Origin of the sequence: Desulfofundulus australicus DSM 11792 (assembly GCF_900129285.1) — a bacterium.
Lineage (GTDB): Bacteria > Bacillota > Desulfotomaculia > Desulfotomaculales > Desulfovirgulaceae > Desulfofundulus > Desulfofundulus australicus.
In genome coordinates, this window is sequence record NZ_FQUW01000010.1 from 1 (window position 1) to 113,717 (window position 113,717).

The window sequence follows — 113,717 nt, forward strand, 5'->3', positions numbered from 1 at the left end:
GGATAAACGGGATAACCTGCACCCGGCGGTAGAATACCGGCGGACAATTTTACAACGCCTGTTGTATGAAAACGTCATGCCGGATGAAAACGGCGGCTACCGGGAACAGAAAGAAAGCCACCCGGACCGGGTCATTTCGGCCGTTGACCCCGAGGCCCGCCACGGCGCCAAATCGGCCACCAAAAAGTTCAACGGGTATAAGGTTCACTTTACAGAGAGCACCGAGAACAAGATTATCACCAACCTGAAGGTGACCCCCGGCAACGTTAATGATGCTGAACCACTGGTGGATATGGTCAAAGAAACGAAAGAAGAAGCCGGTCTTAATCCGGAGAAAATGCTTGCCGATGGAATCTACGGCACCGGTGAAAACCGCCGCGCTCTTCGGAAAGAAAACTGTCAGCTGGTGGCCCCTCCCCATCCAAAAGCCATTGCCGAAGACCTGGCCAACGGGAAATTTATCCACAATCCACAGGAAGAGACCGTTACTTGTCCGGCTGGGATTACCACCGCCCATAAAACGTATAACGCGGAAAGTGAATCCTGGATTTACCGTTTCCCGAAAGAAGCCTGCAACAACTGTTCGCTCAAACAGGACTGCACTAAAAACAAGAATGGGCGCACCATTTCAGTAAACAAGTATTATCAGGAACAGATGGAAGCCCTGGAGTACAGCCGCAGTGAAGAATACAAGGCTGAAATTCGCCAGCGCTGCCCTATCGAGGGTAAGGGCAATGAGATGGTTCGTCATCATGGCTTGCGCCGCGCCCGGTATTGGGAGACCAAAAAAGTCGGACTCCAGGCCTTCCTTACCGCCCTGGCCGTGAATCTGAAAAGATGGGTAAATATAACTCTGAACAAGATAAAGGATAAAAAGTGTAAGGCGAAGTTATCCACGGCCAATACAGTCACAGTTTCAGCTCATAAACAAATACACTGGGAGGGAATAAGGTGAAAAAATTAAAATTTATCATTGTATTGGCATTAGTAATGCCAGCAGTAGTAATACTAGCAATGTTTGGTAATAACACTTTAGGCCAGGCAAATGTTGCTGATGAGGCTGCAATCAAGTCAACAATAACTAAGTATTTTGCTTCCAAGTACGAATCACTTTCAACATTAACTGAGGTTTCAATTGACAACTTCTTTCTTAGAGAGGACCCGGTTTCAGCCAGGAGTGCACAATTTGAGAAAGATGTACGTCGCATATTAGTAGAGTGGAGAAAATTAAGAGATCTTCCCATAGAGAAATTCAGCCTCAAACCAAATTTTGAGGAAATAAAAATATCTGGAAACAACGCGAAAGTCCGTGTTTTTGATACATGTACTTACCAATATAAAAACCTCCCATTTGAAACAACAGAAAGCACGCTTCATGAAATTACATTAAGAAAAGTTGGCTCATCCTGGAAAATTATTAATGATTTTTATGAAGATTCAATAACACAACTTATCAGGCTTAACAAAGAACAAGGTAAGTCCATTGAAGAGTTATTTTCTATGCTACCGCGATTCAGCAGGAACATAGATACTCTAAAAAATATGAGCTCAAGCACGTTTAGTCTAGAGAAAGAGGATTCGGTTATTCCGCTGGGAACAGGGTGGTACGATCGTACTAGCGCTGCACAACATGCTGATAGATATGCCACCAAAGATACTAGTGACGACGGTTATAGATATGATCCAAACTATATAGACTTCTCCACACAGGGCGGTGACTGCACAAACTATGCTTCACAAAATATCAGAGCAGGTGGAGCAACTTTAAATGACACAACAGGACCCTACACTTGGTATTACCGGAACGCCGGTGGATCAACTGCTGATGATACTTGGTCAGCTTCATGGTGCAATGTCGACCCACTAAAAGAATATATAGTAAACAATACCACTAACGGAACACCGTCTGGCTATATAACAAGCGATATTACCCGCTTAGGTGTTGGAGATATTATTCAGTATAATTTGGATTCAGATAGCGCTTTTGAACATACCGGTTTTATTGCATACTGCTATAAGGATGGTCTCGTATGGTACCCTACTGTAAATACGCATACAAGTGACAGGAGACATGCTCCTTGGGACTCAATTCCTAACACAGGTGTGAGATTTATTAGAATTACTGGAATATAAGATTATATGGAGACTGTTTTCGATAAAAGTGCTAATAAAGATTCTGTATGGCACAATAAAACCGTAAAAATCCAAGAACCCATAAAAATATATGACGCCACTGACTCATTGTACAGCTACTTGTTTAATCTGACTGTTAATGGAAAACCAGCTGGATTTATAGAGATCAGTGCTATAAAGGATGACTATCCGATACTTAGCTTTGCTTATGAAGGTTCAGTAATGGATGATAGGCAGATAGAGATATTAAGGCAAAAAAATAAAGACAAAACGCCTGTGCAAGAGAAGGTAGTAGTAATAGGTCCTGCGCATTTTGGATTGAAGCAGGATTTTTCGGATGGAACGGCGGATATTATAAGCTTTGCCGGAGCGACGTCTTTGAATAAAGAACAAAATAAGCCTAAATCAAAACCCAAGTATGGCAAAAATGATGGCGCACGTAAATTATGGAGAACTATTGATGTTGTTGTTGGAGATGTAAGAGGGCCAAATGACGGTGTAACAGATGATCTTAGTTTTGAAACTGGTATGGAAAGATCATACTTTATAGGTGGAGTTGCAGATATGAACCAGATGTATAGTAGCTTATGGTCAGGGCCTTCCGGTTGTTCTCCAACGTCAGCAGCAAATATTATGAAGTACTGGGCTGATCATGGTTTCCCAGAACTAGTCAGAGGATTATCCGATGAACAGTTGTTGTATCAATTGAGGACTGCTATGGGCACTAGAAGTGATGGATCGACACCAGTGAATAATATTTCTCCAGGAATGAGAAATTTTGCTCGAAATCGTGGTGTTAGCAGCGCAGATGCATGGTATCTCAATCCACCCACATGGAATGCGTATAAATCAGGAATTACAAATAATGGGCCAAATGTTATAAGTTTTGTTGGTCAAACTTATTATAGAGATCATTCTGTCACGGGTGTTGGATGGGTTGAATTTTATTATAACGGATCCTGTGAGGGTCATCAGTATATGGAGGTTCACGATAATGTTTATAGCACCCCGATGAATATATATATAGCTTATGGTCGTAATTATCAAGCAATATATTTTGACCAGTTTGATCCCCAGCCGTAAAATATATTATCTAACAAAATAATTACTCTTTACTGAGAGGCTAGGGTGACCTATTGAAAATTAATGCGTTACTTTTTTCTAAGTTATATGGCCTCCCAGTAAAGATTATTTTTTAGGGTTAATTTAATTAATTTTATCCACATGCGGGGAGTGGTTTAAAATGAATAGATATATTTTATTGTTATTATTGATGTTTATTCCTATAATGACTTTTCCCACTATGGTCATTGGGTACAGTCCCGCTAATATAAAAATATACATAAATGAAAAGAAAATAACCTTTGACGAGGATCCTATCGTTGTAAATGGAAGAATTTTGGTGCCGTTGCGAAAAATTGCTGAAATATTTTTTGCATCTATAGATTGGAAGGATCCGCAGGTATTAGTTAAAAAGGGAGATGTGGAAGTAATTTTGACTATAGGCTCTTCTAAAGCATTTATAAATCGTAAAATTGTTTTTTTCGAACAGCCACCAGTTATTGTAAACGGGCGAACTATGGTTTCGCTTCGTTTTATTACTGAAGCGTTAGGAGCAAAAGTCGTATGGGATAGCCGTATGAGAATTGTTAAAATTTCATCTGAAGGATTGGAACTACCGGGTAATGAAAATCTTTATAAAAATAATGTACCACTAATTGGTCCTGTAAGAGGGCCTGATTTTGAAGAAGCGAAAGCATATGTGTTAAGTCATAAACTCTTAAAAGATATTGAAAATATGCAATACACACCAATTCGTTTTTCCGAATTTTTGGATACTTATACAATGATTGCAGGAAAAGATGAGTTTGACCGTAATAAGGCTTTATGGTTGAAAAAAGATAAATATACTGGTCAAGTAGTCGAAGTTGATTCGGTCATGATCGATGAAGGTATTGATGAAGAGAGAGTATATTTTATATTGGAGCAAAAAGGCATTATAAGGGAAATGGTTCAAAAAATATACCTTGCTCCCTATAATGAAGGTAATGTTTGTTGGTATGTTGTTGCTAGGACAAATGACAAAGAATATTATTATTGCTTGGATTTTAAAACAGGGGTTATTGTTATTGAGAATATCAATACGATTTAAAAATATTTTGCTGTAGCGTGGGACGTCACGGACCTCCCCGTCCCGGCGGATCTCCTCGTTTATACCATAGCCGAAGGAAGGCCCTGGTCGATCAGAAAAACCGGTTTCACGAGGTATTTGTGCGCGAGACTGTGTGGGTGTACTGCGCGGATGACTGCCACTAGGTTTTGCTATGAACACTATTACGCAGCATCTTTTAGGTACAGTCGCTAAACCACCCAATAGCCCAACTTCTGGCAAATAACAGAAACTACCAGACTGTTGGGAACAGCTTGCATTTGGATTGTCCAATAACAGCATCTAACCGGTATCTATTTCCATCTCATCCTTCATGTTACCAGCTATTCAGGTCAAAAAGGACAGACTACCCCTCTACCAATTCCCGCCGGACAGGTAACGGTCTCTTCCTGTGGATTGTGGATAAAACGCCCGCCGTGCGCGAAAGCCCCTAAAGGCATCTATTAAACTGTAAACCTGTAAACAACTTAACGTAAAAGATGGCCCCACGGCAGGGCAGCACCTGCTTTCCGGGTTTACTCTGGACAGGTGCCGCCCCTGCCGCGCGGGCCATTTTTTTCATTTGTACAGCCCCCGGTTCAGGATGTACGCCTCCACCGGCTCGGGCAGGAGATACTTGATGGGGCGCCCTTCCCGCACCCGGGCCCTGATTTCCGTGGAGGAAATGGCCAGGGCCGGCACCTCCATGGGGATAATGCGCTTCACGTGCTCCGGATCTATCCCCGCCAGCCGGCGCTTTAAATTTCCCAGGGGGTAGCCGGGCCGGGTGGCGGCAATAAACCAGCACATTTCCAGCAGTTCATTTACGTTTTTCCAGTTCAATATTTCCAGCACCGCATCCGCACCGGTAATAAAAAAAATTTCCGCCCCGGGATAAAGATTCCGCACTTCCCGCACCGTGTCGATGGTGTAAGAATAACCGGGCCGCTCCACTTCGATGCTGGAGGTGTCGAAATAAGGATTGCTGGCCACGGCCAGTTCCGTCATGATCCAGCGGTGGTGCGGGTCGGTAATCTTCCGGCCCGTCTTGTGAGGGGGACGGCCGGCAGGGATGAAAATAACTTTTTCCAGTTGAAAGGCATGCCGGGCTCCTTCGGCGGCCACCAGGTGCCCGTAGTGGATGGGGTCGAAGGTGCCGCCCATAATGCCCAATCTTTTCCATGTCTGTGCCATAAGCCAAAACCTCAGCATCATTTTAATGGCCGGGGTGACAAAAAGCAACCCCTTGTTGACACAATTGGCGGGTGCATATAGAATTAAAAAGTGTTATTAAGTTATATAATAATTCACATTTTTTAACTAAGTTACCCGGGCATTTGCCGCTTTTCAGGAAACATCAAACCAGAGGCAGCACCAAATATACTCACAACTGGAGGGTAGAAAAGTAGTGCTCGATCACCAATTAAGGGTTTTTGTAACCGTCGCGGAAAAGAAAAATTTCTCCCGGGCTGCTGAAGCGCTCAACCTCACCCAGCCAGCTATCAGCCAGCACATCCACTCCCTGGAGGAACACTACCGGGTGCGGCTTTTCGACCGTTCAAATAAAAAGGTGGAACTGACCCAGGCCGGCGCCATCCTTTACTCCTACGCCAAAAAAATCTTAAACCTGCATCAGGAGGCCGAACGGGCGGTAACCGATCTCATCGAACTGGTTACGGGCAAGATTGCGGTGGGAGCCAGCATGACCATCGGGGAGTACGTGCTTCCCCGGCTGCTGGGTGCTTTCGCCCGGAAGTACCCCGATGTGGAGCTGGCCATGACCATTGGCAACACGGCCATGGTTTTTGAGCAGACCCTGGAGGGGAGCATTGATATTGGCCTGGTGGAAGGACCGGTGGAGCACGCCCACCTGCAGGTGGAACCCTTCTTAATAGATGAAATGGTGCTCATCGTCTCCCCGGAGCACCCGCTGGCCAGCAAATCCCAGGTCACGGGAGAGGATCTGGAACCCTGCACCGTCATCCTGCGGGAGGAGGGTTCCGGCACCCGTATAGCCGCGGAAAACGCCCTGCGCCAGCTGGAGGTTACGCCGGCCAGGACAATCGTCATGGGCAGTACCCAGGCCATCAAGCAGGCCGTGGAAGCGGGGCTGGGTATCTCTTTCCTTTCCAAGTGGACTATCCGCAAGGAGCTGGCCCTGGGCACCATCAAGCCGGTACGGCTGAAGGACATGAACATAACCAGGGAGTTCAAGATCATCCGCAACCGCACCAAGTTTCATTCCCGGGCCTGCGACGAATTCGCCCGCTTCATCACCGCAGAAGAAACCATCGCTACCCTGCAGGCCAGGGCCTGACCGCCAGAATTCAAAGGGACAGGCCTTTTATCAAAGCCTGTCCCTTTTATGTGCCCCGGTTTTACAGCAGGAGCGACCTGGAGTGAGCGTTGCCGGGCCGGGCCGAAGCGACGGGATGAGGCGGGGCCGCGGACAGGATGTCCAGAGATATCAACTCCGGATCTGGCCTTCCCCGAAAACAATGTACTTGTATGTGGTGAGCTCCTTTAACCCCATGGGACCGCGGGCATGGAGTTTTTGGGTGGAAATGCCGATCTCGGCACCAAAGCCGTACTGGTAACCGTCGGTAAAGCGGGTGGAAGCATTGACGTACACCGCTGCCGCATCAACTTCCCGCAGGAACCGGCGGGCCCGGGCATAATCCCGGGTGACGATGGCCTCGGAATGCCTGGTGCCGTACCGGTAAATGTGCTCCATGGCCTCTTCCATGGATTCCACCACCCGCACGGCCAGGATCAGGTCCAGGTACTCCGTGGCCCAATCCTCCTCCGTGGCCGGTACCACCCAGGGCACCAGCTCACGGGTCTTTGCGCATCCCCGCACTTCCACTCCAGCCGCTTTTAAATCTTCCAGAAGTCCCGGCAGCAATTCTTCAGCCACCTGCTGGTGCACCAGGAGCGTTTCCATGGCGTTGCATACCCCGGGACGCTGGCATTTGGCGTTGATGACGATGGAACGGGCCATTTCCAGGTCCGCACCCTCGTCCACATAAACGTGGCAGTTGCCCACGCCCGTTTCAATTACCGGCACGGTGGCGTTCTCCACCACCGTCCTGATCAACCCCGCCCCACCCCGGGGGATGAGTACATCCAGCAGGCCGTTCAACTTGAGCATCACATTCACTGCCGCCCGGTCGGTATGCTCAATGAGCTCGATGGCGCCGGCGGGAATACCCGCACCTTCGGCAGCAGCGGCAATAACGGCCACGATGGCGCGATTGGAGTTGATGGCCTCGGACCCGCCCCGCAGCACCACAGCGTTGCCCGCCTTCAAGCACAGGCCGGCAGCATCCACGGTAACGTTGGGCCGGGCCTCGTAAATCATCCCCACCACTCCCAGGGGAACCCGCATCCGCCCCACCTGCAGGCCGTTGGGCCGCAACCACATGGATTCCACTTCCCCCACCGGATCGGGCAGGGAAGCCACGGCCCGCAAACCCTCAGCCATATCCGCGATCCGTTCGGGAGTCAACAGCAGGCGGTCAATCAGGGCCCGGGAAAGCCCCTTCTCCCGTCCCGCCCGCACATCAATTTCGTTGGCCTCCAGGATGCGTTCCTGATTCCTCACCAGGCTGTCGGCCATGGCCAGAAGAGCGCGGTCCTTAACCTCCGTGGAAAGATAGGCCAGGTGCCGGGCTGCCTCCCTGGCCCGGCGGGCTTTTTCCTTTACCTCCCGTTCAATTTGTTCCATCAACCTTCACCCCCAGTAACCCTGCCGCTATGGCATGCATTATATATCCAGCACCAGGTTATTGCGGTGGACCACTTCGTCATAATCCTTGTGGCCCAGAACCCTGGCAATTTCCCTGGTCTGCAGACCCTTAATGCGTTCCACTTCCGCGGAGGAATAGTTGACAATGCCGCGGGCTATTTCTTTACCCGTCGGGTCACAGATGCTCACGGTATTGCCCATCTCAAAGGAACCCTCCACCCGGGTGATCCCCGAAGGCAGGAGGCTCTTACCGTTTTCCCTGAGCGCCCGCGCTGCTCCTTCATCCACGTAAATGCGGCCCTGGACAGTGGAACTGTAGGCAATCCAGCATTTTTTCTTTTCCAGGCGGGTGCAGGGCCAGAATATCGTACCCAGGGGTTCGCCGGCCACCACCCGCCTGACCACGTCTTTTTCGGAAGAACTGGCCAGCACGGTAATAATACCCGCATGCATGGCAATGCGCGCCGCCTGCAGCTTGGTTACAATGCCCCCGGTACCCACCGGAGTCCCCGCCCCTCCGGAAAGGGCCTCCAGTTCCGGCGTGATCTCGTGCACTTCCGCGATCAACCTGGCCCCGCTGTCCCTGCGGGGGTCGGCATCGTAAAGGCCCTCTATATCCGAAAGAAGTATCAGCAATTCGGCATCCACCAGGGTGGCCACCAGGGCTGCCAGGTTATCGTTATCCCCCAGCTTAATTTCCTCCACCGCCACCGTATCGTTTTCATTGATTACGGGGACAACCCCCTGGCGCAAAAGGGCATACATGGTATTGCGGGCATTTAAAAAACGCCTGCGGTCGCTGAAATCCTCCCGGGTCAGGAGAATCTGACCCACGGGAACACCGTATTCGCCAAAAAATTTATCATAAAGGTGCATGAGCATGCCCTGTCCCACCGCCGCAGCGGCCTGCTTTTCCGGGAGAGTCCTGGGGCGGCGGGTGTAGCCCAGCCGGTGCAGCCCCATCCCGATGGCCCCCGAAGTAACCAGGAGCACCTCCCTGCCCTGGTTATGTATATCGGCCAGCTGGCGGGCCAGAAGTTCCATCTGCAAAAGGTTGGGCCGGCCGGTAGGGTGGATTATGGAACTGGAACCCACCTTAACCACAATGCGCCTGATGTGACGAAAGTCCCTTTCCCCGGCCATGAACATCACCACCGGCAACAGTATACCATAAACTGCAGGCCGGTGCCAAAATACTCTTATTTATGGCGCAACTTTTTATCAGGATAACGTGAAACCAAATTTCGCCATAATGCGTCTAAAATATTGGGTTCATAATTTATTTAGACAGGGGAGGTGAATACGCTGGTACGGGCACGGGAAAAACCTCCGCCCCGATAATCCAGGGAGGATTATCCCAACAAAATTGATAAGAGGTGTTTTTCATGAAACGATTGTTCTCCGGGCTCCTGATGGCCCTGCTGTTCTCCGGGCTGTTTTTCCTTTCCTTCACCAACCCGGCTGCTGCCAGCACGGGCGTAGTTACCCTGAAGCTGTCCTCCAGCCAGGCGACGGTTGACGGGGCGGTATACGACCTCCCGGCGGCACCGGTGGTTAAGGAAGGCGTAACGCTTGTGCCCCTGCGCTTCCTGGTGGAAACCCTGGGCATGGAAGTATCCTGGGACAGCCTGACCCGGGAGGTAAACATAAGCACGCAGGAAGGCCGGGTGCAGCTCAAGCCGGGGAGCAAAACGGCAGTGGTTAAAGGAGAGATGCAGCAACTGCCCTGTGCGCCGGTAATCAGCAACGGCACCACCCTGGTACCCCTGCGTTTCGTTGCCGAGACTTTCAAGTACCAGGTGAACTACGACGCTTTTAACCGGGAAATCAGGCTGGAACCACCCCTCCCACCACCTCCACCGCCCCCACCAAACCGGCCCCCGGTAGCCCGCTTTGAAGTTGAAAAAACCACTGTGGCCCAGGGGGAGACGGTAATTTACCGGGATGAAAGCTATGACCCTGATGGGGACGAGCTGGTGGAAGTAAAGTGGACGGGCAAGCAGCGGGCTTTCTTTAAGCCCGGGGAATATACCGTCACCCTGCAGGTCAGGGACAGCCGCGGGGCGTGGAGTGAAATAGCCAGCAAAACCATCACCGTTACCCGGGAAGTGGTTATGGACGAGATTACCTACAACCTGCACAACCCCATCCCGGGAGAACCCCTGGACCTGTCGGGTATTGAAGTGCTGCAACTGCCGGTGGTGGATCCCGCCACCACCATGAACCGGGAAATGCTGGTAGTCAGCAACAGCCCGGAAATATTCACCCGGGAAGGCATCCTCTACACTGATACCATACAGGGGGACACCAGGCTTTACTACCATCACATCAACGGCAGCACCGTCAGCCAGCGCGTCTACCTCCTGGCCACCAACCAGGGCCTGGAAACAGCCGCGGTCACCATTAAAAGGCAGGCCCTTGCCGGCCCCGGTGACCCCATGGCTGCGGGCCGGGCGGCCACCTACCGTTACCTGGCGGCGGATACGGGGCAGGTCCGGACCATATATATCAAACCGGGGGAAACCCGTATTTTAATGGAAGACAGCAGGCCCATTGCCCCGGGCCTGTGCGTGCACGGCATCCTCGACCTGAACACCGACCGGGAGGTGCAATTAACGATACTGGCCCTGGAAAAAGGGGATCCGGTAACCGCATACCGCAACCTGCCCGTCCTGCCTCCCGACGGCATACATATCCGGGGCACATTCCCCCGGGCCAACCGGTTCCTCTCCGTACACCTTTATGAAAACAAGCCGGCCCGGCTGATCATTGCCGACGGGGATGGCGACTCCTTCCTCTACGGCAGGGACGGGACTACCAACCTGGTGGGGTACAACAAGGGCAATTACGGCGTGTCCTACGAAATAACCATCGAGTCGAAGTACCGCATGGGCGTGTTCTTTTCACCCCGGGGCGGGCCCTTTGCCGGGGCGGCTACCTGGGAAGGCCAGCCCTTCTACCTGCCCAACCGGGGCGTGCTGAACCCGCCCAACCAGGGAGCCCTGGTGGGCATCATCGAACCCGGCCAGCGGAAAACCCTGCGCTTCATGCCCCCGGCGGCGTCCTACCTGCCGATTAACCTGATCTTCGTACCCTTTTAGCCACCGCCGCCTGCCCGGGCCGGGCGGGACCGGTCCCCCCACTCCCTGTATGTTACTCATAAATATTGAGGCCTCCCCTTTGCTGTGGGAGGCCTCCTTCACTCCATGTAGGTAAACTCAAATTTCCCGATACGTACCGTATCTCCCTCCCGAACGCCCGCCTCCTTCAAAGCTTCTTCCAGGCCCATCCGGGAAATAATCCGCTGCAATCTTTCCACCGCCTCTTCATTCTCCAGGTCGGTCATGGCCACGTGGCGCTCGATCTCCCGCCCTTCCACCACAAACACCCCATCCCGGCGGGACACGGTAAACCGGGGTTCCTCCACCCTGGTCACACGCACCCTTTCTTCAACCGCCGGCTCCGGGGCCGGAAGCTGATCCAGCAAGTCAGCCAGGCGGTAAATCAGGGGAGCGGTGCCCTCCCCGTCCAGAGCGCTGATAGGAAAGATTTCATACCTGTCACCCAGGGCCCCGCGCAGCCGCTCCAGGTTCTCCGCAGCCCCGGTCAAATCCATTTTATTGGCCGCCACCACCATGGGGCGCGCCGCCAGGTCCGGGTCGTACAGGGCCAGCTCCCGGTTGACGATCTCAAAATCCTGCAGGGGGTCCCGCCCCTCGCTACCGGCAATATCCAGGACGTGCACCAGAACGCGGGTCCGCTGTGTATGGCGCAGGAAGTGATGACCCAGCCCGGCACCGGCGTGGGCTCCTTCAATGAGGCCGGGTATATCGGCCATGACAAAACTGCGCCCCTCACCCACCCGCACCACGCCCAGGTTGGGCACCAGGGTGGTGAAGGGGTAACTGGCGATTTTGGGGCGGGCAGCCGAAACCCGGGCAATCAGGGTGGATTTGCCGGCGTTAGGAAAGCCCACCAGGCCCACGTCGGCCAGCAGCTTGAGTTCCAGCTCCAGCCAGCGTTCCTCTCCCGGTTCGCCTTTTTCGGCCAGGCGCGGAGCCCTGTTCACCGCAGTGGCGAAACGGGCGTTCCCCCGGCCTCCCCGTCCCCCCCGGGCCACCACCGCTTCCTGCCCCGGGTACACCAGATCGGCAATCACCTCGCCGGTGGCAGCATCCCGCACCACAGTACCCGGCGGAACCCTGAGAATCAGGTCTTCCCCCTGCCTGCCGTGCATGTTTTTCCCCATGCCATGCTGGCCCCGCTCAGCTTTATAATGACGCTGGTAGCGGAAATCCACCAGCGTGCGCAGGCCCGGATCCACCTTCAGAATTACATTTCCACCCCGGCCCCCGTCACCGCCCGCGGGCCCTCCTTCGGGCACATATTTCTCCCGGCGAAAAGCCACACACCCGTTTCCGCCGTCCCCTCCCCGGACGTATATTTTCGCTGTATCATAAAACATACCGCTCACCCTTTTCCAACCCGTATAAATGCTTACGGCTCCCGGCGGGGGAAGAAAAGTAAAACCTCAAAAAATTTCCCGTTATCACGCCATATTTCGCCCATCTCCACCCGGCCGTCCTGACCGGACAGAATATCCTTAAGAGGCTGCAGCTCTTCCTCTACCCCCGGAAAACCGCCGGACGGGAAGACCAGCTGGCAGGTATAGCATTCCCCCGACTCCTGCAGGATAATTTCCAGCCTCCGCATCCTGACCTCGGGCGGTGACAGGAAGGATAAAACCCGCTGGAAGGCTGTTTCCAGTGCCCTGCCCACCCGGGCTCCGGGAACAGCACAGCTGCCCAGGTGGCACCGGATATCGTAATCCACCTCAACCTGCAAGCGGTTGCCCCGGGCGAGGGCTGCCAGGAAGGCTGCCGTGGCTTCGGGCATCTGCAAGTGAATCACCCTGCCCAGGCGCTCCAGCTCCCGGGCCACTCCCAGGAGATACTCCCGCGCTTGTTCCCCTTTATTCATCTGGATAAACCCGGAAATTACCTGCAGGTGATTAAGAAAATCGTGCCTCTGCAGGCGGATAAATTCCAGCAAGGACTGCAGTTCCATAAAATAACTTCCTCCAGCCATCAAATTCTAGAGATTAACATTTTCTATACAGAACAGGCAATCCCTGCCGTTCATTGAAAATAGCTAAAAAATAAGGCCAGCCTTAGAGCTGGCCCGGTTAGCCGTTTTTTTTAAGCCTGTGCCGCCACCGGTATCACGCTGACCTGCTTTTTATCGCGCCCCTTGCGCTGGAAGGAAACCACGCCGTCCACCAGAGCAAACAGGGTATCGTCGCCGCCCTTGCCCACATTACGCCCCGGGTGAATACGGGTTCCCCGCTGCCGGACCAGGATGCTTCCGGCGGTGACAAACTGGCCGTCCTGGCGCTTTACGCCAAGAAACTTGGGATTGGAATCCCGGCCGTTCCGTGAGCTGCCTACACCTTTTTTATGCGCCATAAAACTCACCTCCTGCTGTAGGACGGTACGGGCAAATTCACCTCAAGCTTCGATTTTTTCCACCACAACTTCGGTAAAAGGCTGCCTGTGGCCTTTTTTGCGGCGGTAATTCTTCTTGGGCTTGTACTTGAAAACAATAATCTTGGGACCCCGGCCGTGGCGCAGGGCCTTTAAAACCACCCTGGCTCCTTCTACCACCGGATTGCCCACGCGGAGCTCCCCATCCTTTTCCACGGCCAGCACCCGGTCGATTTCCACCACTTCACCGGGCTCCACCGCCAGTTTTTCCACCAGCAGCTTATCACCTTCACGTACCCGGTACTGTTTACCGCCTGTAGCAATGATGGCGTACAAGATTTAAAACCTCCCCTTTTCAGGTCTCGCCGAAAGCAGGTAGGGCACCGGCCCTTTTACCAAAACCCCTTTCGTGCGGTTGCGGCAGCGCGAAAACTGCCTACGGTATAACATTTTAACACAACCGGTAGTTTTGTCAAGCAACACGGGAATTTACGTAAATGTTCAGTAACCCGGCTATGGTGCCGTGTTGTCCACGCTCGCTCCGGTGCTCCGCGTAAGATACGCACCGCGGCTCGCTTCGGACCGGACTAGCGGCGCTGCAAAGGCGGCAAGGCATTTGTACCTTACTGTCATCTTTTTGTCATTTCAGTAAGTAACCTTTTCTAAAGCTACATTTCGGTGCCGCTGGTTTCGCGCCGCGGTCCGGTTACCCTCGCTTTGCCGGGTGCTGTTACCAGCGCTCCGCAAGTCGCTCGCTTTGGACAACGCGGCACAGCGCCGATGGTAGCGGCTTTATTGAACAATTACGGAATTACTTCACCAGCCGGGCCCGGGCATAGGTGCGGTAGACCTTGCTTACTTCCACGGGGACCGTTTCACCCACCAGGGAACCAGCCCCTTCGATATCCAGGATGAAACCGTCAATGCGGGCAATGCCGTCGTTGGTATTGGAGATATGGGGTTCCTCCACCTTGACCTCCAGCACCTGCCCCGGCTTGACCGGGAGGGTGCAGGCAATGGCTTCTTCCTTGTTGTAAAGCGGCCGGATGCTTACCGATTCGATATGCTGCCCCTGGGAACCGCGGATGTAGAGGTTCTTGCCCGTTTTCTGCTCCAGCTCCCGCAGGTTGACGCCGCCGCTGCCGATCAGCCGGGCAGCCACCAGGGGATGTGCCTCCACCAGAATAGTGTCGGCACTGGTCCGACGGGCCAGCTCAATGATGCGGTTTTTAAAATGAATGCCCACCGTTTCTTCCGAAAGCACCTTGCCCCGCCCGTCGCAGTACGGGCAGGGGCGCTGCAGCACCTCGGAAAGGCTGGGGCGGACCTTCTTCCTGGTCATCTCCACCAGCCCCAGCTGGGTAATCCCCAGGATATTGGTTTTTGTCTTATCTTTCCTGATTTCTTCTTCCAGAACTTTTAAAACCTGCCGCCGGTGACCTTCCTGCTGCATGTCGATAAAGTCGATAATGATAATGCCGCCTATATTGCGCAGGCGCAGCTGGCGGGCGATTTCCACCGCCGCATCCAGGTTGGTCCTCAGCACCGTATCTTCCAGGTTGGTGCTGCCCACGTACTTGCCCGTATTAACATCAATCACGGTCAGGGCCTCGGCCTGGTCGATGACCAGGTAGCCGCCGCACTTGAGCCAGACCTTGCGCTTGAGCGCCCGCTCAATTTCCTGTTCAATGCCGTAATCCTGAAAGATGTTTTCCCTTTCCTCCAGGAACACCTTGTATTTCAGCTTTGGCGAAGTGATATCCAAAAGCTCCATGATTTTTTCATACTCGGAGCGGGAGTCCACCGTCAGGCGGTCCACATCCTCGGTAAAAACATCCCGCAGGATGCGCTGGATCAGTTCCAGGTCCCGGTGAATGAGGTTGGGTACCGGCCCCCGGCTGGCCCGCTGGAGGATCTTCTGCCAGAGCCGGGTCAGCATATGCACGTCCTGGGCAATATCCTCCTCGCCTACCCCTTCGGCCACCGTGCGGACGATCAATCCCATGCCCTCGGGTTTGAAACGGGCAGCCAGCTCCTTTAACCTTTCCCGCTCCCGCTCCTGCTCAATGCGGCGGGAAATGCCGATGTAATCCATGGTGGGCATCAGGACCACGTAACGTCCGGGAAGGGTGACGTGCGTGGTCACCCGCGGCCCCTTGTTACCTATAGGCTCCTTAACAATCTGGACGATTACTTCCTGGCCCTTTTTCAAAACGTCCGCAATGCTGGCCCCCAGCCCGTGGTGAAAACCATTACCCCCCCGGGACGGCAGGGCGTCCTCCACGTACAAAAAGGCGTTCCTGTCCAGGCCGATGTCCACAAAGGCCGCCTGCATGCCGGGCAGAACGTTTTCCACCCGGCCGCGAAAGATATTGCCCACCAGGCGCTGCTGGGACGAACGCTCAATGTACATTTCCACCAGCACCCGGTCTTCCAGCACCGCTACCCGGGTTTCTTCTTCGCCCACGTTAATGACAATTTCTTTATACAAAACCAAAACCTTCTTTCAAATTAACCTCCACAGTACAAACCTGTTCTGCTTACCCCCGGCTGCTCGTCCGCAACCGGAAGCCCGAACCGTTCCGCCAGCACCTGCACCACCTCTTCGGGGCGCACGGTTGCGCGGCTGCCCACGGCAAGGCACATCTCCAGCGTAACCCGGTTCCCTTCCACCCGGCCGGACAGGGCGTGGATACCCGGGCGGATATCCAGGGTCTTTTCCTTTTTATCCCCGGAACGGCGGGTAATGATGATCTCAGGTAAGGCCAGCAGGCCGTCAATGATTTTCCGCAGGTCCTCCGGGGTGATTGCCCGTACCAGGCGCAGGTCCACCCGGTAGGTAGCTTTCTCCAGGGTGGCCATTAACGCCGGCGCATCCTCGGGAATGGACCAGACCCGGGTAACCTCAAGGCCCCCGGGAAGCTGCTCGTTCAGGCGTCCTTTGATCTCGTCCTCCGGGAGCGCGGTAACCAGCTCCAGGTCCAGGTATTCCCTTTCGCCCATCACTCCCACCGGCAGTGGCGCCCCCAGGCTGAAGCGGGGATGGGGGTTGAAGCCCCGGGAAAAGGCCAGGGGCAGGCCGGCCCGGCGCATGGCCCGCTCCAGGGTGCGCACCAGGTCCAGGTGGGAGATGAAGCGGGCCATCCCTTCCTTGCGGTATTCAATCCGGTAACGGGGCAAAATGGCTACCTCCTCCACAGCTTTCCTTATCCGGATGCATTCTTCTCAACCTGCTCCAGCAATTCCGGTTCAATTTCCAGGGTGGGGCAGAGCCCGCACCCCGGGCACACACCGGTGCGGCAGTCGGGGGTTGCTTTCCCCTCCATGGCCCTTTTATGCTCCAGAACCAGGTATTTCCTGCTCACGCCGGCATCAATGTGATCCCAGGGCAGGAGATCATCGTATGCATAGCGCCGGTAGGCATACCGGGCCGGGTTTATGCCGGCCCGGTGGAATGCTTCCTGCCACTTTTCAAAATCAAAGCATTCGGACCAGCCGTCAAAACGGCAGCCCAGCCGCCAGGCCTCCTCCAGCACCCGGCCCAGGCGGCGGTCCCCCCGGGCCAGGACTGCCTCCAGGAAGCTGGCTTCCACCTCGTGCCAGTGAAAGACCAGCCCTTTCCCCTTTAACAGGCCGCGCAGGGTCCTCTGCCGGCGGCGCAGTTCCTCCATCTCCACCTGTGGCTCCCACTGGAAGGGGGTGTGGGACTTGGGGACAAAGGAGGAGGCACTGACGGTAACCCTGAGCCTGTTCCCGGGCACACCCATTTCCTTTCCCCGGGCCAGTACCTGCCTTGCCAGGCCGGCAATGCCGTGCAGATCCTCTTCCCTCTCCGTGGGCAGGCCGATCATAAAGTAAAGTTTGATGGCCGTCCAGCCGGCGGCAAAGGCAGCCGATACGGCCTCCATCAGGTTTTCTTCCGTCACACCCTTGTTGATCACATCCCGCAGGCGCTGGGTGCCCGCCTCGGGGGCAAAAGTAAGGCTGGCCCGGCGTACCCGCTGTACTTCCCGGGCCAGGGCCACCGAAAAGGCATCCACCCGCAGGGAGGGCAGGGATACGCTCACACCCATGCCCTCCAGCCGGTCAAGCAGTGAACGTACCATTTCCTGAATCCGGGAATAATCGGCGGTACTCAGGGAAACCAGGGAAATTTCATCGTACCCCGTGTGCCTGATAATTTCATCGGCCTGCTGCAGCAGGGTGGCCGGGCTTTTCTCGCGCACCGGCCGGTAAATCACCCCGGCCTGGCAAAAACGGCAACCCCGGGTACACCCCCTCTGCACCTCCAGCATACCCCGGTCGTGAACCACACCCAGGGAAGGCACCAGGGGCTTTACCGGAAAAGGAGCCCGGTCGAAATTACGGACGACCCGCTTGACCACCCTCGCCGGCACACCGCTGGCCACGGGCTCTATGGCGGAAATAGTCCCATCGGCATGATATTCCACCCGGTACAGGGAGGGGACATAAACACCGGCAATGGCTGCCGCCCGGTGCAAAAAGCGCTGGCGGTCCAACCGGTGACCACCCAGTTCCAGGTAGAGATCCAGCAGTTCGTGAATAACTTCTTCCCCCTCGCCAATTACAAACAGGTCGATAAAATCGGCCAGGGGTTCGGGGTTAAAGGCACAGGGCCCCCCGGCAATCACCAGAGGGTGCCCGGGGCCCCTTTGCTCGCTGCGCAGGGGAATACCTGCCAGATCCAGCATATTCAAAATATTGGTGAATGTCATCTCGTACTGGAGGGTGAAGGCCAGGATATCGAAGTCCTTCACCGGCCGGTGGGACTCCAGGGTAAACAGGGGCAGCCCCCGGCGCCGCATCTCTCCCTCCATATCCACCCAGGGAGCGAAGGTGCGCTCCAGGAGCGCATCCTCCCGGCTGTTCACCACATGATAAAGGATCTGCAGGCCCAGGTGGGACATGCCCACCTCGTAAACATCGGGGAAAGCAAAAGCTACCCTGACGGCAGTTTTATCCCAGTCCTTGCGGACAACATTCCACTCACCGCCCACGTAACGGGCCGGTTTCTGTACCCGGTGCAAGACCTGTTCCAGTTCAAACATAAGCTCCTCCTGCATCGTATTATTGCCCGGGAAGGCATTACTTAAAATTATTTTACCTGCATATCCAGAAGATGTAAACCCGATTAAAGCGGGTTTAAAGGCAACCGCCCCACGGGCAGGTCCAGCCCGTGGGTTAACAGGCCGTCGACTATCTGGGCCTCCGTAAGAAAGCCCTTGTACCGCCACTGGCGGTCAATAACCAGTACCAGGTGGAATTTCTGCAGCAGAAAAGGCCTGACAATTTTACCCAGAGGCACGTCCTCCAGGGCAACCAGGGGCTGTACCGGAAGCACACCGGCCCTGATTATTTCTTCCTTCTTACCGGCCAGCTGGCCCACGAACAGGTAGGGAGCCATGCTCCGCTCCCGGGTGGCGGCAAAAAACAAAAACAGCCCCGTCAGTAAAATATCCAGACCCGTTAACCCCAGCAATAAGCCTAGGGAACCCAGCACCACCACAATCCCGGCAATAATCTGCCCCAGGGTGGCTGCCCGGTAAGTGGCTTCCTTTACGCTCATCTGGCCGGCCAGGCTGGCACGGTAGACCCGGCCGCCGTCAAGGGGCAGGGCGGGCAGGAGATTAAAGGCGGCAATGAGCAGGTTGCACTGGAGAAAAAAGGGCCCCAGTTCTTCATGCCATAAACCGTAGTTCCGGCCGGCCAGGCCCAGAAGAAGCATTACCACGTTGCATAACGGCCCTGCCGCAGCCACATAGACCTCTTTAACGGGATCCAGCACCAGTTCGCTGCCCATGCGGGTAACTCCTCCAAAGGGCAGCAATTCCACTTCTTTTACCGGCACCCCCAGGTAACGGGCGCAGGCCACATGGGCCAGCTCATGAAGAAGCACCACCGCAAAAGCCACCAGCCCCTTGCCCAGGATGCCGGCCACAAAGAACAGCCCCAGCAGGGCCAGAAAAAAGGTATTCAGGTATAATTCCACCCCCATGAACCGCCCCAGGCGCACCTGAAACCACCTCAAAACTGCAGCTTGATCAGGGGATCGATCAGCCTTCCCTTTTCACGCACCTCAAAGTGCAGGCCGCCCCCGGCCACATCACCCTTATCACCCACTTCGCCCAGCTTCTGTCCCCCGGCCACCTGCTGACCAGGGGTCACGGCAATACCGGCCAGCCCGGCGTAGAGGGTATAATCCCCGTCCCCGTGATCGAGGAGCAGGTAGCGTCCCAGGGAAGGATCCTCCCCAACCCTGGCCACCTGACCATCCCGGACGGCTTTCACGGGCGTACCCACCGGCGCTGCAATATCAATACCGGGGTGAAAGCGCTCCAGGCCATCCAGGGGATCCTCCACCCAGCCGAAGCCGCGTACCACTCTGCCCGAAACGGGAACCTGGAAGCTATCCCCACCGGTGGGGCTCAGGGTCTGGCGGGCGCCCCAGGAAGTATCCCCGGGGAAAGGCTGGTCCACGTTGACCATTTGCAGGGCCAGCTGGACCACTTTCTGGATTACGGGCTGGTAGTTCCATTCGGTGGTTAAGAGGTAACGCAGGCTTTCCCGAACCTGCTCCCCACCCGGTGAGGGGAGTTCCCGGGCCAGGAGTAAAATAGCAAAAATGACCACAGCCACCATACACCGCCAGAACCAGCTGTTATTCCTGCTCCGCCTGGGAGGCGTATGGCGGTATGGCCAGTCTTCCGCGCGCGGGAATTCAGAAAAGGAGTAGCTCCTCTTATGCCTGTTCCAGAACAAGGTTCATCCCCCCCGTTTAAAATATACTGGGCAGGGGGGACAAATATGACAAGCTATAATCTAATTAGCCACGGCACCATCCCGCTCCACCCGGCGGTGGAGGACAAAATTCACCGTATCCCGGAGCAACAACACGGTAATTTCCTCCCGGGGCTCGTAATCGGAAGCTTCGACCCGCACCCGGTAGATACCGGCATCAATACCTTCAAAGGCATAAGTGCCGTCGGCGGCGATGGTGGTTTCGTACAGCACCTTATCCTGCTCCATGTCCAGCACCAGCACCTTTGCCCCGGCTACAGGCTGACCGGTGGCAAAAGCCGTCACCTTTTTACCTGCCCGTATTTTCCCCCGCAAGCCCACCCCCAAAACAGGAAATTGAAAATAAAAATAAACCGGAGCATTTTGCTGCTACCCCGGTAAAAGCCTTCCCTAACATTTAAAACAGGATTTTTCTGCGCCGCATATAAACGTTGAGCAAAAGCCCGAGAGCCGCCAGGTTCATCACCATGTTGCTGCCGCCGTAGCTGAACAGAGGCAGGGGGATACCCGTAACGGGCATGATTCCAATGGTCATACCGATATTGACAAAGATGTGAAAGGCAAACATGCAGACCACTCCCCCGGCCAGAAGCGTCCCCTGCAGGTCCCTGGCCTGGGAGGCTATCTTCAAACCCCGGTATAGAAAGACCAGGTACAGGGCCAGGAGCGCCCCTGCCCCCAGAAATCCGAACTCCTCGCCCACCACCGAGAAAATAAAGTCGGTATGCCGGATGGGCAGGAAGGTAAGGTGACTCTGGGTACCACCCAGCAGGCCCTTGCCCAGGAACCCCCCGGAACCAACGGCAATGAGGGACTGCCATATATGGTATCCGGCGCCCAGCAAATCGCTCTGGGGATCCAGGAAAACGGTTAGCCTGGTCATCTGGTATTCCTTGAGGGTGTAACGGTGAAAAGATTCGTGCCGGCGGTGAACCTCCCGGTAATCCTTTTCCACCTGCTGATATTTTTTCTCCAGCTCTCCCCTGTCCTTTTCGCTAACGGCCACCTTTTTCTGCTGTTCCAGGGCCAGGAGCTGTTTCTCCAGGTTAACATCGGCTTTATGCAGATACGTATGCAGAGCAAATAAACCAATCATTAAGATCAGGCCGCTACCAATCAGGGCCAGGAGTAAACGCGGCCTGGCTCCGGCCAGGTAGAGCATGCCGAACATGACGGCCACAAAAACCATGGAAGTGCCCAGGTCAGGCTGCATTAAAATCAAAAGGGTGGGCACCCCCACGTACGCAAAACAGGGCAGCAGGTCCCGAAAGCGGTCCAGGCGGCCTTCCCGGGCGGAGAGGAAACTGGCCAGGGTGATGATCATGATGAGCTTGGCAAACTCGGAAGGCTGAAAGGTAAAGGGGCCGATACTAATCCAGCGCTGGGCTCCCAGGGCCTCCCGGCCCAAAAAGACTACCGCCACCAGCATGATCAGGTTAAATACATAAAGCGCCCGGGCGTGCTTGCAGATATCCTCATAAGGTATATACATGATTAAGGCCATCAAGAGCAACCCGGCCAGAATCCAGATAACCTGTCTTATAACATAGGTATAGTCCAGGTGCAGGAGCTTGACCATAAAAAAAAGATCTTTTAACCGGCTGAATGATTCATCGGTAAATTCCAGGGTGGCACTGCCAATGGTTATCAGGCTGAAGCAGATCAGCGCGGCGGCAGAAAGGAGGAGGGTGTGATCAAGGCTGCGGACAAAACGCTTGCTGACCAAGAAAATCACCGCTTTCGGCCTGGTCTTAAAAAATACAATTTTAATTATATACCAACCCGGAGGGACAAAAAACCCCGGGGTAATACCAGATTACCACAGGGTCAGGTGATAATTATCCTTCAAATACCCGACGCCAGGTGCCTGGAAACGCGTTTCATACCTTTAACCGGGATACTGGCCACCAGGGCCACCTGGGTTTCATTGCTGTCCAGGTTGATTTCCAGGGCCTCTTCATCAATATCCATATACTTTTCAATAACCTTAATCAGATCCGTCTTTAAAGTTTGCAATAACTGGGGTGATACACTGGCCCGGTCGTGCACCAGCACCAGGCGCAACCTCTCCTTGGCCACGTTTTTACTCCCACCGGTTTCCCGCCCGAAAAAGCGGTTTAAAAAATCCAGCAAGGCCAACCCCCCTTCACCTGCAAAACTAGGATAAACCCATCATGCGCCGCAAAAAGCGGGACATCAAGCCGCCTTCCTCGAGCTTCATCATTGGTACCTGCTCACCTTTGATGCGCCGGACAATATTGCGGTAAGCCTGACCCGAACGCGAGCGTTCATCCTGAACCACGGGTTCCCCCCGGTTGGTGCTGATCACCACCGCCTCATCTTCCGGCACCACTCCCAGTAAATCGATGGCCAGGATGTCGATAATATCTTCTATGCTCATCATATCCCCGTGCCGCACCATGCGCGGGCGAATACGGTTGATGATCAGCTTGGGATCCCGCAGTTCGGACGCCTCCAGCAGGCCGATAATCCGGTCCGCATCCCTTACAGCGGCCACCTCGGGGGTGGTTACCACGATGGCCTTGTCCGCCCCGGCAATGGCGTTGCGAAAGCCCTGCTCAATCCCTGCCGGGCAGTCAATAATTACATAGTCAAACTCCTGCCTGAGTTCTTCACACAGGGCCTTCATCTGGTCCGGGCTGACCGCCGTTTTGTCTTTGGTCTGGGCGGCAGGTAAAAGGAACAGCCCCTCAAAACGCTTGTCCTTGATTAAGGCCTGCCGCAGGCGGCAGTGCCCGCCGGTAACATCTGTTATATCGTAAACTATCCTGTTTTCCAACCCCAGAACCACATCCAGGTTGCGCAGCCCGATATCGGCATCTACCAGAGCTACCCGGTGACCGTGGGCAGCCAGACCCGCACCCAGGTTGGCCGTGGTGGTGGTCTTGCCAACCCCACCCTTTCCGGAAGTAACTACAATGACCTCACCCATTTCCAGGCCTCCCCTTTAAAATTTCCTGTCATTCATCCCTGGCGTTCCCCGTTATAAATTTCAATGGTTACCACACCGTTTTTTATCCTGGCTATTTCAGGCTGTTCGGGTTTCAAATCCTGCCCATCCGGGGGGCGTGTGATATGACCCGCAATGCGCAGCTGGGTGGGCTCCAGGCGGAAGGCCAGTACCATGGCCTTTTCGTTTCCACCGGCACCGGCATGAACAACCCCCCTTACTGCACCCATGACAATAATGTTACCCGTGGCCACCACCTCGGCCCCCGGGTTTACATCGCCAATGATGACCACGTTGCCGTCGTAATGGATCTTTTGACCGGAACGCAAGGTGCGCTGAATCAGAACGGTATTATCATCCACCATTTCCTCCGTATAAGACAGCCGCTCCCTGCCCACGGTAAATACCCCCCAGTGGTGCTTTAAATTCTACAGCTGGCAACCAAATCCTGCTAAAAATTATAGTTTTATTGTCCTTCCCCTTCCCCGGACGCCTCCGGGGCACTCCCGGAGGGAGAGGGGGAACCGCCGGTAGCCGGGGGCTGGTTGCCCGTACCTGGCGGGGCAACCGTCTCTCCCTCATTGGGAGGCGGGCCGGCAGCCGGAGTACCCCCTCCGGAGCCGGCGGGGGGTGTAACACCTGCGGGCTGCCCGGAAGAGTTCCCCCTTCCCGCCCCGCCGGAGGGAGCCTGGGGCGCCGCTACCGGACGCCCGGACCGATTATTCCCGGAGCTGGCAGCCGGGCGTTCGGGTGCCGGCGCAGCCTGCTGTGTCCCGGCTGCTTTCTCCTTGGAGAGCCCGGCAGTGGGAGGTGCTTTTTTCAAACTGAAGTAAGCATCCAGGATCTCCCGGGCCACAGAGCCGGCAGCACTGCTGCCGTGGCCGCCGTATTCCACCACCACGGCCAGGGCTACTTCCGGCTTTTCATAGGGAGCGAAGGCCACAAAGAGGGCGTGGTTATCGTGGCCATGGACCTCGGCGGTCCCGGTTTTGGCGGCAACACTGTATTCCGCCCCCGCAAACACACCGGCTGCAGTCCCATCGGGGGGCAGAGCTACCTCGCGCATGCCCCGGCGTATAATCTCCAGCGTCTTGCTGGATACGTCAACACGGCGGATTACCCGGGGTGAAAACCGGGCCACTGTCTGGCCGTCGGGGGCGACCACTTCTTTTACCAGGTAAGGTTTGTAAAGGGTACCCCCGTTGGCAATGGCGGCTATATAATTGGCCAGCTGAAGAGGGGTATAGTAGTTATTACCCTGGCCGATGGACATATCCAGGGTGTCGTATTCCCGCCACGTCAATTCCCATTCGATCTTGCTGTACTGCTCCTGCAGAGGTGCCAGCCGGCGGTTCATTTCCCGCTCCAGAGCCGCCCTCTCCCCTTCACCGGCACCGGCCAGGCGCTTTTCATACTCTTTGCGGATCTCGTCCATCTGTCGCTGGACATTGTCCAGCAGGGGTTTCCACAGCTTGTATTTCTGTTCCGGTCCCGGAATGCGGCCGGCGTGTTCCCCGGGGAGTTCCACCCCCGTCTTTTGCCCCAGGCCGAATTCCCGGGCATAGCGGGCAATGGGTTCGGGGCCGAGCATTGCTCCCACGGTCCAGAAAAACGTATCGCAGGATACCTTCAGGGCCCTTACCACATCCACCCGCCCGTGACCCCCGGGCTTCCAGTCCATCTTGTACTTATATCTCCCGGTGTCATAAATGGAGAACCGGGAAGTTATCTTACCCATTTCCAGCGCGGCAGCAGCCACCACCATTTTAAAGGTGGAACCCGGCGGGTAGAGGGCCAGGGCCCGGTTGAGCAGTGACTGATCCCGGGAAATTTTGGCCCAGGCCTCGTTCCACTCTTGAGGGGAAAGATCCCGGGTAAAAATGGTGGGATCATAGGTGGGATGGCTGGCCAGGGCCAGGATCTCCCCCGTCCGGACGTCCAGCACCACCGCCGCTCCGGCCCTGGCCTGGCTGTAACCCTCTTTCTGCACCCGGGCTATACCCCGGGCCAGGGCATCCTGGACCGCCCGCTGCAGGCGGGCGTCAACAGTCAGCACCAGGTTGTCCCCCGGGACGGGCTCTTTTACGCCCAGGTCCCTTACCGGTTGCCCCTGAGCATCCACTTCCACCTGGCGGGCACCCCGCCGGCCCCTGAGGTAGGATTCAAAGGATTTTTCCAGACCGTCCTTACCCCAGGAGTCACCCAATGTATAGCCCTTATCCTTGTTTTCCTCCAGCTCTTTTTGATCCATTATCCCCACGTAACCCAGGGTGGGCACCAGCAGGTCCCCATAGGGATAATGCCGTACCGGCCGCACGTCTATGAGCACTCCCGGAAGCTCCAGGCGCTGCTCCTCAATCCGGCTTACCGTTTCACTGGACACTTTATCGGCCACGGGTACAGGTTCATACAGACGTAACTTCTGCTCCTGGAGTTTTTTATGGATTTCCTGTTCAATTTCTTCCGCCGTCTTGCCCTGGAATGATTTTTCACCCACCAGAATACGGGCCAGCCGGGCAATTACCCGGTCGGTATCCTCAACCCCCAGGTAAGCAAAGGAAATGGTGTAAACCGGCTGGTTGCCCACAATGCGCACGCCGTTGCGGTCGAAAATTTCCCCCCGGGGAGCAGCGATGGGAATCAGGCGCAGGTGATTCTGCTGGGCCATCACCTTGTACTTGTCCGCCTCCACCAGCTGCAGGTAAGCCAGGCGGATGAAAAGAAGGGCAAAAGCAGCAATCACCAGGCCCAGCAGGACCTGCAACTTTTTTTCCACTTTCCTGCTGGTAATAATCCCGTCCGTTGCCATAACCTTCCCCCTGCCCTGCCTGTTGTTCACCCTTTTCCCTTTCATGGTCATCCTTAAATTATAGCCGGGACATCCTGAACCATCCCCTCAGGTACATGCGGTAAAACCGGCGGTAAATTAACGCGGACAGCAAGGCATTGTATGCGGCTGCAGGCAGGATAACTCCCGTCAAGGCCACACCGGGGGAGATCACGACCTGCAGGTAAAACAGCAGGAGGTAATAAATTAATTGACCTGCGACGGTGGCCAGGAAAGTAAGTACCATCATCACCAGGCGGCTTTCCTTGTACAGGCGGGTCTCAAACCAGCCCACCAGGTAACCGGCTGCCGCCATGGAAATGGCATTCAGGCCCCAGTAGTGGCCCGAAACCAGATCTTCCAGGAGGCCGGCCACAAACCCCCAGAAGGTCCCCTCCCGCTGTCCCTTCCAGAAGGCATAAAAAACCACCAGTATAAAAACCAGGTCCGGTACCACACCCCGGATGCGGATCAAATCCACCACCGTTACCTGCAATAAAAGGGCCAGCAATAAAAAGCCGGGCAGGAACACCATACCTGGCAAGAAAAAAACCCCCTCTGGCATCCGTTAAATACCGTCATCATACGGGCAGGCGGCGGTTACAGGGCCGGAGAACGGACTCCGGTAACCACCAGCACTTCCTCCAGGCGGTTGAAGTCCACAAAAGGCCGGACAACCGCTTCAAAAAAAAGGCCGGTGGGGTCTCTTTTCACGCTTACTATCTCGCCAACGGGTATACCTTTGATGAAAATGCTCCTGGAAGTGCCGGAAGTGACCACCACCTGCCCGGCTTTCACGGGCATGTCATTGGGGATGTGGATCATGTGCAGGTTGCCGGCCCCCCCGGCCATTCCCTCCACCATTCCCGGTGTGCGGCTGTCCTGCACCAGGGCGCTTACCGCACTGCGGGGGTCGGTAATCAATAAAACGGTGGCCGTCTGGCTGGTGGTGGAAATCACCCGCCCCACAAGGCCCCGGGGAGTTATTACCGTCATGTTTGTTTTGATGCCCTGGGCCCGGCCCTTATTAATGGTTATGGTACTGAACCAGCTTCCAGGATCCCGGCCTATAACCGCCGCCGCAGCCAGTTCCAGATGGGAACTGGCTGCCGGACCGCTCTGAAAATCCAGCAGCCTTTTCAACCTCTCATTTTCCAGCTGATACTCCCTGACCTGCTGCAGTTCGCTCTCCAGCAGGTCCACCCGTTCCGAAAGCTCCTGAGCCCGTTGCGAGGCCCTGACCAGAGAAAAGGGGAAGGTAAGCACATCCCTGGCCAGCCGGCCTGCCCTGGTGACCGCCTGTTCCACCGTAGCAAAAGCATCCACCAGGGTGTTCCCCAGGGGTGGCACCTCCACCCGGCCGTGAGCAGTAACCCGCATCACATAAAGGGCCACAACCAGCAGGATAACCAGGAAAAATAGCCTCTTGCCCAAAGTCAACGGGGATCAACACCCATCTTCTCACGATAATCTGCGCGGGTTGATGAGCACCCGGCGCAGCACGTCTATGTTCTCCAGCACACGGCCGGTACCATAAGCCACGCACAACAGCGGCTCGTCGGCCACGTGGATGGGCATGGATGTTTCCTCACTCACCAGGCGGTCCAGGCCCCGCAGCAATGATCCTCCCCCGGCCATGACGATGCCCCGGTCCATGATATCGGCAGCCAGTTCCGGCGGGGTCTGCTCCAGGGTGCCTTTAATGGCTTCCAGGATGGCCGATACCGGCTCGGAAAGGGCCTTGTAAACTTCTTCGGAGGTTATGCGCACCGTTTTGGGCAGGCCGGTCACCAGATCCCTTCCCCGAACGTCATAGGTCTGAATCTCTCCGGTGGGGTAGGCGGTCCCGATCTCAATCTTGATTTCTTCCGCCGTGCGTTCTCCGATCAAAAGGTTATAAGCCTTCTTTACGTGCTGGATGATGGCATCATCCATTTCATCGCCAGCAATGCGGATGGAGCGGCTGGTGACAATTCCCCCCAGGGAGATTACCGCCACCTCCGTGGTACCCCCGCCGATGTCCACGATCATATTGCCTGTGGGCTCGTGCACGGGCAGGCCGGCGCCAATGGCTGCCGCCATAGGCTCCTCAATGAGATAGGCCTCCCGGGCACCGGCCTGCAGGGCGGCTTCCCGCACCGCCCGCTCTTCCACCGGCGTTACCCCGGAGGGAACCGAGACCACCACCCGGGGGCGGACAAGAAAAGTGTGGTTGCGCAGGGCCTTGTTGATAAAATACTTGATCATGCTCTGGGTAACGTCGAAATCGGCAATTACCCCATCCTTCATGGGGCGGATGGCCACGATATTTCCAGGAGTACGGCCAATCATCTGCTTGGCCTCTTCCCCCACGGCCAGAACCTGGCCGCTGTCCCGCTCTATGGCCACCACCGAGGGTTCTCTTAAAACAATACCTTTACCTTTTACATAAACCAGGGAGTTGGCGGTACCCAGATCTATACCCATATCCCTGGAGAACAACCCGAGCCGCATGTTTTCTCCCCTTTCTCATTGGTTCATCTAAATCAGACCTTCAGCCTTGAAACTGACGTACTTATTATCCCCGATAATCAGGTGATCCAGAATCTCAATGCCAATAATACGCCCGGCCTCCCAGAGGCGCCTGGTTACATCCAGATCCTCCTGGCTGGGGGTCGGGTCGCCGCTGGGGTGATTGTGCAGCAGGATGACTGCCGCCGCGTTGCGGCGGATGGCATTCTTGAACAATTCCCGGGGATGCACCGTGGAAGAATTGAGGGTACCAATAGATACGATCTCCCGGGCAATGACCTCGTTTTTGGTATTGAGCAACAGGGCCCGGAAATGCTCCCTGTCCAGATGGCGCATTTCCTCCATAACCAGCCGGGCAGCATCCTCGGGACTCCTGATCACCGGCCGCGCTCCACTGCCCGCCCGGGCAATGCGCAGGCCCAGCTCCAGGGCAGCCTTGAGCATGGCCGCTTTGGCCGGCCCGACCCCACGGACACTGCTCAATTCTTCCACGGAAGCATCCACCAGACCCCGCAGGCCGCCAAAATGTCCCAGGAGCGCCGCTGCCAGTTCCAGGGCACTGGCCGTGGGCGTACCCGTACGCAGGAGGACGGCCAGAAGTTCCAGGTCCGACAGCACCCCGGCACCATCCCGCAGGATGCGCTCGCGGGGGCGCAAATCCACAGGCATGTCCTTGATGGTAATACGGTACACCTGGGAATCCAAAGCTCCTTCCCGCCTTCACAACATATTTAACCGGGAATACTCCGGCGGGTTTTCATTTCTCGAGGAAACACTTCAGGGGGTCCACCCCGAACTCCCTGAGCACCCGGGCCAGGCGGGCCAGGGGAAGCCCCACCACATTAAAATAGCAACCCTTGATTCCGGCAATAAAAATTGCCCCCAGCCCCTGGGCAGCATAGGCCCCCGCCTTATCCAGGGGTTCACCGGTGGCCACATATCTGGCTATTTCTTCCTCTTCCAGCGTCCGAAACCTGACCCTGGTACACTCATGGGTAACCACCAGGCGCCCGGAAGGTTTCTCCATCACCGCCAGGCCGGTATAGACCTCGTGTTCATTACCCGACAGCAGGCTGAGCATAAAAGCGGCTTCCCGGGGACCGGCGGGCTTGCCGAGAACCCTGTCCTGAAAGACCACCACAGTATCCGCCGCCAGTACCAGCCCCCGGGAAATGGCGGGCGCCACAGCCCGGGCCTTTTTTGCGGCCAGCGCCTCGACCAGTTTCCGGGGAGGCAGGCCGTCATGCTCCTCTTCCTCCACATCGGGCGGAACCACGGTGAACGGCAGGCCCAGCTGTTCCAGCAGCATTTTCCGGCGTGGCGAAGAAGAGGCCAGGTAGATAGGTAACAATGTCAAACCTCCACTTTTTAAAGTTTACGGTACAAAAGGAATCCCAGAAGCAATCCCAGAGCCGTAAGGGGACCTAAAGTAAGGGTGAAACCAAGGGTAAGCCGGGCAAAATGGAGATCAAGGGTAGCCGGGGCAAGACCTATAGAGGTAAAGGGTTTCAGCGCGGGCAACAGGGGAACGAGTACCACGCCCAGCGCATCACCCACCAGTGCTCCAATGAGCATCAGCAACAGCAGCAACCAGAAGCTTCTCTGAGGCCTGTACGCGTTAGCCACGGTTATCACCCGGCGTCAGGTAGTAAAGTGTGCGCTATCTGTACTAGTTTATCATTTTGCTCCCCTGCTGACAAGCCGCAACCGGAATTTTACCCGGGCACCTGTAAACCTAGCTCACTTTCCCGGTAAGAACCGCTGCCATAAAGGATGCGTAAAAAATTCCGCCGTAGACCATGGTAAACCTGGCGTCCAGGTAACCCCGCCACAGGAGCAACAGGTAGGTCAGCAGTCCGGAGGCCAGGGCCAGCATGGCGCTAAAGACAGCCGTTTCCGTCAGCACCCACGGCGTCAGCACCATACCGATGGCCGGTATGACGGAACTCTGGAAAACCATTGCCCCCGTGATGTTCCCCAGGGCCATGGTATCCTTGCGCTGGGCAAGCCAGATGACGCTGTTGAATTTCTCGGGCATCTCCGTGGCCAGGGGGGCCACCAGGAGGGAGAAGACAAGGGAGGGCACCCCCAGCAGAGCCGAAAGATCGGCCACGCCATCCACAAAAACCCTGGCCCCGCCCACGATGCCCAGAAAACCCAGCAGCACCTGGAAAACAACCAGTCCCAGGGGGGGATCGCCGGCCTTCCTGTACAGGTAGAGGGGGTCACCTTCACTTTCTTCCCCATCCAGGGTATGGCCCTTGCTCATGGTTTCATAGACAAAGTAAATGTAGGCCGCCACCAGCCCCGTGGCCACCACCGGTTTCCACGGGCGGGGCAAAAAAGCGGCGCCAATGGCCAGTGTATAAACCACCAGGAAGAAGAGCAGGTCCCGCCGGATGACAACGGCATCGGGCTCCAGGCGGGGGTAACTGGCCGCCCGCTGGCGGCGGAAAGCCAGCACGGCCCCCCCGCTGATGAATAAAGCCAGGGTCCCCAGCATAAAGGGTGCGCCCAGGATGGCCCCGATGCCTATTTCTTTCTCCGCTTCACCATGCCCCAAAAGGAGGGCGATCAGGGGAATAACCGTTTCCGGCATGGCCGTGCCCACCGCGGCCAGAATGCTTCCCACCGCCCCCTCGGTAAGCCGGAGTTTTCTTCCCAGCCATTCCACACCATTGGTAAAAACGCCGGCACTGATCAGAATGATCCCCAGGCTGATTAATAAAAGGGCTGCATCCAGGCCCATAACACGCTCCCCCTTCACGTAAAAAGGCCCACCGCCTGCAAAACGACGGGCCCTTCTATTCGGAAATTAATTATACACAACCGGATCACCGTTCCCGGTACCCAACCCCGCCCGGGCCATCAGCTCAGCACCTTATGAATCATGGAGGTAACGGGGGTGAAAACGATCTCCACCACCCTGGCCGGGTTGGGCAGCGGCATATCAAGGGCCAGGCCGAAACTGTAAAACATGGCCACCACCATGAGCACGCTGTACGCAACCAGCTCCCGCCACATTTTCTGCTTCACCAGGGAAGGCACCTGCAGGGCAATGATAATGATGAAAAGCAGGCTTAACAAGGCAACCTTCATTCAAACCACCTCTTTCCTCTTCTTCTTCACCTAACTTCCAGCATGTGCGGGGGTGTCGGGTTATTGATCAGGCCGATGCGCCGGATTACCGTCTTCACTTCTACCGCAACGGGCATGGTGGCGAAAACATCCTCCCACTCCCCTTTTACCTGCCTCCACACGCGGGGGTATTTGCGGTGCACCGCCTGGCCAAAGCCGAGGGCATCGGTCCGGTATTCCTCCTGCAACCTGGTCACGCAGGCCATGATCTCCCCTTTAATAACCCCGGCCAATTCCTTTTCCAGCCGGGAAATGACCCGGGGGTTGTTTAAATCGAGCTGCAGGTTCTGGGACTCGGCCAGGTTGACCCTGACGCTCACTTTCACCTTCATGCCCAGCCTTCCCCCGGCCAGGTAGGGTTCCAGTTTCACCCCCCCGCGGCCGAAGCGCATGATTTCCATCGTTAGCTCCTGTTTCCCCTGGCTGGCGGGAAGGGCAATGGTAATTGGACCGCCCCGGACTTCCCCCCGCACCCACAGCAGCCCCCGGGTTTCCCGCTCGCTGAGCTGGCCCACCATTTTCCCCTGGCGGAAGACGGCCGCCCCGGCCAGCCACAGCCTGTATAAGGAGGGAGGGGTATCGACCCCGGGCAGCAGGGAGATGCGGGTAAAAGCAGGATTGGGTTTTAACTGCAAAATGGCCGTATAGGGTTCAATGCCGGTGCTTTCCAGCATCTTGATGAATTCCCCCAGCTTGGTGGGGGCGAAATAGGAGGAGAGGTCCTGGCGGTTGATTATTCCCATGATCACCTGGGCCGGGGTGGTTTCCAGGTGGGTGGGGATCTCCATGATATCCCTGGGGTCCCCCCTGACCACAAGGAACCAGGTATCGCGCCGGAACTGGCGGTTGCGGGCGAAGAAATCAATTATTTCCGTAACCCCTTTCTCCCGGGCCAGCTTTTCGGAAATCAGGATGACCTGGTTGTGGGCGAAAAAAAGCTCCCGGGAAGCTTCCAGGGACATCCGGCGGATGGCCTCGAAAACCGTCCGGTCTTCCGCCACCAGGTTGAGGTAGCGCTTCCTCCCCCCACCCCCACCACCCATGCCCATGGAAGCGGCCCCGCCGCCCACAACAGCCCCGGGGACCAGGGTCTGCACCTCCACGCGTATTTTATTCCCGGGGGCAAGATCCAGGGCCGTGAGCAATACTATACCCAGATCCTCCACCTCCCGGTGGTCCCAGCAGCCGGAAAGGATGGATACCAGCACCAGCAATAAGGCCACAGAAACCAGGCGCAACCTGTCCATTATTGTCACTACCCTTTAAGCCGCAAGTGCAAAATCCCGGACCTGCCGCTTTATCCCTGCCCGCCTTTTTTATCGGGCGGGGCAGGTTTGAGGCCCTCTTCCTGGCGGAGGGGATCTCCCTTGGCCAGCTCCGACGGGCGTTTATCCATGGCCCACAGGGGAACCCGCATGAGCAGATCTTTCAAATCGCCGGTGTGCAGGGGAGCCAGGGGGGCCAGGTAAGGAATGCCAAAGGAACGCAGGGAAGCCATATGCACCAGGATGACCAGAAGCCCCATCATTACCCCGAAAATGCCCAGAGTAGCCGCCAGGACCATCATGGGAAAACGCAAAAGGCGCATGGTAATGGCCATGCTGAAAACCGGGGCCACAAAAGAACTGATCCCGGTCAGGGCCACAATGATAACCATGAGGCTGGAGACAATCCCGGCGGAAACGGCCGCCTGGCCGATTACCAGGGCCCCCACAATGCTCACCGCCTGGCCCACGTTCCGGGGCAGGCGGATGCCGGCCTCCCGCAGGGCCTCAAAGGTGAACTCCATCAAAAAAGCCTCCACAAACGCCGGAAAAGGGACTCCCTCCCGGGACGCCGCTATGCTGATCAGCAGCCGGGTGGGGATCATCTCCTGGTGGAAAGTGGTTAAGGATATGTACAGGGAAGGTAAGATCAGGGAAGCCACAAAGGCAATGTAGCGCAGCCAGCGCACGGCGATGGCCAGGAAAAAACGCTCGTAATAATCCTCGGAGGACTGTAAAAAGACAATGAATTCCGCCGGCACCACCAGCACAAAGGGCGTCCCGTCGGTAACGATGGCCACCCGCCCGTCCAGAAGCATGCTTACCACCCGGTCGGGTCGCTCGGTGCGGAACACCTGGGGAAAGGGGGAGTACGGGTTATCCTCGATCAACTCCTCAATATTGCCGCTTTCAAGAATGCCGTCCACCCTGATCCGGGAAAGGCGGCTCTTGACTTCCTGCACCAGCCGGGGGTCGGCCAGCCCCCTGATATAAACGACTTCCACGTAGGTGCGGGTGCGCTCCCCCAGCGTGATCCGTTCCAGCACCAGGTTGGGAGTGCGCAGGCGGCGGCGGATGAGGGAAGTGTTGGTGCGCAGCAGTTCGGTAAACCCCTCCCGGGGCCCCCGCACCAGGTTCTCGCTGGTGGGCTCCTCGATGCTCCGCACCGGCCACCCGGGAGCGGTGGCCAGGAGGGCCCTTGTCTCCCCTTCCACCAGCACGGCCGCGTCGCCGTACAGGATCCCGTCCAGCAGTTCAAACACCGTCGCGGCTTCCCTTACCGAACTGGTGTTGACCATGAAATTGCGGACCAGGGCAAATATATTTCCGGCATCCCTGCCCCCCAGGCCGGCCATGCGGGATTCCAGGGTCAGGCCCTTGAGCAGGGTATCATTAACCGTACCCTTGTCCGTCAGGCCGTCTATAAACACCACGGCTCCGGGAACCCCTCCGTCCACACCCAGCCGGAATTCCCGGATGACCAGGTCGCTGCTGTTGCCCAGAATTCGCTTGATCAGAGCCAGGTTGTCCTTCAACCGGGGACCCAGGGGCATTTTTTTCAGCTCATCGGCTTCATAGCTCCGCTCCCACTGCGCGTAATCTTCCCGGGATGGGGCGGGGTTCCCTTTCTCCCGGGGCAATATCCGGGTCCGTTTCTTCCAAAAGCGGAACAAAGGGACACCTCCCGGAAACCCGTTTTCCCTCTGCAGGCAATTAAGTCTTCGAATGGTATTATGAGTTGGCCGGGGAGGTTTTATCCAGGAATACCAGAATTAAAAAAGCACCGGATGAACCGGTGCTGCAGCCTGTAGACAAAGTGTTTCCGGGATGTGCCCTGGTTTAAGTCGTCGCTCCCGGTCGTTTCGCTGGCCGGGCCGAAAGGCCCCGGCTCCGGTCTTCGGCGGGTACCGGCCACATTCACACTTCCTGTGTTCAGGTGGCCTCCGCGGACATCCTGTCCGCGGCCCCGCCTCATCCCGTCGCCCTGGCCTGGCCCGGCAGCGCTCACTCCAGGTCGCTCCTCCTTTAAAACCAGGGCCCATAAAGAGCCTGTCAAAAATCTGAAGCACCGGATGAACCGGTGCTATAGTCTCCCGCTCTCGTGAACACCATGGCCGATCCCCTTCTCCAGGAGCACCTCCCGGGCCTCGGCCACCATATAAAGCGAGCCGGTGATGCACACCAGCTCGTCCGGCCGGGCTAAAGATAAGGCCTTTTCCACGGCCCCGGCCACGGACTCGATGGTGTAAACTTCGGGCACATACCTGCGGGCCTCTTCAGCCAGGCGCTGCCAGTCACCGGCCCGGGGGCTGTTGGGACGGGTTACCACCACCGCCCGGGCCCGGGGAGCCAGCTCGGCCACCACCCTGCCCCGTTCCTTATCTCCCAGCATCCCGATGACCAGCACCACCTGCCTGCCGGGAAAATAATCGTCCCACGCCCTGGCCAGGCTGCGGGCGCCGTCGTGGTTGTGGGCACCGTCCAGGAGCACCAGGGGGCGGTGCCGGAAAATTTCCAGCCGCGCCGGCCAGTGAACCCCGGCCAGGCCCCGGTACAGGGCTTCCTCAGGGATGGAAAAACCCTGTTCCGCCAGCAGATCCAGCACTGCCACCGCCCCGGCGGCGTTGACCAGCTGGTGCCTGCCCAGCAGGGGGATGAAGAGATGGCCATAGGTGCGGCACAGGCCCCGGACCGCCAGGTACTGCCCGCCCTGCCCGGCCTCCCCTCCGCCCGGCTCCCATAAAACAGTGCGGCAGGGGAAAGCCGGGTCAAAACCGGGACCGGCCATATCCTCCCCTTTTTCACCCACCAGCACCATGGGAGCACCTTTCTCCCGGCAGAACCGGACCATCACCTCCAGGGCTTCCCCCCGGCAGGCCGTTACCAGGGGAACGCCGGGCTTGATGATCCCGGCCTTAACCGTGGCAATTTCCCGGATGGTCCGGCCCAGGTAATCCATATGGTCCATGGCCACGTTGGTGATAACAGTGACCAGGGGCCTGGCCACCACATTGGTGGAATCAATGGCCCCCCCCAGCCCCACTTCGAGAACTAAAAAATCCACCTGCTCCTCGTCAAAATATTTGAAGGCCATGGCGGTGCTGACCTCAAATTCGGTGGGATGCTCATAACCCTGCGCCACCATGGCATCCAGGTGGGGCTTTAACTGACCAATTAATAGAGCCACCCGTTCGGGAGAAATCTGCACGCCGTCAATCTGGTAACGTTCCGTATAGGAATGCAGGTGGGGAGAGGTAAAGGTACCCGTGCGGTAACCGGCAGCGGTAAGCACCGAGGCCACCATGGCCACCGTGGAACCTTTACCGTTGGTCCCCCCAACGTGAACCACCCGCAGCCTGTCCTGGGGGTTACCCAGCCGGCGCAGCAGCTCCCTGATCCGGCCCAGGCCGAAATTCATCCCGAATTTGGTCAGGTTCTGCAAGTAGGTCAAAGCTTCCTCATAATTCACCGCTGTCACCTCGTAATGCAGGCCAGCCCGGGACATTATGCCATGGTTTTACTGCCTACACCTTTTCCAGCAGGGCCAGCCGTTCCCGGATGGCCGACGCCTTCCCGGCCAGCTCCCTGCCCCTGGAACGTTCTTTTTCCACCACTTCTGCCGGCGCCCTGTTCAGGAAACCGGCGTTACCCAGCTTGCCCTCCACCTTCCGGAGTTCTTTTTCCACTGCCGCTAGCTCTTTCTTCAGCCGGGCCAGCTCCCGGTCAATGTCAATGAGCCCGGCTAAAGGCATGTAAATCTCCACCCCCCGGGCCACCCCATGGGCAGCCTGCGGGGGAACCCTGTCCAGTTCGGATTTTACCTGCACCCGGCAGCGGGCCAGCCCCTGGATGTAAGCGGAATGGCGCTGGAGCAAATCTCCCACGGGATCCCCGGCTGTCACCAGAATAACGTCTGCTGTCTTGCCCGGGGGAACGTTCATTTCGCTCCTGAGGTGCCGGATAGCCCGGATGATCTCCATAAGAACAGCCATTTCGGCCTCGGCTTCTTCATCCCTCAATTCGGGCTGGAACGCCGGCCAGGGAGCATACATGATGGTTTCCCCCCGGTGCGGAAGGCGCTGCCAGATTTCTTCGGTGATGAAGGGCATGAAGGGATGGAGCAGCTCCATGGTCCCCCGCAGCACCCGGGACAGCACATCCTGGGCGCAGGCCCGGTCAACGGGATCCTGGCCGCGGTAAAGACGGGGTTTCACCAGCTCGATGTACCAGTCGCAAAACTCATTCCAGACGAACTCGTAGAGAACCCGGGCTGCTTCCCCGAGCTCGTAAGATTCCAGGAACCCGGTTACATCCCGCACGCAGGCCTGGTAGCGGCTCAGGATCCAGCGGTCGGCCAGGGTATAGGCCTCCCTTCCCGGAGCCGAAGCAGGATCGTAATCCTGCAGGTTCATCAGGGCAAAGCGGGAAGCGTTCCAGATCTTGTTGGCAAAATTCCTGGCTCCGTCCAGGCGCTCGAAGTGAAAGCGCAGGTCATTGCCGGGCGTGTTGCCGGTAACCAGCATAAAGCGCAGGCTGTCCGCCCCGTGACTTTCTATAACGTCAATGGGGTCCACCCCGTTACCCAGGGACTTGCTCATCTTGCGCCCCAGGGCGTCCAGAACCAGGCCGTGGATAAACACCTCCCGGAAGGGTACATCCCGCATGAAATGAAGGCCGCTCACAATCATCCGGGCCACCCAGAAGAAGATGATATCCCGGCCTGTCACCAGCACGGAAGTGGGGTAGTAATAGTCCAGTTCCGGCGTTTTTTCCGGCCAGCCCAGGGTGGAAAAGGGCCACAGGGCCGAAGAAAACCAGGTATCCAGCACGTCGGGATCCTGTTCTAAGTGCGTGCTGCCGCAGCGGGTACACTTCCCGGGAGGTTCTTTGGAGGCAATTACCTCCTCACAGTCCTGGCAGTACCACACCGGGATACGGTGCCCCCACCACAGCTGCCGGGAAATGCACCAGTCCCTGATGTTTTCCATCCAGTTCAGATATATTTTTGTAAACCGCTCCGGAATGAAGCGAATGCGTCCTTCCCTGACCGCCCGGATGGCCGGTTCCGCCAGCGGTTTCATGCGCACAAACCACTGCCGGGACAGCATGGGCTCGATAACCGTGTTGCAGCGGTAGCAGTGCCCCACGGCGTGGCTGTGATCCTCCACCTTAACCAGGTAACCCTGCTCCTGCAAATCCCTGATGATCTTCTTGCGGCACTCCCAGCGGTCCAGGCCCCGGTAAGGGCCGGCTTCCTCATTCATCACCGCGTCCTTGTTGATCACCTGCACCCGGGGCAGGTTGTGCCGCCGCCCCACTTCAAAGTCGTTGGGATCATGAGCGGGCGTGATCTTCACCGCCCCGGTACCAAAGGCGGGATCCACATACTCATCGGCAATGACGGGCATTTCCCGGCCCACGAGGGGCAGGATCAGGGTTCTGCCCACCAGGTGGCGGTAGCGTTCATCGTCCGGGTGAACGGCTACGGCCACGTCCCCCAGCATGGTTTCCGGCCGGGTGGTGGCTATGATGATGGCATCACGGCCGTCGCTGATGGGGTATTTGATGTAGTAAAGCTGCCCGGGCTTGTCCAGGTGCTCCACTTCAATATCAGATATGGTGGTCTGGCAGCGGGGACACCAGTTGACGATGTAATAATCCCGGTAAATGAGGCCCTCCTCATACAGGCGCAGGAAAACCTCCTTCACCGCTTCCGAACACCCGGCATCCATGGTAAAGCGCTCCCGGTCCCAGTCGCAGGAGGCACCCAGCCGGCGCAGCTGGTGGGTTATGCGCCCCCCATACTGTTCCTTCCAGGCCCAGACCCGTTCCAGGAACTTCTCCCGGCCCAGATCGTACTTGCTCCTGCCCTCTTTCGCCAGATGTTCTTCCACCCTGGCCTGGGTGGCAATGCCCGCGTGGTCAGTACCGGGAAGCCACAGGGTATTGTAACCCTGCATGCGGCGCCAGCGGATCAGGATGTCCTGCAGGGTATTGTCCAGGGCATGCCCCATGTGCAGCTGCCCGGTGACATTGGGCGGGGGCATGACAATGGAAAAGGGTTTACGGGCATCAACTTCCGTATGGAAAAACTTGTTTTCCTCCCAGAAGCGGTACCACTTTTCTTCCACCGCCCCGGGGTCGTAAGTGGTAGGCATATCAAACCGGGTCATCTTGCCTCTCCTTATCTCTATAGTCTGTGAACATTATAATGTGCTCTCCATTCTTTTAGCAACATCCAGGTTAATTTCTGGCATTAAATGCTAATCGTTAAATAGAATTAAAAGGAAAAACGATTTTGGAAAATATGGGGGTGTTGAGAGTGGGCAGGCCCAGGTTATTACTGCTGCTCCTGTTGGTTCTGAGCCTGGCCCTGGCAGCAGGGGTTGTTCTGGTGCAAAAGCTCGGCCAGCCGCAACCTGAAACCACGGTTATCCGGCTGGTGGAAGGCCCTCCTTCGGTGTATCACCTGCCCCATTACCTTGCCCTGGCCCTGGGCTTTTATAAAGAGCAGGGGCTGGAAGTGAGGTTGGAAAGCATGTCCACGGAACAAACACTGCTACCCGCCCTGGCCCGGGAACGGGCCGATGTGGCCCTGGTGGGGCTGGAACAGGCCATTTACAGCCGGCTGGAAGGTTCTCCGGGCGACCTGGTGGCCTTTGCCGCCGTAACCCAGCGGGACAGCCATTTCCTCCTGGCCCGCCAGGCAAAAGAACCTTTTACCTGGACCTCGCTGAAGGATAAGGCCGTCATTGCCGGCTGGCCCGAAAGCAGGGAAACGGTACTCCTGGAAGGGCTCTTAAGGAAGAATGGCCTTGCTCCTTACCGGGAGGTGACCCTTTACACCAATATCCCGGCTACTTTACGCATAGGAGCTTTTTCCGCGGGTTCCGGCGATTTCATCCTCCTGCCCGAACCCCAGGCCTCAATGGTGGAAAATGCCGGTTCGGGCCGGGTGGTGGCCTCCCTGGGGAAGGAAACGGGCCCCCTGCCGGCAGCAGTTTATGTGGCCAGGGCGGGTTTTATCCGCAACAACCCCGTCACCCTGCAGCGCTTTACCAACGCCCTGTATAAAGCCCAGCTCTGGCTGGCCCATCAGAGCAGCCAGGAGGCTGCCCGGCTGGTCAAACCGTACTTCAAAGATGTAGATGAAAGTGTTCTCCTCCAGGCCATCGAGCGTTACCGCAAACAGAATACCTGGGCGGCCGGCCCGGTCATCGCTCCGGAAAGATTCAACTACCTCCTTGACCTGCTGGATCAGGCCCGGGAAATACCCCGGAAGATCCCTCCGGAGCAAATGGTGAACAACCGGTTTGCCCGGACAGCCCTGGAAATGGTGGAATATGTACCCGAAAAGGAAAAGCCGCGCTGGCTGGAACGTTTGAAGCTCAATTTACCCAGCTTTCAATGACGCGCCAGAGCTCTTCCCGCCCCTCGCGGGTGCGGGCAGAAAATTTAATTAAAAGGTCGTCCCCGCTTAAACCGAGAACCTGCCGGATTACCTGCAGCTGGCGCAGTCCCTGGCTCCGGGAAAGTTTATCCGCCTTGGTGGCCACCACCACCGCAGGCAGGCCGTGATATTTCAGCCACTGGTAAAGCTGCACGTCCTGGACGGTGGGAGGGTGGCGCACGTCCACGAGCTGGAGCACCCCCCTTAACTCCGGGCGGTGAGTGAGGTAACCCTCGATCAGTGGCCCCCAGCCGGCCCGCATCTTTTCCGGCACCCGGGCAAAGCCGTACCCCGGCAGGTCCACCAGGTAAAACCTGTTGTTAATCAGGTAGAAATTCAGAGTACGGGTCCTGCCCGGGGTATTGCTGGTGCGGGCCAGGTTATGGCGGTTGACCAGGCAATTTAAAAGGGAAGACTTCCCTACATTGGAGCGCCCGGCCAGGGCAATTTCAGGCCTTCCCCCGGCCGGGCATTGTTTTAAATCGGCTACACTTTTAACAAATTGAGCAGAAACGATGTTCATGGATTGCGGAGGGATCCTCCTTAACCGGTATTACAGGCTGGTAGGAAACCTCTTCCACTTCCCCCGGGGAAGAACCCAGCTCGGCAGTTTCCGGCGCCTCTTCCTTGTCCAGGAGAGCAACCTGCAGAACCTCATCCATATGCTCCACCTCAATGAACTGCATCCTGTTCCTCACGTTGGCTGGTATTTCATCCAGCTCCTTGCGGTTATCCCGGGGCAGGATTACTGTGGTGATCCCCGCCCGGTGCGCGGCCAGTACCTTCTCCTTGATGCCGCCCACAGGCAGCACGCGCCCCCGCAGGGTAATTTCCCCGGTCATGGCCACATCATGACGCACCTTGCGCCCCGTAAAGGCCGAAGCCAGGGCACAGGCCATGGTAATACCGGCCGAAGGCCCGTCCTTGGGAATGGCCCCCTCCGGAACATGGATGTGAATATCGCGCTTATCAAATATCTCCTCGTCGATACCCAGCTGGCTGGCCCGGCTGCGCACATAGCTGTAGCTGGCTTGAGCCGATTCCTTCATCACTTCACCCAGTTTACCCGTCAGGGTAAGGCGGCCGGTACCCCGGTAAATGGTAACCTCGATGGCCAGGGTGTCTCCCCCGACCTCGGTCCAGGCCAGGCCGGTGGCCACACCCACCTGGTCCTCCTGTTCGGCCACCCCGTACCGGTACTTGGGTGTTCCCAGGTAATGCTCCAGGTTCTGCACGGTGATGCGAACCTTAGTAGCTTCCTCCGTAACAATCTGCCGGGCGGCCTTGCGGCAAAGGGCGGCTATCTGCCGCTCCAGGTTGCGGACCCCGCTTTCCCGGGTATATTCCCGGATCACCCGGCGCAGGGCTTTTTCTGAAATGCTGAACATTTCCGGGGTCAGCCCGTGCTCCTTCAACTGCTTGGGTATGAGGTGTCTTAAAGCAATCTGCACCTTTTCCTCTTCCGTATAACCGGAAATCTGGATCACTTCCATCCGGTCCAGAAGAGGACGCGGAATGTTGTGCTGGACATTGGCTGTGGTGATGAACAGGACGTTGGAAAGGTCAAAAGGCACCTCAATGTAGTGGTCGCTGAAACTGTTATTCTGCTCCGGGTCCAGCACCTCCAGCAGGGCCGCCGAAGGGTCACCCCGGAAGTCCATGCTCATCTTATCAATTTCATCCAGCAGGAATACCGGATTTTTAGAACCGGCATTCCTCATCCCCTGAATTATCCTGCCCGGCAACGCCCCCACATATGTGCGGCGGTGGCCGCGGATTTCCGCTTCATCCCGCACACCGCCCAGGGAAATACGCACAAACTTGCGTTCCAGGGCCCGGGCAATGGAACGGCCAAGGGAGGTTTTACCAACTCCGGGCGGTCCCACAAAGCACAGGATGGGCCCCTTCAATTTCCTGGATAGCTTGCGGATGGCCAGGTATTCCAGAATCCGCTCCTTGACCTCGGTAAGACCGTAGTGGTCTTCATCCAGGATGGCTTCCGCAGCCTTGATATCCAGCCGGTCTCTGGTACTCTTGCTCCAGGGCAGGGCCAGCAACCAGTCCAGGTAATTGCGAATAACTGCCGATTCCGCCGCCATGGGTGGCATTTTTTCCAGGCGCTCCACTTCTTTTAAGGCCTTTTCCTCAACTTCTTTGGGCAACCTGGCCTCGGCAATTTTCTCCCGGTATTCCTCACCTTCCGCCATCCGCTCGTCTTTCTCACCCAGTTCCCGCTGGATGGCCTTCATCTGCTCCCGCAGGTAATATTCTTTCTGGGTTTTTTCCATCTGTTTGCGGACGCGGATATTAATCTTGCGCTCCAGCTCCACAATCTCCAGCTCCCTGGCCACCAGGGCGCACAGGCTTTCCAGCCGCTTGACGATATCCACGGCCTCCAGCACCTGCTGTTTTTCTTCAATGCGCAGGGGTAGATGGGAGGCAACAATATCGGCCAGCCGGCCCGGCTCCTCCAGGTTGACCACCGAAACCACTGTCTCCGGCGGGATGCGCTTGGAGAGTTTTACATACTGCTCGAACTGGTGCACCAGGTTGCGCATCAGAGCCTCAATTTCAGGCGTTTTAACAAAGTTTTCGCTGTACTGCTCCACTTCCACCTTGAAGTAAGGTTCGTGGGCCAGGTAACGCCTGATAAAACCGCGAGCAAGACCTTCCACCAGCACCCGGATGGTGCCTCCGGGCAGCTTGAGAAGCTGCTTAACTTCTGCCACGCTACCAATCCGGTATATATCATCAACGCCAGGATCGTCAGTCTGAGCTTCTTTCTGGGTAGCCAGGAAAATAATGCGATCATTCATCATGGCCTGCTCAATGGCCTGCACTGACTTTTCCCTACCCACGTCGAGGTGGATGACCATGTAGGGAAAAACCAGAATCCCCCTTAGCGGCAGCAATGGTAAGACTTTTACTACCGGCTCCATAGCTGCACCTCCTCTTCTATACAGGTTCTGCGTTCCGGCCAGATACATCACTATTTTAACATACACCCGGCATTACTGCCATAGCAATAAGTGGTGCCTGAAAAGAAGAACCCGGCGCATAAGCACCGGGCCGGGGCCCAACGTTCACTGAAAACTTGACGGGCGGAGAAGTTCAGCTCCCGGGACAATGGTTGGCCGGGAAACCGGAGGAAGAGGCCACCCCCGCCGCCACCAGCACTTCCCGCGGCGCCGGCAGGACACCCCTGGGGGAGGTCCCGGGTTGCTCCACCAGGGCCGCCTTGAGCACCTCTTCCAGCCTGTCCACCGGAACCACTTCCACATCCTCAAGGTCCCGGAAAAGCTCCTGATAATTTTCCCGGGGGATGAAAACCTTCCTGGCCCCCGCCTGGCGGGCAGCCTCCACCTTGGGCACAATCCCCCCTACAGGCAGCACGAGACCACGGATGGAAACCTCGCCGGTCATGGCTACCCGGTTGTCCACCGGAATACCGGTAATGGCCGAGTAAACGGCCGTGGCCACAGCCACCCCGGCGGAAGGTCCATCCACCGGAATGCCGCCGGGAAAATTCACGTGGATATCGTAGTCCCGGGGGTCCACACCGGTGGTGCGGCGTAAGACGGTGAGCACGTTTTCCACCGCCCCGCGGGCCATACTTTTACGGCGTATGGTCCGTCCCCGGCCGTTTACCTCTTCCTCGTCCACCACCCCGGTCACTATTACCCTGCCCTGGCCCCGGGGGGCAGGCAGGGCGTTGGCTTCAATCTCCAGAAGCGTCCCCATGTTGGGACCGTAAACGGCCAGGCCATTGACCAGGCCCACCTGGGGCTGGGAAGCCACTTTTTTTTCGGGCCGGGGACTGTACTGGCCGCTGTGAACCACCCATTCCACATCGGCCGCCCTGATCTGCTGGCGCCCCTCGGTGAGGGCAATGCCGGCGGCTATCTGCACAATGTTGACCGCCTCTCTACCATTGGTGGCGAATTTCTTGATCACCGCCAGCCCCCGCTCGTCCAGGGGAAAACCAACCTTGCGGGCGGCGTTGGCGGCAATAATTTCTATTTCATGGGGCAGCAGGGGGCGGAAAAAGATCTCCAGGCAGCGGGAGCGCAGCGCCGGGGGAATTTCCTCCGGGGTGCGGGTGGTAGCCCCCACCAGGCGGAAGTCCGCGGGCAGGCCGTTCTGAAAGATATCATGGATGTGACCGGGAATATTGGGATCCTCGGAATTATAATAGGCGCTCTCCAGAAGAACCCTGCGGTCCTCCATTACCTTGAGCAGCTTGTTCATCTGAATGGGGTGAAGTTCGCCTATTTCATCGATAAAAAGTATCCCCCCGTGGGCCCTGGTCACCGCACCCGGCTTGGGCTGGGGTATACCCGCCATGCCCATGGGCCCGGCCCCCTGGTAAATGGGATCGTGTACCGAACCAATCAGGGGATCGGCAATTCCCCGCTCATCAAAGCGGGCGGTGGTGGCGTCCACCTCCACAAACTTCGCATTTTCTTTAAAAGGAGAGTGGGGATTTTTTTTGGCCTCCTCCAGCACCAGCCTGGCGGCCGCTGTTTTGCCCACCCCGGGCGGGCCGTAAATAATGACGTGCTGGGGATTGGGCCCGCACAGGGCCGCCCGCAGGGAACGCAAACCTTCCTCCTGGCCGATAATTTCCTCAAATTTGCTGGGCCGGGTTTTTTCTGCCAGCGGCTCGGTAAGGGAAATGGACCGCAGCCGCTGCAGTTTCTCTATTTCTTTGCGGGATTCCCTTTCCACGGCCGTCCGGTTGCCCTGCTGGGCTTTCAAAAGGTTCCAGAAGTAAAGACCGATGATTACTCCGAAGAAAACCTGGACAAAGGTAATAAAGCTGCCCAATCCCCCGGGAAATTCTGCCACGTTCATGCCTCCTTGCCTTGTTTTCTGGCAGGATCTATTATTGCCCTTTTTATGCATCTAAAAACACCATTTCCAGCAGCCTGTCTTTTTAGCAGGTTTGAGCCCCCGTTAAAGAAAAAAGCGCACGTGCCGTAACGTGCGCTTCCCAGGTTTGCTCTATACTCCGGTTCAGGCCGTTTCCTCTTTCTTTTTCTTGCGATCCATCGCCACCACGAGGGGTTTTTCCTTTTTCAGAATGGTTTCTTTGGTAATGATTACCCTGGCAATATCTTCCCGGGAGGGAATCTCGTACATCACATCCAGCATGATGTCTTCCAGGATGGCCCGCAACCCCCGGGCACCGGTGTTGCGCTTGAGGGCCTCCTGGGCCACCGTTCGCAGGGCGTCGGGGTGGAACTCCAGGCTCACCCCGTCGAGCTCAAAGAGCTTCTCATACTGTTTGACCAGGGCATTCTTGGGCTCGGTCAGGATACGGATGAGCGCCTCTTCATCCAGGGCATCCAGGGTGACGATTATGGGCAGGCGGCCGACAAACTCGGGGATAAGACCGTACTTAAGCAGGTCTTCCGGCAGGATATGCCTTAAGATTTCTCCTATCTTCTGATCCCGCCTGCTCTGGATCTCGGCACCAAACCCCAGGCCCTTTTTCCCAATGCGGTTCTGGATAATTTTCTCGATGCCGTCAAAGGCACCGCCGCAGATAAACAGGATATTGGTGGTATCCAGCTGGATGAACTCCTGATGAGGATGCTTGCGCCCTCCCTGGGGCGGCACGCTGGCCACAGTACCCTCCAGGATTTTTAAAAGGGCCTGCTGCACACCCTCACCGGATACGTCCCGGGTTATGGACGGGTTCTCCGACTTGCGGGCGATCTTATCGATTTCGTCAATGTAAACGATGCCCTTTTCCGCCTTCTCCACATCATAGTCGGCTGCCTGGATGAGTTTTAACAGAATGTTTTCCACGTCCTCCCCCACATAACCGGCTTCGGTTAAGGACGTGGCATCGGCAATGGCAAAGGGAACATTGAGCAACCGCGCCAGGGTCTGGGCCAGCAGCGTTTTACCGCAGCCCGTGGGCCCCAGCATGATGATGTTGCTCTTCTGCAGTTCCACATCATCTATCTTGCCACCCAGGTTTATCCGCTTGTAGTGGTTGTAAACTGCCACGGCCAGGGTTTTCTTAGCCTGTTCCTGGCCGATGACATACTGATCGAGGATTTCCTTTATTTCCTTGGGCTTCGGGATATCACCCATATCGAGCCCGAGGTCCTCGTTCAATTCTTCTTCAATAATTTCGTTGCAAAGCTCAATGCACTCATCACAAATATACACTCCGGGACCGGCCACCAGTTTCTTGACCTGGTCCTGGAGCTTACCGCAAAAGGAGCACTTGAGCTGACCTTTGTCGTTAAACATTGTAAAACACCTCTTTTATTTTGACTTGCGGTAGGTCAACACCTCATCGATGATACCATATTCTTTTGCCTCTTGAGCGGACATAAAGAAGTCGCGATCGGTATCCCGGGCAATTTTTTCCCTGGGCTGGCCTGTATGTTTGGCCAGCAGTTCATTCAAAATATCCTTTATGCGCAGGATCTCCCGGGCATGAATCTCAATTTCGGTCGCCTGGCCCTGCACCCCACCCAGGGGCTGATGCAGCATGATCCGGGCGTAAGGCAGGGCGTAGCGCTTGCCTTTAGCGCCGGCAGCCAGCAAAAATGAACCCATGCTGGCAGCCTGACCCAGGCAGATGGTGGAAACATCCGGCTTGATATATTGCATGGTATCATAAATGGCCAACCCGGCAGTAACAATACCGCCGGGGGAGTTGATATAAAAGTGGATATCCTTTTCCGGATCTTCAGCCTCCAGGAAAAGCATCTGCGCAATTACCAGATTGGCCACATGATCATCTATAGGTCCACCAATAAAAATAATCCGGTCCTTTAAAAGACGGGAGTAAATATCATAGGCCCTCTCCCCACGGTTGGTTTGCTCCACAACAATTGGCACTAAAGTGTTCATCACAGGCACCTCCTGCGTAAAGGATGGATATTCATGATAGCAGTCATAAACGGGAATTTACTGTAAACTATTCCTTCGCCTCTGTCGCCGGGTTTTCTTCCGGGGCAACGATCCTGGCGTGGTCCACCAGGAACTGGATTACCTTTTCCCGCACCAGTCCCGTTATGACCGCATCCAGCTGACCCTGGCCCTCCACCACTTTACGCACTACCGCGGGATCCTGTTGCATTTCTTTAGCCATCCGCTCAATTTCAGCCTGTATCTCTTCTTCGCTGACGGTGATATTTTCAGCTTTGGCGATGGCATCCAGCACCAGCATGGTCTTCAGGCTATCCCGGGCATCCGGGCGGAGGCGTTCTTCCAAATCCTCCACGCTGCTGTTGGAATATTTCAAGTAGCTTTCCAGGGTTAAGCCCTGATACATCAGGCGGCGCTCCAGGCTCTCCATCATTTCCGCCAGGCGGTTCTTAATCATTTCCTCGGGAATATCAACCTGAGCATTTTCTACCGCTTTTTTCACGACAGCCTGACGAATTTCGGACTTTGCCCTGGCTTCAGCAGCTTGTTTTAATTTATTCTCCAGATCCGCCCTTAATTCCTCCAGGGTATCAAACTCACTGACATCCTTGGCAAACTCGTCATCCAGCGGGGCCAGCTCTTTGCGCTTGATAGCCTTGACGGTAACAGTAAAGACCGCTTCCTTACCCGAAAGCTCCGGCTTGGGATAGTCTTCGGGAAAGTGCACCTTAATATCTCTGGTTTCATTGATGGCCATACCAATCAGCTGTTCCTCAAAACCGGGAAGCAACCCGGCATTACCCACTTCCAGGGTATAATCGTTAGCCTGCCCGCCTTCAAAGGTTTCACCGTCCACCCGGCCCTCGAAGTCAACGGTAACAAAGTCTCCCTGCTCAACCGTGCCCTCATCGAGGCTCACCAGCTTAGCGTGACGGTTTTGCAGGCGCTCCAGTTCCTTTTGCACGTCCTCAGGTGTTACCTCGGTGCTGGGCTGGCTTACTTCCAGGCCTTTATACTCGCCCAGCTCTACTTCCGGCTTAACCACCACTCTGGCTTTAAAAACTACCGGTTTGCCTTCTTCCACCTGAACCAGTTCCAGCTGGGGCTGGGCCACCGGTTCAATACCCGTATCCTGCACCGCCTTAAAATAGGCTTCCGGAATCAACATTTCCACTGCCTCGTCCACCAGTGCCTGCTTGCCGATATGCCGCTCCAGGATAATCCGGGGAGCTTTACCAGGCCGGAAACCGGGCACGTTAACCTTTTTGACCAGCTTCCGGTAGGCTCTATCCATTGCCTGGGAAAATTGATCGGCTTCTACCTCTACTTCCAGTAAAACAGTATTTTTTTCTATTCTTTCCGCGTTAGCTTTCATCTATGCTCCCCCTTACAACGCTTTTTAAATAACCAGATCTGGCCTCTTTTGCCATAATAGTCCGCACGGTATTTAAGTGTATCCAGATTTTAAGGTAAATACTTAATTCTACGGCCCCAGGATATTTCCTCCAGAAAAAAAGGTTTATTATCCACCGTTCCTTAAAATTTTTATAGCTGATATTTTCCCCGGCAGGCCTCTGCTGGTCCGATTTATGCAAGCTATAACTAGTAAGCTATTTTACCTGATGCCAGGCAAAACTGCAATATGAAATTCCGTTAAAATTAAAACACCGGATATCCCTACAGCTGGCAGGGCTTATGGCTCCCGGAGCGTTTCTAAAAAGTAGCAATACCTCTTTCTTAAATTATATAAGAAAGAAGACGCGATTTCCAATGTGTAGAATTTTGAATATTCATTTTAGAAAGTATTGCATTTTAGTCTTGTATACAATATACTGTTTGTTGAATACAATAAGCAAAAACTGGTTCTCCCAATATACTAAAGCCGGATCAATTTTTTAGCAGGGATTTATAAAAAATAAAAATTAAGGAGGGTTAGCAAATGATCGACTGGACCAGTGCCCTTGTCGTAGCCATCAGCGGTATTGTTTCGGTATTTCTGGCCCTGGGCATACTAAGCGCGGCAGTAAGCTTTTGCGGCTGGCTTTTTGCAACCAGCGCCAGGAAAAAAGTTGCTGCCCAGCAATCCCAGCAGGGACCAGTCCAGGGAAAAACAGCCACCATTCATTAGGAAAGGAGGTGCTCTAAATGGCTACCCCGGTCAACTCACCCATGGTGGGCAAGCTGGTTTCTATCGATGTTAATGTGGGGGATCAGGTAAAGGAAAACGATCCCGTGGCCACCATTGAAGCCATGAAAATGTACGTCAAAATTTATGCCCCGGCCAGCGGTACGGTCAGGGAAATTAAAGCCAACCCGGGCGATGTAGTCAACCCGGATACGGTTATCCTGGTTCTGGAGTAGGGGAGGGGGAATGGCCATGCTGGAGCAGTTGACCCAGGTCATCAACAGCACAGGGTTTCTCAGCTTAACCCCGGGCAATTTAATCATGTGGATCATTGCCTTTATCCTCATGTACCTGGCCATAAAAAAAGGGGTCGAGCCCCTTTTGCTGGTACCGATCAGTTTTGGCATTTTCGCCGCCAATTTCCCCCTCACCGGGTTAATGGAACAGGGGGGGCTGTTCTATATGTTCTTTCATAACGGGATTCAGAACGAATTAATCCCCCCCCTGATCTTCCTCGGCCTGGGAGCCATGACCGACTTCGGTCCGGTAATTGCCAACCCCAAGACTTTACTGCTGGGTGCAGCCGCCCAGCTGGGAGTTTACGCAGCCTTTTTCACCGCCCTGTTATTTGGTTTTGACATTGCCGAAGCGGCTGTTATAGGCATTATCGGCGGTGCGGACGGTCCCACCACCATCTTCCTTTCGGCCAACCTGGCTCCGCATCTGATGGGAGCGGTTTCCGTAGCCGCTTATTCCTACATGGCCCTGGTACCCCTGATTATCCCCCCGGTGGCCAGGCTGCTGACCACCCCTAAAGAAAGGGCCATGGTGATGAAGCAAATGCGCCCGGTGAGCAAGGGAGAAAAAATCCTCTTTCCCCTGCTGGCCAGCCTGGTGATTATCCTGCTGGTGCCCAAATCGGCACCCCTGATCGCCATGTTCATGCTGGGCAACCTGTTCATGGAATCGGGTGTGGTCCAGCGCCTCACCGACGTTTCGCGCAATGAGCTGATGAATATTGTGACCATCATTCTGGGCCTGGGCGTGGGTGCCACCATGTCCGCGGAAAATTTCCTCAAGCCCCAGACCATTTACATCTTCATTCTCGGCATTGTGGCCTTTGCCTTTGCGTCTGCGGGCGGCATCCTGATCGCCAAGATCATGAACTTGTTTACGACGAACAAGGTCAACCCGTTGATCGGTGCGGCAGGAGTATCCGCAGTTCCTATGGCCGCCCGGGTGGTGCACCAGCTGGGCGCAGAAGCCAACCCGCAGAACTACCTGCTCATGCACGCCATGGGGCCAAACGTGGCCGGCGTAATCGGCACGGCCGTGGCCGCCGGAGCCTTCCTCACGGCCATCCATTAAAACAAAACCCCTTTGGCGCACCGGGGAACCCCACAGAGTTCCCCGGATTTTTGTTTTACTAAAGGCTGCTCATTTAGCTTAAGAAGCAGGGGCATGCTGGTGGCGCAGCAACCGCCTGCCCAGGAAAAGTAAAATCAGCAGGGCCAGACCGCCGCCCAGGGCAAACCCGGCCGGGGCGCCCCAAAAGCTGGCCACAGTACCGCTCAAGAAATTACCTACCGGTGCCAGCCCGATGAAAACCAGGGAATATACGCTCATCACCCGGCCCCGCAGGTGATCGGAAACGTTAATCTGGATGGTGGTATTGGCGGAAGCGCTGAAAATACTTACCGTAAAGCCGGCAAAGCAGAGCAACACTAAAGCCGGATAATGATAGCGGACCAGGGCCAGCAGGAGCTCACATACGGATAAGCCGGCAGCGGCAGCCAGGAGCAACCTGGCCCGGGGACCGCGATTGCTGAGGTAGGCCAGGGTAAGGGCGCCGGCAAAGGCCCCCAGCCCCGTGGCAGACATGAGAAAGCCGAAGCCCTGTGCCTCCCAGTGCAGCACGTCCCGGGCAAAAACAGGCACCAGCACGTTAAAGTTGAAGGTTAAGGTGCTCATAGCGCCTACCATGGCCAGGACAATGAACACCACCGGGCTGGAACGGATATAAACAAGCCCTTCCCGCACCTCCTCCCACAGGTTTTTCTGCTCTTCCCGGGCAACCTTTTCCTCATTTAAACGGATCAATAGAAGGCCGGCCAGCACAAATAAGAAGCTGGCCGCATTGGCCAGGAAACAGGCGGCAATACCCACCGTATTGATAACCAGGCCGGCCACAGCCGGGCCAATGATGCGCGCCCCGTTGAACACGGAAGAGTTGAGGGCAATGGCATTCATCAGATCCTCCCGGTCCACCAGCTCGATCACAAAGGCCTGCCTTGCCGGCATATCCAGGGAATTCATCGTTCCCAGCAGGAATGCCAGCACCGCCACATGCCAGTACTGGACCACGTGAAAAAGGGTGAGCAAACCCAGGGCAAGGGCAATGAGCATGGACATGCCCTGGGTAAACAACAAAAGCGGGCGCCTGGGCAGGCGGTCGGCCACAGCGCCGGTAAACAGGGCGAAGAGGAGAAGCGGGATGAATTGCAGGGCTCCCACCAGCCCCAGCAAAAACGGGGAACCGGTCAGCTCCAGCACCAGCCAGGATTGGGCCATGTTCTGCATCCACGTACCCACCAGGGAAACACACTGACCCATCCAGAACAACCGGAAATTTCTGTGACGAAGTGAGGACAACATGATTTTGATACCAGGATCTTTTTTTCTTTCCCCGCGACTCATCCGGGCAAACACCTTTTCCAGTTTATTTTTAGATTTAGTTATACATTCAGGCTCCGGGGTCCAATTCCTGCCGGCAGCCCTATCCCCGCCGGAAGAAAAGGGAACTTTTGACACGGCCTTTACGTCATAACCTGTGAACGACCCGGCAAAAAAAGATAAGGAGGAGGAGAAATGCAAAGGTGGATTGCCCTGTTCATTTGTGCTGTCTTTATCCTGGCTGCCGGCATAACCCTGTGTGGCAGCGCGTCACCTCTACCGGCCCGGGCCGCGGAAATTAAAAGTTTTGCCTCTTACGGGGAACTGGTGAATTACATCCACCAGAACACTAACCTGGCCCGTGAAATCGACCGGCTCCTGACCGGTGGGGAACGTGCCGCCCCGGCATTGACCTATGGTGTCCCCCGGGATACCATACGGGCCATGAAAGGGGGGGAAAATGTAAAGGACTCCGGCAAAGAGCCGCCGGCAGCGGACTTTTCCCGCACCAACGTTCAGGTAACCGGGGTGGATGAGGCAGACGCGGTGAAAAGTGACGGCCGTTACCTGTACCTCCTCTCCGGTAGCAAGGTGGTTATTGTCCGGGCCTACCCGGCCGGGGAAGCGAAAATAATCTCCACCATCTCCTGCGAAGGCCAGCCGCTGGAGATTTTAATCAATAATAGCAGGGTGGTGGTGTTTGGCTACCAGGCCGGGCAACCGGGGATCTTTATCCGGGTCTATAATGTGGAAAACAAAAATAAACCCGTACTGGAAAGTAACATTACCTGCCGGGCAGATTACGTCACTTCCCGTATGATTGGGGATTATGTTTATGCAATCCTGAATATGCCTGTTTATTCCGGCGCGGATCCCGCCGGCGGGGTGGAACTTCCTGCCATCAACATTAACGGACGGGCCGAAGTCATTCCCCCCTCAAAGATTTACTATTTCCCCCACCCGGATTATGCCTATTGCTATACCACCATCCTGACCATAAATCTGCGGGACAACAAAATAACCAGCAAAACATTCCTTACCGGTATTTCGCAAAATATTTATGCCTCTTTAGAAAATATCTATCTTACCGGTTTTAAGACTCCGGATTATATAGCCTTCACCAACCGCCTCCTGGATGATGTGACCCGGCTGGTACCGCCCGGGGTGGGGAAAAAACTGGCCGACCTTAAGAAGGTGGAGGACCCGGCCCGGCAATTACAGCAACTGGATGTGCTGCTCGATAATTATCTCCAGACACTGGATGAGCAGAGAGCAAATGCTTTGAGAACGAAGCTATTCGCCCTGCACCAGAAATGGGAGGAAGATCTGGCCCGCGAAAGGGATAAGACGGTTATCCACAAGCTGGCCGTCAACCAGGACCGGGTTGATTACCTCTGCCGGGGTGAAGTGCCCGGCCACGTCCTGAACCAGTTTTCCATGGACGAACACCGGGGAATGTTCAGAATAGCCACCACCAGCACCGGCACTTCCATCTTCAGCGGGCAGGTGATACCAAAAAACAACATCTATATACTGGATAAAAACCTGCGCCCCGTCGGGAAGTTAGAGGGGCTGGCTCCCACCGAAAGAATCTACGCCGCCCGGTTTATGGGTGACCGGGCCTACCTGGTTACCTTCCGGAACGTGGATCCACTTTTTGTGGTGGACTTAAAGAACCCGCGGCAGCCCGTACTGGCCGGCGAATTAAAAATACCCGGCTACTCCACCTACCTGCACGCGTATGATGAAAATTATCTGATTGGTATCGGCAGGGAGGTCAAGGCAGGGGATGGAACGGTTGAGCAGCCGAGACCCCTTATCTTCCCACCCCCCACCCCCCGGGAAGAAGGGTTGAAAATTTCACTTTTTGACGTGAGCAATCCGGCCAGCCCCAGGGAAAAGGCCAGCTATGTCATCAGCGGCCAGGACGCCGATTCACCGGCACTTTATGATCACAGGGCCGTACTCTTCGATCGTTCCAGGAACTTGCTGGTCATTCCCGTATCCTTTTCTCCTCCCGTCCGTATTTTAACTTCCGCGGGAGAACAAGCACCTCCGGCCAGATTCTGGTACGGGGCATACGTTTTCAACATCTCCCCGGAGGGCGGGATAAAGCTGAAGGGGAAAGTAGCCCACGGCAGCGGCAGTTACCGGGAAGGGGAAGAAGCCACACCCGTTAAAAGGGCGCTGTATATCGAGGATGTGCTTTATACCATCTCGGACCATCTGGTCAAAATGAACGACCTCAGCAGCCTGAAGGAATTGAAGCAACTCCGCCTGAAATAACCTAATATCTCCAGATCTACGGGCCACCCGGAAGGGTGGCCATGTGACTTCTTAAAGCAAATAGAGCCTGTCCCCCGCATCCCCCAGCCCGGGTACTATATAGCCGAGGTCGTTCAGTTCCGGATCTATATGCGGACCCCGGGAAATTTCAGACTGACCTGCGTTATCCCGGCTTCCACGGCAAACCCGCAAACCAGCACCACCTTGCCGGGTGAGTATCCCCGCAACTGCAGCAGTTCCAGCACTTTCACGCTGCTGTTTCCCGTGGCCAGCATCGGATCCAGGATAAAAACGTGATCGTATTCCATCGCGTTTAAAGGCACTGAACTCAAATATACTTCCGCTTCCAGGGTATCGTGGTTTCTGGCAACCCCCACGTGGGCCACCCTGGCCCGGGGCAGAAACTCCAGAAAACAGTCCAGAAAACCGAGACCCGCCCGCAGCACGGGCACCAGCAGGCATCTGGAGGAATCCACCTCTTCAACCCGGGTCTCCACCCCGAGAGGTGTTACCACGGTGGTTTCCCTGGTGGACAGGTGGCGGGTCGCCTCAACGGCCAGAATCAACCCCAGTTCCCTTAAAGCCCTGCGAAACAGCTCGGTGTTGGTTTCCCGGTCCCGCAGGGTCCTCAGCCGGTCACTTACCAGGGGATGCTTTACCAGTATGACAGAACTCACCTTATAACCTCCCGAACAGATCATTTTCTTACACAGGCAGGCATTATACCTATACGACAAAAAAGGCAAAAACCTTTCTGTTAATTCCCCATGCCGCAAATGATGCACCCGGCCCTTACCCCTTGACCCAGAACTTCCTGGATGTTAAATTCATACCGTACCCATACCAAGAAAAGGAGAGTCCGGCATGGTGGAAGAAAACAGGGAATACCTGGAGCCAGTTTTTATCCGGGCCAGAAACCTGCCCGAAGCCTGGTACCTGCTCTTAAAAAAATTGTTTGAAATTGACGCCTACACCTATTTCCCCGAATGGGGCGGTGGCGCCGATGAACAGGGTCGCTGCGACAACAGCCGGCGGGAATTTGATTTCATAACCTGCCAGATCACCCACCCCTGGGAGCGGCCCCTCTGCGATATCCTGCCGCCCGGGCTGGGAATTCCCGCTCCGCCCACCACCATGGACAAGATTGAGGAATATTTTGCCACCTATATCCTCAATCCATACAAAGGAGAGAGCGAATCTTACACTTACGGGGAACGGATCTGCCAGCAGGTGGAAGACCTGATCCGTTTTTATCGTACTTACGGCTTCGATCATGTCAAGGGGTGTATTGAAGTCGCTTCCCCGTCCGATCTGGCCAGGGGGAAGTCCCTGCCCTGCCTCCGGTTAATCGATACCAAGATCCGCCTGGACAGGAAGGCCGGCGTCTACCGGATGCACTTTTATGTTTACTTCCGGGCCTGGGATCTCTGGGGCGGTTTCCCGGTTAACATGGGAGGACTGCAGCTGTTTAAAGAATGGCTGATAGAGCAGATAGGACCTCACCCCAGAACAGGCATACCCCTGGAAGATGGGGAAATGATCGTCATGTCCAAGAGCCTCAACGTGCGCGGCCACATGGAACCCTTCGCTCGCGCCAGGGTCGGCCTGTAAAACAAAAACTCAGCAGGTGGAGATGTCTTTGCCGGCTTCTTCGATGTATCCCTGGATTTCCTGGTAAGCCCACGATTACCCGCGAGGGAAATATAATTGAAAGGGGGGAACGATCCATGTCCGAGCAACTGCTGAAAGAGATCCTCGGTGAATTAAAGGCCTTGAATCAATGTGTCGGCAATATGGACCAACGCATCGGCAACGTGGAGCAGCGCATCGGCAGCCTCGAACAAGGCCAGGAGGAGCTCGCCAGGCGCATGGAACGAATGGAACAGCGCATCAGCAACGTTGAGCAGGGCCAGCAGGAGCTTGTCAAGCGCGTCAGCGGCCTGGAGCAGGGCCAGCAGGAGCTCGCCGGGCGCATGGAACGAATGGAAGCCCTTATCGAAAACGAAATCATCGATAAGATCCGCGCCCTCTTCGATGCCCGCGCAGTTCACATGGATTATTTCGTCAGCATCAGGAACTCCGTGGCCAGAATCGAAGAGAGAGTCGAGCACCTTGCACGAAGACAAGTAGAAACTTTTATCAAGCTGGAAGAGCACGACCGGGAAATCAGGCTCCTGCGCCTGGAAATGTCCGGTCATTGATCCTTTGCTTATTGCGAGACTTAAATGACAGAAACTTAAATGACAAATAAAAGACCGCCTCAGGGTTTAACCTGAAGACGGTCTTTTTTCTGGCGTCCCAGGAGGGATTCGAACCCCCGACCCACGGATTAGAAGTCCGTTGCTCTATCCAGCTGAGCTACTGGGACATGAGCGGGAGCTGCTTACCTGCAGCCCCCTTTTTGATTCCCGGTTAATATTATACAATACTAAGTTTTGGACAGCAACAACCTGTGCAAAGCATTTTACATCTCCTGTACCTGCGGCTGGATCAGGGGGTCGAGCCCGGCCTTCTGCATCAGGCGGCAGAAAAGGCAGGTACCGGCCGTCGTCGGCTGGCCACAGAGGGAGCACTCTTTTAATTCCACGGGAGTATCGGTGAAATTCCTGCGCCCCCTATCCCAGAAACCAAAGAGGAATCTTTGCTTGGTACCGGGCATTTTTTCTTCCAGAGAGTTAATTAATTCTTTATAGGCCAGAGATGTTGCTCCCCTGGCCAGCGGACAGTCATCGGCCAGAAAATCAATCCCCTTCAACCGGCAGTACGTTTCCGTCTCCAGCTCTCCCAGGCGTACCAGCGGCTTAACCTTTGCCGGAAGGCGGGCATGGGTTGAAGGCAGGTGAGGGTACTGGCGGGCCAGATATCCCTCCTGCCAGCCAAATAAATTGCCCAGCAGGGCCGCCGTTTCGTCATCCAGGTTATGCCCCGTAGCCACCACCCGGTAGCCCTTCTGCTGGACCACCAGGTTCATCAGGTACCTTTTTACCGTTCCGCATACAGAGCAGCTCACCCGGCGGGTACGCCGCACAATTTCCCTCATATTGGTGCCGTACATATCTTCCAGCGAAAGGATATACAGCCTGGCTCCCCGGCTGGCAGCAAAATTTTCGCAAATCCGCCGGGAACCCGTGGAATATTCTCCTATACCCAGGTCAACGTGCAACCCGTCGGCATTATATCCCAGGGATAACAGGGCATCCCACAGGGCCATGCTGTCCTTGCCACCGGAAACGGCAACCAGTATTCTTTCATCACTGGAAAACATATTATATTTCTTAATGGCCCTGGCTACCTGTCTCAAAAAGTATTCTATAAAATGCTCTTTACAAAAGGCCGTATTATTCGATTTGAGATCAATTGCCGGCTCCCCTTTGCATTTTATACAACGTCGCATGGTCAACCACCCTCTTTCTTTTACTGATAATGAAAGGGGAGGGACGCGGAGTACCGGCCTGACAACACCCCGAGAACTTCCTCATATCAATAGTTGGAGCGGGTGATGGGAATCGAACCCACGTACCCGGCTTGGAAGGCCGGTGCTCTACCATTGAGCTACACCCGCTCGCACGAGAAAAATATTTTTAGTTGCCGGCAGCAAGTATATTATAGCGAAAACAATCCGTGAAGTCAAAACAATTATCTGGGAAAGGATTAAAAACTTTTCGGTATTTGATAGGATTTTTCCCCTTCAAATTACTGCAGGACAGGCATATTACAAGACGGGCCTGCATAATTGACAGGTCTGCTAGACAGGAGCCTGCTTTTTGCGGCCCTTATTTAAATAAACATCTTCTTCCAGCTTAACAGTTTTTATGGCTTCGTATATTAAAACCGGCTGGCCATTTTCCACCCGCAACCTGACCTCCCCCCACCCAAGCTGCCGGATGAACTTTATCAACTGCACTTCCCGGTTGGTAAAACTTTGCATGGTACCGCCCTCTTTTACCATCTTTCTTACCCCCTGGAGGTTTTCTCCGGCACCCACCAAATTAAATCCCATTAACTGGACCCTGCAATAAAAATTGGAGTCTTGTGCTATAATTCACAAAAACAATACCACAGCACCCCTGCACTGTCAACCAATTCAGCCTGTCTTAATATTTATACTTTTTCATAAAAGACGGCTATAAAAACAACAGGCCGGCCTCCCTTACCAAACCACGGGCAGACCAGCCTATCGTTGTTCGATTCAGCTGACCGTTAACATTTATTCAATTTATTACATTAAGCTTACTTTGCTTTTAAGTATATCAAATCAGCACCATAACGTCAACCATAAACGGAAAGAGCTTTATTAATTGTCTCTTTAAGATTATTTAACTGGAAGGGCTTGGTTACATAACCGCTGGCACCCCGTTGCAGGGCTTCCAGGGCGGTGGGCAAACTGCTTAATGCGGTCATAATGATTACCGGCAGTTCTTTATCCTCCTTCCGGATATGACCCAGGACTTCCAGGCCACTCATCCCCGGCATCCTGATATCCAGAAGAACCAGATCTACTTCTTCTCTGGCCAGTAAACTCAAGCCTTCCGGACCGCTATAAGCTGTGATCACCTCATGCCCTTCATCCTCCAAAGCCTTGCGTAACGCCCAGCACATTCCTTTCTCGTCGTCAATAACCAGAACCCGGGCCATGGATTAACCCTCCTTTTCTCCGTTACTTTTCACCGGCAGGCAAACGGTAAACGCCGTACCCTGGCCGGGACGGCTATCCACCCTGATCGTCCCCCCGTGGATGCGGACAATTTCCTGGCTGATGGCCAGGCCCAGACCGCTACCCTTTGCTTTACGGCTGAAAAAGGGCTGGAAAATATGATCCAGATCCTCGGGAGGAATACCCTCACCCGTATCTTTGAACACTGCGCAAACACCATCATAAGAAGTAAAGGTTTCTATATCCAGGCGGCCACCACCGGGCATGGCCTGCACGGCATTAACGATCAGGTTCAAAAACACCTGCTGCAGTTTATCACCGTTACCTTTAACCGGCGGCAATCCCTCAGCCAGGGATAAATTTAATTCCACGCCGTTCTGGAGGAAATACGTATTGCTGCTGGCGGTAACTTCCGATATTAAATCGTTGAGATTCAGCTCCCTCATACCGCTGCCCGGCCGGCCAAAGTTGAGCAATTCACCAACGAGCCCGTGCAACCGGGAAATTTGTTCTTCAATGATGGACAGTGGCTCTTTCATCTCCTCATTTTTCACCAGGGATGGTTTTATCACCTCCACCGTGGACTGCATAATCCCGATGGGAGCGCGCAACTCATGGGCAATATCGGCAACCAGGCGGCCCAGGGCTGCCAGGTGTTCGGAACGGCGCAGGTGTTCAACCAGCTGCTCCTTTTCCTCCAGGCTCGCCGCCATGTGATTGATGGTGCGGCCAATTTCACCCAGTTCCCCGGGCATTTCCGGAACCCTGGCCGCCAGGTTTTTCTCCAGTTCCCGAACCCCTTTTTTCAACCGGTCCACTCCCCGTATCAGGGACAAAAGGCTGGCCAGGGTAGCCACTACGGCAAAACTGAAAATCCCCAATGTGGCATAACGAAGCAACAAACGCGCCCGGGCACTGCGGGCAAACAGGGGGTGCAGCCGTTCCTCAACCCAGACCACAGCCACTACTTTTCCCTGGACACGCACCGGCACCAGGTACTCCAGAAACTGGTCATCCCAGGTCTGGCCAACCCTGGTAATTGGCTGTCCCCCGGCCAGTACGGCATTAATGCCTTCCTCAGCTTCTTTAAAAATGCGTTCCATCCGCTTTTCAGGCGTTTCCGGCTGGCGGGGCCGGTATTCGTGGAGAAACCCCTGCACCCAAATGCGTTCCTGGCCAGTGATATATAAACCGCAACGGATCCCCGGGTGGCTCCTGACAAGGGGAACAGTCAGGCGGTTAAACTCATCCACCACATAACCGGTTAAATCTATCCGGGGATTGTCTCTACTTTTTTCCAGAACACAGGCCTCCAATTGTTCGCCCAGGTGATCACCAAGCGCACCCAGCCTGTGTTGCATGTCCCTGATCAACTGGTCATCCGTCCGGGAAGCAAAAAGAATGTCGTAGATCATCACCAGCACAGGAACAATCAACAATACGGCCACAATACTAATTACCTGCAGCCTGAAACTCCGGGGCCGGAAACTTACCATCCTGGTACCCCTCCCGACCTATTTATGGCTTGTGAAATAGTTCGCTATCTCCATACACATTCCTCCTCCCGTTCTGAAATATCGCCACTGAGGAGAGGGCTACATTCAAGGGGGAAGCAGGGGAGAGGGGTATCTCCAGGAAAACAAATGGCCGGTAACCCGGTAATATACCGGGTACCGGCCTATGGTTGTTCCATTCGGCCCAATTCCTTAAGACATCAATTGATTATGCGTAAAAGCAGACAAGAAAACTTTTATGCCCGTTAAGTTTCAGTACCAGCCCATAACAGGTCCCAGCAGACGGGATAGCCACACAACTATCAGCGCACCGCTGACGAAAGAACCCATGACGTCAACCAGGTCACTGAGCAACCCAGGGTCGTCCGCCTCTTCAGGAAAATCACGATCAGGCGGATACCCCCACTCCCCCATCCACATGGAGCTCCCCCCGTTACCCCTTTTTATTTTTCAAGGTACATTTTCTTCAATGATAATATACCACCGGCCGGAGGTCAATGGTAATCATAATATTTGAAAGATTAAAAATTTGGATATCCGGCAAATTTTTGTACCCGGCACATAGGGAAATGTGCTTTGATAGCGAATTATTTCACAAATAAGAAAAAGGGGGAATCCACCGTGGTTTTACCCATTCCCAAAATTAAAACACCTCCCTGTCCCGCCTGTGGTTCGAAAAACACCACACGCGGCCGTATCATCAGGCTGGCGGCCGGGTTCGGCCTGGGATTCGGGGGAGCACTATTTTTTTTACTGCTGGGTTACTTTTACCCGTGGATACGCAACCTGATTTTTATCGCCCTGCTTTGCGGCCTGTTTGTTTGCCTTATCCCGCCCCTGGGAAAATTCTGCTGCCTGGATTGTGATGCCTACTGGAACCCGGAAGAACCGGACAAGTTCTGGCGCCCCAAACCCCCGGGCCTTTAAAAAGCAGGGCCCCGGTTTATAAACCGGGGCCCTTTTCCGGGGGAGATCAGCTCTGTGCTTTTAACCTGGCTGCTTCCTGCTCGCGCAGGCGCTTTTCCCTCACCTCCCTGGCCACGCCCAGGTAGAGCTGGATGAGAATGTAGGCGCAGATGCCCGTGGCGGCGGTAAGCATCAGGATGCCCCCCGCCTGGTTCCACAGGTAGTCCCTCGTGTACGCGGTCCACCATTCCGGTTTATTTGCTACCTCCACCATATAATGATATACGGTATCCTTTTTGGCGTATATCGCTGAAATTTGAGCGGCAGTAAGACCTTGATCCGCCAGGAATGCTTCAAACGCCTTTTTATAAACGGCCGCATAACGGGAGGATATTTCCTTCAAAATCACCGAGGCGCAGGCAAAGAAGGTGGCGATGGTGAAAACCAGGCGGATGGTGATGCCGTACACATACTTGGTACAAACAGTACCGAACTGGGCACCAACGCTGGCTCCCAGAAGCATGATCACTGCGGCAACCAGTTCCACACCGCCTTTTAAGCTGTACGTAAAGGCGCCGTAAGCTCCCGAGAACATAACTTCAAACAGGTCGGTACCCACGGCAATTTTCGTCGGCACACCCATCAGGTAAATCAGCGCAGGTACTCGCAGGATACCGCCGCCGACCCCGAGGATACCGGCTACAAAACCGGTGACCACACCCACGAAGAGAATGGCCCACAGGGAGACACGCATCCTGGCAATGGGGCAGTAGAAGGTAGGCCAGATGTTGAGGGTATCCTGGATCCAGCGGGACCAGGCGGTGCCGACGATGTCTTTGACCTGCTTGCCCGCTTCCTTTTCCAGCTTCCTGACCCGCAGGTATTCCGAAAGCATGAAGATGCCAATGGAGGCCAGCAGGATCATGTACAGGTAGCGAACCACGCTTCCGGCAATACCCTTCTGGGTAAGCCAGTAGAGAATCTGAGCGCCGGTTTCAATGCCGGAGAAGGTGCCGATGAGCATTACAAGCGCTATAATTACACTGACGTGGCCAAATTTCCAGTGCCTGAAGGTGGCCACAATGGATTTACCAACCAGGTGGGTCATGTCGGTACCCACGGCATAAATCATGGGGAAACCGAAGATATTCAATGATGGCGTGACCAGCCAGGCGCCGCCGATGCCGAAGAACCCCCCCACCACGCCGACGGTAAAGCCAATCAGCAAAAGCGGCCACCAGGCCATATCCACACCGCTAACAGGCATGTGCATCATATCCCAACACCCCTTTCTCAAAACCATTTATGACCCGCTTATAAATTACGGAATAATTGCCAGCACTGGAGATTATTTTTTGATCACCGCACTTTCATCTTCAAATTCTTTCTTGTAGGAGCCCAGATCCACGCGCAGCAACCTGAAGATACCGTCGGCAATCAGGCCGATGGCCACACCCAGTGCCACCATGGTTCCCACATTCACCACGGCATAAGTGAAGGGTGAGTTTTGGGCCAGCCCGGCAGCCCATTTGAAGTACTCGCCAATCATCATGATTCCCCCTTTCTCAATTTTTGCCTGGCATTTTAGCCAGCCCTGCCCCTACACCTGACCACTAAGCAACCAGAAAAGCCACAGGCCTACGGAAACGGTACAGAAGAGCACGATGAATATCCTGATTAGAAGCTTACCCATGGAATTCACCTCCTTTCCTTACCAGGTGGAAATTTGTATGACAATCTTTTCCAGTTTATTAAATGCCAGGAGCAGTTTATTGACCAGCAGGGTATACTTCTGGGGAGAGAATGCCTTGAGGTAAAGGATGATGGTTAGAACTGAAATGGTAGAAACACCTGCTATATCCACGGCCAGCAGGACCACATCCTCCACCTTTTCCCTTTCCACGGCCACGGGGGAACGCTTATCCGGCATCGGCTTTCTCCCCTTTCGCAAAAATTTTGGGGGAAGAGAAAAAGGCCGGCTTCCCGGGTGTACCAGGAAAACCGGCCTATGGTTGTTCCATTCGGCCTGTTTTTTCTTTGACCCCATGTTACCAAATTCACAATCCCCTGTCAATAACTATTTCGTTATAAAATTGGTTGAAATAAATTTTTTCCGGGCCATTCGACCAGATTATTATATTGACTGCGGCTGCTTCTTTTGATACCATTTAATTGGGGTAATCCGGACGAAATCCCTTTTCAGCCGAATCGAACAACGATAGGCTGGCCACCTGGTTTTGAACCAGGGTAGCCAGCCTTTTTATATGCCCCTTTCCCAAACAACTCCGGGTATAACGTTTGGGAAAAGCCGGCCCGGCTTACGGCATCCGGTAACTCCGTTAAAACCGCCCTGCTCATATAAATTCCCGGGTCAACAGTGTACCCGCCAGCCCCTTTACGGGGCCTCTTTTTTTCTACGCCCGGCGGCTATTCCTCAGTCACAGAATTCTACGTACCCTTCCGTTCCAGCACGATTGCAGACAGGAATGTCCGGGGAGTAAGCGCAAAAAAATATACTGCCGGGGTATGAAGTACCTGTCTCCCAGGCAGCATGAGCATTGCGGCAACTTAAAATACTGATGCCAGCCGGGTGATCCCGGCGTACAGCCCGTAGGATATTCCCGCCAGGACTGCGGTTACCGGCAGCGTCACCACCCAGGCGGCGACTATTTTCTGGGCCGTCCCCCACTTGACCATGGAAAAACGCCTGGCTGCACCCACGCCTATGATTGAGGAAGAGATGACGTGGGTGGTGCTCACCGGCAGTTTCAGCAATGTGGCCCCCAGGATTACCAGGGCCGAGCTCAGGTCGGCGGAAAACCCGCTGCCGGGCTCCAGCTTGATGATGCGCGTTCCCACGGTCCTGATGATCCTCCACCCGCCTACGGATGTTCCCAGGGCCATGGCCAGGGCGGCAGAAAACTTGACCCAGAAAGGTATGCTTAAATCATTTTGAAAACCGCCGGCAACCAGGGCAAAGGTAATGATCCCCATGGTTTTCTGGGCATCGTTGGTCCCGTGGGAGAAAGCCTGAAAGGCGGCAGTAAAGACCTGGAGCATCCGGAAACGCCGGTTAATCCGGTGAGGTATGGCTTTACGGAAAATCAGTTTTATCAATGTCATAACGGTAAAACCAGTAGCCGCAGCAAGGAGGGGAGAGAAAACCAGGGCTTCCAGGATGTTGATGAAACCCTGGAAATTAACTGCCGAAAAGCCGGCAGCGGTAATCACCGCCCCGGTCAGGGAACCAATCAGGGCGTGGGAGGAACTGCTGGGAAGGCCGTAATACCAGGTGATCAGGTTCCAGGCACTGGCTGCTACAAGGGCGGCCAGCACAATAACCAGACCGTTGCTGAGGGAAAAGGGGTCGGCAATTTTACCGCCGATGGTCTTGGCCACGCCGGTAAAGGTCATGGCCCCCACAAAATTCATTACAGAAGCCAGGATGATGGCCGTGCGGGGTCTCAGAGCCTTGGTGGAAATGGAAGTGGCTATGGCGTTGGCCGTATCGTGAAAGCCGTTGATGAAGTCAAAGGTCAGCGCCAGGACGATGATCACGAAAATCAACAGAAGTTCAGGGCTGAACAACCGTTATTTCCCCTTTCTCCGCAGACTGTGGGACAGGTTCCCTCTGTATATTAACACCGAATTTGCAGATTGTTAATAAGCAGGAACAAAATTTTGTCCCTACATGCCGATCCCTCTGGACTTTTCATTGGCTCAAAGTTTAAAATGATCCAGGAAGATATTCAAATACTGATAGCGGAGGCAATTTACCGATGTTTTTAAAACGCAGGCACGATTTCTTTTTTGAAAACTTCCTCCATATTGTTAAAAATATCAAGGAAGCAGCCAGGCTTTTCCGGGAAAATGTAGAGCTTTTGAAGGATACGGAAGCCTACGCGGAAAATATCAAGCTGCTGGAAGACCGGGGTGATGAGTACACCCATGCCATATTCAAGGCCCTGAACCAGACCTTCATCACCCCGCTGGAGCGGGAAGACATCATGCTGCTGACGGTAAAGCTGGATGATGTGCTGGACGGCATGGAAGCCTGTGCCGATCTGCTGGATATATACCGCATCAAAGAACCGGACCCCTATATGTGCCTTTTTGCCCGGATAGTGGAAAACTGTACGGAGGAGATTTATACAGCCGTGCAACTGCTGGTCGACAAAAAGCTCGATGATATACGCCGGCACACCTATAGAATAAACGACCTGGAAAAAGAAGCCGACCAGCTTTACCGGGAAAGCCTGCAGGTCCTTTTCGCGGAAAACGATGACCTGAAAAAAATCATCCAGTTCAAGGAAATTTATGCGACCATGGAATCGATCCTGGACTGCTGTGAAGATGTGGCCAATACCCTGGAAGGCATCATCATGCGCAGCTGAAATCCAGTTGGGAAAAGCCCCCGGCTGTTTAAATGCCGGGGGCAAGCAACTTACAGGAAAGACGAACTGACTTCCCCTCCTTCAATGATCAGGAGGCCGCCTCCCGGGCCGTGTTTTCCCCGGGGGGCATACACGCTGCCCGGATTGAAAAACAAAATGCCCTCGTGTACCTGGCAGTAACGGTCGTGGGTATGCCCAAAAACCACCACGTCCACCCGCAGTTCCAGGGCCCGGTATAAAAGTTTCTGCAGAGAAAAGTGCACCTGGTAAAGATGCCCGTGGGTGAGGAACACCTTTTTCCCCTCCAGGACCAGCACCTCTTCTTCCGGGCCGTTCCTTTCCCAATCGCAATTACCGGCCACAGCATGAACGGGCACGTTCAATATCTCCGCCAGCAGCCGGCCATCGCGGTAAAAATCCCCGGCGTGAAGCACTAAATCCGGCGACTTTATTTTATTCAGTATTTTGACGGCCGTTTCCAGCCTGCCGTGAGTATCGCTGATCACACCAGCGCGCATGGATAACCCCCGCTTTCCGACTCAACCCTCCAGCTCATACCGCAGGCCTGCCAGGATTTCCCTCATCAGGGCCAGGGCGCGCCCCCGGTGACTGATCCTGTTCTTTACCTCCGGCTCCAGCTCGGCAAAGGTCTTCCCGCAGGAGGGTACGTAAAAAAGGGGATCGTAACCGAAACCACCTTCACCCCGGGGCTCCTCCGCGATTATTCCCTCACACGTTCCTTCCGTGGTCAAAACCTTCCCTTCCGGCGTGGCCACGGCCACCACACAGCGAAAGCGTGCGGTACGTTTTTCGGGTGGAACACCGGCTAAAAGCCTCAAGAGCTTTTCATTGTTGGCCCGGTCGTCGTGTCCTTCACCGGCAAAGCGAGCCGAGCGCACCCCCGGCGCCCCCCCCAGGTAGTCCACCTCCAGCCCGGAATCGTCGGCCAGGGCCAGCTGGCCGGTATGGCGGGCCACCGCAGTGGCTTTTTTCACCGCGTTATCTCTAAATGTAGCCCCGTCCTCCACCACTTCCGGCACACCGGGGAAGTGCTCCAGGGACAGAACTTCATAACCCAGCGGCGAGAGGAGCTGGCTTAACTCCCTTACCTTACCTGGATTGCGGGTAGCCAGTACCAGTTTCATCGCTCAGAACTCCTTTGGGACCAATCTGGGCTACCAGGTCAGGGCCCAGGACTTCTTTTTGATATTCCACCAGCAGCCGGATGCCTTCTGCTGCCAGGTCCAGCATCCGGTCCAGTTCCTCCCGGGTAAAGGAAGCTTCCTCCCCGGTACCCTGCACTTCCACCAGGCGGCCATCACCGGTCATAACCACGTTCATATCCACTTCCGCAGCCGAGTCTTCGGCAAAACACAGGTCCAGGACCAGCTCCCCGTTTACCCGGCCCACACTGATAGCAGCTACAAAGTCCTTCACCGGTAAGCAAGGGAGCAGCCCCTCCCCCACCAGGTGGGCCAGGGCATCCACCAGGGCCACAAAGGATCCGGTAATGGATGCGGTACGGGTACCGCCGTCAGCCTGGATAACATCACAGTCCAGGATCACGGTTCGCTCCCCGAGAACGGATAAATCCACCACCGAGCGCAGGGAGCGGCCAATGAGCCGCTGGATTTCCTGGGTACGTCCCTTGTTCCGGTTCAGGTCGCGGGGGGTACGTACACCCGTGGCCCGGGGCAGCATGCCGTACTCGGCGGTTACCCAGCCCGTACCCGTGCCCTGCCGGAATGGGGGCACCCTCTCTTCTACCGTGGCCGTACAGATAACCCGGGTATCGCCCACCTCCACCAGGACCGAACCCTCGGCATATTTATTATAGTTTCGGGTAATTTTCACCGGCCTCATTTGACCGGGCTTTCTTCCGTCCACCCTTTCCATAAATTCACGCTCCCGTTCTATTATTTTTGCCGCGCCGTTGCACAGCCCGCATGCCATAGTATGCCCTGACCGCCATCAATACAGAAAATATGTATCCCCCTCAACAGCCAGCTCGACCTTTCCGCCAAAACCGGCTTCAGCTTCGGCCCTTATCCGGGCGAGATCGTATTCGGGATAAAAATGGGTGAGGATCAGCTCCTTAACCCTGGCCTGCCGGGCCAGGGTTCCCGCCTGGCGGGCGGTCATATGCCGGTCGTGCAGGAATTCGGCATCCTTGTCCAGGCCCGAAGCTTCACACAGGAAAATGCCCGCCTCCTCGGCCAGGGCCGCCAGTTCCCCGGTGGGGGCGCTGTCCCCGGAATAGACAAAATAGCCCGATCCCTCCACCCCCACCGAATAGGCGGGCAGGTTGTGACGGGCCGGCAGGAAGAAAAGCCTTACCGGTCCCACCGTCCCGCAGCGCACCTTTACTCCCGGCGGCACTTCTTCCTCCGGCAGGGACTCGATGGAAACCACATCGAAGGCGTCGGTACAGGCAGAAAGTTCCTCGAAAATATGTACCGGTTCCGGGGGCAGGAAAAGCTGCACTTTACGCCAGCGGAGTTTTTCCCGCAGGCCGGCAGCGGTGGCATGGCGCAGGCAGTGCAGGTCTACATAGTGATCGGGATGCAGGTGGGTAATCACCGCCGCCCGCAGGTCACAATGATGTATGAACTGCACCAGCCGGCTGAACGTGCCGTGGCCGGCATCCAGCAGGATATTACCTCCACCATCCTGCAGGAGGTAACCGGAACAGGCCCCCCCTGCAGCCGGGTAGGGAGCCCAGCAACCCAGTACGGTAATGCGCATGATAATACCTCCCCTCTCTCCTGTAAGGTCACGGCAATCAATCCGGACTTCTCAACCGTGCTTCCACGCAGCAGCCCACGGCCCCGGTATACTGGGGATTTTCGGGAACCATCACCTGCACCCCCAGCTCCCGGGCCAGGATCTTTCGCAAGGCGGTGTTCCGGGCCACGCCGCCGGTAAACACCAGGATCTCGCTGTAAAGCCGCTGCAGCATGGGGCGGATGCGCTTGAAAATGGTATAATTCACCCCGGCAGCCAGGGAGGAAATGGGGTGACCCTCCACCACCTTGCCAATCAGCTCCGTCTCCCCAAATATGGCGCAGGTGGAACTGAGATCCACGGGGTTTTCGTAATAACGGCTGAGCTCATCCAGGGTGATGTTGAGCACGGCCGCCATATTTTCCAGGTAACGCCCGGTACTGGCGGCGCATTTATCGTTGGTCTGAAAGTCCACCAGCCGCCCGCCCCGCACCAGGGCCACCTTGCTGTCCTGCCCCCCCAGGTCCAGCAGGGTGAAGTCGGACAGCCCGGTAAAATGAATCGCCCCCAGAACGTGGGCCTTAATTTCGGGAATCGTCCTGGCGCCTTTGAGGGCCACGGTCTGGCGGCCATAACCGGTGCTGACCACCACCCGGGGCCGGGTTGAAGGGGGTAGAAGGGCGGACAGATCCACCGCCAGCTGGCCGTCTTCCAGCCGGCCGTGTTCCCGGTAAAAAGTGATGGTATCAAATTTAAAAAATTTCAGCTCCTCCCGGGAATCCATGAGGGCGATTTTCACATTGCGGCTACCCAGGTCAACACCACAGTACAAGAAACACACCTCTTTATCGCAGCATCTCAATAAAGGAATCCAGGCGCATGCGGGTGCGGGCGTCCAGGCGGTTGGGCTTGTCCCCTTCCAGGGTAAGGATGGGCAGGTTGAGCTTTTGCCTGACAATGAGGTCCTCAATCTGGCGGAAGCAGAAACTCTGGGCGTAATGAATGACACCCTGTACGTTGCGTTTTTTTACTTCCCGGGTGATATCTTCCAGGCGGTAAAAAATGCCGTAGGGGTAACTGTACAGGCGGTAGCGCTCCACCAGGTCTTCCGTGGCAAAGGGCAGTGTGAACTGGCGCTGGGTTTCATTATAAACCACCCGGGCACCCCGTTCTTCCAGGTAGTCGTAAAGATCATCCATAATCGGCGGCACACCAATGTAGGCCAGGCGGATTTCTTCCCGCCGGGGCCCGGCCTCCTTCAGCCGGTGCAGGAACTCATCTACTTCCCGCTCAAAAGCATCGGGATCCCCTTTAAAGTCGCTGCAGTTTACCTGATAAAGATGATTATCCCACCCGCCAACCAGGTTCTCCTGCCAGGTCAGGCGGTCAATCTCCCAAACTTTACGCCGGATACGATCCAGCCGCTCCCGGGCCCGGTTAACCGCGGCCCAGTCCACCCCGAAGCGGTCCATAAGCTTTTCAATCTGGAGGGTTAAAAGATCCCGGTCCCGGTCAAAGGGGTAGGCAAAGGGAATCACCTCCACCCCGGCCAGCTCCAGGGTCTCCATAAGGGCGTGGGTATTGCTGCAGTCCCCCTGGGTCACTGCCACCAGGGTACGGATATCCCCCTGGCGCAGGACCGTGCTGTAAATTCCTTTTATCCAGGCGCAGACATTGCGGGGATAACCGGCCAGCTCCGCCTCCTCCACCAGCTCCCCGGGATTGGGGCCGGTAATGAATATGTTGTTCAAATCCACCGGTATGCAGCCTGCCGCGTATATAACTTCCACGGGTACGGTGGTGGTAATACCCACCCGGCGGGATTTCAATCCAGCTCCCCTCCCCTCCGACCTGCTGCCAGGGCAGGTCATCAGATGACTAAATTTAAATGTTTTACCCTCAATCAAGTATTACCTGCTCCACCGGGGGAATTTCAACCCCCAGAAAACAGCAGGCTGTTTCTTTAAAGGAAATGGGATCACCGCTGACAAAATAGCGGTGCCGCACCTGGAGGCCTCCGGGATTATTTAACAAACCAAGGCGGGACATTTCTTCCCGTGCAGCCAGGGTGGTTGCTTCCGCGGGGTCAACCAGCATAACCCCGGGGCCGAGCGCCTCCCGGAATTCGGCTTCCAGAAACGGGTAGTGGGTACAACCCAGAATAAGGGTGTCAATGCCGGCCTTTTTTAAGGGCTGTACATATTCGGATACCACCTCGAAGGCCTCCCTGGTACCGGCCCGGCCCGCCTCCACCAGGGGTACCAGGCGAGGGGCAGCCTGGCTGAACACCGCCAGGCCGGGATTTATGGCTCTCAATGCCCGCTGGTAAGCGCCGCTTTTGATGGTGGCTTCCGTGGCAATGATCCCGATGCGCCCCCCGGTACTTACCCGCACTGCTTCCCTTGCTCCCGGCTCGATCAACCCTATCATGGGCAGGGCAAAGCGCTCCCTGACCACGGGCAGGGATACGGAAGAGTTGGTATTGCAGGCGAAAATGACATATTTTACCTCGCAGGAAATTAAAAAGTTGAGAATGCGTTCGGCAAAACCGATCAGCTCTTCCGGCTTACGGGGACCATAGGGTACATGGGCGCTATCCCCAAAATAAACGGTGGATTCGGCGGGCATGTGGCGAAAAACCTGCTGCAAGACGGTTAGCCCTCCCACCCCCGAATCAAATAGACCGATGGGCCTGGTATTGCTCAATTTCTAACTCTCTCCTTTAAAAATTATGTTCAGGATAGGATCATCTTAATATTTATTCAGCAACTTATGCTTTTTAACCGGTATTTGTCGGCGTTCGTCCACGTCGCTTCGAGCTGCGGTTTTAACCCTTCTCCTTTTTCCTGCTAAAAAAGACAGGCCCGCGAAGGACCTGTATCATCATAACACAGATTTTTTCTTCTGGAAAGTAACTTATTACCGCATCCTACCCCCAGCGCTGGTGAAGATAATCGGCAATGCCCTGAACTATACCCTGAGCTGCCTCTTCTATAAACCAGTCCTGGGTTAGTAAAGCAGCTTCACCGGGGTTGCTTATGTAAGCCACTTCCACCAGCACTGCGGGCATGGTTGAAGTACGCAGGACGGCAAAATTGGCCTCCAGAACACCATCATTTTCCAGCCCGAGCCTCTTAACCAGCTGGGCCTGGATATACCCGGCCAGCTTGCGGCTTTCCTCCCGGCGGCCGGGATCCCCTCCCCCGGCCGGGCTGAGAATGTAGGTAGCCGTACCCTGGACAGAAGGATTGACGTTGGCATTGATGTGGATGCTGACAAATATTTCAGCCCCTGCCCGGTTGGCCATGTCCGCGCGCTCATACAGGCCCACTTCATAATCGCCATCGCGGGTCAGCAGGGGGCGGGCTCCCTGCTCCGAGAGCAAGCTGGCCACCCTCCGGGCTATGCGCAGGGTTATATCCTTTTCCCGCAGGCCGTTACCCAGGGCACCGGGGTCCGGCCCACCGTGGCCGGGGTCAATGGCGATGACCACATCCTGCAGAATATCTCCTGAAGAGGGGATATAAATTTCCATGACCAGCGTTTTCCCATCTGCCGACAGGCTGGACCGGTAGCGCACGGGCCCGTTCAGGTCAAAGACCAGCCGGGTGACATCGGGATCCCTGCTGAACCAGCCCACGCGCAATTTATTTACTGCTTCTGTGCCCACTGCGGTCTCCAGCGGTATATTACCCGGCCGCACACCTGTTAGATCCACCACCAGGCGTTCCGGGGAGGACAACCTGAAAATATTGCAGGTCATCGCCCCTTCAGCTGTAATTTCAACCCTGGTGACATCGCCGGCCGGATCAACATCAATGCTGCTCAAAGCAGGACCCTGTTCCTGCTCCTGCGGCTGCTGGCTGCCATCTTCCCCGCCTGCACCGCCGTCATCTCCCGGCTGGGGCCTCCCTTCCGGCATCCCCCGGGAAGTATCATCCCCGGGCGCACCGGGAACAGGGCTATCCCCCGAACCGGCAGGCGGGCCTTCCTCCCGCACATACCAGGCCACAATCCAGCCTGTCCCACCTCCGGGCAATTGTACCTTGTACCAGTCGGGGACTTTCCCCAGCACCGTCAGGCGGTCCCCGCTGTTAACCTGGGCCAGCACTTCATACTGCAATCCGGGACCGCTGCGGACGTTAACCAGGTTGCCCTGGACAACCACCTGGCCCAGGGCACCGGTGTCACCGGAACCGTTTTCAGCAGGTACAGCGGGCTGGACCAGCACGGTGCGCGCAGGCGCATTCCACTCCACCCTGTAGCCCAGGGCCTCGGCAACATGGCGGGCGGGCAGGTAACTGCGCCCATTCTCAATCACCGGCGGCACGTCCATATCCATTGCCTGGCCGTTCACCAGCATGATCTTGCTGCCCACCGTAAGGCCCACCTGTACACCGTTTCTGGCCAGCAGAACGCTCTTTGTGCCGTTGTTCCACTGGATATCCCTATCACTTACGCCCAGGGCCAGGGCCAGGTAACGCAGGGGTACATAAGTACGCCCCTGGCTTATAAAAGGCGAAGCATCCATGCTAAAAGCGTTTTCATCTACGAAATAGCTTTTTTCTCCCACTTTAAAAACTATTTTCTGCACCCCGGCGGCCTGGGAGCTACCCGGCCCGGAAAAGAATAACAACCCCGCCGCCAGGCAGGCAGCCGCACCGGTAGTTAACAAGCGATAGAATTTTCCCTTCTTCATCCTCCCAACTCCAGCAATTATTCAACATGATTAGACATACCGGTTAGAGGATTCTACATTAAAGCTGGAAATCCTGCCAGAGAAAAATCAAAAAAAGAACCAGCTTCCTGCACTGGTTCTTTTTTGCTATTAGTTCGTTTCATTGTGAGCCCGTATCAGGCTGGCATCCCTTTTCAGGGGCCCGCTGATATCCAGGTGCCCGGCCAGTGTCTCCAGGGGCCTCCCCTCCACCAGGATCTGCACCTGCTGGACGCTGGGAAACTGGGTCAGGGTATTGACAATGGAGTAAACGGTAAGCAATTCCGCCGAAGAACCGCCCCGGTGCTTCTCTTTTAACTCCCGGCTGAAGTCCACAATGGCCAGCCCGTCCCTGATATTAATATCCTTTACCCTTGTTCCCGGGGGAATGGTGGGATTGAGTCCGCTACCGGAAGCAGGACCCCGGCAGAGTTCCTGCAATGTTGCCCGGGCAATAGCCTTCGTTACGGGGATTTCCCTCCTCTCGACCACCAGGTAACCCTGGTTATCGCCAAAATAAAGGACCACCGGAACCGTCCTCACCGCTTCCTCCGTTCCGGCCCCGTTACCGGCTTCTGAAACCTGCCCGCCATCCTGCTCCCGGGAACTTTCCTGCCGGCCGGGACCCTGCCCATCCCCCTGCACCGCACAGCCCAGTAAAATCAATCCCGCGATCACAATTATCAGATAACAAAACCGCCAGACCGGCTTTCCTTTCATAAACCCTGTTCACCCCCGTCTTTTATAACATTATACACCATATTTACCATTATATGATATATGGTGCGCATAAAAAAAATACGGGGGTAAATAATTATGGTTAAGCCTTTTGCACAGGAGTGAACAGAGCATGGGAAAAAAAATATATTTCCTCCTGACCTTACTGGTCTTATTCTTCTGTGGGGCAACACCTGCCAGCGGCTACACCGGAAGTTCCGGGCAGTGCTGCCAGGATACGGAACAGGTTCTCAGGATAGGAGCTCCCTCAAGGGCATCGGAAGATGTATATCACCTGCAACAATTGTTGAACCGGCTGGGATACTATCACGGGCCGGTCGACGGCATCTACGGTCCGGCCACGGCCGGGGCTGTTAAACTATTCCAGATAGACCGCCACCTGCTCCCCGACGGGGTGGTGGGACCGGCTACCTGGAACGCCATCGGTCAAACCGCCACCAGGCCGGCCGCCAGCCAGCAGGCCCCACCCCCGGCAAAAGACGTCCGCATTCTCATCGATACCACCCGGCGCACCCTGACGGTATTCTTTGACGGCCAGCCCTACCGCCAGTATCCCGTAGCTGTGGGCAAATTCGAAACTCCCACCCCCCTGGGCAATTTCCGGGTTGTACGTAAAGCTATGCACTGGGGGACCGGCTTTGGCTCCCGCTGGCTGGGCTTGAACGTTCCCTGGGGGCTGTACGGGATCCACGGGACCAACAAGCCGTGGTCCATCGGCAGTTACGCCAGCCACGGGTGCATCCGCATGCACAACCGGGACGTGGAGGAAATATACCCCTGGATTCCCGTGGGGGCACAGGTAACCATCACCGGCAACCCTTTTACTTACCGGGAACCGCCCTTCCGGGATCTGCGCCGTGATTTTTGCGGCTCGGATGTGATGGAGGTCCAGCGAACGCTGGCCCGGCTGGGGCTGTTCAAAGGCAAAATCGACGGTACCTGGCGCTGGGACATGGAAGAAAGCGTTTACCGCTTCCGGGCGCTGCATAATCTTTCCCGGGATAACGTGATCGATAAACCGGCTTACCGGGCGCTGGGATTTTAACTATCTTTACATAATGCTATGATTTCTCGCACCCGGCCTCAGCGGTCCCCGCTACCGGCCGGCGGCGGGATGGCCGGCGGGGCTGATACCTGCTTTTTAAAACCGGTACCACCCGGTAAACATACCACCACATGATGGCAAAGCCAGCCACCAGGCACGGGAGCACATAAAGGTCCGTGAGCATCACCGCTACGGCCAGTCCGGCAAAAACCAGGGCCGTAATTACAGGGACAAATATTCCTCCGGTCCTCCGGTCCTTCTGTCTTAAACGGATTACCGCCAGGCCTGCCAGAGCGTAAACTATTGCTTCTATGGCTGCCGCCAGATTTACCAGCACCAGATAGCGGTGGGTAACCAGAACCACCAGGGAAATGATCACCCCGGTGGCAAAAACAGTGAGGATGGCCACCCAGGGAGTGAAAAAGCGCATGCTCAGGCGGGAAAAAACGGGTGGCAGCACATACTCCCGGGCAGAAGCGTATACAAAGCGGGAAACGCTGATCAGACCGGCGTTGAAAGTGGTAATAGAGGCGGCAAGGCTCAAGATCACCATCCAGATCACTCCCGCAGGGCCCAGAACGTTACGGGCAAAAACCACCTGCGGGGCGGGTGAAGCAACCAGCGCTTGCCTGGGGGTGGTGGCGGTCATGGCCACGGTAAAGAGGGCATAGACCACGCTCAACAGCCCTACGGCCAGCAGCATACCCCGGGAAACCTGGCGGCTGTGGGTAACCTCTTCGGCCAGCGGCGTTACCCACTCAAAACCCACAAAGAGAAAAACCCCCACCGCTACGGCACTGATGAAGGCCGGAAGGCCGCCCGTAGCAAAAGGTCCGGTGAGGTGGAAGTTGACTTTGGACAGGGCCATAAAACCCAGCACCAGCAGGGAACCCATAAGCCCGCAGGTAATCAGTTCCTGAAACGTGCCCGCAATCTTAACCCCCCGGATATTCATGGCCGTGACCACCATAAACATGACCAGGATCCAGGCCAGCGGGGGCACGGCAGGGAAGGCCGCGTTAAGGACAAACGCCAGCACATAACTCTCGGCCCCCACCACGCCCATTACCACGGTCATGTAGAGCAGGGAAATGGTCAGGGCCAGGCGGTCGTTAAAGGCCCGGGAGAAGTACAGGCGGATACCGGCGGCGGAGGGAAGGCGTGCGTTCAGCTCCGAAAAGCAGCAGGCAGCCCCCAGGCATAAAAAACCGGCCGTAAGGATGGCCAGCCAGGCGGCATCGCCGGCCAGGAAACTGGCCACCTGTACGGCAGCAACAAAAGAGGAACTGGCCAGGGTGAGGCCAGCGCTGGTCGCAATCACGGTACGCAGGGTGAGCACCCGTTTTAAAGCCATTTTACTCACCCCAGATCATCAGGGAGATAAAATCAAGGCGCACAATATCATCTTCCGATCCGATAATTTTCAGCGTACCGTTCATATAAGGTTCGGTGGGGGTAATATCACCGTAAAAAAGATCCGCCAGGGTTTCGCTGTCAGAAATTACCGTAAGATCGGCCCGGGGGGGCGCCCCTTCCCGCACCGACAGCTCTCCGTTGCGCAGTTCCAGGGTATGCTGGGAGGGAATGTCGCTGGCCTGCACCAGGACCACCCGATCCCAATCCCGGTTCATAATTTTTAAACGCTCGTTCTTGTTGTACCCCTCCTGAAAAGCCAGGAGGCTGGCAGTGATTTCCTCGTGAGTGGCCAAAGATGCTTACCTCCAGAAATCAACGTAATGGCAGCACCCGGGGCTTGAAATCCAGGCGCCGCAGGAGATCCAGGTAATCCCGGGGGGTGATTTCTTCCACGGGCTTTTGCAACAGGGCCACCAGCACCGCCTCCATGACATTGGTACCAAAGGAGCGCCCCTCAAATTCAGGGGTGGTGGTCACCAGGCACCCCGCTCCCTTTTCCCTTAAAAAGGTCACATCATCAGCAGTGGTGGTATTGGTAATAATAGTCTGCCCGTTAAGCCGGGGCATATATCGGCGGACGAGGTGATAATCCCCCGCGATGACCTGAGCTTCCTGGTAATAATGACCAAATTTTTTGATCTTCTCCTCGTCCTGGGTTTCCTGCTTCTTCCCGGTGGGGTAAAGCATGTGGAAGGGCAACCTGGTCATTTCCGGCAACAGTTTGGCTGCCAGCTCTTCCAGCTCGCTGACCGTATGGATAGGGTAGGGAATGCCCGCGGCAAAAATAAGATCTCCAAAGGTTACCTCACAACCCACCCCGGCAAAGGCCTCAGCCATCCCAAAACGATCCACCGCACTGACCATCAAAACCCTGGTGCCGGGTGAAAGCAGGTCGGTATGCTCCCGCAGGTAATAAACCGTCTCCCTTTCCAGGGTATTTTTCAAACCGCTGCCGTCCACCACCGGGGTTTTCCGGACGGCATCCATAAGTTTTTTCCCATCCTGAATCACATAGCGCGTCTTACCGGCATATAAATAGACGTCAATCCCGCCCAGCCCGATGGCATCCACCTTTCCATCCAGTTCCTTTAACAGCTGGACGGCCCGCTCGAAATCACCGTCGGTACCCCGGCGGCTGATTTCAAAGCGCTCCCCCATTAGCTCCACTTCCACCCGGTGATCCCGCCGCGATGAACCCAGGCTGACGCTGACTACCCGTTTCAAAAAAAGACCTCCATTTCCAGATAACAAATACCTGATCCTTATCCATTGTAACCAAATAAAGCTAAAAATACAAGCGGCGGCTTTTCATCTCCTGCTCCAAATATCGACGAACCTCTTCCGGTCCGGATAACTGCAGGGTCCGCAGGGCCACTTCCCGGGCTTCCTTTAAGGTAACTGCCCGGATAACCTTTTTAATTTCCGGCAGAGCCCCTGCGGCAGCGCTGAACTGGTTCAGCCCCAGGCCTAAAAGGAGCAGGGTAGCCAGCGGTTCTCCGGCCATTTCGCCGCACATGGCCACTTTCTTACGGGCATTGCGGGCCACGTCAATAACATTTTTCACCAGCCGGAGGATGGCGGGGTGCAGGACCTGGTTCAAGGGATTAATGCCGGCGCTGGCCCGGTCCACCGCCAGGGTGTATTGAACCAGATCATTGGTGCCTATGCTGTAAAAGTCAACTTCGGGAGCAAACAGCTCGGCCGTCAGGGCTGCCGAGGGCACTTCCACCAGCAGGCCCACTTCAATATCGGGGTCGAAATTTTTCCCGGCCCTCAGCAGTTCTTCCTGGGCCTGGCGCATCATGGACTTGACCCGGCGCAGATCCTCAACCCGGGAAATCAGGGGAAACATCACTTTTACCCGGCCGAAGGCGCTGGCCCGCAGGATTGCCTTGATCTGGGTATTGAAAATTTCCTCGAAGTTCAAATTCAACCGGATACCCCGGCAGCCCAAAAAGGGATTGGGTTCATAGTGCATGGGCTGGAAAAAGGGACTTGAAGGGCCGGCATAATCGAGGGTACGGATGACCACCGGCCTGCCCCGCATTCTCTGTACCACCTGGACGTAGAATTCAAACTGCTCATCCTCCCCGGGCATGGTATCCCGTCCCAGGAAAAGATGTTCGGTACGAAACAACCCGATTCCTTCCGCCCCCTGGGCCAGGGCGCTGGCCACCTCCCCGGGATGATCGATATTGGCCAGGAGTTGAACCCGGTAACCATCCCTGGTTTCTGCCGGCAGATCGGAAAGCATCTGCATTTCCTTTTTGCAGGCCAGGTAAGTCTCCCGCCGGTGCTGGTACTCGGCCAGCGTGGCCGGGTCCGGGTTGAGGATGACCGTACCTTTGCTGCCGTCAACTATGAGCAGATCACCATTATGGACCCGGTGCACAAAACGCCCCAGGCCCACCACCGCAGGTATTTCCAGGGACCGGGCCAGAATGCAGGCCGTACAGGTTCGCCCGCCCCTTTCAATGGCCAGGCCCAGGATGCGGGAACGGTCAAGCTGCATACTGTCCGGAGCGCTCAAGTCCCGGGCCACCACTATGGATTCCTCTTTCAGGCGCGGCACCGGTGTCCAGGACTGTCCGAGCAAAATACGCAGCAGGCGGCACCCTACATCCCTGTAGTCGGCCGCCCGCTCACGCAGGTATTCGTCTCCTGAATCCTCAAACATCCGGACATAGTTGGTCACCACTTCGCCCACGGCACCTTCCACGTTGACACCCGAACGAACGATGCTGATCAGTTCCGATTCAAAGGTGGCGTCTTCCAGAATCATCAGCTGGGCGTGAAAGGTACCCGCCCGGTCCCGGCCCAGGTCCGACATGGCCCGGGCATAAATCCCGGCCAGCTCCTGGTGGGCCTGCTGGAGGGCGTGCTGCAGCCGCACCAGTTCCCGGCTGACCTCTTCCGGTGAAATGGTTTTTCGCTCAAATTCCAGCTGCTCCGGGCGAAAGATGAAGGCCCTGCCAATAGCAATCCCCGGCGCCCCGGCAATTCCTTTTAACATGCGCATTACCCCCCCTGAAAAATTTCCTGAGAACAAAAATGACCAGCTCTTGCTGGTACCTTAATATGACGACAGCTGCTACTTCTAGTATATTTATTTTTAACTTCGACGTGACTCATTTCTTTCCTGCTTTTTGAACAGCCGGAAAACAATAAAATGGCGGGAGGCCTGTTCCTCCCGCCACAGGTTTTACCCGTCGCTCAAACCCGGGCTCCGTGTTTTTTAAGTATTTCCACGGCCTCCTGCACCCTGTCCTCCCCGGTAACAACCGTCAGCAGAAAAGCGCTCCCCCCGGCCAGTCCGTAATCGCAGGCAGCCATACCGCTTACCGAGGGGTCGGCCGCCCTGAGGACCCGGGAATCACTTTCAGTTAACCCGGTGCCGGTGGAAAAAAGGGTCAGCCCGGTAATGGAATCCGCCCGGCCGGCCAGGGGATAATTAATTTCGGCATTATCCTCCACCCCGAAACGGGATACGCGGTCCAGGGTGAGGGTATCATAACCGGCGGACTTTAACTCCTCCATAGCCCGCCGTGCGCTGGTGCTGGAGGGAAAGTAGGCCAGGATGGAGCGTTCCCCGGGGGAAAGCTGCATTACCATCATCACCCCTGCCTTCTTTCTCCTTATTATAACCTTCCGGGCAGGGGAAAATGCGGTCCCGGCAGTTAGCCCTTCTGGATATGCCGGTAAAAAAATAGCAAAAACCCGGCTGTGGAACGCTGGGCCCGGGGAAGCAGGACACCTGTAGCCTCGTGGTAACTTTCTTCACCGGAGCTGGCCCTGACCAGGGGGTAGTATTCCCTGGCCACCCAGGCATTGGCAGCCACCCATTCCTCGGGTGTATGGCCCAGGTGATAAAGACCCCCGGAGTTAACCCGGTAATAGTGTTTTCGCCCCTTGACCCACTTCTCATAGTCCAGGTGGCCGTCAAAGAGCTGACAGCAAGCGTGATGGGGTACACAGGCATCCTGCACCAGGTGCACGGCCGCACCAAGCATGAACAACGCCTTGCGGTATTTACCCCGGTGCCAGAAAAATAAGGCCCGGTCAAAATACTGCCTGCATTTCTGGGCGGCATTTCCCCACGCCCATACCCCAACCCCCCGTCGGGGATCAAAATGGTGGGTGGTGCTGCGCAGCCCCCGGTCAGCCCAGGTAACTCCCGCATCCAGCTGGGTAGCAAACCGGCCAATCAACCGGGCACAATCCCGGTATCCGTCATGGTAGAGGATAATCCGCCCCTGCTCATTACAAAAAACATGGGTATCGCTGGCCCCCAGCACCTGCAGCGGAAGGTGCAGGGAAGACAGGTAACGGGAGGCAGCAGCCACCGGATGGGCCCACCTGGCAACATGAACTTTCATTTCCACACCCCGTTTAATTTCTTGAAGGAAATAACCGGATAACCCTGTTGATATTCTCCATAAACAGGTAAAACACCTTTTAACTTTATAATTAGGTATTATGGTCAATTACAATTTTTATGTCAATACCGTAAACTTTGAGATATTTTTCACAAATAAGCTTGCCTTTTCATACTTATATGTTAAAATTATATTAAGATAATTCCCCCGCCCGGTATGTTCCCGTTCACGGAACAGGGAAAGTTAACACGGGGAACACCGCCGGATGCATTGTAATAAGGCTAACATTTCACAATTACCGCAAAACAGCCAATTAAGGCCGTTAAGGACAGGAGAATTCCTTTTTTGGCAGGAAGGCGTATGATCAAAGCAGAGGACCCCGTTGGAGGTGGCACCCCATGGCACTTATGCAACATCTGCATCATTTTACCGGAGCTGGTATTAAGGCCACCCCGGTGCCGGGCACAAACAAGTACCATATTCAATTTCAGGACGGCAGCAGCGTTTATGTAAATGAACGGGTTTTTTTCCGCCTCCTGAATTCCGAAGAAAATACGGAGAACGTCATCAGGATCCTGCGGGAGCAAACCCACCCCCCGAACTACCCGGAACGCTATCAGAACATCCTCCGGGCAACCCGGCGCTGAAAGGGCGCCGGTTTTTCACACTACTCAATTGAACCACTTACAGGAAATTTCGTCAAGAAGAAATCATGTCGAATGGTGATGAACCGGCAGGGTGTTCTTTTTATACCTGCCATCGACCCGTCCGGCAGGTCAAACCGTCAGCTGAAATTGCGGATTACCAGCTCCGGCACCGGCCCACGCTTATCGGCCCGGCAGTTGATAGCCCTCCTGGCGTAAACCACCTGTATGTTATAGTCCTTGTAAAGCTCGCGGATGAAAGGCGTATCCGAGTTGCTCAACATGACCAGGCAGCCCCTCTCATCCAGCTCCCGGAATACCTCCGCCAGGCGCCGCTGGTCATCTTCCCCAAATGCAGCGGGGGTATAGCTGGTGAAGCTGGCCGTTGCCGAAAGCGGGTGATAGGGGGGGTCCAGGTAGACGAAAGCTCCCGGTTCGGCGCAGTCCAGGACCAGGCTGAAGTCGCCGCAGATTAATTCCGCTTTCTTCAGGGCCCCGCTCACCAGGCGCAGGTTCGGCTCATCCACTATTTTCGGGTTCCTGTAACGCCCGAAGGGCACGTTGTGCTGCCCCCGGCTGTTCATCCGCCACAGTCCGTTGTAGCCCGTCTTGTTCAGGTAGAGAAATCTCGAGGCCCTGGCCACAGGGCCCATCCGGTGGGGATCAAGGGCGCGGACGCGGTAGTAATATTCGGCGGTGTTTTCATGTTTCCTCAAGTCCTGCAGGAGAGCATCCAGCTCGTCCCGCACAACCCGGTAAAAATTAATTAAATCCTCATTGCTGTCAATCAATACCGCCCTGGGGGGCAGCAGGTGGAAGAAAACCGCCCCCCCGCCTGCAAAAGGCTCAACGTACTGGCCGAACTCCCTTTTGGGAAACAGAGGCTCGAACTGGGGTATGAGCTGGGATTTTCCACCCGCCCACTTGACGGGTGGCCTGGGCTTTTCTTTCCCCGCATGCACAACCATTCCCCCTGAAGGAAATCAATCGACTGGTGCCGCCAACACGCGCAAATCACGCTCCCGGCCCCTGCGGCTACGGGCCATTCCGCCCCCCGGCCATGCCGTTTCCGGAAGGCTTTCTGCTGCCCGCCCGGCTCTTTAACCCACGGATACCCTGTACAGCCTTCACCGCCCATTCGCGTAACCCGGGCGCTCCGTCAAAACTTTGGGGTCCATTAACCCTGGCTCTGAGGAAAATTCGCCATCCTTCCGCCTGTCTCCTGCCTGTTCGTTTAACCCGCTCAACAAGCCGCACCCCGGGCGTCCTGATCATGAAACTGTGGCTTTAAAAAATTTATGTGGGAATCTTTCCACCCTGGCCGCTTTCCAGAAGTTCCGTCAGCGTTACAAATTTATAGCCTCTGGCGGTAAGTACACGCAGGATTTCTTCCAGGGCCAGTACTGTTTGAGTGCGATTGCCGCCGTGATCATGCAGCAGGACAATATCTCCATTTCCGGCGCCGTTTATCACACGCCAGGCAATTTCCCGTGCCCCGGGATCAGTATAATCCCGGGGATCCATGTCCGCCGTCCAGAGAACCACCCGGTAACCCCTGGCCATCACCGCCCGCAGCAGCGCTGCATTATAAAACCCGAAAGGCGGCCGGAAGTAAACCGGGCGGTAACCGGTAGCCTTCACAATCAGTTCTTCCGAGCGTTTCAGGTCTCTCAAGGTGGCATACAGAGGTTGACCGGTCAGAAGTACGTGCCGGTAACCATGCAGGCCAATTTCATGGCCGGCCGCTATTTCCTGGCGCACCAGATGGGGGTACTGCCGTACGTTCAGTCCCAGCACAAAAAAGGTGGTCCGGGCATTGTACTTATCCAGGACTGCCAGAATTCTAGCAGTATAGAGGGGATCGGGACCATCATCAAAGGTAAGGGCAATTAACTTTTCGCTGGTTGTTACATGTCTGATCACCGCCTGCCCTTCATAACTTTCGATAACTTCCCACTCTTTTATCACCAGGACTATCAGGAAAACGATGGCCGGTAAAATCAGGAGAGCGAGTCTTTTTCTGATCATTAATACTTCACCCGCTGAAAGAATGCACGGTAATGTTATTGTATAAATGCTATTGTACATACGGAGTGTTTTACTTAAACTAAAAAAGGGCTGGAAATTTAATCTGGGAGAGAGAAGTGCCGGCAAAAAGTATTACAAAAAAAGCCGGGGCCGCCCCGAAGCGGCTGGCGGTACTGCTCCGGTGCGGAACACCTGTATGCCAGTTTAAAGAAAAATACGGCCCCCGCTGGGAACCGCGCTACCTGATTTATCCCCATCCCCTGCTCCTGCCCAAAATTGCCATGGCCGTGGTCACGGCCAACGCCGGGGGCAGCCTGTGGAGCTACGTGCAGGCCTGGCGGGAAAAGCGCCGGCTGGCGTGATCCAACCAAAAGAGCCGCCGGACTTGAAGTGAAAATTACCTGCTTTACAACCTGCCTCAACCTGGTATATGGTTCCGGATCCCCGTCATTCAGGACGGACAAAAAGGGAGTGACCCGCCCCAGTCTCCGGGGGCGGGCCACCGGGATTTCACCAGAATTGTGCCGGAGTGAACCTCCCCCGGGACAAGCCCGGGGGCTTCGTCCCGAAGGTTCCTCATGTCATCGGAATGCTGCCTGCTAAAGCGCAGGTCTTACGCTTTCCTCGTGAGCTACATCCCGGCATTTGCCGGGAAGGCCCGGTCCATGGGCGTCTACTACTTCGCCATTTGGCTACGTAGATACGTGCTTACTTCAAAGCACCAGTCTCTTTCGGGAATCAGTTTTACGCAGCGGCCCATTGACCCGCTGCAACCCCATACTGATTGTCAAAGAGCACAGGAATATTATACCACGGAAACAGATGTTTGTGAAGTATTTATCGCCCTACCGGGCGATGCCTCTTTCATCCTACGGCACAAGGCCGTAGGTTTTCAGAGGCAATTTTCTATAAAATTGGCCGGGTTAAAAATTTCCCGGAGGGTAACTATATTCCTGAAATGCTGTTCGGAGGTTCCTTATGGTTTTTTGTACCACTATTATAAAATGAAAGGAGATAAGAAAATGGCAACCACTCTTTTCCAAACGAAAAGCCGGGTGGCAGCGCAGCTATTATCCCGCACTATCGCTTACCTGGAAAAAGATCCGGAAGCGAATTTTCCAGGCTTTTAAATTTCGTCAAGACCATTACCCTGCTGGAAAAGCATAAAGAGCAAATCGAGCAACTGGCCAGGGTATACAGGGAGAACGCGGCCGTCAGTTGCTATGTCAACCGCCTGCTGCGCGAGGTTCATCCGCATGTGAAAAAGCGGCTCATCCTCAACTGGTTTATCCACCAAATTCTTCTGGGCTCTTTTTTGCGGGAGAGTAAGGCGGCAGCACTGGGAGTGCACGTTCCGGATTTCCTGCTGGTTGATCCCACCAGCGCCTGCAATTTAAACTGCCGTGGGTGCTGGGCAGGCAGGTACTCTCCCCGGAATTCCCTCTCTTTTGAAAGGCTGGATAAACTTTTTAGCGAAGCCAAAGAGCTGGGTATATACTGGATTGTTCTTTCCGGCGGGGAGCCCCTGGTCTACCCGCGCCTTTTCGAGCTAATGGCCAGACACAGCGACATGGCTTTTATGGCTTACACCAACGGGACGCTTATCGACGAAAAGACGGCCGGCCGGATTATTGAAGTGGGCAATTTCTCCCCGGCGATCAGCCTGGAGGGGTGGCAGGAAACCACGGATGCCCGCCGGGGTGCCGGTACTTTTGCCAGAGTTATGCACACCATGGACCTCCTGCGCGCCCGGGGTACAGTTTTCGGAGCTTCCCTGACCATTACCCGCTATAACGTGCAGGAGGTGACCAGCGACGAATTCATTGATTTCCTCATTGAGCGGGGAGTCGCTTACGTCTGGACCTTCCACTATATTCCGATCGGGCGTAATCCTGACGTAAAATTGATGATTACGCCGGAACAGAGGGCGTACCTGGCCAGGCGCATTCCCTACCTGCGTACCCATAAGCCCATACAGATTGCTGACTTCTGGAACGACGGGGAACTGGTCGAAGGATGCATAGCCGGCGGGCGGAAGTATATCCATATTAATGCTCAGGGTGAGGTAGAACCCTGCGCCTTCGTGCATTTTGCCGTTGACAATATAAACGAAAAAAGCCTGCTGGAGGTGCTGAATTCCCCCCTCTTCGAGGCCTACCAGAAGCGGCAGCCTTTTCACTGCAACCATTTACGGCCATGTCCCATTATCGATAATCCCCGGGCACTCCGGGAAATTGTGCAGGAGTCGGGTGCCCACCCCACCCACGAAGGTGCCGAAACCGTGCTGGAGGGAGTGGTGGCTGCCTACCTGGATGACCTTTCGCGCGCCTGGGGAGAACTGGCCGATGAAATCTGGGCCGAACGCCAGAAGGTGAACGGAAAGACACTGGTAGACGCAGCGGGGTAGGCCGGTGGTTGAAACCGGGTTCGTTACCCGGGCGGCCCGGGCAGGAAGATTATTCCGGAGTAAAAGGGGAGGTTATGCACAATGCGGGTGTTGCTGATTCAGCCGCGGCCCAGAGGGGGGCTGGGTTACAAAAGTTTGATTGCAGTGGAGCCCCTGGGACTGGAAATTGTCGGGGCCGCGTTAAAGGATCATTCCGTCCGCCTCCTGGACGTGCTGGCCGGAGAGAATATTACCGCCGCCGTTCAAGATTTCCGGCCGGAAGCGGTGGGAATTAACTGCTCCTTCACCGTGGACGTTTACCAGACCTTACGCATTGCCGGGGAGGTGAAAGCCGCCAGGAAAAATACCTTTGTTTTTGTGGGCGGCCATCACGCTTCTTTGAGGCCCGAGGATTTTGACCACCCGGCGGTGGATGCGGTGGTGGTTGGGGAAGGTGAGACAACGGCACCCGAATTGATAGCCACCCTGGAGGGTCAGGGGGACCCAACCCGGGTGGCCGGCCTCGTCCTGAATACAGAGGAAGGCCAGTTCTTTACCGGCGAGCGGCCGCTTTTGCAGTCGCTCGATGAGGTGCCACCGGCGGACCGGGAGCTTACCGGCAGATACAGAAACCAGTATTACCTGGGAACGCGCCGCCCCTTTGTTACACTGGAGACTTCGCGGGGGTGTCCCCACCGCTGTAATTTCTGCAGTATCTGGCGCTTTTACCGGGGCAGGGTGCGGAGTATGAGCCCGGAAAGGGTGGTGGAGGAAATCAGGTTCCTGCCCCCGGGGGACGTACTTTTTACCGATGATAATTTCCTGGCCGATGTACGCCGCGCCGGGAAGATTGCCGAATTGTTGAAAGGCCGTGGTATTCCCAGGCGCAGGTATATTATCCAGGCCAGGAGCGATACCGTGGTGAGGCACCCCGAGATCATCCGGCAGTGGAAGGATATCGGCCTGGACGGGGTTTTCATTGGCTTTGAGAAGATCGATGAGGAAGGGATGAAGCAGGTCAACAAGCAAAACAGCGTCAAAAATAACGAGAAGGCACTGGGTATCCTGGATGCACTGGGAATTAATGTCTACGCCTCCTTTATTGTGGACCCGGATTTCAGTCCTGTGGATTTTCAGAAGTTGTTTCATTACGTCAGAAAGCTGAAGATCCGGCAGCCGCAGTTCACCATCCTGACCCCGCTGCCCGGAACCGAGCTTTTTGAGCGCTTCAAAAATAAATTAACCACCACCAATTATGAGTTTTTCGACCTCCTGCACGCTGTCGTGCCCACGCGGCTCCCCCTGCCCCAGTTTTACAGGGAATTTACCACCCTTTACCGGCGTGTTTATCTGCGCCCCGGCTATTTCTTCGGTACTTTAAAGTGGCTTCTGCTGAAGCTTGTAACCGGCGGGCTCTCCCTGGAGCACCTGCAAAAACTGGTACACGGGGCAAAAATGATGGGGAGCTGCCAGGCCTACCTGGAAAACCAGATGGCCCGGGTTTAAGTTACAGGTAAAACTAGGCCAGCAGGGCGGCTACCACTCCTACCAGAAAAATACCGTCAAATACCCCTGCCCCACCTATGCTCAGGACGTGCCCGCCCAGCTCCCTGAGCCGGTGCAGGTTCAGGAGGTCGGCTCCGATAAGAGTGCCCCAGACGCCGGCAATGTAAGCCACCGGGGCGGCATTCTCGCCGGCCAGAAGAATGGCTGCTGCTGCAGCCACCAGCGGGGGGATGAAGGCGGGCAGGGAAATGCCGACCCCCGGCACGGGGCGGGCCAGGACCCTGGCCACCGCGGTTACTATGAGTGTTGCCGCCAGCGCAGGCCACAGGGGGGTGCGTTCCAGAAGGTAAAGGCTGAAAAGGACGGGAATAACCGCACCCCCTGCGTTAACAGCAATTATTTGCTCGCGCACCCGGGGCGGGTAATAAAAAAGAAAAGGAAAGAAAAGCCTCTCTTCCTCGACCACAAATTTCCGGCGGGACACAGGAATGTTAATAACGCCACCTATGAGGGAGAGGCTGAACAGCAAAACGGCTCCCTCCGGCGACAACCCCAGCCTGGTAAAAGAAAAGGTTGCTACCTGAAAGAAGAGGACGAAAATTAAAAAGGGGAAAAGTAAAAGCAGGAAGACAAACCACATTAACGGCACCGCCAGCACCTGCTTTCCGTATAAGATAGTTATACAGGATATGTTTAACCTTTAAAATGCCCGGATCCTTCCCGGCCGATTAAATTTTTTCTTTGATTACCGGGAGGATTTTATAAAATTTAAAAGAAATATCAAATATCGCTTTCAGCAGCTGGTTAAAAGACGGAACTATTTTAAACTTTAAAAATTACCTGTCTGAAAATGAACCAAAGTGGTGCCTGCTGGCTTGCCGGAGACGCTGCGGGCGGGATGGCAGGGCAGGTATGAAATTTGCGACTATATGTGAACGCTCCAACTATCACAAAGCAATTCCAGAGAAAGCGGCTGGTTCAACCCCGGCTGGACCGGGGGGTCGGCGCCGGCCGGGGGAAAGGGGGAGAGTTAATGGCGCTGGTACTGGTGGTGGATGATGAGGAAATTATCTGCAATCTGCTGGCCGAGGTGTTCAGGAATGCCGGGTACCGGGTTCGGACGGCGTACGGGGGCAGGGAAGCCATGGATTTAATTTTTCAGGAGTCTCCCGATGTGGTGCTCCTGGACGTGCACCTTCCGGATGCCAATGGCATGAAATTGCTGGAGCGGATTTGCCAGTACGACCGTCACCTGCCGGTGATTTTGATGTCTGCGGCGGGGACTGCCGAGATGGCCGCCCGGGCCGTAAAGGCCGGTGCTTTTGACTTCCTGTGCAAACCCTTTAATCTGCAAAAACTTCTCCGGGTAATAGAAAAGGCTCTGGAGTTCCGGCAGGCGGGGGCGGTGGAAGGGGCTTCTTTGCAGTCCGTCTGAGAGCATGAGCCGCCTGCAGCAAAGGCTCCCGCAACCCTCCACCCCCGCCGGGCATGATTTCGGACACGGGACTGAACCCGATGCCCGGTAAAATCAAGGTTTGCGGAGCCCCGCCCTCTTCTCCATCAAAGCGCGTACCTTTAAGGGCAGGCCGAAAAGGTTTATAAACCCGGCAGCGTCGGCCTGGTTGTATATTTCGTCCCGGCTGAAGGTGGCCAGCTCCGGATCGTAAAGCGAATAAGGCGAACTGACCCCGGCAGGTGTGCAGTTGCCCTTGTAGAGCTTCATGCGCACCGTGCCCGTTACCGTGCGCTGGGTCACCTCCACAAAGGCATCCAGGGCCTCCCGTAAAGGAGAGAACCACACGCCGTCATACACCAGCTCGGCATAGCGGGCGGCCACCAGTTCTTTGAAATGCATGGTCATCCGGTCGAGACAGATACTTTCCAGCTCCCGGTGGGCCAGATAGAGGATGGTGCCGCCGGGAGTTTCGTACACGCCGCGGGACTTCATACCCACCAGGCGGTTCTCCACCATATCCACCACGCCTATGCCGTTAGCACCTCCCAGGGCATTTAACCTTTCCAGCAATGCCACCGGATCCAGGGTCTCCCCGTTTAACTTCCTGGGAATACCCTTCTCGAAATAAATTTCCACGTAAGATGGACGGTCCGGGGCTTTTTCCGGAGGTGTGGTCAGCAAAAGCACATCTTCGGGCGGCTCCTTGGCCGGATCTTCCAGGTCCCCTCCTTCATGGCTCAGGTGCCAGATATTGCGGTCCATACTGTAAGGCTGTTCCCGGGTCACGGGAACGGGGATCCCCCGGGCCCGGGCATAGTCCATGGCATCCTCCCGGGAACGGATGTCCCACTCCCGCCAGGGAGCGATGATTTTAAGGTCGGGGTTGAGGGCCTTCACCGACAGCTCGAAGCGCACCTGGTCGTTTCCCTTGCCGGTGGCACCGTGGGCCACGGCCTCCGCCCCTTCCCTTTCAGCCACCTCCACCAGCTTTTTGGCAATCAAGGGGCGGGCCATGGAGGTACCCAGAAGATACTTGCCCTCGTATATGGCCCCCGCCCGCAGGGTGGGGAAAATATATTCTTCCACAAATTCCCGTTTTACGTCCTCAATGTAGATCTTGCTGGCACCGCTCTTCAGGGCCTTTTCTTCCAGGGGGGCCAGTTCCTCCCCCTGCCCCAGGTCGGCCACCATGGCAATGACTTCGTAACCGTAATTTTCTTTGAGCCAGGGAATGATGATGGAGGTATCCAGCCCCCCCGAATAGGCAAGCACCACTTTTTTCATAAGGTTATTAACGCTCCTCCTTCGAAATAATTCTTTCACATCTCGCCAAGTTTGGCATCTGCTCGGCTCAATGTCGCTCGCTTCCGTGCAAAACGGCAGCCGCTTTCATCCTCTGGCGATGACGCTGAAAGCGTCATGAACGTCTCCTCAGCCATAACAGGTACATGACAGCCCAGCCCAGGGTTACACCTGTAAACCAGGCGCCCAGGTGCATGGGCAGGTGAACAGGATTCTGCTTGATGAAATCCAGGAGTACGATACCTGCACCCCCTGCCAGGGCCAGGACAAGCGATACGCGCGTAATCCGGAACATATCACGCCATTAACAGGGCCAGCACGGCTTTCTGGGCATGCAGGCGGTTTTCCGCCTCGTCCCAGACCGCCGAGTGGGGGCCATCAATGATTTCCGCCGTCACCTCTTCTCCCCTGTGGGCCGGCAGGCAGTGGAGGAAAATGAAGTCCGGGCTGGCATGGCGTACCAGTTCTCCATTGACCTGGTAGGGAGCGAAGACCTTTTTCCGCAGCTCGCTTTCCTGCTCCTGCCCCATGCTGGCCCACACGTCGGTGACCACCACGTCAGCTCCCGTCACCGCCGCCACCGGGTCGGTAAGGATTTCAATGCGGCTGCCGGTTGAAATAGCATCTTCCCTGGCCGCCCGCACAATTTCCTCCCTGGGCTGGTAGCCGGGTGGCGAGGCCACGCTGATGTTTATACCCGTTTTGGCACAGCCGAAAAGCAGGGAATGGCAGACGTTATTGCCGTCCCCCACGTAGGCCAGCTTCAGGCCGGCCAGCCTGCCCTTGTACTCCCGGATAGTTTGCAAATCGGCCAGGACCTGGCACGGGTGCAGCAGGTCGGTCAGGCCGTTGATCACCGGAATATCGGCGTAGCGGGCCAGTTCTTCCACATCCGCCTGGGCGTAGGTACGGATCATAATTCCGTCCAGGTAGCGGGAAAGCACCCGGGCGGTATCGGCAATTGATTCCCCCCGCCCCAGCTGCAGATCGCCGGCATTGAGGTACAGGGCGTACCCTCCCAGCTGGTACATGGCCACCTCAAAGGAAACCCGGGTGCGGGTGGAAGATTTTTGAAAGATCATGCCCAGGGTCTTTCCGGTCAGGTAAGGATGGGGAATACCCCTTTTTTGTTTGGACTTCAGTTCATCGGCCAGATCCAGGATGGTGATGATTTCATCCGGCGTAAAATCATGCAGGGAGAGAAGATCCCGCCCCTTAAAATTCTCCTTCATGTGTGTTACCCCTTCCTTTACAGTTCAAAATGATCCAGACCCGCACCAAACACCACCCAACCCGTCGTTAACCCGGGACCACTGCAGCCGCCGGCAACCGGGCAAATCGCTCAGGGCAGGGCCTCCCTTTTCCCCACCAGCATTCCCGCGGTAAATTCCCGCACGCTTACCGGAGCCGGCTCCTCCCCCTGGTTTAAATTCTGCAGCACCGCCACCAGGGCCCGGGCCGTATCCAGGGAGGTCAGGCAGGGCACCCGGTACTCGGCGGCAGTACGGCGCAGGCGGAAACCCGGCCGGGCGGGATGCTTGCCCCGGGTGGGGGTGTTGATCACCAGGCTCACCGCTCCAGAGCGCACCAGGTTGATCCCGTCCTCCACTTCCTGTACCGGGAGACCGGCGGCGGCAAGGGCTCTGGCCGTGCCCCTGGTGGCGTAGAGCGGGTAACCCAGGGCGGCGTACTGGCGGATCACGGGTAAAGCCTCGACTTTATCCCGGTCGGCCAGGGAAACCAGGATCGCCTTCGCTGCAGGATGTTCATTTACTCCGGCCGGAACGGGACTCAGGCCGGCGGCTGTCATGGCTTTATAAAGTGCTCCGGGGAAGGTACGATCCACCCCCATGACCTCCCCGGTGGACTTCATCTCCGGCCCCAGGGAAATTTCCACTTCACCCAGCTTCTCAAGGGAAAAGACCGGTGCCTTCACCGCTACGAAATCCGAAATTCTGCCCAGGCCCGACCCGTATCCCTGTTCGGCCAGCCTCCTGCCCAGCATGGCCCGGGTGGCCACCTGCACCATGGGCACAGCCGTCACCTTGCTCAAAATGGGAACGGTACGGGAAGCCCGGGGGTTAACTTCCAGGACAAAGATGCCCTCCCTGGCCACCACATACTGGATATTCAGCAACCCGCAAACCTTCAGCGCCCGGCCAATCTGGAGGGTGTAATCAACCACCTGTTCAACCTGGGCGGGGGTGAGGTTCCGGGGCGGGTACACGGCCATACTGTCACCCGAGTGCACCCCGGCCCGCTCGATATGCTCCATAATACCGGGGATGAGTATATTTTTCCCGTCCCCTATACCGTCAATCTCCACTTCCCGGCCCCGGATATACTTGTCGATGAGCACCGGGTGGCGCGGCGAAACCTGCACCGCCGTTTCCATATATTTCAGCAGTTCGGGGGTATTATGGACAATTTCCATGGCCCTCCCGCCCAGCACGTAGGAGGGCCGCACCAGAACCGGATAGCCCAGCCTTTCCGCGATCTGCCGGGCCTGCTCCACGGTAAAGGCAGTACCCCCCTCGGTCTGGGGAATGCCCAGGCGGGCCAGCAGGGCGCTGAATTTTTCCCGGTCCTCGGCAGCGTCAATGGATTCCACCGGCGTACCCAGCACCCTCACCCCCCGGGCAGCCAGTTCCCCGGCCAGGTTGATTGCCGTCTGGCCGCCGAACTGGACGATTACGCCCAGGGGGTTTTCCTTCTCCACCACGTTGAGCACGTCTTCTAAGGTGAGGGGTTCAAAATACAGGCGGTCGGCGGTGTCGAAATCGGTGCTCACCGTCTCCGGGTTGTTGTTAATGATGATGGCCTCCACCCCTTCGGCCTGCAGACCCCATACGGAATGGACCGAGCAGTAGTCAAATTCAATACCCTGGCCGATACGGATGGGCCCCGAACCCAGCACGATCACCCCGGGACGGGAGGATACCGGAACCTCATCCACAGCATCGTAGGTGGAATAGTAATACGGGGTGGCGGCCTCAAATTCCGCGGCACAGGTATCCACCATTTTGTAGGCCGGGATAATGCCGAGCTCCTTCCGCAGCGCCCGCACCCGGTCAAAGCCCAGGCCGGTCAAACGGCCGATGTGGCTGTCGGCAAAGCCGCAGGCTTTGGCCCGGCGCAGCAAATCGGGAGAGGGGTTGTCGCGCGCCGCCCGCAGTTCCCCTTCCAGCACCACGATATTCTTTATTTTCTCCAGGAAAAAATAGTCTATGGCTGTAAGCTGAAAAATCTCCCGCATGGCCCAGGCCCGCCGGAAAGCCTCGGCAATGGCAAACAGGCGCAGGTCATTGGGCCGGGAGAGCAGTTGCTGCAGTTCCATTTCGCTCCAGCTTCCCGACCCCTTCCACTGCAGGCTGTCCACACCGATTTCCAGGGAACGCACCGCCTTGAGCAGGGCTCCTTCAAAGGTGCGGTCAATGGCCATCACCTCGCCGGTGGCCTTCATCTGGGTACCCAGAGTGCGGTCGGCGCTGCTGAATTTATCAAAGGGCCAGCGGGGGATTTTAACCACCACATAGTCCAGGGCCGGCTCGAAACAGGCGCAGGTCTTGCCCGTCACCGGGTTGGTAATCTCATCCAGCCTCAGGCCAATGGCTATCTTGGCCGCCGTGCGGGCAATGGGATAGCCGGTGGCTTTGGAAGCCAGGGCGCTGGAGCGGCTCACCCGGGGGTTGACCTCAATCACGTAATAGCGGAAGCTTTCCGGGTCCAGGGCAAACTGGACGTTGCAACCCCCTTCCACCTTCAAGGCCCGGATGATTTTCAGGGCGGCGGAGCGCAGCAGCTGGTACTCCTTGTCGGCCAGGGTCTGGGAAGGTGCCACCACGATGCTGTCCCCGGTATGAATACCTATGGGGTCAATATTTTCCATATTGCAGATGGTTATACAGTTATCGGCCCCGTCCCGCATCACTTCGTATTCTATTTCCTTCCATCCGGCCACGCTCTTTTCCAGGAGCACCTGGCCGATGGGGCTCATGGTCAGCCCCCGGTGAACGATGGCCGCCAGCTCCTGCGGGCCCGAAGCCATACCGCCTCCAGTTCCGCCCAGGGTGTAGGCGGGGCGAACGATCAGGGGATAACCGGCTTCCCGGGCAAACTCCAGAGCCTGCTCCACACTGGTAACCGTGGTGCTGGGGGGTACCGGCTCGCCGATGGCCAGCATGGTTTCCTTGAACAGCTCCCGGTCTTCGGCCCGGCGGATGCTGTCCAGGGAGGTGCCCAGCAGTTCCACGCCGAACCTCTCCAGCACCCCCTGCCGGGCCAGTTCCACGGCCAGGTTCAACCCCGTCTGCCCGCCCAGGGTGGGCAGTAAGCCCTGCGGCCGCTCCCGCTCGATTATGCGGGCCACAGTCTGCCAGGTGAGGGGTTCGATGTAGATCTGGTCGGCCATATGGCTGTCGGTCATGATGGTGGCCGGGTTGGAATTCACCAGCACCACCTGAACCCCTTCCTCTTTCAGGGCCCGGCAGGCCTGGGTGCCGGCATAATCGAACTCCGCGGCCTGGCCGATAATAATGGGGCCGGAACCGATGACCAGCACTTTGTTAATGTCCTTTCGCCTGGGCATTGGGTATCCTCCTGCTGCAAAAGTGACTGCTTCATGTAACCTGGTTCACTCAATTTACTGTTTCATCTCGGCCAGGACGCCGGCCAGGATTTCCACCGCCTCATCCACCTCGGCCTCGCCAATGATCAGGGGAGGAATAAAGCGCAGAATGTGGTTATCCACACAGTTAATTAATAAACCGCGCTCCTGGCACCTGCCAACGATCTCTTTGCCCTCGATGGACAATTCCATACCCAGCATCAGCCCCAGGCCGCGCACCTCCCTGACAAAAGAAAACCGGCCGGCCAGCTCCAGGAGGCGGTCTTTCAGATAAGCACCCACCCGGGCGGCATTTTCAATGACGCCCTCATTGAGCAGGCATTTCACGGCCGCCAGCCCGGCCGCACAGGCCAGGGGGTTGCCTCCGAAGGTGGAGGCGTGGTCGCCGGGGCTGAAGGCGGCGGCCACTTTTTCCTTCGCCACCATGGCCCCGATGGGAAATCCGCCACCCAGGGCTTTGGCCAGGGTAAAAATGTCCGGCTCCACGCCGTAATGCTGGTAGGCCAGGAACCTGCCCGTACGACCCAGGCCGCACTGCACTTCGTCGAAGATCAGCAGGGCATTGTAGCGGTCACAGAGTTCCCGGGCGGCCTTTAAAAATTCGGGCGTGGCCACGTTTACCCCGCCCTCGCCCTGCACCGGCTCCAGGAGCACCGCACAGGTGCCGGGGTTTACGGCCCGGGAAAGGGCCTCCACATCATTGAAGGGAACGTATTTAAACCCCGCCGGAAGGGGCTCAAACCCCTTCTGATACTTGGACTGGGCCGTGGCAGTGATGGCGGCCAGGGTACGCCCGTGGAAGGATTTCAGGGCGGTGATGATTTCATACTTTTCCTGCCCGCCGTGGATTTTCCCGTACTTCCGGGCCAGCTTGATGGCCGCCTCGTTGGCCTCGGCACCGCTGTTGCAGAAAAACACCCGGTCGCCGCAGGAATTTTCCACCAGCAGCCGGGCCAGCCTGGCCTGGGTTTCAATGTAATAGAGGTTGGACACATGCATTAATTTCCGGACCTGTGAGGTTATGGCTTCCACCACCGCCGGATGGCAGTGGCCCAGGGAGCAAACGGCCAGCCCGGCCACAAAATCAAGGTACTCCTTCCCTTCCGCATCCCAGACCCTCGCCCCCTGTCCCCTCACCAGGGCCAGGGGCAGGCGCCCGTAAGTTTGCATCACATACCTGCTGGTGAGCTCCATAATTTCTGCACCCGTCACTTTTATCCCCTCCTGCTAACGGACCACCATGGTGCCGATGCCTTTATCCGTGAACACTTCCAGCAAAATGGAGTGGGCCACCCGCCCGTCCAGAATATGGGTGGTATTGACTCCCCCGTAAAGGGCCCGGGTGCAGCATTCCACCTTGGGGATCATACCCCCGTCGATAATGCCCCGGGCTATCAAATCGGGTACATCGTCCGCCCGGATCACCGAGAGAAGGGAATCCCTGTTTTCCCGGTCCTCCAGGATACCTTCCACGTCGGTGAGGATAATCAACTTGTCAGCCCCCAGCGCTGCCGCCAGCTCCCCGGCAACGGTATCGGCATTGACGTTGTAGCTCTCCCCTTCAGGGCCCACCGCTACGGGGGCTACCACAGGAATGTAGCCTTCATGGATCAGCGTCTGGACAATGGCCGGGTTAACCTTTTTCACCTGCCCCACGCAGCCAATGTCCACCATCTCCACCTTCCCATCGGGCTGATATACCTTGCCCGGCATCTTCACCGCCTGAAGCAGGCAGGCGTCCTTGCCGGAAAGGCCCACCGCCTTGCCGCCAATGCGGTTGATCAGGGAAACGATTTCCTTGTTCAGCTTGCCCGCCAGAACCATCTCCACTATTTCCATGGTTTCCTCGTCGGTAACCCGCAGGCCGCTGACAAAACGGGACTCAATGCCCAGCTTCTGGAGCATGGCCGTGATTTCCGGCCCCCCGCCGTGAACAACCACCGGATGCATGCCCACATACTTCATCAAAACCACATCGGTAAGTACGGCCATTTTCAGCCCGCAGTCCGTCATGGCGTGGCCGCCGTACTTGATCACCACGGTCTTGCCGTAGAACTTCTTTATATAGGGCAGGGCCTCCACCAGGATGGCCGCCTTCTCCTGTGCGCTGAGCAAGCGGATACCTCCCCCGTATATTATTATTAATCTATCAATAGTTACAGCTCAAAAAAAGCAGTTATGCCACATCCATTTTGCCAAACCGTTATGTCCGGTAGCTGGCATTAATATTCACATACTCACCGGTCAGATCGCAGCCCCAGGCCGTGGCCTCACATTCTCCCGACTTTAAATCCACCAGCACCCGCACCTCGCGGCCCGCCAGCGCAGCCGAGGCTGCTTCTTCATCAAAGGGCAGGGCCATCCCGTCCCTGGCCACCATTACGTCACCCAGATATATATCCACCCGAGCGGGGTCAAACTGCGCCCCCGAATAGCCAACGGCGCAGATAACCCGGCCCCAGTTGGCATCCCGGCCGTAAACGGCTGTTTTAACCAGGTTGGAAGCTACCACCGCCCGGGCAGCCAGGCGGGCATCTTTCTCACTGGCGGCATTGATTACTTTTACTTCCAGCAGCTTTGTCGCCCCTTCACCATCCCTGGCCACCGCCCGGGCCAGCCGGCTGCAAACCTCGGTAAGGGCATCCCGGAAGAGGTAATAATCTTCGTTTTCGGCGGCAATTTCCGGATTGCCGGCCAATCCGTTGGCCAGCACCAGAACCATATCATTGGTGCTGGTATCCCCGTCGACACTGATCATATTAAAGCTGCGGTCCACCGCGTAGCGCAGCATCTCCTGCAGGCAGGATGGGGATACCGCCGCATCGGTGCTAATAAAGCAGAGCATCGTGGCCATCCGGGGATGAATCATCCCGGAACCCTTGGCCATGCCCCCGATGGTCACCGTGTGCCCGCCGAGGGTGAGGGAAAGGGCCGCTTCTTTGGGCTCGGTATCGGTGGTCATAATGGCCTCGGCGGCAGCCGCACCTCCGCCGGGGCTCAATTCCCGGGCCGCAGCGGCAATACCCGGCAAAACGCGGTCCATGGGCATGGGCTGGCCGATGACGCCGGTGGAAGCCACCAGCACATCCTCTTCAGGAATATTCAATACCCGGGCCGCTTCCTGCGCCATGGCCCGGGCATCCCTTATACCCTGCTCCCCGTTACAGGTATTGGCATTGCCGCTGTTTACCACCACCGCCCTGGCGTACCCCCTGGCTACCCGCTCCATGGTGACTATCACCGGGGCCCCCTTTACCCTGTTGGTGGTAAACACCCCGGCGGCCCGGGCCGGAACCTCGGAAAAAATTAATGCCACATCGCGCTTCCCCTTGTATTTTATTCCGGCAGCCACCCCCGCGGCCAGGAAACCCCGCGGGGCCGTGATGCCACCGCTTTTTTCTTCCCATGTTCTGGACAAGCCGGTATTCCTCCTTATCCATCCTAAAGATAGCACTTGCCTGCCGCTTGCATACGCTCGCTCCGTTCGACTCGCAGGCCAAACTATCGCTACCCTCGGGCTACGGCGGGGTTCCCGGCATCCATACCCTCAGCCCCGCCTCCGCCCTCGCATTCGCTGAGTTTGGCATCTGCCCGGCTCAATGTCGCTCGCTCATGTGCAAACGGCAGTCATTTTTACCTTTGTTACGGATATACCCCCGGGCCGTAAAGCCCCGTATCTTCCGCCAGACCGAACATTATATTCATATTCTGCACTGCCTGGCCGGCAGCCCCTTTAATCAGGTTGTCGATGGCGGAAATAATTACCACCCGGCCGGTACGCCGGTCAACCACCAGGCCGATATCACAGTGGTTGGAACCGGCCACCATTTTGGTCACCGGCAGCATGCCCGCGGGCAACACCCGGATAAACTTCTCCTCCCGGTAAAATTCCCGGTAGAGGGCCAGAATCTCCTCCGTGCTTTTCTGCCCGGCCAGCCGGGCGTAAATGGTACTCAGGATGCCCCGGATCATGGGGGTCAGGTGGGGAGTAAAGGAAACCAGTACCTCCCTGCCGGCCAGGGCGCTCAACTCCTGTTCAATTTCAGGGGTATGGCGGTGCGCGGCCACCCCGTAGGCCTTGATGCTCTCGTTAACCTCACAGTAATGGGTGTTCAGGGACAACCCCCGCCCGGCCCCGGAAACGCCGGACTTGGAATCAATGATAATGGAGCCTGTATCGATCAGCCCTTCTTTCAGCAGGGGAGCCAGGGCCAGGATCACGCTGGTGGGGTAGCAGCCCGGATTGGCCACCAGCCGGGCGGAACGGATTTTTCCCCGGTGAATTTCCGGCAACCCGTACACCGCTTGAGGTAACAGCTCCGCGGCCGTGTGCTCCACCTTATACCATTCCTGATAGACTGCAGGGTCGTGGAGACGGAAATCCGCACCCAGATCCACCAGGGCTTTTCCCCTGCCAACGACTTCCCGGGCCACGGCCATGGCATGGCCATGGGGCAGGGCCGTAAATATTACATCGCTTCTCTCCACCAGGGCCGGCAAATCCTGCTCCTCGCAGACCAGATCCACATACCCGTAAAGGTGGGGGTAAACCTCCCAGAAAGCTTTGCCGGCATAACTCTGGGTGGTCAACCCCACCAGCTCCACCTGCGGGTGGGCATTTAACAATCTGACCAGTTCGGCACCGGCATAGCCGGTGGCCCCGATAATGCTTGCTTTTACAACCATAGCCGCCAGGTGCAACCCGGGTCTTCCGGGTTTCCGGCACCCCCAACTCCTTTCTCTCCAGGTAATACTTATAATTATACAATCGGTTGCATAAAAATACAATCTTAAAGCATGAAAAAAATAACCCGCATACAGGTATTTAATCCGCCAGGTTCCTTAACGGACATGAGCTGCTTACTAGAAGTAAGCAGTCACAGATTGTTGACAAACTCTTTATGTGCCCTGGTTTTAGAGGAGGAGCGACCTGGAGTGAGCGCTGCCGGGCCAGGCCCGTGCCGCGGACAGGATGTCCGCGGAGGCCACCTGAACACAGGAGGTGTGAATGTGGCCGGTACCCGCCGAAGACCGGAGCCGGGGCCTTAAGGCCCGGCCAGCGATACGACCGGGAGCGACGACTAAAACCAGGGCACACCCCAGGTGTACTTTGTCGAGACGACTCGATAGCCATAAGCTGCTTACTAAGCAGCTTGATGGAAAAGAAAGGTTATTAACTTTGTGCGCCCCACGGGAAGCGCCGGGTGAGGAACAGGGCCAGCAGGAGCCCCGCCACCGCCAGGATGTTGAGGGCGTGAAATACGGCCGGTACGCCCAGGTGGTCGGCCAGCACTCCCAGCAGGGTCACTCCCACCCCGCCCATGCCGACGCCAAAGCCAATGGTAAAACCGCTGGCCAGTCCCTTACGATGGGGCATAAGCTGTTGACCGAGAACGATGGTGGTGGAAAAGGTGCTGATCAGGGCCATCCCGATGAGGGCCAGCAACACCAGGGCACCCGGGCCGCCACCGGCATGGAGGAAAAGATAGATGAGCGGAATAAGCAGGGCCATGGAACCGGCCATCACCCGGGGAGCTCCCAGAACGTCCGTCAACGGGCCGCCCAGCAGGGTACCAAAGGCCCCCGCCAGCAGGAAGACCGAAACAAAATATCCGGCCAGGTGCACATCACCGTGCAGGTAGTCGGTATAGTAAAGGGGCACATAAGTATAGAGCCCGGCGTGCAGCCAGGAACGAAAAATGATGTACACAAGAAGTACGGTAAAGGCCAGTATGGTTCCCCTGTCCCATCTCGCACCGGTAACCGGGGAGATGGCCGGGTTTTTCCCGGCAGCGGCCCCGGCCCCTTCTCTCCCCTGCACCGCATTCCCCGCAACCTTCTTTACATTTTCCTGCAGGGAATTAAGACGCGGCCAGAAGAACACCAGCAAAACCGCAGTAAAAAGGCCGGGAAGGGCAAAATAAACCGTGGCCTCCGGGCCGCCCAGGGTCAAAAGCCAGGCCATGAACAAAGAGCCAAGGCCAAAACCAAGGTTGCCGCCTACGGAAAATACGGCCATGCCGCTTCCCTTGCGGGTACCGCTGGCCAGGTTGGCCGTCCGGGACCCTTCCGGGTGGTATGCCGCCACACCAAGGCTGGAAACGGCCACCGCCAGGAAAAGAAGGGAATACCAGGGCAAACGCCCGGTAATGGACAGCCCCGCACCGGCCACCAGGCAGCCCAGCGGCAGAAGCCAGCGGGCCGGGTGCCGGTCCGCTAAATAACCGAAAACGGGTTGAATAACTGATGAAGCCACATTGGACAAAAGAACCAGAAGGCTGGTCTGGGCGTAAGACAGGGCAAAGGCCTGCTTTAATACCGGCAGCAATGCGGGCAGGGCACCCTGGGCCATATCGGTTACCAGGTGTCCCCAGGACAGGAGCAACAGCACGCTCCCGGCCGGCTTTTCCCGCCGAGATGATTCTTCCGCCGCCAGTTTTGCGCATTTCTCCGTCTCCATCTTTGTCAAAGACAAGTCTTCCACCTCCAGCTAGTACCGGCAATCCTTCCGTGCAGGCATCATATGATGGGCTCATACCATTAAGGTTTATCTTACCCCCAATCCCGTTTTTGTGCAAAGTCAAAAAGGGGACAAAATTAAATTAACATGTTAATCATCAGGTTGTTGCAGTGTTTTTTAAAGGTTTTCAGGGGTAAAAAAAACCGGCCCGTGCCGGATCCGGTGAGAATTCACTCTATCAACCTGGCCACTGCCTGTACCAGGTCGTCAGCAATGGGGTTCAGTTCCTGGATGGCACTGTTGATCTGCTGGGTGGAAGCCGCCTGTTCCTGCGAAACGGAGGCAATCTGCTGCACGTGCTCATTAAATGTTTCTATATGAGCTTTTATCCGGTCCAGCTTCATGGTAATATCCTGTGCCGAAGAACGGGTGCGGGCGGCCAGCTTGCGGATTTCCCCGGCCACAACATTAAAGCCGCGTCCTGCCTCCCCAGCCCGGGCGGCTTCAATGGCGGCATTAAGACCCAGGAGATGGGTCTGGGTAGCCACTTCGATGATCAGGCTGATTATATTGTTCATTTCCCCGATATCCTTGCGTACTTTTTCGGCATTATCGGCCAGTCCCGCCGAGATGGCGGCCAGCTGCCCGGCTGCCTCAGCCAGCCGGGAGGCACCACCGGCAACCAGCTCCACTGAAGATTTCATCTTCTTCGTAAGTTCCTGCAGCTTCTCTTCAAGATACATTGCCCGGCCCATAATCAGGGCTCCCACCACCTGGCCGTTCTCCTTGATCGGCACGCCAACACCTCTGTACCCCGCCGTACCCACCCCGGCAACGCTGGCCGGGATGGTCACCACCACCCGCCGGCCGCTGTTGATTACGGCATGGGCAATAGTGTTCGGCTTGATGGGATCGCCGGGCTTAATGGGAAGCCTTTGACCTTTATGGGCACTGTAGTATACATACTCATTCCGGGTGCAAACGGCAAAGCCGACATATTCATCGGTCAATTCCTCCAAATACGGCACCATGGACAGAACCTTTTCAATCTCGGGGCTGTATTCCGGCATTAATTTTCACCTCGCTATTCTAAACCGGCAGCTGCCGGAGATTTGCCGGCATTTAGCCAGCTTTTTAAATTACTCATCAATATAAAAATCACAGCCGGTTTCCCGAACTGTGACTCCAATCCAAAAACAGCACGGCACCTCAAGCCGGCCTGAATTTAAATCCATAGCGGATGACGCCTTCTTCTTCATAAATTTTCCTGAATACGGCCCTGACCGGCATACCGATGGTAATTCCTGCTGGCGGGGGATCCACCAGCTGGGCGATAACCCTGGGACCCTCCTCCAGCTCCACCACCACCACCGGGTAACTGCCCTGGCAGTGCGCCTGCTCCGCAAATTCAGGCGGAGCCCCACCACCGGCAATAATGGTGTAGGAATAAACAGTCCCCCTGCCGCTTAAAGTTACCTCTTCAAACTCAAAACCGGCATTACAATATTTACAAACAGCCTTGGGTGGAAAATTAACCTTCCCGCACTTCAGGCAGCGCTGGCCCACCAGGCGGTAACGCTGGGGAACTGCCCGCTGGTACATGGGGATGGAAATATGGGCGCCCATACAATCACCTCAGATACTTCTTTTTAATTTCAGGTAGTGGGTATAACTGATGTATTTCTTATCCTCAAGCAGGACCTGGAAAGATTCGCTTCTTCCCGGCAGCCGGCAGTTCAACTTAAAGCTCAAAGCCTGGCTCGCCCCACCAGCGCCGTAGGAGCCGACCAGTATTTTATCACCGGGTACGGTCTTTTCCAGAACGCGGCACAGCCCCAGGAGCGACGAACAGGCTCCCGTATCACCCACCTGACCGTAAACCAGGCCCTCCTGGATTTGTTCATCGCCGAAGCCGAGCTTTTTGGCCAGGGCAACCGTAGTCCTGACATCGTTCTGGTGCAGGATCACGTGGCGGTAGCCGGCGGGTTTCTGGCCCAGCTTATTTAAAAGTCCCTTCACCGCAGCTCCCACCGTCTCATTATAGGCCTGGTTAGAATAGGTCCTGACGCCAATATCCCTGACTTCCTTTTCCCCGGCAGGCCTGAAGCGCAGGCCCAGCGACTCGGTGACACAAGAGTAAAACCCTTCCAGTTCCAGGCCCTGCTCATCCGCGGCCAGGACAAAGGCGCAGGCGGCTGCACCAAAGCTATGTTCCATTTCCGCAGAAGCACCGGCAACCGGGGCGTCGGAAACTATTACCAGGGCATATTTTTCACCGGACCCCACCAGCAAACCTGCAGCGGACAGGAAAGCCTCCGTTCCGGCCAGGGTTGAACTGCCATGATGGCCGGTCAGGATGTTTTTCCTCAATCCCAGCGCTTCGACAATGGTCCCGGCCATGACCTTCTCCTGATAGGGATAACTGGTCGAAGCCAGCGTCAATACACCAACCCGCTCCAGGTCCAGACCAGCCACAGCCTTCCTGGCTGCTTCCACGGCCATGGTCATGGTATCCTCGTCCACATCCATGACCGTCTTTTCTTTAATGTCCGCACTGCAGCTTCCCAGGGCGTTCACATATTCTTCCCGCCTGAGGCGCAAAAATGGCAGGTAAACCCCGTAAGAGACAACGCTTATGCTCATCACTCGTCCCCTCTCTGGTAGATGAAGACTGCAGCCGTCCCGCCGGACCCGCCCACGTTATGCGACAGGGCAAACCTGGCGTTTTTAATCTGCCGAACAGGTTCCGCCGCCTCACCCCTTAACTGCCTGAAGATCTCATAGGCCATACCGCAACCGGTGGCGCCAATGGGGTGGCCCTTGGCCTTCAAGCCGCCGCTGGCGTTGACCGGCAGCTTACCATCCAGCTGGGTAATTCCTTCTTCCAGCAGGTAGTGAGCGCGTCCCTCCTCGCAAAAACCCAGGTCGGCGTAGGCGAGAATCTCCGCAATGGTAAAGCAGTCGTGCACTTCGGCAAAATCAATATCCCGGGGCCCGATGCCCGCCTGCTTGTATGCCTCGGCAGCGGCTTTCCGCGTGGCGTTAAGGCGGGTTATGGAGCTCCGGTCGTGGATGGCCAGGTAATCGCTGGCCGCCCCGAAACCCCTGAGGTAAACCGGCCTGCTGGTAAAATCCCTGGCTCTCCGGGCATTGCAGAGCAGGACTACCGCAGCCCCGTCGGTTGTGGGACTGCAGTCCCAGATGTTAAATGGATAGGCAACCGGGACCCCGTTCATGGCCTGCTCCAGGGTTATGGCTTTACGAAACTGCGCTTTGGGATTGGCCGCGGCATTACGGTGGTTTTTCACGGCCACCATGGAAAGGTGCTCCCGTTTCAATCCGTACTCATGCATGTACCTGGTTGCCATGAGGGCATAAATACCGGCAAAGGTGGAGCCGGCCAGGCGTTCATACTCCGTATCTCCGGAAACCCCCAGCCAGTACCTGCCCTTACTGGATGAGATGTCCCGCATTTTTTCCACCCCGGCAGCCAGCACCAGGTCAAATTTCCCCGATGCCACTGCACAGGCCGCGTTATACAGGGCAAAACCCCCGGAAGCGCAGGCATTTTCCACCCGCACCGCATTGACGTGCGGCAGGCCCACATGCCCCATGAGCAGCGGGGCCAGCTGACCCAGCTGGAACCCGCTGCCGGCACTTAAACAGCCGATGTAGGCGGCCTGGATCATTTGCGGATCCAGACCCCGGTCAACGCTCTGCAGCATCTCCAGGTATGCCTCGGCAAAAAGTTCCTTAACCCCTTTGGTGGGAAAATCTCCGTAGCGCGTTTGCCCGGCACCGATAATAGCCACACCTTCCACTCTGGACGACACCTTCTTTCCCCGGCAGCTTAAATTTCAAATTTCTTAAGTAACCGGTTGGCTATGATCATGCGCTGGATCTCGTTGGTTCCCTCATATATACGGGTAATCCTGGCATCCCGGTAAAACCGCTCCACCGGGAAGTCTTTCATATACCCCATGCCCCCGTGGATCTGCACCGCTTTGTCGGCCACCCTGCCCAGGGCCTCGGAGGCAAACAGTTTTACCATCGGTCCTTCCTTGATCACGGGCAGGCCCTGATCCACCATCCAGGCCACACGGTAGGTCAGCGACCGGGCAGCTTCGGTATCGGTGGCCATTTCCGCCAGCATCCACTGAATGGCCTGGAAGCTGGCAATGGGTTTCCCAAATTGAATCCTCTGCTGGGCATACCGGACCGAAAGTTCCAGCAACTTGTCGCAGGCCCCCACGCAGCGCGCTGCCAGCGCTACCCGTCCCTTGCTCAGGATCTTCAGGGCGCTGGAATACCCGCGGCCCACTTCTCCCAGCACGTTTTCCGCGGGAACCTCACAGTTCTCAAAAATGACTTCCGCCGTATGGGATCCCCGCAGGCCCATCTTCCTCTCAATGGTACCGATATAAAAACCGGGAAAGTTCTTCTCCACCACAAAGGCGGTAAAACCGCCCCGGGCTCCCTTTTCCCGATCCGTCACAGCAATCACAGTAAAAATATCGGCTTCGGGCGCATTGGTGATGAAATGCTTCCTGCCGTTCAATATCCACCGGTCACCCTTTAAGACGGCGGTGGTTTTTATGCTGGTGGCATCGGACCCGGCATCGGGCTCGGTTAAAGCAAAAGCCCCCAGTTTTTCACCGCTGGCCATGGCGGGCAGGTACTTTCTTTTGATTTCCTCGCTCCCCAGTTCCACTATGCCGGTGGTACCGATCCCCGTATGAGCCCCGATGTAGGTGGTGAAACTCATATTGGCCCGGCCCAGCTCCTCCAGCAGAAGGCACCTCTCCAGCATACTGAGGCCCAGGCCCCCGTATTCCTCGGGAATGCTCATGCCGAACAGGCCCATTTCCTTCGCCTTATCGATCAGGTGCTGTGGAATTTTATCCTCGTCTTCGATTTGCTGGCTGTATTTCTCCACTTCGTTATCCACAAAATTTCTCAGGGTGCGTTTCATGTCCATAATTTCTTCGGGTATAGTAAAATCCATGACTGATCCCCCATTTTTCTTTATCTTTACGCTTCCGCCAGCCGGGGATGCCAGAATAATTATTTACCTTTAAATACCGGTTTGCGCTTTTCCAGGAAGGCCGTTGTTCCCTCTATCCGATCTTCTGTAGAGAAGGCCACCGTTTGTGCCAGCTTTTCAAATAGCAGCCCCGAATTGATATCGGTATTTGCGCCCACATTAATGGCCAGCTTGGCCAGGCCTACGGCCACCGGCCCCTTGGCTATAATTTTCCGGGCCATCTCCCTGGCTGCAGGCAGCAGATCTTCCGGCTGCTCCACCACCTTGTTCACCAGCCCGATCTCCCTGGCCTCCTGGGCGCTGATGATATCACCGGTAAAGATCAACTCCTTGGCTTTACCTATACCCACCAGCCTCTGCAGCCTCTGAGTCCCCCCGGCCCCGGGGATAATCCCCAGGTTCACTTCGGGCTGGCCCAGTTTGGAGCGGCTGGTGGCAATTCTGATATCGCAGGCCATGGCCAGCTCGCATCCGCCGCCCAGGGCATAGCCGTCTATAGCTGCAATAACCGGCTTATCCAGGTTTTCAATATCGTTTAACGTCTCCTGGGCCTCACTTTTTAAAACCTCCAGGGTTTCCCTTTCCCTGAGGGTCCGGATATCAGCCCCGGAAGCAAACGCCTTGCCACCCGCGCCGGTAATGATCACCACGCGCACATCCCGGTCAAATTTACATTCCCGGATGGCGCTGCGAATTTCGGCCCAGGTTTGCGGGTCCAGGGCGTTGCGTACCTCCGGCCGGTTTATGGTTAAAAGGGCTACCGGCCCGTCCTTTTCCAGCAAAATATTTTTATATTCCACGCCCGTTCTACCTCCCCGGAAACCACAGATTACCTGCAGCGGCTTACTTTTTGGTATAATCATAAAAGCCCTTGCCGGTCTTGCGTCCCCACTCTTTCTTTAAAAACTTTTCCACAATTATTGGCGAAGGTTTGTACTTCGGATCACCTGTTTCCTGGTAACGCTCCATGCTGATGTAATAGGTCAGGTCGATGCCGGTGAGATCCAGAAGCCTGAACGGACCCAGCGGGTGACCGAGGGCCAGTTCGACCGCTTTATCAATATCTTCATAGGAAGCGATACCCATATCGTACAGGTAGAGGGCCTCGTTTTTAATGGCCGATACAATGCGGTTGACCAGAAAACCGTAGATCTCCTTTTGCAAAAGAACGGGTGTTTTACCCATCTTCACGCATACATCCATTACGGTTTGGGCCGTTTCCTCGGCCACATGGGGGCCCTTCACCACTTCCACCAGCTTCATAACCAGGGCCGGGTTGAAAAAGTGCATGTTGCACACTTTTTCCGGCCGGCCGGTGGCATCAGCAATTTTTGAACTGACAATATAAGAACTGTTGGTGGCCAGTATGGTATGGGGCGGGCAGATCTTATCCAGCTGGGCAAAAACCTGGCGTTTCAGGTCCAGCTTCTCCAGCACGGCCTCGATCACCAGGTCCGCATCCTTAGCCGCTTCGACCAGATCCCTGGTGAAGGAAATCCTGGCCCGGGCCGCCCGGGCTTCCTCTTCGGAAAGCTTCCCCCTGGCCACCCGCTCCGGCAGGTAGGTATCGGCAAACTTTTCCGCCTTCTGCAAAATCTCCTCGCTGATATCGGTGCACTTAACCTCAAAGCCCGCAATGGCCGCGCACAGGGCTATCTGGTGTCCCATGTTTCCGGCTCCAACAACACAGATTTTTTTAATTTCCGCTCCCATTTTTTTCACCCCTTAAAATTTTTTAACTTTTCATCTCAACTATTCAGCAGGCCAGGCTTAGTTTTTTATTGGTCCTGGTCCAGATTTTCATTTTTTCAGCATGTTTAATCAGCTCTTCCCGGAAATCGGGATGGGCGATACTGATCAACAGTTCCGCCCGCTGCCAGGTCGACTTGCCCTTCAGGTTGACCTTGCCGTATTCAGTTACCACGTACTGCACCACCGTCCGGGGAACGGTTACTATCCCCAGGGGGGTTATCATGGGAACGATCCTGGAAACAACCCTGTCCCCGACCTTCTTGGTAGAACTCATGCAGATAAAAGCCTTGCCTCCTCTGGAACGGTAGGCGCCGAAGGTAAAGTCAAACTGCCCTCCGGTGCCCGAAATCTGCCGCACTCCAACGGATTCGGAGCACACCTGGCCGTATAAATCTATTTCAATGGCATTATTGATGGCAATTTGCTTATCGTTCCGGGCAATGATATTTATATCGTTGGTATAATCCACCGGGTAAATCGCGCAGGCGGGGTTATTGTGGAGAAACTCGTAAAGCCTGGCGTCGCCCAGGGCAAATGTGTAGACCATTTTAAACCGGTCTATGTTTTTTCTGGCCCCGGTAATCTTTCCCGCCTCGTACAGGTCCAGAAAAGCGTTGCACATCATTTCACTGTGTACGCCGAGATCCTTCAGGTCGGACTCCGCCAGCATCTTGCCGATGGTATTGGGCAACCCGCCGATTCCCAGCTGCAGGCACGACCCGTCCTCAATTTCCTCCACAATCAGCCTGGCTATTTTTTTATCCACTTCGGTGGGAGGAATATTGGGTACCTCAAATAAAGGTTCATTGTTGCCTTCCACAATATAATCCACTTCGGAAATATGTATGCTTTCCTGAAACCCTCCCAGGCAGCGGGGAGCGTTTTCATTAACCTCCACGATAATCGTCCTGGCCTTATCACAGACCGCCCGCTCGTATGAACAGGAAACGCTGAAATTGAAGAAGCCTTTTTCATCCATGGGAGTGGTGACAATCATGGCCACATCGGGACCGTCATGATTGCCCCGTAAAATCCCCGGCGCTTCATGATACAGACCCGGGATATGGTAGGCCAGCCCTTCATCCTGCAGCCTCCTGTCAGCACCGCTGAAAAAACTGCTGTTATAAATGAAGTGCTTTTGCTCCGGGTCGGCCAGCGCCACTTTGACCGGATGCAGTGCACAGACACCGCGAATCTTAACATCAAACAACTCATCCTTCCGCCTGGCCAGCGCCTCATCCAGAACCCGCGGCGTCATGGCAAAGTGGCTGTAGGCCACCCAGTCACCGGACTTTACCACTTTTACCGCTTCGTCAGCGGAAACAAGCTTGCGCCGGTACTCTTCCTGATATCTGTTCATCACAAAGCCTCCTTACTTCCCGCCACTTTTAAAGCTGCCACCACCATTTCTCAGCCGACCCACTCCCAGATAGCCGCCACTCCCTGCCCGTGACCCACACACATGCTTTCCACTGCAAACCTGGCGCCGTAATACGGCATTTCGTGCATTAAAGTGGTGGCTATACGGGCTCCGGTACAGCCCAGCGGGTGCCCGAGAGCTATACCGCTGCCCCGGGGGTTCAGCAGGGGATGGTTCCTGATGCCCAGCGTTTCGGTGCAGTAGACAGCCTGGGAGGCAAAGGCTTCATTTATTTCCCAGATGTCGATCTGCTCTATGCTCATCCCGGCCTGTTTCAAGGCCTTGGGAACGGCCACAGCCGGACCGATACCCATAATGGCCGGATCCACACCCACCACGGCGTAGGCCACCAGCTTCATCTTGGGTTTAAGCCCCAGTTCCCTGATCTTTTCCCTGCTGGCCACCAGGACGGCGGCGGCAGCATCGCTGATCTGGCTGGAATTACCTGCCGTGACTGTGGCTTTTTCATCCTGCATGAACACCGGCTTCAATTTGGCCAGGGCCTCCAGGGAAGTATCCGGCCTGATACCCTGGTCCCGGTCAACCACCATTTTCCTTGTACCGCCATCTTCAGCGGGAACTTCTGCTTCCACAGGCAGGATTTCTTCTTTGAACAGGCCTTCCTCCGTCGCCTTATGGGCCTTCATATGGCTTTCATAGGCAAACAGGTCCTGCTTTTCCCGGCTGATGTTAAACCTCCGGGCAACCATTTCTGCCGTGTAACCCATGGAAACCATGTTGGGGTCACAGAACTCGCCCAGCCGGGGATTATGGTCGGAACAGGTGCCCATGGGAACGTGAGTCATGTGCTGAACGCCACCGGCAATAATCAAATCGGCCCACCCCATGGCTATGGTGGCAATGGCAAAGGCAATGGTCTGCACCCCTGAAGCGCACATACGGTCCACCGTACAGCCCGGTACGCTGTAGGGCATACCGGCCATGATGGTTGCATAGCGACCGATATTGCTGCCCATTTCCTTCAACAGCGTGGTGCCGCCCAGAAAAACATCGTCCACCTGTTCCCTTTTCTTGCCGGTAATTCCTGCCCGCTCCAGCAAACCATTGATTACCAGGGCGGCCAGGTCATCGGCCCTGATATTGGCAAACCAGGATTTTTTTTCCGCCTTGGCTATGGCCGTGCGCACACCTTCAACCAGGTACACTTCCCTCATTCTGGCAACAACTCCCTTTTTGGGGTATAGTATTTTCAATCAACCAATAACCAGAGCTTCCTCGGGACATTCCAGGGCAGACCTGTCCGCTTCCTTTATCAGGTCGGTGAGTAAATAAACATGGGGCAATATGTTGTGGATGAAGTACTTTGCCGTGCTGATTTTCCCGGCGTAGTAGGCGTAATCATGATGACCGGTACCCGGTTCTTCAATTTTCCGGGCAGCCAGCAGGGCCTGATCCATTATGGATTCAGCAGCAAACAGCTGGGCACAGCAGGTGAGCACGCGCAGCGCGTAGAGGGGAATGAGCTCACCTTTTTCCGCCATATTTTCATAATAGGAAGCGTAGAGTTCCCTGATTTCCGCCACACACCGGTAAGCCTTTTCCAGCTTCTGCATTTCAGCACCGAAGCCCCTGGCTTCTTTGTTTTGTTCAATAAACTTCCTCCGCTCATCCAGCCAGGCGGCAAAAATTGACCCGTCCTTCATCCTCATCTTGCGGTTGACCAGGTCCATGGCCTGGATGAACGACGTTCCTTCCCAGATGGAAAGTATTTTGGCGTCGCGCGCATACTGGGAGACGGGGTACTCCTCTGTATAGCCGGCACCTCCATGGACCTGGATGGCCAGGGCAATCATCGGCCAGGCGGTCTCGCTGGCATAGGTTTTAATCAGCGGCGTCAAAATATCCGCGTACCCCCGGCACAGGGCGGCTTTTTCCCTGTCCCCGCTGTGCTCGGCTATGTCCAGGTAATAAAAGCCCCTGAAAATCATGGCCCTGATTGCTTCCACCTGGGCCTTCATTTCCATAAGCATCCTTCTGATATCTTCGTGCTTGATTATAGGCACCCGCCCCGCCTTCGGGTTGGTGAAGGGGCGCCCCTGAATGCGCTCCACAGCATAACGGGCGGCAAAGTAATAAGCTGCAGCCATCTGGGCCAGGGCATTGTGGCCCGTACCAATGCGCGATTCGTTCATCATGTGGAACATCATGGCCAGCCCCTTTGACCGGCCCTCGCTGTCCGGGGGATCGCCCACCAGAATTCCCCGGCAGTTATCGTTTTCACCAAAACTCAGCATGGCTGTGGCGGATGCTTTCAGGCCCATCTTGTTTTCAATAGCTATACAGGTAACATCATTGGGTTCCCCCAGGCTGCCGTCATCGTTAACCCATATTTTGGGCACTATATACAGCCCCAGCCCCCGGGAACCCGGGGCACCGCCTTCGGGCCGGGCCAGAACCATGTGAATTATATTTTCGCCCAGGTTTACTTCCCCGCCGGTAATAAACATCTTGGTGCCTTTAATCTTATAAATCCTGGGGTCGTCGGTGGGGTAGGCCCTGGTCGTAGCGTCGCCCACATCGGACCCGGCATTGGGTTCGGTCAGGCACATGGTCCCGCTCCATTTCCCGCTGAGCATTTTATCCAGGAACAGCCTGCGATCCTTATCCGTACCGAACCGGTAAATAAGATTGGCCGCACCGGTGGTTAATTTTACATAGGACATTAATGCCGGGCTGGCGGCCATAAACATTTCATTGTACGCCCGGTACAGGGTCAGGGGCATGGCAGTTTCCGAAGCCAGCGACTCATTGGCCGAACCCCAGCCGTTCTCCTGTAAAAACCTGTATGTCTCCACATAAGCCGGTGGGAGAATCGCCCGGCCATTCTCAAATTTGACTCCTGTCCGGTCCCCTTCTTTATTGATGGGGAAAATAACCTCCCTGGCAATTTTATAGGCCTCATCCAGGACCAGATCGATATCCTCGAAGCCGTAGTTATCCCTGAACTTCTCCAGGTTAAATATCTCTTCCATATCCAGCCATTCTTTGACAATAAACTTCAAGTCCCTGAGATCGTAAACAAATTCCGCCATTTAAAGACCTCCTCTTCTCCAGCAGCAGGAGCCCTTCGGGGTTGAAATTTTAAGACGCTTCACAACCATAATGGCCATCACAAATTACCTGCTCCATACCGGGGATATTCCGGTTATAGCCTCCGGGCCTTACCATTTCTCTTCTTTGTTTATCTTTTTGGGCAAGCAAAAGCTATGCCACTATATTCAAACTTTTATGAACAGGCAAAATTAAAACACCAATGGGCTGCCGTCCTCCAGGCCAGCCGGCTGCAGTTCCAATTTGTAACCTGGCCGTTGCTTTTTAAAACAACAGCCCCGCCGGATAAAAAAAGACCACCGCCCGCGCGATGGTCACAGCTTGTAGAGGAAGTATTTCTGGTTTTGGCGGCAGTATTTCTGGCAACCCCTTACTCCTTGCCGAGGAGCTTTTTGAACTCCTGCGTCAGCAGGGGCACCACCTCGAAGAGGTCGCCCACAATACCGTAATCGGCCACCTTGAAGATGTTGGCTTCGGGGTCCTTGTTGATGGCCACAATCACCTTCGAGGAGCTCATCCCCGCCAGGTGCTGGATGGCTCCCGAAATGCCGCAGGCAATGTACAGCTGCGGGGATACGGTTTTGCCCGTCTGGCCCACCTGCATGCTGTGCGGCGCATAACCGGCATCCACCGCCGCCCGGGAGGCTCCCACCGCCGCACCCAGCACGTCCGCCAGTTCTTCCAGTATGCGGAAGTTCTCCGCCGCTTTCATGCCCCGGCCGCCGGATACGATGATGTCCGCTTCCGTAAGCTCCGGCCGGCTGGATACCTGCCGCACCACGTCCCTGACTATCTGCCGGATGTCGCCCGGTTCCGCGGCCACCGTCACCACTTCCGCCGCGCGCCCCGCCACGGGTTCCGGCACCGGCAGGGCGTTGGGCCTGATGGTGGCCATTACCGGCCGCGCTTCCGGTATCCGGGCCTGGACAAAGGCTTTGCCCGCGTATATGGGCCGGGTGAAGGTTATTTGCCCGTCCTGGAGTTCCACCCCCGTGCAGTCGGTGCAGAGACCCGCCTGCAGCCGCTGGGCCACCTGCGCCGCCAGGTCACGCCCCTGTACGGTG

General features: G+C 56.0%; 106 protein-coding genes, 2 tRNA genes and 1 pseudogene. 22 read left to right on the forward strand and 87 right to left on the reverse strand.

The annotated features are described in order from the left end of the window. The 4 genes from BUB44_RS04515 to BUB44_RS04530 form a co-directional block, all read left to right on the forward strand. On the forward strand, nt 1-955 hold a 955-nt coding region (locus BUB44_RS04515), incomplete at its 5' end, for a transposase (protein WP_165611011.1). Then, the gene (locus BUB44_RS04520) at nt 952-2,133 is read left to right on the forward strand and encodes an amidase domain-containing protein (protein WP_073163548.1); all 1,182 of its coding nucleotides are present in this window, start codon (nt 952-954) and stop codon (nt 2,131-2,133) included. The genes BUB44_RS04515 and BUB44_RS04520, both read left to right, overlap by 4 nt. A gap of 6 nt (nt 2,134-2,139) precedes the next feature. Beyond that, nucleotides 2,140-3,216: a hypothetical protein gene (locus BUB44_RS04525; protein WP_073163550.1), complete on the forward strand. Its 1,077-nt coding sequence runs from the start codon at nt 2,140-2,142 to the stop codon at nt 3,214-3,216. Nucleotides 3,217-3,376: 160 nt separating this feature from the next. Then, on the forward strand, nt 3,377-4,285 hold the full coding sequence (locus BUB44_RS04530; protein WP_073163551.1) for a stalk domain-containing protein: 909 nt from the start codon (nt 3,377-3,379) through the stop codon (nt 4,283-4,285). A gap of 576 nt (nt 4,286-4,861) precedes the next feature. Here the strand turns inward: BUB44_RS04530 and nadD are convergent. Further along, the gene (gene nadD, locus BUB44_RS04535; RefSeq protein ID WP_073163677.1) at nt 4,862-5,476 is read right to left on the reverse strand and encodes a nicotinate-nucleotide adenylyltransferase; all 615 of its coding nucleotides are present in this window, start codon (nt 5,474-5,476) and stop codon (nt 4,862-4,864) included. A 214-nt stretch (nt 5,477-5,690) separates the two neighbouring features. Between nadD and BUB44_RS04540 the strand changes: the two genes are divergently transcribed. Then, nucleotides 5,691-6,599: a selenium metabolism-associated LysR family transcriptional regulator gene (locus tag BUB44_RS04540; protein ID WP_073163553.1), complete on the forward strand. Its 909-nt coding sequence runs from the start codon at nt 5,691-5,693 to the stop codon at nt 6,597-6,599. A gap of 150 nt (nt 6,600-6,749) precedes the next feature. On the opposite strand, the gene BUB44_RS04545 is transcribed toward BUB44_RS04540, so the two are convergent. Together BUB44_RS04545 and proB are read right to left on the reverse strand one after the other, a co-directional pair. Next, nucleotides 6,750-8,009, reverse strand: a complete 1,260-nt coding sequence (locus BUB44_RS04545; RefSeq protein WP_073163555.1) for a glutamate-5-semialdehyde dehydrogenase — start codon at nt 8,007-8,009, stop codon at nt 6,750-6,752. A gap of 39 nt (nt 8,010-8,048) precedes the next feature. Then, nucleotides 8,049-9,173 (reverse strand): glutamate 5-kinase, encoded by a 1,125-nt coding sequence (proB, locus tag BUB44_RS04550; RefSeq protein ID WP_073163557.1) that lies wholly within the window; start codon nt 9,171-9,173, stop codon nt 8,049-8,051. Between the two features lie 242 nt (nt 9,174-9,415). Here proB and BUB44_RS04555 point away from each other — a divergent pair, with 242 nt between their 5' ends. Beyond that, the gene (locus BUB44_RS04555) at nt 9,416-11,131 is read left to right on the forward strand and encodes a stalk domain-containing protein (protein ID WP_073163559.1); all 1,716 of its coding nucleotides are present in this window, start codon (nt 9,416-9,418) and stop codon (nt 11,129-11,131) included. 98 nt (nt 11,132-11,229) lie between these two features. Here the strand turns inward: BUB44_RS04555 and obgE are convergent, their stop codons facing one another. From obgE to BUB44_RS04695, 27 genes are all read right to left on the reverse strand, one after another. Further along, a complete protein-coding gene (gene obgE, locus BUB44_RS04560) occupies nt 11,230-12,495 on the reverse strand; it encodes a GTPase ObgE (RefSeq protein WP_073163560.1) in 1,266 nt (421 codons plus the stop codon). A 32-nt stretch (nt 12,496-12,527) separates the two neighbouring features. Continuing rightward, nucleotides 12,528-13,097, reverse strand: coding sequence for a Spo0B domain-containing protein (locus BUB44_RS04565; RefSeq protein WP_073163562.1), 570 nt, complete (start codon nt 13,095-13,097; stop codon nt 12,528-12,530). 131 nt (nt 13,098-13,228) lie between these two features. Continuing rightward, nucleotides 13,229-13,495 carry a 50S ribosomal protein L27 gene (gene rpmA, locus BUB44_RS04570; RefSeq protein ID WP_027355681.1) on the reverse strand — a complete coding sequence of 89 codons (267 nt, stop codon included), beginning with the start codon at nt 13,493-13,495 and terminating at the stop codon, nt 13,229-13,231. 42 nt (nt 13,496-13,537) lie between these two features. Then, complete coding sequence (rplU, locus tag BUB44_RS04575; protein ID WP_027355682.1) at nt 13,538-13,849, reverse strand: 50S ribosomal protein L21; 312 nt, start codon at nt 13,847-13,849, stop codon at nt 13,538-13,540. Between the two features lie 475 nt (nt 13,850-14,324). After that, the gene (locus BUB44_RS04580) at nt 14,325-16,004 is read right to left on the reverse strand and encodes an Rne/Rng family ribonuclease (RefSeq protein WP_073163564.1); all 1,680 of its coding nucleotides are present in this window, start codon (nt 16,002-16,004) and stop codon (nt 14,325-14,327) included. A 20-nt stretch (nt 16,005-16,024) separates the two neighbouring features. Next, on the reverse strand, nt 16,025-16,693 hold the full coding sequence (locus BUB44_RS04585) for a TIGR03936 family radical SAM-associated protein (RefSeq protein ID WP_073163565.1): 669 nt from the start codon (nt 16,691-16,693) through the stop codon (nt 16,025-16,027). Between the two features lie 26 nt (nt 16,694-16,719). Continuing rightward, nucleotides 16,720-18,582: a TIGR03960 family B12-binding radical SAM protein gene (locus tag BUB44_RS04590; protein WP_073163567.1), complete on the reverse strand. Its 1,863-nt coding sequence runs from the start codon at nt 18,580-18,582 to the stop codon at nt 16,720-16,722. 83 nt (nt 18,583-18,665) lie between these two features. After that, nucleotides 18,666-19,547, reverse strand: coding sequence for a M50 family metallopeptidase (locus BUB44_RS04595; RefSeq protein ID WP_073163569.1), 882 nt, complete (start codon nt 19,545-19,547; stop codon nt 18,666-18,668). An 11-nt stretch (nt 19,548-19,558) separates the two neighbouring features. Then, nucleotides 19,559-20,293 (reverse strand): murein hydrolase activator EnvC family protein, encoded by a 735-nt coding sequence (locus BUB44_RS04600; protein ID WP_073163571.1) that lies wholly within the window; start codon nt 20,291-20,293, stop codon nt 19,559-19,561. Nucleotides 20,294-20,353: 60 nt separating this feature from the next. Further along, on the reverse strand, nt 20,354-20,647 hold the full coding sequence (locus BUB44_RS04605) for a carboxypeptidase-like regulatory domain-containing protein (protein WP_073163573.1): 294 nt from the start codon (nt 20,645-20,647) through the stop codon (nt 20,354-20,356). Nucleotides 20,648-20,729: 82 nt separating this feature from the next. Beyond that, complete coding sequence (gene rodA, locus BUB44_RS04610) at nt 20,730-22,058, reverse strand: rod shape-determining protein RodA (RefSeq protein WP_073163575.1); 1,329 nt, start codon at nt 22,056-22,058, stop codon at nt 20,730-20,732. Between the two features lie 119 nt (nt 22,059-22,177). After that, nucleotides 22,178-22,465 carry a cell division topological specificity factor MinE gene (gene minE, locus BUB44_RS04615; RefSeq protein WP_027355689.1) on the reverse strand — a complete coding sequence of 96 codons (288 nt, stop codon included), beginning with the start codon at nt 22,463-22,465 and terminating at the stop codon, nt 22,178-22,180. Between the two features lie 25 nt (nt 22,466-22,490). Next, complete coding sequence (gene minD, locus BUB44_RS04620; RefSeq protein ID WP_027355690.1) at nt 22,491-23,285, reverse strand: septum site-determining protein MinD; 795 nt, start codon at nt 23,283-23,285, stop codon at nt 22,491-22,493. Between the two features lie 32 nt (nt 23,286-23,317). Continuing rightward, nucleotides 23,318-23,701: a septum site-determining protein MinC gene (gene minC, locus BUB44_RS04625; RefSeq protein WP_073163577.1), complete on the reverse strand. Its 384-nt coding sequence runs from the start codon at nt 23,699-23,701 to the stop codon at nt 23,318-23,320. A gap of 68 nt (nt 23,702-23,769) precedes the next feature. After that, nucleotides 23,770-26,112 (reverse strand): penicillin-binding protein 2, encoded by a 2,343-nt coding sequence (gene mrdA, locus BUB44_RS04630; protein ID WP_073163678.1) that lies wholly within the window; start codon nt 26,110-26,112, stop codon nt 23,770-23,772. A 58-nt stretch (nt 26,113-26,170) separates the two neighbouring features. Further along, nucleotides 26,171-26,665 (reverse strand): rod shape-determining protein MreD, encoded by a 495-nt coding sequence (gene mreD, locus BUB44_RS04635; protein ID WP_073163680.1) that lies wholly within the window; start codon nt 26,663-26,665, stop codon nt 26,171-26,173. Nucleotides 26,666-26,730: 65 nt separating this feature from the next. Then, nucleotides 26,731-27,570 carry a rod shape-determining protein MreC gene (mreC, locus tag BUB44_RS04640; RefSeq protein ID WP_073163579.1) on the reverse strand — a complete coding sequence of 280 codons (840 nt, stop codon included), beginning with the start codon at nt 27,568-27,570 and terminating at the stop codon, nt 26,731-26,733. A gap of 21 nt (nt 27,571-27,591) precedes the next feature. Then, entirely contained in the window at nt 27,592-28,623 is a 1,032-nt protein-coding gene (locus tag BUB44_RS04645) for a rod shape-determining protein (RefSeq protein ID WP_073163581.1), read from the reverse strand. Between the two features lie 27 nt (nt 28,624-28,650). Continuing rightward, a complete protein-coding gene (gene radC, locus BUB44_RS04650) occupies nt 28,651-29,346 on the reverse strand; it encodes a RadC family protein (protein ID WP_278247933.1) in 696 nt (231 codons plus the stop codon). A gap of 52 nt (nt 29,347-29,398) precedes the next feature. Further along, nucleotides 29,399-29,992: a Maf family protein gene (locus BUB44_RS04655; RefSeq protein ID WP_073163583.1), complete on the reverse strand. Its 594-nt coding sequence runs from the start codon at nt 29,990-29,992 to the stop codon at nt 29,399-29,401. 17 nt (nt 29,993-30,009) lie between these two features. Next, nucleotides 30,010-30,231, reverse strand: coding sequence for a DUF4321 domain-containing protein (locus BUB44_RS04660; RefSeq protein ID WP_242655849.1), 222 nt, complete (start codon nt 30,229-30,231; stop codon nt 30,010-30,012). A gap of 145 nt (nt 30,232-30,376) precedes the next feature. After that, entirely contained in the window at nt 30,377-31,390 is a 1,014-nt protein-coding gene (locus tag BUB44_RS04665) for a sodium:calcium antiporter (RefSeq protein WP_073163585.1), read from the reverse strand. 119 nt (nt 31,391-31,509) lie between these two features. After that, nucleotides 31,510-31,740, reverse strand: coding sequence for a hypothetical protein (locus tag BUB44_RS04670; RefSeq protein WP_073163586.1), 231 nt, complete (start codon nt 31,738-31,740; stop codon nt 31,510-31,512). Between the two features lie 26 nt (nt 31,741-31,766). After that, nucleotides 31,767-33,026 (reverse strand): Ger(x)C family spore germination protein, encoded by a 1,260-nt coding sequence (locus BUB44_RS04675; protein WP_073163588.1) that lies wholly within the window; start codon nt 33,024-33,026, stop codon nt 31,767-31,769. A 50-nt stretch (nt 33,027-33,076) separates the two neighbouring features. Beyond that, nucleotides 33,077-34,717 carry a spore germination protein gene (locus tag BUB44_RS04680; RefSeq protein WP_073163589.1) on the reverse strand — a complete coding sequence of 547 codons (1,641 nt, stop codon included), beginning with the start codon at nt 34,715-34,717 and terminating at the stop codon, nt 33,077-33,079. Nucleotides 34,718-35,127: 410 nt separating this feature from the next. Then, on the reverse strand, nt 35,128-36,513 hold the full coding sequence (locus BUB44_RS04690) for a bifunctional folylpolyglutamate synthase/dihydrofolate synthase (protein ID WP_073163683.1): 1,386 nt from the start codon (nt 36,511-36,513) through the stop codon (nt 35,128-35,130). A 55-nt stretch (nt 36,514-36,568) separates the two neighbouring features. Next, nucleotides 36,569-39,217, reverse strand: coding sequence for a valine--tRNA ligase (locus tag BUB44_RS04695; RefSeq protein WP_073163591.1), 2,649 nt, complete (start codon nt 39,215-39,217; stop codon nt 36,569-36,571). 149 nt (nt 39,218-39,366) lie between these two features. Between BUB44_RS04695 and BUB44_RS04700 the strand changes: the two genes are divergently transcribed. Next, nucleotides 39,367-40,455, forward strand: a complete 1,089-nt coding sequence (locus BUB44_RS04700; protein ID WP_165611012.1) for an ABC transporter substrate-binding protein — start codon at nt 39,367-39,369, stop codon at nt 40,453-40,455. On the opposite strand, the gene yihA is transcribed toward BUB44_RS04700, so the two are convergent. From yihA to tig, 6 genes are all read right to left on the reverse strand, one after another. Beyond that, nucleotides 40,433-41,017 carry a ribosome biogenesis GTP-binding protein YihA/YsxC gene (gene yihA, locus BUB44_RS04705; protein WP_073163593.1) on the reverse strand — a complete coding sequence of 195 codons (585 nt, stop codon included), beginning with the start codon at nt 41,015-41,017 and terminating at the stop codon, nt 40,433-40,435. The genes BUB44_RS04700 and yihA overlap by 23 nt on opposite strands. Further along, a complete protein-coding gene (gene lon / locus BUB44_RS04710; protein ID WP_073163594.1) occupies nt 40,989-43,433 on the reverse strand; it encodes an endopeptidase La in 2,445 nt (814 codons plus the stop codon). Before lon ends, yihA begins: the two co-directional genes overlap by 29 nt. A gap of 172 nt (nt 43,434-43,605) precedes the next feature. After that, nucleotides 43,606-45,342, reverse strand: a complete 1,737-nt coding sequence (gene lonB, locus BUB44_RS04715) for an ATP-dependent protease LonB (protein WP_242655850.1) — start codon at nt 45,340-45,342, stop codon at nt 43,606-43,608. Nucleotides 45,343-45,510: 168 nt separating this feature from the next. Then, nucleotides 45,511-46,761: an ATP-dependent Clp protease ATP-binding subunit ClpX gene (gene clpX / locus BUB44_RS04720; RefSeq protein ID WP_027355708.1), complete on the reverse strand. Its 1,251-nt coding sequence runs from the start codon at nt 46,759-46,761 to the stop codon at nt 45,511-45,513. A 15-nt stretch (nt 46,762-46,776) separates the two neighbouring features. After that, nucleotides 46,777-47,370 carry an ATP-dependent Clp endopeptidase proteolytic subunit ClpP gene (gene clpP / locus BUB44_RS04725; protein ID WP_027355709.1) on the reverse strand — a complete coding sequence of 198 codons (594 nt, stop codon included), beginning with the start codon at nt 47,368-47,370 and terminating at the stop codon, nt 46,777-46,779. 67 nt (nt 47,371-47,437) lie between these two features. After that, entirely contained in the window at nt 47,438-48,763 is a 1,326-nt protein-coding gene (gene tig / locus BUB44_RS04730) for a trigger factor (RefSeq protein ID WP_073163597.1), read from the reverse strand. Between the two features lie 564 nt (nt 48,764-49,327). On the opposite strand from tig, the gene BUB44_RS04740 reads away from it, so the two are divergent. Genes BUB44_RS04740 through BUB44_RS04750 form a run of 3 tightly spaced genes read left to right on the forward strand, consistent with a single transcriptional unit; the run spans nt 49,328 to nt 50,881 of the window. Further along, entirely contained in the window at nt 49,328-49,516 is a 189-nt protein-coding gene (locus BUB44_RS04740) for an OadG family transporter subunit (protein ID WP_027355711.1), read from the forward strand. Between the two features lie 17 nt (nt 49,517-49,533). After that, a complete protein-coding gene (locus tag BUB44_RS04745; protein WP_027355712.1) occupies nt 49,534-49,749 on the forward strand; it encodes a biotin/lipoyl-containing protein in 216 nt (71 codons plus the stop codon). Between the two features lie 16 nt (nt 49,750-49,765). Then, the gene (locus tag BUB44_RS04750; RefSeq protein ID WP_073163600.1) at nt 49,766-50,881 is read left to right on the forward strand and encodes a sodium ion-translocating decarboxylase subunit beta; all 1,116 of its coding nucleotides are present in this window, start codon (nt 49,766-49,768) and stop codon (nt 50,879-50,881) included. 78 nt (nt 50,882-50,959) lie between these two features. Here the strand turns inward: BUB44_RS04750 and BUB44_RS04755 are convergent, their stop codons facing one another. Beyond that, a complete protein-coding gene (locus tag BUB44_RS04755) occupies nt 50,960-52,210 on the reverse strand; it encodes an MFS transporter (protein ID WP_073163685.1) in 1,251 nt (416 codons plus the stop codon). A 171-nt stretch (nt 52,211-52,381) separates the two neighbouring features. Here BUB44_RS04755 and BUB44_RS04760 point away from each other — a divergent pair, with 171 nt between their 5' ends. Further along, a complete protein-coding gene (locus BUB44_RS04760; protein WP_073163602.1) occupies nt 52,382-54,472 on the forward strand; it encodes a beta-propeller domain-containing protein in 2,091 nt (696 codons plus the stop codon). Nucleotides 54,473-54,523: 51 nt separating this feature from the next. On the opposite strand, the pseudogene upp reads toward BUB44_RS04760, so the two are convergent. Next, nucleotides 54,524-55,173: pseudogene (gene upp / locus BUB44_RS04765) on the reverse strand (uracil phosphoribosyltransferase). Between the two features lie 163 nt (nt 55,174-55,336). On the opposite strand from upp, the gene BUB44_RS04770 reads away from it, so the two are divergent. Then, nucleotides 55,337-56,083, forward strand: a complete 747-nt coding sequence (locus tag BUB44_RS04770; protein WP_073163604.1) for a thymidylate synthase family protein — start codon at nt 55,337-55,339, stop codon at nt 56,081-56,083. 182 nt (nt 56,084-56,265) lie between these two features. After that, nucleotides 56,266-56,673 (forward strand): hypothetical protein, encoded by a 408-nt coding sequence (locus tag BUB44_RS04775; protein WP_131821579.1) that lies wholly within the window; start codon nt 56,266-56,268, stop codon nt 56,671-56,673. Between the two features lie 90 nt (nt 56,674-56,763). Here the strand turns inward: BUB44_RS04775 and BUB44_RS04780 are convergent. From BUB44_RS04780 to BUB44_RS15345, 7 genes are all read right to left on the reverse strand, one after another. Then, nucleotides 56,764-56,840 (reverse strand) — tRNA-Arg (locus BUB44_RS04780). A gap of 96 nt (nt 56,841-56,936) precedes the next feature. Then, nucleotides 56,937-57,866: a PP-loop family protein gene (locus BUB44_RS04785; RefSeq protein ID WP_073163608.1), complete on the reverse strand. Its 930-nt coding sequence runs from the start codon at nt 57,864-57,866 to the stop codon at nt 56,937-56,939. Nucleotides 57,867-57,960: 94 nt separating this feature from the next. Continuing rightward, nucleotides 57,961-58,034: transfer RNA gene (locus BUB44_RS04790), tRNA-Gly, on the reverse strand. Between the two features lie 183 nt (nt 58,035-58,217). Then, a complete protein-coding gene (locus BUB44_RS04795) occupies nt 58,218-58,421 on the reverse strand; it encodes a hypothetical protein (RefSeq protein ID WP_027355720.1) in 204 nt (67 codons plus the stop codon). A gap of 320 nt (nt 58,422-58,741) precedes the next feature. After that, nucleotides 58,742-59,107 carry a sigma-54-dependent transcriptional regulator gene (locus tag BUB44_RS04800; protein ID WP_073163609.1) on the reverse strand — a complete coding sequence of 122 codons (366 nt, stop codon included), beginning with the start codon at nt 59,105-59,107 and terminating at the stop codon, nt 58,742-58,744. A gap of 3 nt (nt 59,108-59,110) precedes the next feature. Continuing rightward, complete coding sequence (locus BUB44_RS04805) at nt 59,111-60,622, reverse strand: ATP-binding protein (RefSeq protein ID WP_073163611.1); 1,512 nt, start codon at nt 60,620-60,622, stop codon at nt 59,111-59,113. Between the two features lie 270 nt (nt 60,623-60,892). Further along, on the reverse strand, nt 60,893-61,060 hold the full coding sequence (locus BUB44_RS15345; protein WP_165611013.1) for a hypothetical protein: 168 nt from the start codon (nt 61,058-61,060) through the stop codon (nt 60,893-60,895). Between the two features lie 201 nt (nt 61,061-61,261). Here BUB44_RS15345 and BUB44_RS04810 point away from each other — a divergent pair, with 201 nt between their 5' ends. After that, entirely contained in the window at nt 61,262-61,567 is a 306-nt protein-coding gene (locus BUB44_RS04810; protein ID WP_073163687.1) for a hypothetical protein, read from the forward strand. Between the two features lie 46 nt (nt 61,568-61,613). On the opposite strand, the gene BUB44_RS04815 is transcribed toward BUB44_RS04810, so the two are convergent. From BUB44_RS04815 to BUB44_RS04830, 4 genes are all read right to left on the reverse strand, one after another. Further along, nucleotides 61,614-62,822 carry a sulfite exporter TauE/SafE family protein gene (locus BUB44_RS04815; RefSeq protein WP_073163613.1) on the reverse strand — a complete coding sequence of 403 codons (1,209 nt, stop codon included), beginning with the start codon at nt 62,820-62,822 and terminating at the stop codon, nt 61,614-61,616. A gap of 72 nt (nt 62,823-62,894) precedes the next feature. After that, nucleotides 62,895-63,095 carry a hypothetical protein gene (locus BUB44_RS04820; RefSeq protein ID WP_073163615.1) on the reverse strand — a complete coding sequence of 67 codons (201 nt, stop codon included), beginning with the start codon at nt 63,093-63,095 and terminating at the stop codon, nt 62,895-62,897. A gap of 162 nt (nt 63,096-63,257) precedes the next feature. Beyond that, on the reverse strand, nt 63,258-63,476 hold the full coding sequence (locus tag BUB44_RS04825; RefSeq protein WP_073163617.1) for a hypothetical protein: 219 nt from the start codon (nt 63,474-63,476) through the stop codon (nt 63,258-63,260). Between the two features lie 638 nt (nt 63,477-64,114). Beyond that, complete coding sequence (locus BUB44_RS04830; protein ID WP_027355727.1) at nt 64,115-65,134, reverse strand: inorganic phosphate transporter; 1,020 nt, start codon at nt 65,132-65,134, stop codon at nt 64,115-64,117. 191 nt (nt 65,135-65,325) lie between these two features. On the opposite strand from BUB44_RS04830, the gene BUB44_RS04835 reads away from it, so the two are divergent. Further along, the gene (locus BUB44_RS04835) at nt 65,326-65,940 is read left to right on the forward strand and encodes a DUF47 domain-containing protein (protein ID WP_027355728.1); all 615 of its coding nucleotides are present in this window, start codon (nt 65,326-65,328) and stop codon (nt 65,938-65,940) included. Nucleotides 65,941-65,990: 50 nt separating this feature from the next. Here BUB44_RS04835 and BUB44_RS04840 read toward each other — a convergent pair whose 3' ends face one another. The 9 genes from BUB44_RS04840 to BUB44_RS04880 all read right to left on the reverse strand — a co-directional run bounded on the left by BUB44_RS04840 (nt 65,991) and on the right by BUB44_RS04880 (nt 74,101). Further along, nucleotides 65,991-66,458: a metallophosphoesterase gene (locus BUB44_RS04840; RefSeq protein ID WP_073163619.1), complete on the reverse strand. Its 468-nt coding sequence runs from the start codon at nt 66,456-66,458 to the stop codon at nt 65,991-65,993. A gap of 21 nt (nt 66,459-66,479) precedes the next feature. After that, entirely contained in the window at nt 66,480-67,085 is a 606-nt protein-coding gene (locus BUB44_RS04845; protein ID WP_073163620.1) for an XTP/dITP diphosphatase, read from the reverse strand. Beyond that, nucleotides 67,051-67,836, reverse strand: coding sequence for a ribonuclease PH (gene rph, locus BUB44_RS04850; RefSeq protein ID WP_073163688.1), 786 nt, complete (start codon nt 67,834-67,836; stop codon nt 67,051-67,053). Before rph ends, BUB44_RS04845 begins: the two co-directional genes overlap by 35 nt. 75 nt (nt 67,837-67,911) lie before the next feature. Then, nucleotides 67,912-68,685 carry an MBL fold metallo-hydrolase gene (locus BUB44_RS04855; RefSeq protein WP_073163622.1) on the reverse strand — a complete coding sequence of 258 codons (774 nt, stop codon included), beginning with the start codon at nt 68,683-68,685 and terminating at the stop codon, nt 67,912-67,914. Nucleotides 68,686-68,722: 37 nt separating this feature from the next. After that, nucleotides 68,723-69,496, reverse strand: coding sequence for an acyl-CoA dehydratase activase (locus BUB44_RS04860; RefSeq protein WP_073163623.1), 774 nt, complete (start codon nt 69,494-69,496; stop codon nt 68,723-68,725). Nucleotides 69,497-69,509: 13 nt separating this feature from the next. Next, the gene (locus BUB44_RS04865) at nt 69,510-70,493 is read right to left on the reverse strand and encodes a 2-hydroxyacyl-CoA dehydratase family protein (protein WP_242655851.1); all 984 of its coding nucleotides are present in this window, start codon (nt 70,491-70,493) and stop codon (nt 69,510-69,512) included. A gap of 70 nt (nt 70,494-70,563) precedes the next feature. Then, nucleotides 70,564-71,370, reverse strand: coding sequence for a glutamate racemase (gene murI / locus BUB44_RS04870; protein ID WP_073163625.1), 807 nt, complete (start codon nt 71,368-71,370; stop codon nt 70,564-70,566). A gap of 223 nt (nt 71,371-71,593) precedes the next feature. Beyond that, a complete protein-coding gene (locus tag BUB44_RS04875) occupies nt 71,594-73,363 on the reverse strand; it encodes an N-acetylmuramoyl-L-alanine amidase (protein ID WP_073163627.1) in 1,770 nt (589 codons plus the stop codon). A gap of 129 nt (nt 73,364-73,492) precedes the next feature. Then, nucleotides 73,493-74,101 carry a GerMN domain-containing protein gene (locus BUB44_RS04880; RefSeq protein WP_073163629.1) on the reverse strand — a complete coding sequence of 203 codons (609 nt, stop codon included), beginning with the start codon at nt 74,099-74,101 and terminating at the stop codon, nt 73,493-73,495. 130 nt (nt 74,102-74,231) lie between these two features. Between BUB44_RS04880 and BUB44_RS04885 the strand changes: the two genes are divergently transcribed. Next, nucleotides 74,232-75,164 (forward strand): L,D-transpeptidase family protein, encoded by a 933-nt coding sequence (locus BUB44_RS04885; protein ID WP_073163631.1) that lies wholly within the window; start codon nt 74,232-74,234, stop codon nt 75,162-75,164. A gap of 16 nt (nt 75,165-75,180) precedes the next feature. Here the strand turns inward: BUB44_RS04885 and BUB44_RS04890 are convergent, their stop codons facing one another. The 6 genes from BUB44_RS04890 to BUB44_RS04915 all read right to left on the reverse strand — a co-directional run bounded on the left by BUB44_RS04890 (nt 75,181) and on the right by BUB44_RS04915 (nt 80,956). Further along, nucleotides 75,181-76,518 carry an APC family permease gene (locus tag BUB44_RS04890; protein ID WP_073163632.1) on the reverse strand — a complete coding sequence of 446 codons (1,338 nt, stop codon included), beginning with the start codon at nt 76,516-76,518 and terminating at the stop codon, nt 75,181-75,183. 1 nt (nt 76,519) lies between these two features. Then, nucleotides 76,520-76,873 (reverse strand): SCP2 sterol-binding domain-containing protein, encoded by a 354-nt coding sequence (locus BUB44_RS04895; protein WP_027355738.1) that lies wholly within the window; start codon nt 76,871-76,873, stop codon nt 76,520-76,522. Nucleotides 76,874-76,892: 19 nt separating this feature from the next. Continuing rightward, nucleotides 76,893-77,804 carry a quinate 5-dehydrogenase gene (locus BUB44_RS04900; RefSeq protein WP_073163634.1) on the reverse strand — a complete coding sequence of 304 codons (912 nt, stop codon included), beginning with the start codon at nt 77,802-77,804 and terminating at the stop codon, nt 76,893-76,895. Between the two features lie 61 nt (nt 77,805-77,865). After that, on the reverse strand, nt 77,866-79,593 hold the full coding sequence (gene ptsP, locus BUB44_RS04905; protein ID WP_073163636.1) for a phosphoenolpyruvate--protein phosphotransferase: 1,728 nt from the start codon (nt 79,591-79,593) through the stop codon (nt 77,866-77,868). Between the two features lie 200 nt (nt 79,594-79,793). Continuing rightward, nucleotides 79,794-80,195 (reverse strand): hypothetical protein, encoded by a 402-nt coding sequence (locus BUB44_RS04910; RefSeq protein ID WP_310794963.1) that lies wholly within the window; start codon nt 80,193-80,195, stop codon nt 79,794-79,796. 62 nt (nt 80,196-80,257) lie between these two features. Further along, nucleotides 80,258-80,956, reverse strand: coding sequence for a zinc dependent phospholipase C family protein (locus BUB44_RS04915; protein WP_073163637.1), 699 nt, complete (start codon nt 80,954-80,956; stop codon nt 80,258-80,260). A 398-nt stretch (nt 80,957-81,354) separates the two neighbouring features. Here BUB44_RS04915 and BUB44_RS04920 point away from each other — a divergent pair, with 398 nt between their 5' ends. Beyond that, nucleotides 81,355-81,603, forward strand: coding sequence for a hypothetical protein (locus BUB44_RS04920; RefSeq protein ID WP_073163639.1), 249 nt, complete (start codon nt 81,355-81,357; stop codon nt 81,601-81,603). Nucleotides 81,604-81,740: 137 nt separating this feature from the next. Here BUB44_RS04920 and BUB44_RS04925 read toward each other — a convergent pair whose 3' ends face one another. Both BUB44_RS04925 and BUB44_RS04935 read right to left on the reverse strand, forming a co-directional pair. Further along, entirely contained in the window at nt 81,741-82,562 is an 822-nt protein-coding gene (locus BUB44_RS04925; RefSeq protein WP_242655852.1) for a DNA adenine methylase, read from the reverse strand. Nucleotides 82,563-82,896: 334 nt separating this feature from the next. After that, entirely contained in the window at nt 82,897-83,628 is a 732-nt protein-coding gene (locus BUB44_RS04935) for a polysaccharide deacetylase family protein (RefSeq protein ID WP_073163644.1), read from the reverse strand. Nucleotides 83,629-83,744: 116 nt separating this feature from the next. Here BUB44_RS04935 and BUB44_RS04940 point away from each other — a divergent pair, with 116 nt between their 5' ends. From BUB44_RS04940 to BUB44_RS04950, 4 genes are all read left to right on the forward strand, one after another. Next, nucleotides 83,745-83,990, forward strand: a complete 246-nt coding sequence (locus BUB44_RS04940) for a hypothetical protein (protein ID WP_073163645.1) — start codon at nt 83,745-83,747, stop codon at nt 83,988-83,990. A 303-nt stretch (nt 83,991-84,293) separates the two neighbouring features. Continuing rightward, nucleotides 84,294-84,758, forward strand: a complete 465-nt coding sequence (locus BUB44_RS15760) for a hypothetical protein (RefSeq protein WP_242655853.1) — start codon at nt 84,294-84,296, stop codon at nt 84,756-84,758. Nucleotides 84,759-84,886: 128 nt separating this feature from the next. Then, entirely contained in the window at nt 84,887-86,035 is a 1,149-nt protein-coding gene (locus BUB44_RS04945; protein WP_242655854.1) for a radical SAM/SPASM domain-containing protein, read from the forward strand. Between the two features lie 81 nt (nt 86,036-86,116). Next, nucleotides 86,117-87,520, forward strand: a complete 1,404-nt coding sequence (locus BUB44_RS04950; RefSeq protein ID WP_073163647.1) for a B12-binding domain-containing radical SAM protein — start codon at nt 86,117-86,119, stop codon at nt 87,518-87,520. A 13-nt stretch (nt 87,521-87,533) separates the two neighbouring features. Here BUB44_RS04950 and BUB44_RS04955 read toward each other — a convergent pair whose 3' ends face one another. After that, complete coding sequence (locus tag BUB44_RS04955) at nt 87,534-88,160, reverse strand: DUF1614 domain-containing protein (RefSeq protein ID WP_114362089.1); 627 nt, start codon at nt 88,158-88,160, stop codon at nt 87,534-87,536. Nucleotides 88,161-88,439: 279 nt separating this feature from the next. Here BUB44_RS04955 and BUB44_RS04960 point away from each other — a divergent pair, with 279 nt between their 5' ends. Then, complete coding sequence (locus tag BUB44_RS04960) at nt 88,440-88,955, forward strand: response regulator (protein WP_131821580.1); 516 nt, start codon at nt 88,440-88,442, stop codon at nt 88,953-88,955. Nucleotides 88,956-89,048: 93 nt separating this feature from the next. On the opposite strand, the gene BUB44_RS04965 is transcribed toward BUB44_RS04960, so the two are convergent. From BUB44_RS04965 to BUB44_RS05060, 20 genes are all read right to left on the reverse strand, one after another. After that, entirely contained in the window at nt 89,049-90,260 is a 1,212-nt protein-coding gene (locus BUB44_RS04965) for an argininosuccinate synthase (protein WP_073163652.1), read from the reverse strand. Nucleotides 90,261-90,393: 133 nt separating this feature from the next. After that, complete coding sequence (locus BUB44_RS04970; protein WP_073163654.1) at nt 90,394-90,573, reverse strand: hypothetical protein; 180 nt, start codon at nt 90,571-90,573, stop codon at nt 90,394-90,396. Nucleotide 90,574: 1 nt separating this feature from the next. Then, nucleotides 90,575-91,510, reverse strand: coding sequence for an ornithine carbamoyltransferase (argF, locus tag BUB44_RS04975; protein WP_073163656.1), 936 nt, complete (start codon nt 91,508-91,510; stop codon nt 90,575-90,577). Between the two features lie 110 nt (nt 91,511-91,620). Continuing rightward, nucleotides 91,621-94,866, reverse strand: a complete 3,246-nt coding sequence (gene carB, locus BUB44_RS04980; protein ID WP_073163658.1) for a carbamoyl-phosphate synthase large subunit — start codon at nt 94,864-94,866, stop codon at nt 91,621-91,623. A 54-nt stretch (nt 94,867-94,920) separates the two neighbouring features. Then, entirely contained in the window at nt 94,921-96,117 is a 1,197-nt protein-coding gene (locus BUB44_RS04985; RefSeq protein WP_114362085.1) for an acetylornithine transaminase, read from the reverse strand. 15 nt (nt 96,118-96,132) lie between these two features. Next, nucleotides 96,133-97,020, reverse strand: a complete 888-nt coding sequence (argB, locus tag BUB44_RS04990) for an acetylglutamate kinase (protein WP_073163660.1) — start codon at nt 97,018-97,020, stop codon at nt 96,133-96,135. Between the two features lie 88 nt (nt 97,021-97,108). Then, complete coding sequence (gene argJ, locus BUB44_RS04995; RefSeq protein WP_083543099.1) at nt 97,109-98,323, reverse strand: bifunctional glutamate N-acetyltransferase/amino-acid acetyltransferase ArgJ; 1,215 nt, start codon at nt 98,321-98,323, stop codon at nt 97,109-97,111. 224 nt (nt 98,324-98,547) lie between these two features. Continuing rightward, on the reverse strand, nt 98,548-99,591 hold the full coding sequence (gene argC / locus BUB44_RS05000; protein WP_073163698.1) for an N-acetyl-gamma-glutamyl-phosphate reductase: 1,044 nt from the start codon (nt 99,589-99,591) through the stop codon (nt 98,548-98,550). Nucleotides 99,592-100,078: 487 nt separating this feature from the next. Then, nucleotides 100,079-101,380, reverse strand: a complete 1,302-nt coding sequence (locus BUB44_RS05005) for an MFS transporter (RefSeq protein ID WP_073163662.1) — start codon at nt 101,378-101,380, stop codon at nt 100,079-100,081. Nucleotides 101,381-101,595: 215 nt separating this feature from the next. Beyond that, entirely contained in the window at nt 101,596-102,435 is an 840-nt protein-coding gene (locus BUB44_RS05010) for a methyl-accepting chemotaxis protein (RefSeq protein WP_073163663.1), read from the reverse strand. 139 nt (nt 102,436-102,574) lie between these two features. Next, the gene (locus BUB44_RS05015) at nt 102,575-102,991 is read right to left on the reverse strand and encodes a Zn-ribbon domain-containing OB-fold protein (RefSeq protein WP_073163665.1); all 417 of its coding nucleotides are present in this window, start codon (nt 102,989-102,991) and stop codon (nt 102,575-102,577) included. Between the two features lie 9 nt (nt 102,992-103,000). After that, entirely contained in the window at nt 103,001-104,008 is a 1,008-nt protein-coding gene (locus BUB44_RS05020) for a hydroxymethylglutaryl-CoA synthase (RefSeq protein WP_242655855.1), read from the reverse strand. Further along, on the reverse strand, nt 104,008-105,198 hold the full coding sequence (locus BUB44_RS05025; protein WP_242655857.1) for a thiolase domain-containing protein: 1,191 nt from the start codon (nt 105,196-105,198) through the stop codon (nt 104,008-104,010). The genes BUB44_RS05020 and BUB44_RS05025 overlap by 1 nt, the downstream gene beginning before the upstream one ends. 17 nt (nt 105,199-105,215) lie before the next feature. Beyond that, the gene (locus BUB44_RS05030) at nt 105,216-106,370 is read right to left on the reverse strand and encodes an acyl-CoA dehydrogenase family protein (RefSeq protein ID WP_073163670.1); all 1,155 of its coding nucleotides are present in this window, start codon (nt 106,368-106,370) and stop codon (nt 105,216-105,218) included. A gap of 59 nt (nt 106,371-106,429) precedes the next feature. Further along, nucleotides 106,430-107,209 (reverse strand): enoyl-CoA hydratase/isomerase family protein, encoded by a 780-nt coding sequence (locus tag BUB44_RS05035; RefSeq protein ID WP_073163671.1) that lies wholly within the window; start codon nt 107,207-107,209, stop codon nt 106,430-106,432. A gap of 43 nt (nt 107,210-107,252) precedes the next feature. Then, nucleotides 107,253-108,122 (reverse strand): 3-hydroxyacyl-CoA dehydrogenase family protein, encoded by an 870-nt coding sequence (locus BUB44_RS05040; RefSeq protein ID WP_073163672.1) that lies wholly within the window; start codon nt 108,120-108,122, stop codon nt 107,253-107,255. 43 nt (nt 108,123-108,165) lie between these two features. Then, on the reverse strand, nt 108,166-109,521 hold the full coding sequence (locus tag BUB44_RS05045) for an acetyl-CoA hydrolase/transferase family protein (RefSeq protein ID WP_073163673.1): 1,356 nt from the start codon (nt 109,519-109,521) through the stop codon (nt 108,166-108,168). 50 nt (nt 109,522-109,571) lie between these two features. Beyond that, the gene (locus BUB44_RS05050; RefSeq protein ID WP_073163674.1) at nt 109,572-110,756 is read right to left on the reverse strand and encodes a thiolase family protein; all 1,185 of its coding nucleotides are present in this window, start codon (nt 110,754-110,756) and stop codon (nt 109,572-109,574) included. A 39-nt stretch (nt 110,757-110,795) separates the two neighbouring features. Continuing rightward, nucleotides 110,796-112,634, reverse strand: a complete 1,839-nt coding sequence (locus BUB44_RS05055) for an acyl-CoA dehydrogenase (RefSeq protein WP_073163675.1) — start codon at nt 112,632-112,634, stop codon at nt 110,796-110,798. 389 nt (nt 112,635-113,023) lie between these two features. Continuing rightward, a partial coding sequence (locus tag BUB44_RS05060) for an electron transfer flavoprotein subunit alpha/FixB family protein (RefSeq protein ID WP_073163676.1) occupies nt 113,024-113,717 on the reverse strand: 694 nt, incomplete at its 5' end.

Bases quoted from the DNA above. Each gene is read 5' to 3' on its own strand.
- BUB44_RS04525 (WP_073163550.1), top strand. From the start codon at position 2,140: ATGGAGACTGTTTTCGATAAAAGTGCTAATAAAGATTCTGTATGGCAC.
- BUB44_RS04530 (WP_073163551.1), top strand. From the start codon at position 3,377: ATGAATAGATATATTTTATTGTTATTATTGATGTTTATTCCTATAATG.
- nadD (WP_073163677.1), bottom strand. From the start codon at position 5,476: ATGGCACAGACATGGAAAAGATTGGGCATTATGGGCGGCACCTTCGAC.
- BUB44_RS04545 (WP_073163555.1), bottom strand. From the start codon at position 8,009: ATGGAACAAATTGAACGGGAGGTAAAGGAAAAAGCCCGCCGGGCCAGG.
- proB (WP_073163557.1), bottom strand. From the start codon at position 9,173: ATGGCCGGGGAAAGGGACTTTCGTCACATCAGGCGCATTGTGGTTAAG.
- BUB44_RS04555 (WP_073163559.1), top strand. From the start codon at position 9,416: ATGAAACGATTGTTCTCCGGGCTCCTGATGGCCCTGCTGTTCTCCGGG.
- obgE (WP_073163560.1), bottom strand. From the start codon at position 12,495: ATGTTTTATGATACAGCGAAAATATACGTCCGGGGAGGGGACGGCGGA.
- BUB44_RS04565 (WP_073163562.1), bottom strand. From the start codon at position 13,097: ATGGAACTGCAGTCCTTGCTGGAATTTATCCGCCTGCAGAGGCACGAT.
- rpmA (WP_027355681.1), bottom strand. From the start codon at position 13,495: ATGGCGCATAAAAAAGGTGTAGGCAGCTCACGGAACGGCCGGGATTCC.
- BUB44_RS04590 (WP_073163567.1), bottom strand. From the start codon at position 18,582: ATGTTTGAACTGGAACAGGTCTTGCACCGGGTACAGAAACCGGCCCGT.
- minD (WP_027355690.1), bottom strand. From the start codon at position 23,285: ATGGGTGAGGTCATTGTAGTTACTTCCGGAAAGGGTGGGGTTGGCAAG.
- mrdA (WP_073163678.1), bottom strand. From the start codon at position 26,112: ATGGCAACGGACGGGATTATTACCAGCAGGAAAGTGGAAAAAAAGTTG.
- mreD (WP_073163680.1), bottom strand. From the start codon at position 26,665: ATGGTGTTCCTGCCCGGCTTTTTATTGCTGGCCCTTTTATTGCAGGTA.
- BUB44_RS04645 (WP_073163581.1), bottom strand. From the start codon at position 28,623: ATGCGGCTCGGGTTGTTCTCCAGGGATATGGGTATAGATCTGGGTACC.
- BUB44_RS04665 (WP_073163585.1), bottom strand. From the start codon at position 31,390: ATGGGCCTGGATGCAGCCCTTTTATTAATCAGCCTGGGGATCATTCTG.
- BUB44_RS04670 (WP_073163586.1), bottom strand. From the start codon at position 31,740: ATGAAGGTTGCCTTGTTAAGCCTGCTTTTCATCATTATCATTGCCCTG.
- BUB44_RS04675 (WP_073163588.1), bottom strand. From the start codon at position 33,026: ATGGACAGGTTGCGCCTGGTTTCTGTGGCCTTATTGCTGGTGCTGGTA.
- BUB44_RS04695 (WP_073163591.1), bottom strand. From the start codon at position 39,217: ATGACCCGGTTTGATATGCCTACCACTTACGACCCCGGGGCGGTGGAA.
- yihA (WP_073163593.1), bottom strand. From the start codon at position 41,017: ATGAACATCGTTTCTGCTCAATTTGTTAAAAGTGTAGCCGATTTAAAA.
- lon (WP_073163594.1), bottom strand. From the start codon at position 43,433: ATGGAGCCGGTAGTAAAAGTCTTACCATTGCTGCCGCTAAGGGGGATT.
- clpX (WP_027355708.1), bottom strand. From the start codon at position 46,761: ATGTTTAACGACAAAGGTCAGCTCAAGTGCTCCTTTTGCGGTAAGCTC.
- clpP (WP_027355709.1), bottom strand. From the start codon at position 47,370: ATGAACACTTTAGTGCCAATTGTTGTGGAGCAAACCAACCGTGGGGAG.
- tig (WP_073163597.1), bottom strand. From the start codon at position 48,763: ATGAAAGCTAACGCGGAAAGAATAGAAAAAAATACTGTTTTACTGGAA.
- BUB44_RS04740 (WP_027355711.1), top strand. From the start codon at position 49,328: ATGATCGACTGGACCAGTGCCCTTGTCGTAGCCATCAGCGGTATTGTT.
- BUB44_RS04745 (WP_027355712.1), top strand. From the start codon at position 49,534: ATGGCTACCCCGGTCAACTCACCCATGGTGGGCAAGCTGGTTTCTATC.
- BUB44_RS04750 (WP_073163600.1), top strand. From the start codon at position 49,766: ATGCTGGAGCAGTTGACCCAGGTCATCAACAGCACAGGGTTTCTCAGC.
- BUB44_RS04755 (WP_073163685.1), bottom strand. From the start codon at position 52,210: ATGAGTCGCGGGGAAAGAAAAAAAGATCCTGGTATCAAAATCATGTTG.
- BUB44_RS04760 (WP_073163602.1), top strand. From the start codon at position 52,382: ATGCAAAGGTGGATTGCCCTGTTCATTTGTGCTGTCTTTATCCTGGCT.
- BUB44_RS04770 (WP_073163604.1), top strand. From the start codon at position 55,337: ATGGTGGAAGAAAACAGGGAATACCTGGAGCCAGTTTTTATCCGGGCC.
- BUB44_RS04775 (WP_131821579.1), top strand. From the start codon at position 56,266: ATGGACCAACGCATCGGCAACGTGGAGCAGCGCATCGGCAGCCTCGAA.
- BUB44_RS04785 (WP_073163608.1), bottom strand. From the start codon at position 57,866: ATGCGACGTTGTATAAAATGCAAAGGGGAGCCGGCAATTGATCTCAAA.
- BUB44_RS04795 (WP_027355720.1), bottom strand. From the start codon at position 58,421: ATGGTAAAAGAGGGCGGTACCATGCAAAGTTTTACCAACCGGGAAGTG.
- BUB44_RS04800 (WP_073163609.1), bottom strand. From the start codon at position 59,107: ATGGCCCGGGTTCTGGTTATTGACGACGAGAAAGGAATGTGCTGGGCG.
- BUB44_RS04805 (WP_073163611.1), bottom strand. From the start codon at position 60,622: ATGGTAAGTTTCCGGCCCCGGAGTTTCAGGCTGCAGGTAATTAGTATT.
- BUB44_RS15345 (WP_165611013.1), bottom strand. From the start codon at position 61,060: ATGTGGATGGGGGAGTGGGGGTATCCGCCTGATCGTGATTTTCCTGAA.
- BUB44_RS04815 (WP_073163613.1), bottom strand. From the start codon at position 62,822: ATGATGCACATGCCTGTTAGCGGTGTGGATATGGCCTGGTGGCCGCTT.
- BUB44_RS04820 (WP_073163615.1), bottom strand. From the start codon at position 63,095: ATGATTGGCGAGTACTTCAAATGGGCTGCCGGGCTGGCCCAAAACTCA.
- BUB44_RS04825 (WP_073163617.1), bottom strand. From the start codon at position 63,476: ATGCCGGATAAGCGTTCCCCCGTGGCCGTGGAAAGGGAAAAGGTGGAG.
- BUB44_RS04835 (WP_027355728.1), top strand. From the start codon at position 65,326: ATGTTTTTAAAACGCAGGCACGATTTCTTTTTTGAAAACTTCCTCCAT.
- BUB44_RS04840 (WP_073163619.1), bottom strand. From the start codon at position 66,458: ATGCGCGCTGGTGTGATCAGCGATACTCACGGCAGGCTGGAAACGGCC.
- BUB44_RS04845 (WP_073163620.1), bottom strand. From the start codon at position 67,085: ATGAAACTGGTACTGGCTACCCGCAATCCAGGTAAGGTAAGGGAGTTA.
- rph (WP_073163688.1), bottom strand. From the start codon at position 67,836: ATGGAAAGGGTGGACGGAAGAAAGCCCGGTCAAATGAGGCCGGTGAAA.
- BUB44_RS04855 (WP_073163622.1), bottom strand. From the start codon at position 68,685: ATGCGCATTACCGTACTGGGTTGCTGGGCTCCCTACCCGGCTGCAGGG.
- BUB44_RS04875 (WP_073163627.1), bottom strand. From the start codon at position 73,363: ATGAAGAAGGGAAAATTCTATCGCTTGTTAACTACCGGTGCGGCTGCC.
- BUB44_RS04880 (WP_073163629.1), bottom strand. From the start codon at position 74,101: ATGAAAGGAAAGCCGGTCTGGCGGTTTTGTTATCTGATAATTGTGATC.
- BUB44_RS04885 (WP_073163631.1), top strand. From the start codon at position 74,232: ATGGGAAAAAAAATATATTTCCTCCTGACCTTACTGGTCTTATTCTTC.
- BUB44_RS04890 (WP_073163632.1), bottom strand. From the start codon at position 76,518: ATGGCTTTAAAACGGGTGCTCACCCTGCGTACCGTGATTGCGACCAGC.
- ptsP (WP_073163636.1), bottom strand. From the start codon at position 79,593: ATGTTAAAAGGAATTGCCGGGGCGCCGGGGATTGCTATTGGCAGGGCC.
- BUB44_RS04910 (WP_310794963.1), bottom strand. From the start codon at position 80,195: ATGATGGTAATGCAGCTTTCCCCCGGGGAACGCTCCATCCTGGCCTAC.
- BUB44_RS04915 (WP_073163637.1), bottom strand. From the start codon at position 80,956: ATGAAAGTTCATGTTGCCAGGTGGGCCCATCCGGTGGCTGCTGCCTCC.
- BUB44_RS04920 (WP_073163639.1), top strand. From the start codon at position 81,355: ATGGCACTTATGCAACATCTGCATCATTTTACCGGAGCTGGTATTAAG.
- BUB44_RS04935 (WP_073163644.1), bottom strand. From the start codon at position 83,628: ATGATCAGAAAAAGACTCGCTCTCCTGATTTTACCGGCCATCGTTTTC.
- BUB44_RS15760 (WP_242655853.1), top strand. From the start codon at position 84,294: ATGGGCGTCTACTACTTCGCCATTTGGCTACGTAGATACGTGCTTACT.
- BUB44_RS04950 (WP_073163647.1), top strand. From the start codon at position 86,117: ATGCGGGTGTTGCTGATTCAGCCGCGGCCCAGAGGGGGGCTGGGTTAC.
- BUB44_RS04955 (WP_114362089.1), bottom strand. From the start codon at position 88,160: ATGTGGTTTGTCTTCCTGCTTTTACTTTTCCCCTTTTTAATTTTCGTC.
- BUB44_RS04965 (WP_073163652.1), bottom strand. From the start codon at position 90,260: ATGAAAAAAGTGGTGCTTGCCTATTCGGGGGGGCTGGATACCTCCATC.
- BUB44_RS04970 (WP_073163654.1), bottom strand. From the start codon at position 90,573: ATGTTCCGGATTACGCGCGTATCGCTTGTCCTGGCCCTGGCAGGGGGT.
- argF (WP_073163656.1), bottom strand. From the start codon at position 91,510: ATGAAGGAGAATTTTAAGGGGCGGGATCTTCTCTCCCTGCATGATTTT.
- carB (WP_073163658.1), bottom strand. From the start codon at position 94,866: ATGCCCAGGCGAAAGGACATTAACAAAGTGCTGGTCATCGGTTCCGGC.
- argC (WP_073163698.1), bottom strand. From the start codon at position 99,591: ATGGTTGTAAAAGCAAGCATTATCGGGGCCACCGGCTATGCCGGTGCC.
- BUB44_RS05010 (WP_073163663.1), bottom strand. From the start codon at position 102,435: ATGCCGGAATACAGCCCCGAGATTGAAAAGGTTCTGTCCATGGTGCCG.
- BUB44_RS05015 (WP_073163665.1), bottom strand. From the start codon at position 102,991: ATGGGCGCCCATATTTCCATCCCCATGTACCAGCGGGCAGTTCCCCAG.
- BUB44_RS05020 (WP_242655855.1), bottom strand. From the start codon at position 104,008: ATGAGCATAAGCGTTGTCTCTTACGGGGTTTACCTGCCATTTTTGCGC.
- BUB44_RS05030 (WP_073163670.1), bottom strand. From the start codon at position 106,370: ATGGATTTTACTATACCCGAAGAAATTATGGACATGAAACGCACCCTG.
- BUB44_RS05040 (WP_073163672.1), bottom strand. From the start codon at position 108,122: ATGGGAGCGGAAATTAAAAAAATCTGTGTTGTTGGAGCCGGAAACATG.
- BUB44_RS05045 (WP_073163673.1), bottom strand. From the start codon at position 109,521: ATGAACAGATATCAGGAAGAGTACCGGCGCAAGCTTGTTTCCGCTGAC.
- BUB44_RS05050 (WP_073163674.1), bottom strand. From the start codon at position 110,756: ATGAGGGAAGTGTACCTGGTTGAAGGTGTGCGCACGGCCATAGCCAAG.
- BUB44_RS05055 (WP_073163675.1), bottom strand. From the start codon at position 112,634: ATGGCGGAATTTGTTTACGATCTCAGGGACTTGAAGTTTATTGTCAAA.